We start from the raw sequence: 115,343 nt of genomic DNA on the forward strand, positions 1-115,343 counted from the left end.
ACTGAAAGACAAAAACCTCGACCTGATCGTTGCCAATGATGTCGCCAACCCGAGCATCGGCTTCAACAGCGAGGAAAACGCCTGCAGCGTGATCGACCGCGAGCTGCACGCCACTCTTTTCGCCCAGACCAGCAAAGGCAAGATTGCCCGCCAACTGATCTCTTTTATCGCCCAACGGCTGAACCAGGTTTAATTTCCATGCACGCTTTGCAAGCCAAGATCCTCGACCCCCGCATCGGCACCGAATTCCCGCTGCCGGCCTACGCCACCCCAGGCTCCGCCGGCCTGGACCTGCGTGCGATGCTCAAGCAAGACACCGTCCTTGAACCGGGCCAGACCCTCCTGATCCCCACCGGACTGTCGATCTACGTCGGCGACCCAGGCCTGGCGGCGCTGATCCTGCCGCGCTCCGGCCTGGGCCACAAACACGGCATCGTGCTGGGCAACCTGGTGGGCCTGATCGATTCGGACTACCAAGGCGAGTTGATGGTGTCGTGCTGGAACCGTGGCCAGACGGCGTTCAACATCGTTGTCGGCGAACGCATTGCCCAGCTTGTACTGGTGCCGGTGGTGCAGGCGCACTTCGAACTGGTGCAGGATTTCGACGAAACCCAACGCGGCGCAGGCGGTTTTGGGCATTCCGGCAGTCACTGACTAAGCTGAGCCTGGCCGGGCGCTTTTGTCCGGCTCGACGCCCCCCGCAAGGCTTTTCAGGATGAAGAATGCGCGGACTTTATCAGCGAGATTTCCCCATTGAAATCAAAGTATTACGCAGACAAAAAGACAGGAGCCAAGCTCCGATGGCACTTTTGCACCACGAACTCTCTGCCGAAAACACCGTCATACCCTTCAGTTTGAGCCTGCCGGTCAGCCACATTAAGGCCAGCCTTGCCCCCTTGAGATGGAGTTTCCCCCCGCGATGAGTACCGCAGCCCGAGTAGCCCCGACATTCCCCGACAGCATCTTTCGCGCCTATGACATTCGTGGCGTAGTACCCAAGACCCTGACCGCCGAAACCGCCTACTGGATTGGCCGCGCCATTGGTTCCCAGAGCCTGGCCCAGGACGAGCCGAACGTTTCGGTCGGTCGTGACGGTCGCCTGTCCGGTCCGGAACTGGTGGAACAACTGATCCAGGGCCTGGCCGACAGCGGCTGCCATGTCAGCGATGTGGGCCTGGTGCCCACCCCCGCGCTGTACTACGCCGCCAATGTACTGGCCGGCAAATCCGGGGTGATGCTGACCGGCAGCCATAACCCGTCGGACTATAACGGCTTCAAAATCGTCATCGCCGGCGACACCCTGGCCAACGAGCAGATCCAGGCCCTGCACACCCGCCTGAAGACCAACGACCTGACGAGCGGCAAAGGCAGCATCACCAAAGTTGACATCCTGCAGCGCTACTCTGACGAAATCACCCGCGACGTCAAACTCGCACGCCGCCTCAAAGTGGTGGTGGACTGCGGCAACGGCGCGGCCGGCGTGATCGCCCCGCAGCTGCTCGAAGCCCTGAACTGCGAAGTGATCCCGCTGTTCTGCGAGGTCGACGGCAACTTCCCCAACCACCACCCGGACCCGGGCAAGCCAGAAAACCTGGTGGACCTGATCGCCAAGGTCAAGGAAACCGGCGCTGACGTCGGCCTGGCCTTCGACGGTGACGGCGACCGTGTGGGCGTGGTGACCGAAACCGGCGAAATCGTATTCCCGGACCGCCTGCTGATGCTGTTTGCCCGCGATGTGGTGGCGCGCAACCCGGGTGCCGAGATCATTTTCGACGTGAAGTGCACCCGCCGCCTCACCCCGCTGATCAAGGAATATGGCGGCCGTCCGCTAATGTGGAAGACCGGTCACTCGTTGATCAAAAAGAAAATGAAGGAAACCGGCGCGCTGTTGGCCGGCGAAATGAGCGGCCACGTGTTCTTCAAGGAGCGCTGGTTCGGATTTGACGACGGTATTTACAGCGCCGCCCGTCTGCTGGAGATCCTCAGCAAGGAAAAATCCACCGCGGAAGAGCTGTTTCAGACCTTCCCGAATGATATTTCTACGCCAGAGATCAATATCCATGTGACCGAAGAGAGCAAATTCAGCATCATTGACGCACTGCACGATGCGCAATGGGGTGAAGGCGCCAACCTGACCTCCATTGATGGTGTGCGAGTCGATTACGCCAAAGGCTGGGGCCTGGTTCGCGCGTCCAACACCACACCGGTGCTGGTGCTGCGTTTCGAGGCGGATACCGAGGCTGAGTTGCAGCGCATCAAGGACGTGTTCCACGCCCAGTTGAAACGTGTTGCCCCTGATCTCCAATTACCGTTCTGATTTTAACCGGAGCCCTGAATGACCCTCGAACGCGAAGCCGCTGCCAACACCGCCAAGGTCCTGTCCGAAGCGTTGCCTTACATTCGACGCTACGTCGGCAAGACGCTGGTGATCAAGTACGGCGGCAATGCCATGGAAAGCGACGAGCTGAAAACCGGCTTTGCCCGCGACATCGTGTTGATGAAAGCCGTGGGGATCAACCCCGTGGTGGTCCACGGCGGCGGCCCGCAAATCGGCGACCTGCTCAAGCGCTTGTCGATCGAGAGTCACTTCATCGATGGCATGCGCGTCACTGACGCGCAGACCATGGACGTGGTGGAGATGGTCCTCGGCGGCCAGGTGAACAAAGACATCGTCAACCTGATCAACCGTCACGGCGGCAGCGCCATTGGCCTGACCGGCAAGGACGCCGAGCTGATCCGTGCGAAAAAACTGACCGTTACCCGTCAGACGCCGGAAATGACCCAACCGGAAATCATCGACATCGGCCAGGTGGGCGAAGTGATCGGCATCAACACTGACCTGCTGAACCTGCTGGTCAAGGGTGACTTCATCCCAGTGATCGCGCCGATCGGCGTGGGTGCCAACGGCGAGTCCTACAACATCAACGCCGATCTGGTGGCGGGTAAAGTGGCCGAAGCGCTGAAAGCTGAAAAGCTGATGCTGCTGACCAACATTGCTGGCCTGATGGACAAGCAAGGCAAGGTGCTGACCGGCTTGACCACTCAACAAGTGGACGAGCTGATCGCCGACGGCACCATCTACGGTGGCATGCTGCCGAAGATCCGTTGCGCACTGGAAGCAGTGCAAGGCGGCGTCGGCAGCTCGCTGATCCTGGATGGCCGTGTGCCGAATGCGATCCTGCTGGAAATTTTCACCGATACCGGTGTGGGCACGCTGATCAGTAATCGCAAGCGCCCTTAAAGCACTAAAAAGCCCCACCCCTTGTAGGAGCGAGCTTGCTCGCTCCTACAAGGGGTGGGGCTTTTTTATGGTTCAGCGGTTACTGAACGCCGAACTGCTCGCGATACGCCTTAACTGCCGGCAAGTGCTGCTTGAGCTGCGGATCATCCTCCAGGAACTGCAACACCTGGTTCAACGACACGATGCTTACCACTGGAATACCGAAATCACGCTCCACTTCCTGGATCGCCGACAACTCACCGTTGCCTCGCTCCTGGCGGTTCAGTGCGATCAATACACCGGCGGCCTTGGCGCCGTCCTGGGACGCAATGATCTGCATCACTTCACGGATAGCCGTACCGGCCGTGATCACGTCATCGATGATCAATACATCGCCGGTAAGCGGCGCGCCCACCAGGCTACCGCCTTCGCCATGAGCCTTGGCTTCCTTGCGGTTGAAGCACCATGGCAGATCGCGCCCATGATGTTCCGCCAGGGCCACGGCTGTTGCAGCTGCCAGGGGGATACCCTTGTAGGCCGGGCCAAACAGCACGTCGAAGGAAATACCGCTTTCAACAATGGCTGCCGCGTAGAAACGACCCAACTGAGCCAGGGCCGAACCCGAGTTGAACAAGCCTGCATTGAAGAAGTACGGGCTGGTGCGCCCGGACTTGAGGGTGAACTCACCGAAGCGCAAAACCCCGCGATCGATGGCAAAACGAATGAAATCGCGTTGATACGCCTGCATGAAAAAAGCCTCAGATACCACGGATTTAGCTAATTAGGTAGACGGCGTGTATCATACACGCACGCGATTTTTGGGGCCATTTATGCGGATCATCAGTGTGAACGTTAATGGTATTCAGGCTGCAGTCGAGCGTGGTTTGCTCAGTTGGCTGCAAGCTCAGAATGCCGACGTCATCTGCCTGCAGGACACCCGCGCCTCCGCCTTTGAACTGGACGACCCAGCCTTCCAACTGGATGGCTACTTCCTTTATGCCTGCGATGCCGAAGTGCCCACCCAAGGTGGCGTGGCTTTGTACTCGCGGTTGCAACCCAAGGCGGTCATCAGCGGCCTCGGCTTCGAGACAGCCGACCGCTACGGGCGCTACCTGCAAGCCGATTTCGACAAGGTCAGCATCGCGACCTTGCTGCTTCCTTCGGGGCAGAACGGCGATGAAGACTTGAACCAGAAGTTCAAGCTAATGGACGATTTCGCCCGTTACCTGGATAAACAGCGACGCAAACGTCGCGAGTACATTTATTGTGGCTCGCTGTACGTGGCGCAACAGAAGCTGGATATCAAGAACTGGCGCGACAGCCAGCAATCCCCAGGTTTCCTGGCGCCGGAACGGGCCTGGATGGACGAGATTGTCGGCAACATGGGCTATGTGGATGCCCTGCGCGAAGTCAGCCGCGAAGGCGACCAGTACAGCTGGTGGCCAGACAATGAACAGGCTGAGATGCTCAACCTGGGCTGGCGCTTCGACTACCAGTTGCTGACACCTGGTCTGCGCCGGTTCGTACGCAGTGCACGTTTGCCGCGCCAGCCGCGCTTCTCGCAGCACGCGCCGCTGATCGTGGACTACGACTGGACACTGACCATCTAAGGTTTTTATCCAGACACAAAAAAACCGACATCGCTGTCGGTTTTTTTGTGGGTGTTCATTATTTGACCAGGCGCCAGGTCCACGGGTAGCGATAGGCAGTGCCGTTGTTGGCCTTGATGCCACCGATGATCGTCAGCACCAGCGCTGCCACCACGAGGATCAACATCAGCAGAAAGCCGATCACCACGAACCCCAGCACCATGCAGACCAGCCAGGCGATGGCCACCGTGATCTGGAAATTCAGGGCTTCCTTGCCCTGATCATCGATAAGCGGGTCCATATCCTTCTTGATCTGCCATACGATCAGCGGCCCCAACAGGCTGCCGAAGGGGAATACCAACCCCAGGAACGCCGCGAAGTGACACAACATCGCCCACTGGCGAACTTCCTTGGTCGGTGCCGGAACCGGCAATTGACTGTCACTCATGGCGCTTCTCCTTGAAGCCGGCTTAGTCAGCCAGTGCGGCGTTCTGCAGTTCGAAGATCTCAGTCATGCCTTTCTGAGCGAGGGCCAGCATGGCGTTCAGCTCGGCCGGCTGGAATGGCGCACCTTCGGCGGTGCCCTGCACTTCGATGAAACCACCGGTGCTGGTCATCACTACGTTCAGGTCGGTCTCGGCAGCCGAGTCTTCCAGGTAGTCCAGGTCCAGCACCGGCTCGCCCTGGTACATGCCCACCGATACGGCGGCGATCATCTGCTTCAGCGGGTCGCCGCCTTTCAGGCCGCCACGCTTCTTGATGACTTTAAGCGCGTCAACCAGCGCCACCATGGCGCCGGTAATGGACGCAGTACGCGTACCGCCATCGGCCTGGATCACGTCGCAGTCGACGTAGAGGGTCACGTCGCCCAGCTTGGTCATATCCAGGGCCGCGCGCAGAGAACGTCCGATCAGGCGCTGGATTTCCAGGGTGCGGCCGCCTTGCTTGCCACGGCTGGCTTCACGCTGGTTACGTTCGCCGGTGGCGCGCGGCAGCATGCCGTATTCGGCGGTCAACCAACCCTGGCCCTGGCCTTTAAGGAAACGCGGCACGCCATTTTCAACGCTGACGGTGCAGATAACCTTGGTATCGCCAAACTCGACCAGTACGGATCCCTCGGCGTGTTTGGTGTAGTTGCGGGTGATGCGGATCGAGCGGAGCTGATCGGCAGCGCGACCACTTGGACGTTTCATAGGGGATACCTGTACAGAGGACGAAAAACTGCCGAGCATTATAGAGCCGCGAGTCGATTCGGGGCACTGCTAAAAATCTGGTTACGAATGGTCAGCCTATCGCCCATTGCTTGGGCGCACTCGCCCCACTGCGCTACAATCCCGCGCCTTCGCAGCCTGTCGGCTTCAATTTACCCATCAGCCCGCTTTCGCGGGACTGCATCGCGAGGTACCTCCATGGTGCACAGCATGACCGCCTTCGCCCGCGTCGAAAAAGCCGGCGCCCAAGGCACCCTGAGCTGGGAGCTGCGCTCGGTCAACAGCCGCTACCTGGAGCCGCACCTGCGCCTGCCGGAATCCTTCCGTGACCTCGAAGGCGCCGTGCGTGAGGCACTGCGCCAGGGTATCTCCCGCGGCAAGCTGGAATGCACCCTGCGTTTTACCGAAGAAACCACCGGCAAGCCGCTGCAGGTGGATCGCGAACGCGCTGCGCAACTGGTCGCTGCCGCCGAAACCATCGCCGGCCTGATCAAGCAACCCGCTGCGCTGAACCCTCTGGAAGTGCTGGCCTGGCCCGGCGTGCTGGTGGCTGACGCCACCGATCCGCAAGCCCTCAATGCCGAAGCCCTCGCCCTGTTCACCCAGGGCCTGAAGGAACTTAAGGCCGGCCGCGAGCGCGAAGGCGCCGAACTGGCCCGCCTGATCAACGAGCGCCTGACCTCGATCGAGGAAGACGTGGTGATCCTGCGCGAGCTGGTGCCGCAGATGCTTGCAACCCAGCGCCAGAAGGTCCTCGACCGCTTCACCGACATGAAGGCCGACCTCGACCCTGTGCGCCTGGAACAGGAAATGGTCCTGCTGGCACAAAAGAGCGACGTCGCCGAAGAGCTCGACCGCCTGAGCACCCACATTCTTGAAGTGCGCCGCGTGCTCAAGTCCGGCGGCGCCGCCGGTCGGCGCCTGGACTTCCTGATGCAGGAACTCAACCGCGAAGCCAATACACTGGGCTCCAAGGCTTTCGATCCGCGCAGCACCACGGCTGCGGTCAACCTCAAGGTGTTGATCGAGCAGATGCGCGAACAAGTACAGAATATTGAGTAAGGCAACCTCCATGACCCACAGCACCGGTACCCTTTACATCATTTCCGCCCCTTCGGGCGCGGGCAAAAGCAGCCTGGTCAAGGCGCTGACCGACACCAACGATCAGATCCGTATTTCGGTGTCCCACACCACCCGCGCCATGCGCCCGGGCGAGGTGAACGGCGTGCACTATCACTTCGTCGAGCGCACCGAGTTCGTCAAGATGATCGAGCATGGCGACTTCCTGGAGCGCGCCGAGGTGTTCGGCAACCTCTACGGCACCTCGCAAAGCCACCTGCAGCAGACCCTGGACGAAGGCCACGACCTGATCCTGGAAATCGACTGGCAGGGCGCCGAGCAAGTGCGCCAACTGATGCCCAAGGCGCGCTCGATCTTCATCCTGCCGCCATCGCTCGAAGCCTTGCACCAGCGCCTGACCAACCGTGGCCAGGACAGCGACGAGATCATCGAAGGCCGCATGCGGGAAGCTGTCAGCGAAATGAGCCACTATGTCGACTACGACTACCTGATCATTAACGACGATTTTTCCCACGCGCTGGATGACCTGAAGGCGATTTTCCGCGCCAATCAGCTCCAGCAGAAGCGTCAACAGCAGCGTTTCGGCAAATTACTCGCCGAATTGCTCGGCTGATTGGCCCTTCCCAAAACCGCTGCAAGGGCTTTACATTGGCGCTTGCAGCGGTTTTGCGAGGGCCTGCGAAAAATCAGCGCTTCCCTAAACGCTGGTGATTTTTTAAACTGCTCAGTCCGCTCGCCCAACCGGGCAGCGCGCATCTTGCATTCGCTCCGAGGAATATCATGGCCCGCGTAACCGTTGAAGACTGCCTAGACCACGTGGCAAACCGCTTTGAGCTGGTCATGCTCTCTACCAAGCGTGCCCGTCAACTGGCCACTGGCGGCAAAGAGCCCCTGGTCCAGTGGGAAAACGACAAGCCTACCGTTGTAGCCCTGCGTGAAATCGCTGAAGGCCTGATGAGCTACGAGTTCATCGCCAACGCTGAAATCGTTGAAGACGAACCGCTGTTTGCAGCGTTCGAGGACGAGTCCAACGAGGCCGTCTAAGCCTATGCCTGGTCGACGTAGCACGGCGCGGGGTCACAGCCTTCGGCAGGAGTTCACACTTTGCCGAGCATAGACGCCCTCGCCGATCGCTTATCGACCTACCTCGGCCCCGACCAGGTCAACCTGGTCCGCCGAGCGTATTTCTACGCCGAACAAGCCCACGACGGCCAACGCCGCCGAAGCGGTGAGGCGTACGTCACCCATCCTCTTGCGGTGGCAAATATTCTCGCCGACATGCACATGGACCATCAGAGCCTGATGGCCGCGATGCTGCATGACGTGATCGAAGACACAGGTATTGCCAAGGAAGCGCTCAGTGCGCAATTTGGCGAAACCGTGGCCGAACTGGTCGACGGGGTCAGCAAACTGACCCAGATGAACTTCGAGACCAAGGCCGAAGCCCAGGCGGAAAACTTCCAGAAAATGGCCATGGCCATGGCCCGGGACATCCGGGTGATCCTGGTCAAGCTGGCCGACCGGCTGCACAACATGCGTACGCTGGAAGTGCTGTCCGGCGAAAAACGCCGGCGCATCGCCAAGGAAACCCTGGAAATCTACGCGCCCATCGCCAACCGGCTGGGCATGCACGCCATTCGTATCGAGTTCGAAGACCTCGGCTTCAAGGCCATGCACCCGATGCGCTCGGCGCGTATCTACCAGGCGGTCAAGCGCGCCCGGGGCAATCGCAAGGAAATCGTCAACAAGATCGAAGAATCCTTGAGCCATTGCCTGGCGATCGACGAGATCGAGGGCGAGGTCAGCGGCCGGCAAAAACACATCTACGGCATCTACAAGAAGATGCGCGGCAAGCGCCGGGCCTTCAACGAGATCATGGACGTGTACGCGTTCCGCATCATCGTGGACAAGGTCGATACCTGCTACCGCGTGCTGGGCGCTGTACATAATCTGTACAAACCCCTGCCGGGGCGCTTCAAGGACTACATTGCCATCCCCAAGGCCAACGGCTATCAATCGCTGCATACCACGCTGTTCGGTATGCACGGGGTGCCGATCGAGATCCAGATCCGCACCCGCGAAATGGAAGAGATGGCCAACAACGGCATCGCCGCCCATTGGCTGTACAAATCCAGCGGCGACGAGCAACCCAAAGGCACCCATGCCCGTGCCCGCCAGTGGGTCAAGGGCGTGCTGGAAATGCAGCAACGTGCCGGCAACTCCCTGGAATTTATCGAAAGCGTGAAGATCGACCTGTTCCCGGACGAGGTCTACGTGTTCACGCCCAAAGGCCGGATCATGGAGCTGCCCAAAGGCTCCACCGCGGTCGACTTTGCCTACGCGGTGCACACCGACGTCGGCAACAGCTGCATTGCCTGCCGGATCAACCGTCGTCTCGCGCCCCTGTCGGAACCGCTGCAAAGCGGCTCCACTGTGGAGATCGTCAGCGCACCGGGCGCGCGCCCGAACCCGGCGTGGCTGAACTTCGTAGTTACCGGCAAGGCGCGCACACACATCCGCCACGCGCTGAAACTGCAGCGCCGCTCCGAGTCCATCAGCCTGGGCGAGCGCCTGCTGAACAAAGTACTCAACGGTTTCGACAGTGCCTTGGACAAGATTCCGCAGGAGCGCGTGCAAGCGATGCTCCACGAGTACCGCCAGGAAACCATCGAAGACCTGCTGGAAGATATCGGCCTGGGCAACCGCATGGCCTATGTGGTCGCCCGCCGTCTGCTGGGTGAAGGCGAACAACTGCCAAGCCCGGAAGGCCCGCTGGCGATTCGCGGCACCGAGGGCTTGGTGCTCAGCTACGCCAAATGCTGCACGCCGATCCCTGGCGACCCGATTGTCGGCCACCTGTCGGCTGGCAAGGGCATGGTCGTTCACCTCGACAACTGCCGCAACATCACCGAAATCCGTCACAACCCGGAAAAATGCATCCAGCTCTCGTGGGCCAAGGATGTCACCGGCGAATTCAACGTCGAGCTGCGCGTTGAGCTGGAACACCAGCGCGGTCTGATCGCCCTGCTGGCCAGCAGCGTCAACGCGGCCGACGGCAATATCGAGAAAATCAGCATGGACGAGCGCGATGGTCGCATCAGCGTGGTCCAGCTGGTGGTCAGCGTGCATGACCGCGTGCACCTGGCCCGCGTGATCAAGAAACTGCGCGCCTTGACCGGTGTGATCCGCATTACCCGCATGCGTGCGTAGCCCATCCATTACAAGGAGTCATTCATGACCAAGACCGTTATCACCAGCGACAAGGCCCCAGCCGCCATCGGTACTTACTCCCAGGCTATCAAGGCGGGCAACACCGTCTACATGTCCGGCCAGATCCCGCTGGACCCAAAGACCATGGAACTGGTGGAAGGCTTCGAAGCCCAGACCGTACAGGTCTTCGAAAACCTCAAGTCCGTGGCCGAAGCTGCCGGCGGCTCGTTCAAGGACATCGTCAAGCTGAACATCTTCCTCACCGACCTGAGCCACTTCGCCAAGGTTAACGAGATCATGGGCAAGTACTTCGAACAACCTTACCCAGCCCGTGCCGCCATTGGCGTTGCAGCCCTGCCAAAGGGCGCGCAGGTTGAGATGGACGCAATTCTGGTCATCGAGTAAAACACCCGGCGCAGCCTCCACAGGCTGCGCCGACTTCGTTTTAAAAGGATTTCATGATGCGCAAAGCGCTTGTAGCCTCTTCGTTGCTCGCCCTGCTCCTCGGCGGCTGTGCCAGCAACCCTGCCGATCTGGATGTGAGCGGCACCTGGATCAACCAGGTCGCCATCGATGCGGCAGCCAAAGGCGGCCCTTTGCGTGAATCGTTGCAAAGCTATGGTCCGAACCTCGAATGGGAGGTCAACCCCAAGGCCTCGCAGGCGCGCTACTACAACGGCTTTGAAGTGGCCGAAGGCAAGTTGCTGGGCGAGAAATCCGGTGCCTGGAGCGTGGATTTCTACGGCAGCTCCGCCACCGAACTCAAGCGCAAAGGCAAGCAACTGCTGCAGTCCGCCAACGACAATGAGCCCGAGCAACTGTTCGCCCGCGCCAAGGACCCTGCACCGGAAGGTGCGCCACTGGGTGCCAATTTCGAACGCGCACTCTACGCAGCCTATATGGGCGGCGACTGGAAGATCACCGACGGCTTCGGCAACGGCGCCACTGTCCAGTTCCAGCCTGACGGCAAGGTCGCCGGTTTGCCCAATGCTGATCGGTACTCACTGTGCCTGGCCGGCGATTGCGCCTCCATGAGCGGTGGCTACGACAGCATGTGGCTGCAACTCAACGGCGTGGGCAACCCCTGGATCTTCGTGCGCAAGGGCAAGCAGCTGGAGATCTTCCAGGCGGTCAACACCGCACAGGCGGACGAAGTGCCTTCGTTTACGCCGGGTCCTCGCCAATGGCTGCTTGAAAAACAATAGCAGTCATCAACCAGCTCCAAATGTGGGAGGGGGTTTGCCCCCTCCCACATTTTTAAACCGCATTTCAGCCTTTAAGAATGGCTGCATACCCTTCGCGGTAGGTCGCATACGTGGGTGTCCACCCCAGCGCCTTTATGCGGGCATTGCTGCATTGCTTGCTGCCGGCACGCCGCACACTGGCGTCCTCGGACCACTCAGTTACGCCCAGGTAATCACGCAACCAGGCCACCACCTCCGCCAAAGGCGCCGGTGCGTCGTCGACGCCGATATAGACCTTATCCAGCGAACCGCCCTGCTCCACGTGGCGTAGCAAAAATGCCAGCAAGCCCGCCGCATCATCGGCGTGTATACGGTTGCCGTATAAAGGTGGATCAAGCGCTACACGGTACCCCTGGCGCACCTGGGTCAGCAGCCATTCGCGACCAGGGCCGTAAATACCGGTCAGCCGCACCACGCTCGCGGGAATGCCACTGTTAAGTGCCACCTGCTCGGCCTCCAGCATGACTTGCCCGGAATAACCTTTGGCCTGGGTTTCGGAGGTTTCATCGACCCACTCCCCATTCTGCTGCCCGTATACGCTGCTGCTGGACACAAACAGCAGGTGCTTGGGCTCCTGGCCGTAATCCTTCAGCCACTCCAGCACATGCTGCAACCCTTGCACGTAAGCGGCGCGATAACCGGCCTCATCGTGGTCGGTCGCGGCGGCGCAGTACACCAGGTAATCCACCCCGCCGATCGGCCAGGTGTCAGGACAATCCTTGTTGAACAGGTCGCCGGCAATGCCGATCACCCCATCGGGAAGGCGTGAAATATCGCGCCGCAGGCCATGAACCTCCCATTCCGAGGCGAGCAATTGGCTAGCCAACCGACTACCCACATCGCCACAACCGGCAATCACAACAGAAGGCACAGACATCACAAAACTCCGCTCTTAAAGGTCTAGATTAGCCCTCGCAGATGACCGACGGCCAGAAAAAGGGCAAATAAAGTTACTGTATTACTTCTGTTAACAAGAATTACTTGCAATAATAACCGCCCATTTGTCCTCGACCCCTTGGGTCTGGAAGGACGATCACTCATTTTTTCTCTCAGGTCCGGCCAGCATGACACGTAATACAACCCCCGCTTCGCCAACCAAGCCTCACAGCCCATCCCGCGCCTGGCGTGCGATTGCTGCGCTGCTGTTCAGCGTACTGCTGGCACCGACCGCCGCATTCGCTGACGCCACCGCACCCGCTACTCCGGCTGCCACCGAGCAGAATGCCGCCACCCCGGCCGCTCCCGTCGCAGCCCCGGCCCCTACTGACACTGCCGCTCCTGCCGCTGCCGATGACACCGGTGTAGTGCTGGAAGAAGACAACACACTGGGCATGGCTCACGACCTGTCGCCATGGGGCATGTACCAGAATGCTGACGTGGTGGTAAAAGCCGTGATGATCGGCCTGGCCATCGCCTCGATCATTACCTGGACCATCTGGATCGCCAAGGGTTTCGAGCTGCTGGGCGCCAAGCGCCGTCTGCGCACTGAAATCGTCCACCTGAAAAAGGCCACCACCCTCAAGGAAGCCAGCGAAAGCGCGACCAAGAAAGGCACCCTGGCCAACACCCTGGTGCACGACGCGCTGGAAGAAATGCGCCTGTCGGCCAACGCCCGCGAAAAAGAAGGCATCAAGGAGCGCGTGGCTTTCCGCCTGGAGCGTCTTGTTGCAGCCTGCGGCCGTAACATGAGCAGCGGCACCGGCGTACTGGCGACCATTGGTTCCACCGCGCCGTTCGTCGGCCTGTTCGGTACCGTCTGGGGCATCATGAACAGCTTCATCGGCATCGCCAAAACCCAGACCACCAACCTCGCCGTCGTTGCCCCCGGCATCGCCGAAGCCCTGCTGGCAACCGCCCTGGGCCTGGTCGCCGCGATTCCTGCGGTAGTGATCTACAACGTCTTCGCCCGTTCGATTGCCGGCTACAAGGCCCAGGTATCGGACGCGTCGGCAGAAGTCCTGCTGCTGGTCAGCCGCGACCTCGATCACCTGCCTACCGAGCGCAGCTCGCAACCGCACATGGTGAAAGTGGGGTAATCGGCCATGGGCCTGCATTTGAATCAAGGCGACGACGAACTCGTCGAGAACCACGAAATCAACGTCACACCGTTTATCGACGTGATGCTGGTGCTGTTGATCATCTTCATGGTGGCCGCACCGTTGGCCACCGTGGATATCAAGGTTGACCTGCCCGCCTCCAGCGCCAAGCCTGCGCCGCGGCCGGAGAAACCGATCTTCCTCAGCGTCAAGGCGGATCAACGCCTGTTCCTGGGCGAAGAAGAAGTCAAAGCCGAAACCCTGGGGCCGGTGCTCGATGCCAAGACCCAAGGCAAGAAGGACACGACGATCTTCTTCCAGGCCGACAAGGGCGTGGACTACGGCGACCTGATGAGCGTGATGGATGCCCTGCGGGCAGCCGGCTACCTCAAGGTCGGCCTGGTCGGACTTGAGACGGCAGCCAAGAAATGATCACGACGCGCCACAAACTGACGCGTTATGGCACCAGCCTCGCCGTCGTGCTGGGCGTGCATGCCGTCGCGATTGCCATCGCGCTCCACTGGTCGGCGCCGCGCACGGTGCAGTTGCCGCCGGCAGCCATGGTCATCGACCTGGCCCCGATGCCTGCCCCCCCGCCGCCGGCGCCGCCGAAAGTGGTAACGCCACCGCAACCGCCTGCACCGGTGGAAGAGCTGCCCCTGCCAAAACTGGCCGAGGCACCCAAGCCAACGATCCAGGTGCCCAAACCGGTCAAGCCAAAGCCCAAGCCGCAACCGCCAAAGCCGGTGGAGAAAAAGATCGAGCCGCCCAAGGAGAAACCCTCCGAGGAACCGCCGAGCGATGCTCCTCCGACCAAAGCACCGGCTGAAAAATCGGCCCAGCCGGCTCCCGGCCCATCGCCGCAGCAGATCGCCGCCAAAGCGTCCTGGGAAGGCGCCCTGCTGGCACACTTGCAGAAGTACAAGAAGTACCCGCCAGGTGCCCAGGCCCGTGGCAAGGAAGGCCTGAACCGCCTGAAGTTCGTCGTGGATGCCGACGGTAACGTGCTGTCCTACGAGTTGGTGGGCCGTTCCGGCAACGCCGACCTGGACCGCGCCACCCTGGACATGATCCGTCGTGCCCAGCCGCTGCCCAAGCCGCCGGCCGATATGCTCAAAGGCGGCAGCATCGAGATCGTTGCACCGTTCGTGTACAACATCGAAAAACGTCGTCGCTGAAAATGAAGGTGGCGAGGGACACCCCTCGCCACTCTCAGCAAAATCCCGCGCATTCCCCCCTCAATCCCCAGCAAAGTTCTGATAACGTGCGTCTATCGATTGCAGCCGGTATGCTTGGCCCGCAACCTCATGGACGCCCGCTATGACTCTCACAGAATTACGCTACATCGTTACACTCGCCCAAGAGCAACACTTTGGCCACGCAGCCGAGCGTTGCCACGTCAGCCAGCCGACGCTGTCGGTGGGCGTGAAAAAGCTTGAAGACGAACTCGGTGTGCTGATTTTCGAGCGCAGCAAAAGCGCCGTGCGCCTTACCCCGGTGGGCGAAGGCATCGTTGCCCAGGCCCAGAAGGTGCTCGAGCAAGCCCAGAGCATTCGTGAACTGGCCCAGGCGGGCAAGAACCAGCTGACCGCGCCGCTGAAAGTCGGCGCCATCTATACCGTCGGCCCATACCTGTTCCCGCACCTGATCCCGCAACTGCACCGCGTCGCACCGCAGATGCCGTTGTATATCGAAGAAAACTTCACCCACGTGCTGCGCGACAAACTGCGCAACGGCGAGCTGGACGCGATCATCATCGCCCTGCCGTTCAACGAAGCGGATGTGTTGACGCTGCCGCTCTACGACGAGCCGTTCTACGTGCTGATGCCCGCCTCCCACCCGTGGACGCAGAAAGACACCATCGACGCCGGCCTGCTCAACGACAAGAGCCTGCTGCTGCTCGGCGAAGGCCACTGCTTCCGCGACCAGGTGCTGGAAGCCTGCCCGACCCTGACCAAAGGCAACGACGGCGCCAAACACACCACCGTGGAATCCAGCTCCCTGGAAACCATTCGCCATATGGTCGCCTCTGGCCTGGGCATCTCGATCCTGCCGCTTTCGGCAGTGGACAGCCATCACTACGCCCCTGGTGTGATCGAAGTGCGTCCACTCACGCCACCGGTGCCGTTCCGCACCGTGGCGATCGCCTGGCGCGCCAGCTTCCCACGGCCCAAAGCGATTGAGATCCTCGCCGACTCGATCCGCCTGTGTTCGGTGGCCAAGCCGCCTGCTGCGAGCTAAGTAAACGTATGACTGAGCTGTCGCAGGTGTCGGTGACGGCACTCAAGGGTGTCGGTGAAGCCATGGCCGAGAAACTGGCCAAGGTCGGCCTGGAAAACCTCCAGGACGTGCTGTTTCACCTGCCCTTGCGTTATCAGGATCGCACCCGCGTGGTGCCCATCGGCCAACTGCGTCCGGGGCAGGATGCGGTGGTCGAAGGCACCGTCAGCGGCGCCGACGTGGTGATGGGCAAGCGCCGCAGCCTGGTGGTGCGCCTGCAGGACGGCACCGGTGGCCTGAGCCTGCGCTTCTACCATTTCAGCAATGCGCAGAAGGAAGGCCTCAAGCGTGGCACCCGCGTGCGCTGCTACGGCGAAGCGCGCCCCGGCGCCTCGGGCCTGGAGATCTACCATCCGGAGTACCGCGCCATTACCGGCGATGAACCGCCACCGGTGGACACCACCCTCACGCCGATCTACCCGCTCACCGAAGGCCTGACCCAACAGCGCCTGCGCCAGTTGTGCATGCAGACCCTGAGCATGCTTGGCCCACAGAGCCTGCCCGACTGGCTGCCCCTGGAACTGGCCCGCGACTACCAACTGGCGCCGCTGGCCGATGCGATCCGCTACCTGCATCACCCACCCGCGGATGCCGATGTCGACGAGCTGGCCCTCGGTCATCACTGGGCCCAGCACCGCCTGGCGTTCGAAGAACTGCTGACTCACCAACTGTCCCAGCAACGCCTGCGCGAAAGCATGCGCTCCCTGCGTGCGCCGGCCATGCCCAAGGCCACGCGCCTGCCGGCGCAATACCTGGCCAACCTCGGCTTTGCGCCGACGGGCGCCCAGCAACGCGTGGGCAATGAAATCGCCTACGACCTCAGCCAGCACGAGCCGATGCTGCGCCTGATCCAGGGCGACGTAGGCGCGGGCAAAACCGTAGTCGCGGCCCTCGCCGCCCTGCAAGCCTTGGAAGCCGGTTACCAGGTGGCGCTGATGGCGCCTACCGAGATCCTCGCCGAGCAGCACTTCATCACGTTCAAGCGATGGCTCGAGCCCCTGGGCCTGGAAGTCGCATGGCTGGCCGGCAAGCTCAAGGGCAAGACGCGTGCAGCGGCGCTGGAGCAGATCGCCGGCGGCGCACCGATGGTGGTGGGCACCCATGCGCTGTTCCAGGACGAAGTCCAGTTCAAGAACCTGGCCCTGGTGATCATCGACGAACAGCACCGCTTCGGCGTGCAGCAGCGCCTGGCCCTGCGCCAGAAAGGCGTGGGCGGGCGCATGAACCCGCACCAGCTGATCATGACCGCCACCCCGATCCCGCGCACCCTGGCCATGAGCGCCTACGCCGACCTCGACACCTCGATCCTCGACGAACTGCCCCCCGGCCGCACACCGGTCAACACCGTACTGGTCACCGATACGCGCCGGGTCGAAGTGATCGAACGGGTACGCGGCGCCTGCGCCGAAGGCCGTCAGGCGTACTGGGTGTGCACGCTGATCGAAGAGTCCGAGGAGCTGACCTGCCAGGCCGCCGAGACCACCTATGAAGACCTCACCAGCGCCTTGGGCGAACTCAAGGTCGGGCTGATCCACGGGCGCATGAAGCCTGTGGAAAAGGCGGCGGTGATGGCTGAATTCAAGGCCGGCAACCTGCAACTGCTGGTCGCTACCACCGTGATTGAAGTGGGCGTGGACGTGCCCAACGCCAGCCTGATGATCATCGAAAACCCCGAGCGCCTGGGCCTTGCGCAATTGCACCAACTGCGCGGTCGCGTCGGCCGGGGCAGCGCCGCCAGCCACTGCGTGCTGCTCTACCACCCGCCGCTGTCGCAGATCGGCCGCCAGCGCCTGGGGATCATGCGCGAAACCAACGATGGTTTTGTCATCGCCGAAAAAGACCTCGAACTGCGCGGCCCCGGCGAAATGCTCGGCACCCGCCAGACCGGCCTGCTGCAATTCAAGGTCGCCGACCTGATGCGCGACGCCGACCTGCTGCCCGCCGTGCGCGACGCGGCGCAAGCACTGCTGGAGCGTTGGCCGGATCACGTCAGCCCGCTGCTGGATCGCTGGCTTCGTCATGGGCAGCAATACGGCCAAGTGTGACGCTTGGCGCACTTATCCGACCTACAGTTGTATCAAGCTGGTTATACTTCGGTGAATGTAGGAAATTGGATCAGGCCATGTCAGAAGTTGCCCTCGCCACAGCCCCACTGACCGCACCGCCGGTCATTCGGGCTTTGCTCGCAAAACTCGCCATCAGCTACACGGAAGTCATCGAACATCCGGGCCTGAATCCTGCGCAAAAAGTCCAGGTCGTATTGCTGGAAGACGCGGTGGGCGCCCTGATGGTGCTGTTCCCGCAGAGCCAGCTGCTGGACCTCAACCGCCTCACCGAACTCACGGGTCGCCGCCTTACGGCCGTGGCGCCGGATCGCGTCGCGCGCATGCTGGGCAAGCACGACCTGAGCCTGCTGCCGGGGCTGCCGGCACTCACCAGTTCGCCGTGCCTGTACGAAGGCAGCCTGCTCAATGAACCGAGCCTGCTGGTGCATTCGGGTGAAGCCGGGCTGCTGCTGGAAATCGCCAGCGACGCCTTCAAGACCATGCTCACCAAGGCCAGCGCCGCCCAGTTCGGTGAGCCACTGAGCAATATCCGCCCGAACCTCGACCGCCCCAATGATGACCGTGAGGAAATCACCCAGGCGATGCAGGCGTTCACCGCCCGTCGCATCCAGCAACGCCTGGAAGCGACCATCGAGATTCCCCCGCTGGCCGACACCGCACAGAAGATCATCAAGCTGCGCGTCGACCCCAATGCCACCATCGACGACATCACCAGCGTGGTCGAAACCGATCCGGCCCTGGCCGCCCAAGTGGTGAGCTGGGCCGCGTCGCCTTATTACGCATCGCCGGGCAAGATCCGCTCGGTGGAAGACGCCATCGTGCGCGTGCTGGGTTTTGACCTGGTGATCAACCTCGCACTGGGCCTGGCCCTGGGCAAGACCTTGAGCCTGCCCAAGGACCACCCGCACCAGGCCACGCCGTACTGGCACCAGTCCATCTACACCGCCGCCGTGATCGAGGGCCTGACCCGCGCCATGCCCCGCGCCCAGCGCCCGGAAGCCGGCCTGACCTACCTCGCCGGCCTGCTGCACAACTTCGGCTACCTGCTGCTGGCCCATGTGTTCCCGCCGCACTTCTCGCTGATCTGCCGCCACCTGGAGGTCAACCCGCACCTGTGCCACAGCTATGTGGAGCAACACTTGCTGGGCATCAGCCGCGAGCAGATCGGCGCCTGGCTGATGCGCTACTGGGACATGCCGGACGAACTGTCCACCGCCCTGCGCTTCCAGCACGATCCGACCTACGATGGGCAATACGCCGAGTACCCGAACCTGGTGTGTCTGGCCGTGCGCCTGTTGCGCAGCCGGGGGATTGGCTCCGGGCCGGATGAGACCATCCCGGACGAACTGCTCGAGCGTCTGGGGCTGACGCGTGACAAGGCAGAGGAAGTGGTCTCCAAAGTGCTGGATGCCGAGGTGCTGTTGCGCGAATTGGCCTCGCAGTTCAGCCAGGGCTGAATCTGGCGCCTAGTCAGATAGCTATCGGGGGCAAGCCCCCTCCCACACTTGGAATGCATTCGAAGTGTGGGAGGGGGCTTGCCCCCGATGAATCCAACTCGATCTACCTGAAAGCCCTACTTCTTTTTCTTCGGTTTCAAATACTTGGTCAACCCCTGGAACCAGATCACCAGCGCCGGGTTGCCCTTGATCTGGATCGACTTGTCCTGAATCCCCGTCATGAACGCCAATTGCTTGTTCTTCGCCTGCATCGTGGCGAAGCCGTAGGCGGCATCCTTGAACGCGATGGCAAACGCCGGCGTCGGGTGGACACCCGAGCGGCTGGTGATGCGTTGGTCTTTGACGATGAAGTGACGGGCAACCTTGCCGTCGAGGGTCTGCAACTGGAACGCCAGGTCTTTGTCACCCAACTGTTGCTGGAAGGCAGGATTGGTGCGGCTGGCTTTGCCCATCATCAGGCCCAGCACCCACAGGAGAAGACGAAATTTCATGCACACGGCCTCGGTGTAATTATTGAGTGGCCGCAGCAGTTTAACGAATTGCAAAAAGAACGCTACCGATCTTGCGCATTAGCGGAAGATCGGCTGGCGTTTGACGCTTATAGCAGCATGTTACTTAAACGTTAGGGCATGGCACCGGCGCCCAGTCGGCCAGGTTTGGATCGCGGCAAGTGCCTTCGATCTGCGCTTTACCGGCGCTGGCGACCTGCTTGCTTTCAGCCTGCTTGGCCTGCACGGTCTGGATGCTCTTTTCGGTAGTCACTGCTTCTTGAGGCACGACTGGCAGCACTTTCTTTTTCGCCGGCTTGACGGCTTTCTTGCCTTTGGCCGGCGGGGTAGCGGGTGCGGTGTCGGCGGTGGCCACGGTGACCACGTCGTTACGCTGCACGCCAACCTGCTGCAGGTCTTTCTCGTAGGCCTGGGTGTAGTTGTTCAGGTCTTCGGCGGCTTTGCCGTTGACCGCAACGATCAGGTCATTGGATTCCTTCAGGCCCGAGACGATTTCCGCCAGGCGCTTGCGGCCTTCGGTGTCGTTGACGGTCTTGGCTTTGCGATCACTCACCAACTTGGTGAATGCGCTCTGGTAGCACTGCTGGGACGCCTTGGCGTACGCGGTGCTGCGGTCGATGTCGGAAGCGCTTTTGTTCACGTCAGCCGCATACGAGGCGATGCGCTGGTTGTCATCGGCGATCTGCTTCTGACGCTCGGTGTAGTAACCCGCTGCGCCGCCGGCCAGGGCACCGCCCGCTGCGCCGATGGCGGCGTTACGGCCGCGTTTTTCCTTGTCGCCGGTCAGGGCGCCGAGCAATGCACCGCCGGCCGCGCCGATGGCTGCACCGGTGACCACCGACTTGGTCATGTTCGAGTCGGTGGCGCGCAAATGCTGCACCGGCTCGTAGCAGTTGGGGTAGTACTCGACCTTGGTGCTGGACGCGACCTTGGAGGCCGGCGACGTGGCGCAGCCTGTCAACACGGTGCTGAAGCCAGCGGCAATCAGCAAAAGATGACGCTTGGAAACCGCCTTACGGGAAAAAAGCATAGGTTGTGTTCTCTTCTAAGTTTGACTTGCCCAGCACGGCCACTGCCGCCTGAGTCCCTTCCAAGCTCGCCATACAGCCAGCGATCAGCGCTGACCGCTCGCTGCGAGCAATTCCTTCAAGATCGTCGCCGGGTCGGCCCGCTGTTGTTTGCGGTAGTTGCCGACATGGCGAACGAACAGTGTTGCGCGCGTCACCAGGCTTTTGCCGAGCACTGGCTTGCGATCCAACTCTTCCTTGATCCGTTGAAACTGCGCCTGGATCACCGCATCGGTGTAGCGCGTGCCGGTGGCCAGGTTGTCAATATAGATCGCCACCGCGCCATCGAGAGCGCTGCGCCCGTTGTCGATGGCCGTGGCAAACAGCGCCGCGCTGGCCTCGTCCTTATTGTCCAGGGCCTGCTGGCGACTCTTCTGCAGGTTGGCCAGGCGGATGTTGTAGTTGCCAATGGTCTCGGCCACCAACGCGGCCGACTGAATCAGGTTGCCCGCGGCCTCTTCGCGTTGCTGGGCGATCAGCGAGACATTGCGCTTGAGTTCTTCATTGACCAGACCCAGCTCGGCTTGCAGCTTGGGGTCGACACTGGCGGCGATGATGCTGTCCAGGCGCTTGGTCGGGTCCTGGGCGTCGTCGATGGCATCGGTCAGCGAGGCCAGGCGGCCCTCTTTCTGCCATTGCGCAAACAGCTCCTTGTAACGCGAGCGCGGTGCTGACAAGGCACCAATCGCCACGCGGAATCCGGTGGTCTCATTGCTTTGTTCGGTGCCGTCGGCGGCGAACAGCGGGTATTCGCGGCGCATGCCGGTAAACAATGTGCCCTCGCCTTCCAGGTAATTGCCGCCCTTGACCACAAAGCCGCCGTAAGTGCCCTGGCGACGACCGGCGTGCACCAGCTGGAAGGACTCCTGGACCATTTCCGCGGCGTTGCCAATCACGTCGAACATGCCGATCGGATTGGGCAATTTGGTGCCGATGGGCATCAGGCGCGCGGCCTGGCCGGTGCCGCCTGCGACTTGGTTGAACACCGCGTAATCAGCCAGCGGGCCGTCGCTGTCGCTGCCTTCGACACGGCGTGGAAACAGGCGCCCTTCGAGGTCCTGACGGCTCACCGCCTGGCCTCCACGCGCGGCGAACTCCCATTCCACTTCGGTGGGCAGGCGTACAAAGCCCAGGCCGCCATCTTCTGCCGACGAACCGCGCCCGCTCACCGGCAGCAAGTCGCGGTGGTATTTCATCAGCCAGGCGCTGTACACCGCCGAGAAGCGCTCAGCTTCAAAGCGCGACAGCTTCACCTTGGGCAAACGCCCGGCCATGCCGGTGGGTGCATCGCACGCAGGCGCCGGCTCGCCACTGGCCAGCGACTGCGCCTGGGCCATCACCTGGGCGTACTGGCGTGCCGTCACTTCGTACTTGCCGATGAAGTACAGCATGGGCTTGAGCGGGGTCTTGGCGTCGGTCTTCGGCATCAGGGGCGCGATGACTTTGTTCCAGTCTTTCGGCAAGTCCTTGAGGGTGAACTGGCCGTTGATAAAGTCGCGGCGATAGCCGGAAATGAACGACTGCTGATAACCCGCCTCGCCTTCGGCGAAGGGGTAGCCGAGGCTGATCTCGCGGTCATCCAACGTCCCTTGGGCCAGCACGTAGGCGTAGCGGAACACCATATTGCCTTCGCACGGCAGCGGCAGGCTGACGTCATCGGGCAACGGCTTGGGGTTGTCGAGCTTGTCGCTTGCCTCATCGGCCCAGGCCATCGAGGCCAGGCTCAGCGCCACAACGGCGCCCAGTAACTTATACATCTCTGATTCCTTCAGAAGCCTGGATACGCACCACTCGCCAACCACCACAGGCTGCCGCCACGGCGCTGACGCCAAGGACTGCAACCAGGGCCAGGCCATAGTGACGCGCCAACAGGTGGCTGGCGTATTCGCCCGGCACCTGCACAAATAGTTTATTCACAGCTGTTTCGGCCAGGCCATACAGCCCGGCACTGAGCAAGGCGGCAAACCCTGCGCTGTACAGCGCTTGCAGCATCACAAACAGCAACAGCGCGCCGGTGGAAAACCCCAACAGGCGCAACACCGACAACTCTCGACGCTTGCGTGCCACAGCCGCCAATGCCCCGGCGAAGATCGCCGCAAACGCGCCCGCCAAGGCCAGCCCGGCGATGATCCAGAAGACGATCGACAGGTTGCGGCTCAGCGACTGCACCTGCGCGATGGTCTGTGCCTGGGTCGATACCAACAGATTCTGCCCGGCGAAAAACACCCGCAACGGCTCCACATCGGTGAGGCTGCGCGCATACAAGCGAAACGCCGGATACACCCGCTGTTCGCTCACCGCGACCTCATCACCCGCCCAACCCAACGCTGGCACCGCGCGGCCATCGCGGTAATCTTCCGCCGCTTCCAGCAATCTCAAATCGGCAAACAATCCGTCCCGAGCGAAGGCTTCCAGCGGCAGCACCGCCAGTACCTGCAAGCGCGTGCGCTGGGCTTCCACGCGCCCGGCCACCTGCCGCGCAAAGATGGTCTCCAGCCAATCCCCCGGCCGCGCCGCAAGCTTCTCGGCAGCGGTATGGCTCAGCACAATCTGGTCCAGGCCCTTGGGCATCGGCAGGCCGTTCAGCAACGGATCACGCGCCGCCGTCGGCAGCATTTCCAGGGTCAGCGTGCCCACCTGTGCCGTCGCCGCAATCTGCCGCGTGCGCGGTAAGGCGAACGCCACATCGCTGCGTTGGCCGAGCTGTTCGACAAATGCGCTGCTGAATCGACCACCGCCCAACGGAATAATTTCACGGGTGGCCGGATCGGTCTCCAAACGTTCGGTCAAACTGCTAACCAGTCCAAATTTCAGGCCGAATAACACCAGCAACGGCGCGATCACCGCCACCAGCGCCAACACCGAACAGGCCGACAGCCAGGCATCGTTGCGGTAATCCTGCCAGGCCAGGGACGCCACCAGGGGGATGCGCATCAGCACGCCTCCCCGAGGGTCGCGGTGACGCCGCCGTCGGTGTCGCGCCGACAACTGATGCGCCGCACCTGCAAGCCACTGGCACGGGCCAGGGGTTCGTCATGGGTGGCGATCACACAGGCGGCGCGGTGCTCGCGGGCCTGGGCCAGCAGGGCCTGCATCACGCGCTCGGCATTCAGCGGGTCAAGCGACGCCGTCGGCTCATCGGCCAGCACCAATTGCGGTGCATGGGCCAGGGCGCGGGCGCAGCTCACCCGTTGGCGCTGGCCCACCGACAACGCGGCCGGCTTCTTGGCCAACTGGTCGCTGATCTCCAGCTGTTCAGCCAGGCGCGTCACGCTGCCATCGTCTTTCAAGCCCAGCAGTTGCCGGGACAGCGCGATATTGCTGCGCACATCCAGAAAACCCAGCAGCCCGCCGGTTTGCAGCACATAGCCCAAGTGCTGGCTGCGCAGCGCGGCCAGGGTGGATTGCTGATCGGCGCGCCACAGCCCGCCAATGTCCTGCTGATTGAAGTCGAACCGGCCCACCTGATCCGGCGCCAGTACCAGCGCCAAAAGGTCCAGCAAGGTGCTCTTGCCGCACCCACTCGGCCCGACAATCGCCAACTGCTCCCCGGCACGCAGGTGCAGCGCCGGGATCACCAGGCTGTAACGCTGGCTCCCGATCCCCCGGCTCTTATGCACCGCGCTCAGGTTCAGCATTACGGCAGTGTCGACAAGGGCACGCGGTACAACGCATCGCCCGGCTCGGCATCGCCGAAACGGACCCAGTTGGCCACGTCATTGTGGAAGGTTTCGTAGAGGCGGATTTTCGAATCCAACTCGTCGATAAAGTCTTCCTGCTCGGCCACGCTCAACGACAACCACAGATCCTGGGTCATGTTCAGCGACTTGCTGCGGTACGGCAGGCCTTCCAGGTATTCGCCAAGAAGACCGCCGTCGGCCAGGTTGCCACCCTTGCGCAGGGCCTGCGGATCGCGGCTCATATAGGCCGAGGCGCTGGCGATTTCCTGGAAGAAATCCTTGGGCGAGGTCTGGGTCTTGCGCGCCGCATCGACGATCAGTTTCAGCGACTGTTGCAGGTCGTTGAGCTGCAATTTGGTCAGCATCACGCACACCTGGAACGCCGGCAGTGCGGGGTTGGTCAGGTCGCGGTCGGCGGTCCAGGCGCTGACCAGCTGCGGCGCCTGGCTTGCGCTCTTGCGACCGAGGAAATCCATGTGCATCGCATAGCCGACCGCTGCGGATTTGTCCGCCAGGCTCGGCGCGGCACTCAGCAGCGGCACCGGTTGCGGGGTGTTGCTGCGCACCTGATGCACGAGGTTGGCGAACACGCTGCCGATCTCGTCGACGCGCTCGCCCAGCTTGCGTACATCACCACCCGGAACCGCGGTGTACAGGTCGCCGATCTGCGGGTTGGCGTCGGCCGTGAGGATGCGGTACTGGCTCTCGGCGCCGGCGTGGGTTTTCTTGCCGGCGTCGGTGCGCAGGTGCAGCGCGTAGATCTTGATCTGCTTGCCCAGCGCGGCCTGGCGCACTTCAGCTTCGTTCATCTGGGTGGCGGCAAACGGGTCGTTCTTGCGCAAGGCACCGGCATCGGTGACCAGCAGGATGATACGCCCGCCATAGCCGGACCAGTCCATGCCGTCCACGGCCTGCATCACGCCGGCAAACGCGTCCTCGTTGAAGGAGTGGCTGGACACGGTAGACGCCTTGACCTGGCGCGCCATGTCGAGGAAGCGTTGCGGGTCGCGGCCCTGGTCGAGGCTGATCAGGGTCTTAGCCACGTATTCCAGGCCTGGGGTTTTCTTGATGCTGCTCCGGAAACCGACCATGCCGAAGCTGACACTGTCCAGCTCGCCACGCTCGGCGATGCGGGTTTGCAGCTCGTGCACGACGTCGCGGATCTGGTCGATGTAGGGCTGCATGGAGACCGTAGTGTCCACTACCAGCACCACCGCCGTGCGGAAGGCATCAGCATTGCCGTTGATCACCGGCGTCGCGGGCTTGGCCGCCGCGCTGGTGCCTGGGTCGATGGAGGCGATGTTAAGCAACTGCACCGGCTGGCCGTTCTCGTCGAAGCTCTCCTTGGCGTCGAAAATCGGCAGCAGGTAGAACTGGTTCTGCGGCACCGCGCTGGCGGACGGCTCCAGGGCCAGGACCTGTCCGTTGTCTTCGCGGTTCTTCTGCGCCTTGGCCAACACGCCTTTGGCGGCGGCAGGGTCGGCCAGCAGTTTTTCCACTTCAGCGGATTGACGCAGGAACATCACCGGCGCCCGGCCAGAGCGCTCGGTGAATTTAAGCACGAGGCTTTGCTTCCAATCGCTGACCTGGGCGGCCGGCAACCAGCCATCGCTGCGGCCATCGGTGGCGGCACCGACGCGCACCCACGGGCTGCCGTCGACGTCTTTGCGCTGGTACACATAAAGCACCGAAAACGCCGGCAGGGCCTTGCCCGGCGCGCTGCCGGCGTCATTCGACAGTTTGGCGCCGGGCTTGCTGAGGACGCGCTGGAACAGGGTCTTCTTACCGGCCATCAACAACGGACGTTGGCCGCCGTCCACTTCGGCCACCGCCACGGGTGGCGTTGCCTGGGGCACTTCGGCTGCCGCCGCAGGTGGCTTGGCCGGCTCATCACTGCCGCTCAACCACCAGTAGCTGCCACCACCAATGGCCAATGCGACGGCCACCGCCACGGCGGCCAGTGCCAACACCGGTCCACGCCGCTGCTCGGACACGGCGTTATGCTGGGTCGGCGTCACCACCGGCTGGCGCACCGGTTGCGGCTGGGGTTTATCGGTCGGGATGTCGATCGTGACCGGCGTCATGCCCGCCAGGTCAAAACTCAGCGGAATCGGCAACGGCCGCACCAGCGTGGCCTCCGGCGAGTCCGTCGGCAGATTGTCCAGCGCCTGCAGCAGCGCCGCCGCATCCGGGAAACGCTCCGCCGGGTCCTTGGCCAACAGCTTGCGCAGCACGCCCTGATAACGGCCGTGGTGCACCGGCAATTCCGGCAAGGGTTCGGTCAGGTGCGCCAGCGCCGTGGACAGCGCATCGTTGCCGTTGTACGGCAGCTTGCCGACGAGGATTTCATACAGCACCACGCCCAGCGCGTAGAGGTCGGCACGGCCATCGATCTCCTGGCCCCGCGCCTGCTCCGGGCTCATGTAGCTCGGCGTGCCCACGGCAAAACCGGCCTGGGTGAACTGGGTGCGGTCGTCCAGGGACTTGGCAATACCGAAGTCCGAGAGCACCGCCGTGCCATCGGCGCGGAACAGGATGTTTGCCGGCTTGACGTCGCGGTGCACCAGCCCCTGGGCATGGGCGTAACCCAAGGCCGAGGCGATCTGGCGGATCAACGTAATGCCCTGCTCCGGCGTCAGGCCGGCAGCGATGCGCTCCTTGAGCGTGCCGTTGGGCAGGTATTCCATGGCCATGTAATACAGCTCACCGACATTGCCGATGTCATGGATGGTCACCGTGTGCGGGTGGGACAGCCGCGCCAGGGTCTTGCCCTCGCGCAGGAAACGCTCGCAGAAACTCGGGTCGGCCGCCAGCGCCGCCGCCATCACCTTCAACGCCACCTTGCGCTCCAGGGAGCGCTGGGTCGCCAGGTACACGCTGGCCATGGCGCCTTCGCCGATCTCGCCTTCGATGTCGTAGCCCGGAATCACAATGTTCATGCCGATACCTTCACGACGATGGCGGTGATGTTGTCCGGCGCGCCGCGGTTGAGCCCCAGGTGCACCAGGCTGCGCACGATTTCGTCCGGCGCGTCGTGGCTGAGCACTTCGCGGATTTCACGGTCTTCAACGGTTTTGTTCAGGCCATCGCTGCACAGCAGGTAGCTGTCGCCGGGAGCGATCAGCAGGTCGACCACCGCCAGCTCCAACTGGGCTTCCACGCCGATGGCGCGGGTAACGATATTGGCGCGCGGGTGCACGCGGGCATCGGCTTCGCTGAGCAGGCCGCTGTCTTGCAGGTCCTGCACGTAGCTGTGATCGCGCGAGATGCCTTCGAGCACGCCGTCGCGCAGGCGGTACAGGCGGCTGTCGCCGGCCCACAGGCACACACCGCGCAAACCGCGTGCAGCGAGCACCACCACCGTGCTGCCCATCATGGTCACGCCACGGTTGGCGGTTTCTTCACGCACGGCGGCGTTGATGCGGATCAGGTCATTGCGCAAGGCCGCCGAGTACTCATCGAGGGAGCGCCCCATCGGCACACTGCGCAGGCTGTCGACGATCAGGCTACTGACGTAATCCCCCGCCGCATGCCCGCCCATGCCGTCGGCCACCACCCACAGGCGATTTTCCGGCAGGTCCAGGCACGCGTCTTCGTTGACCTGCCGGACCATGCCCACATGGCTTTTGCTCGCGGATTTGTACGTCGACCCCATCTACACCACACCTTCTTGTCCGAGCAAAAACTGCGCAAAATCGCCGGCGGCAGGCAGGCCCTGACACCGCAATAAACCAGGGGAAATCGTCTGTGAACCACGTCCCCACCAGAGGCTCGCACCGTCGCAGGCCTGTTCGGCGAGCGCGGTCATGCGCTGGTGCGGCACGCTGGCCGCCACACGTTGCAGGCCGGCGAAACGGCTGTCGACCGCGCGCGGCTCTGTCGCCGGCAAGCCCAGGTCGTCGAGGCCAGCGTTGAAGCGTTCGAATGTGGCGCCGGCATCCAGGGTGCTGAGCAGCAGCTCTTCAGCCTGCTCGAACCAGCTGTCCGGCCCGCCCACCAGGGACGCAGGGTTGATGTCGTGATCAAGCAAGGTGACCACCGCCAGCGGGAAATAGCGCCCGACCCGGTCAATGCTCGGCATCACCACGCCCGCCGCCGCGTCCGGCCCACACACGCCGGGCGCCAGCACAAAGCGCCACAGAGGGCTGACCAGGTACGCATTGAGCCAGCCGGCGCCGAGGCTGTTCTGGCTGGCGAGCAACCCCGCCGCCAGCCAGCTGTCCCACGGGCCGATAAAGCTCTGGGGCAAATCGCGGCTGACGAAGTCACCGCGGCTGGCCAACTTGCCGTAGAAGCCCAGCGTCGTCATAGCCGCTCCGGCAGGCTGAAGCCACTGAGCACGCGGCTCTTGAACGGGTTGAAGGCGCTGTTGGCGCGCAACTCGTAGGCGATGCTCGCACCGTCGACCCGCAGGCGCAGGTTGAAGCGATCCGGCGAGTTACCGGCGGTGAGGTCCGACTGTTCCAGCAAGCGGAACCAGGCCCACGGCCCGTCGAGCGTCACGCCCGAGCGGCCACTGGCCGACGGCGGCATGATCGAGATACGCACCACGCCAATGCTGCCGGGGTTCGGCCATTGCATCGCCACCGGGCGGCTTGGGCCATGGTCGTAGCTCAATTGCTGGCCGTCGAGGTCGAGCAGGAACTGGGTGATGCTCGGGTCCATCGACACCGGCTTGAGTTCGAAACGCACGATCGGCTGGGTGCCCCCGGAGCGGAAAAACGCATCGCGGATCGTTGCAGCACGTTGGAAGGTTTGCAGCACGCCCGGCGCAATCCCGAGCTTCTGCGCCGCGCCCGGCTGCCAGCGCCAGGTCTGTGCCGAGGTGTCCACGTACGGCTGCAGGTATTTGCGGAAGTAGTTGTCCATCACCCCGCCCACGCCGAAGAACTGGCCGAAGTCATCCAGGGTCGCATCCCGCGCGCTGCCCGGCGACATCGGGTAACGGCCGGCCAGGGACTGGCGGTACACATTGACCACTTCGCTGACCCATGCCGCGTTCAGCTGGTTACGCACCCCGCCCATCATGCTGTTGGTGGTGGAGTTGACCACCGACTTGACCATGCCCTGCACCAGCGGCGGTTGGCGTTCGGCGTTCAGGCTGACCCGTGTGGCTGCAGCCGCCGCCTGGTTCTTGGCCTCGCCAAGCAAGGCATCGCCGCTGGCCCCGACCATGGCGCTGACCTGCACATACAGCGCGTTCATGTCCGACAACAGGCCGTCGATGGCTGCCGGTTCGCCTTCGTTCTTGCTGACGATGCTGTTGAGTTCGGCAAAGTGCGCGGTCACCGGATCATCCGCTGCCGCCGGCGCATTGGCCGTGGGTTGCTCCTGGCCGAGCAGGTTGCCGAGGCGCTCCTTGAGCTTGTCGACGCCGCCTTCCACCGGCACGCCTTTGGCGGCCAATTGGCGTTCTTCAGCTTGCAGATCGGTTTCCTTGGCCACAGCCACCAGCAGTTTTTTCAGTGGCGAGCTCGGGCCGGAAATCACCCGCAGCACATCGGCCGCCTGGGCCACGCTGGTGATCGGCACAAAGTCGATGTCGGCGAGCAACGCATCCCACTGGCGCTGGTAGTCCTGGAAGTACAGGCGACGCACATCGGCGGCGAGGCTGACCACGTTCTGCTGATCGGCCTGCTCGCGGCCCAACACCCACTGTTCTTCAGCCAGGGTGCCGGTCTGGTTCAGGCTGCTCAGCAAAAACGCCTGGCGATAGCCCTTGGCGGTGAAAAAGCCACTCAACGGCTCGCCCAACGGCTTGCCGCTTTTACGGCTGAACACCAGCGCGGCATCACGGCCCGCGGCTTCGTTGATACGGAAGTCCGGGATGCCTTCAGGCAGTTTCTGGCGTTTGACCCGGTCGTAGACGCGCTGGGCCACCGGCAGTTGTTGCAACTGGCGACGCAGATCGTCGATCAGACGTGGGTCAAGGCGCGCACTTGGCGGATGGCGTTCAAACAACGCCTGCAAGTGCCCGGTCAACGCCTGGCGCTGATCGGCCGGCAGGTCGCGCGGCAGGTTGCGGTCCCAGTCGAGGGCGATCCAGGCCTTGATGAAGTCCGGGTCGTAATGCTCGCTGTCGGCGAGCATCAGGTAGGCCTTGAGGCCTTCGTAGAGGAAGTCGGAGTTGCCCCCGCCGTGCAGTTGCTCCTCGATGCGCGTCACCAGACGCGGCGCAAACACGGCGATCAACAGTTTGCGATAGACACTGGCGGACTCGGCTTCGAGCATATCGCCCTGATACAGCCCCAGGCCTTCGGACCAGCTCGGCGAATCGCCCGCCAGGTGCTTCACCGCATTGAGCAGCGGCAGCACCGCGAGCACTTCACGCTGCGCCGGGCTCAGGTTCTGTACGGTCTGGCCCAGCGGGGCGACCTTCTGGTCGACCTGGGCGATATACGCCTGGTTGGCGCGATAGCTCACCCACCACAGGCTGCTGACCACGATCACCAAGGCCACGGTGGCTGCGAGTACACCGCGTGCAATCCACTTGCGCCGGCGTTCGACTTTCGGGTTCACACCCACCAGTCCACGCTCGGCAAAGGCCACGGCGGTGAAGAGTTTCTCGATGAAGTAACTGCGCCCGGTGCCGCTTTGACGCGCCAGGTGCTGGCGGTCCAGGTTCATGCTCTGGGCCATGGCGCCGATCAGGCGGTCAATCGGGCTGCCTTCCTGGGTGCCGCTGGTGAAGTACACACCGCGCAGCAACACGCGCTCTTCAAAGGCATTGGGTTTGAACACGCCTTCGAGGAAGCTTTGCAGGCAGTCCTTCAATGCGCCGAACTGCTGCGGGAAGCCGTAGATCAGGTCGCGCCGCGCCGGGTCGCGCTCCTGTTGCAGGCGCTCCACCAGACGTTCGTTGAGGCGCTGCTCCAGACCGGCGAATTCGCTTTGCAGGTGCGCCAGCGGGCTGTCGCTGTTCTTGCCGTCATCGAGGGCAAAGGTCATGCCCCACACCTGGGCGCGCTCTTCCTTGCTCAGGTTGTCGAAGAACTCCATGAAGCCCGGCACCAGGTCGAGCTTGGTCAGCATCAGGTAGATCGGGAAACGCACGCCCAATTGGGTGTACAGCTCCTGGATACGCAGGCGGATCGCCGCCGCATGGGCCGCGCGTTCGGCATCGGTGCCCAGCAGCAGGTCCGACAGGCTGATGGCGATAAAGGCGCCATCGATCGGGCGGCGCGAGCGCTGCTTTTTCAGCAGGTCGAGAAAGCCCAGCCACGCGGCCTTATCCACCGTGGAGTTGCTGTCCTGGGTGGTGTAGCGGCCGGCGGTGTCGAGCAATACCGCCTGATCGGTAAACCACCAGTCGCAGTTGCGCGTACCGCCGACGCCGCGCACCGCCCCGGCGCCCAACTGGGCCGCCAACGGAAAGTGCAGCCCGGAGTTGACCAGCGCCGTGGTCTTGCCCGAACCCGGCGGGCCGATGATCACGTACCACGGCAGCTCGTAGAGGTTGCGGCGTTCGTCGCCACCAAGCTTGGCCTTTTTCAGCAGCGCCAGGGCTTCGTCCATGCGCTGGCGCAGGGTGGTGAGCTCTTCGGCGGTGGCCACGCTGTTGGGGTCGGCCGGGGTTTCGGCAGCCAGGCTGCGCATCACTTCGGCGGCTTGGCGCCGCGCCTGGATGATGCGGAACACGCGGTAGGCGATCCAGACCGCGAACACCAGGATGATCAGCGCCCAGCGCCGGCCCTCCGGCACCAGCACATCGAGCAACGGCCCCACAAACCAGATGATCAGGCTCAGGGCGATCAGGCCCAGCACGGGGATCACCCAGCGAATCATGAAACTGAAAAACGCCTTCACTCGACGCCCTCCGCCAATACGGTGATTTCAACCCGACGATTGCGGGCACGGCCTTCGGCAGTCGCGTTGGTCGCCAACGGCTCGGTGTCGCTCCTGCCTTCGGCACTGAAGCGATCGGCCTGGCCGGTCTTGGCCGCGAGGATCTCCAATACCGACTTGGCCCGCGCTTCGGACAGGGCCCAATTGGATGGGAAACGCAGCGTGGCAATCGGGCGGTTGTCGCTGTGCCCGGTGACCCGCACCTGGCCCTTGACCTTGCGGATGGCGTCGGCGATGCGCAGCATCAGCGGCTGGTAGTCATCGACGATGCTGGAACTGGCGGATGCAAACAGCTCATCGCCTCGAATGGTGACGACAGAACGGTCGACCTTGTCTTCCACTGCGACGCGACCGGCTTTGATGTCTTCCGCCAGGAAGCCGGCCAGGCGCGGACGCTCGACTACCTTGGGCTGCGCCACGGGACGGTCGATGGCCTGCACCGGGATCTCACCCAGTGCATGGATATTTTTGAACACCGGCTCCGCCTGCGCCGCGAGCAGCATGCGCAAGGTGAACAGCAAGGCCAGCAACAACGCCAGGCCAATCGCCACGGCGATCCACGGCGGCATGAACTGCGCCAGCCGATCACGCGCCACGGTGACGCCGCGCCAATGCGGCGACAGCTCGCGCTCGTGGTCACCGCGCGCGCTGCGAATCGCCGCCGCCGTGCGCTCACGCAAGGCTTCCAACTGGCTGCGACCGTCGTTCATCACGCGGTAACGGCCTTCGAAACCCAGGCACATGCACAGGTACAACAGCTCCAGCAGGTACAGGCGCTCCCGTGGACTTTGCAGGCAGTGGTCGAGCAACTGGAAGACTTTTTCGCCCCCCCAGGCTTCGTTGTGCACGGTGATCAACAGGCTCTGCTTGCCCCAATCGCTGGTGCTGCCCCACGGCGTGCTCAACACCGCCTCATCGAGGGCGGTGCACAGTGCGTAACGCGCCAGCAGCACTTCGTTGCGTGCCACGCCAGCGGCTTCGGCGCGCTCTTCGAACTGGCGCAGGTAGGCCAGCAACTGCGCGCGCAAGCTGGCCGGCGCCGGGTGCGCGATGGTGTTGCGCAGGCGCGTCAGCAGCGCCAGCAGCGGGCCGGCGGCACTTTCCAGCGGGTTCAGGCCCTGGCTTTTGCCGGTGAGGATCGGCGCGGCCGGCATCGACAGCGGGGCCGGTTCGGCACGCGCGGGTTCCGGCGCACGGCCACCCGGGCGCGGCATGAACTGGGTGCGGTCGTCATCATTGGGATGCATCGCGGATTATCCTCGGATCGCCCAGAAGGCCAGGCTCAAGCCCGGGAACTGCCCGGCGATGTGGAAGGCAAAACCACCGGAATTGCTCAACTGTTGCCAGTGCTCGCTGCCCCGATCCAGCTCGTAGTAGGTCGAGCCTGCGTGGTACGGCAATTGGCGCGGCGCCACCGGCAACGGTACCAGGCCGATACCCGGCAGTTGCAGGTTGACCATGTCGCGGATGTGCTCCACCGCGCCGACCTTGCTCTGCTGGCCGAAGCGCCCGCGCAGGGTTTCGCCGGGCACGTCGGCGCGTACCACCAGAATGAAACTGGCATTGTCGAGCAGGGTCTTGTCCGCCAGCATCGCCACGTGGATGCCATAGGCTTTTTCCACAATGGGAATCGGCGTGGCCTTGCTGTCGATCAGCATCGACAGCGCCTCACGCAACGCAGCCATCACCGGCGCGAAACTCAGGGCCAGGTCGTCGTGCTGGTATTGCGGGTATTCCTGGGGGCGACGGCCCGAGGTGGAGAAAGTCGAGAACTCACCGGCCAGGCTGACCAGTTCGCTGAAGAAGCGCTCCGGGTGCAGCGGGCTCAACTGGCTGAAATGCTGGATCAACGGCTGGGCGCGGTTGACCAGTTGCAGCAGCATGAAGTCGGCGATCTCCGACGCACCGCCCGCCCCCGAGGCGACCACACGGCCCGCCAGGGCTTCGCCGCGCTGGTGCAACAGGCCCAGCAGTTCGCTGCGAAACGCGCTCAACGGTTTGCTGGCGGCCACGTCCAGCACGGGTGGGATGTAGCTGTCGTCGAGGACCAGCGCACGGTCGGCGCGCTTTTCCTTGATGCGCACCAGGCCCACGGCGGCGTAGTCACTGATGCCATCCTGGGCAGTCAGCAAGCGCAGGGCCCGGGACCCCACGGCCACCGGCGCGCGGTTTTCGAACGGGGCGTTGTCATCGCGCACTTCGCGCACCTGGCTCACGTAACGCGCGGCTTCCAGGGCTTCGCCTTCATCCACGGTGTCGCGGGCACCCGCACGCTTGAGGGGCAAGGCCAGGTAGACCAGGCCATCGCGCAGGTTGTCGTCGATGTTCAGCGGGCTGGGCGCCAGGTCATCCTGGGGGATATTGAACGGCGTGCCGTCGGGCAACAGGCCGCGCGCCGAGACAATGGCCAGCTTGCCCTGGGCCAACAGGCCCTGGTCGATCAGCAACTCGGAGAACCCCCAGGCGCCGGCGGACAACGGGCGGCTGCGGGCGTCGATCAGGTTTTCCAGGTAACGGTCATGCTGCTGGAAGTGCTGCGTTCCGATGAACATGCCTTCCGACCAGACCACGCGATTGTTCCAGGACATGGGGGCTCCGATTGCTTCTTATTGGGCAGGGCTGGATGGGGTGACCACGACGTCGGCGCGCACGGCACGTACATCGAGGCTGATCTGGTATTCGGTGTATTGGCGCGCCGGCACGTTGATCACCGTGCGCCATTGCGCGCGGTCCAGCTCGCGATAACCCACCAGCAAGCCGATCTGGCGTGTGGAGGGGTCGAGGTCGCGCTGGATGCTCAGTTGCTGGCCGGGTTGCACCATGACTTCGTCCTGGTCCAGCAGGTCCAGGCCGAGGGTCGATTGCGCACGGTCGGCCAGGGCGAAGTAATCGGAGCGGGCGAAGGTGGCGGCGTTCTTCAGTTCGAAAATGCGCACCCGCACCGGGGCGGCCTGGCCGTTGGCGCCGGGGTTAAGCCCGGCAATGGCGTGGAAATGCAACTCGACGGCGGCGGTGTCCGCTTCAGCCTCAGCGGCTGCTTCGGGTTTGGCCGCGTCCTTGCTACACGCGGTCAGCAGCAGCGCGGTGGCGGCTGCGAGTAAAAACCTGGGAATCATCCTGCGTCCTCAATGACGTACTGAGCTATCCGTTAATCCATGTGTTGCGTGTCAACGGCGCTGTCGTGCGCTGTGTTCTTCATAGGCCCGGCTGAATTCGCGGCCGAACAGGTCCTGGAAATCTTCCTGGGCCTCGCGGGAAATATTGCTGTAAAGCTCGGTGAACTGCTGCCAGTACTGGGCCTGGCGCGAGCCGGCGAACAGGTTCGACAGCCCGCCGGGCTTGCCCATGCGCTCTTCCAGTTGTGCCGGTTCAAAGCGCGTGAGCAGGTGCTTGATCGCCGCTTCCACGCCGGCCATCACCGCCAGTTGGTGGGCACGCAGATCATCAAAACTGTCGCGCACGGCGAGGTCCGGTGCCATAAACGCCTGGTTGCCGTGGCGAAGCAAAAGCAGTAACGCTTCGTCGGCATTCGGTGCGAATTTCAACGGATTGTTTTCAGCAGGCTGGATCATCGTCTGCTGCATGCGGAACTCACCCTTGAGGCTGGCGCGGGCACGCAACACGTCGATCAGGCCTTCGACCATCAGGCGATAGCTGCGGCCGATGTTTTCCATTTGCGCCTCAGCCTGGGCCTTGTCCAGGCGTAACTGGTCCAGGCCGGCACCGCGCAGGAAGGCTTGCAAGAGGTCGGGTTGTTGGCTGTCTGCCACGGGGAGCGCTGGCTCGACCACGGGTGGCGGCTGGATGATCGGTACGGGTGCAGGGGCAGGTGGCGTTGGCATTGGTGGCGCACTGGCCATCGGCGCCGGCGTGTCGCCAAACGGGTCCCAGTCTTCGGGAATCACCGAGCCCGAGACCACTGGTTTCTCAACCACGGGCACCGCCACTGGCGTGGGCGGGCGGAAGTCGTGTTGTTCGCTGGGGACGTGGTCAGCCACAGTGGGCGGCGGCACGGCGGTGGGGCTGAGGAAGTCGAACAGGTCCGGCAGCGTGTCCATCGACGAAGCGCCTTGGAACTGCGGAGCGATCACCGGCGTTGGCGCGGGTTTGCTCGCCACGGCCCCCATCAGGGCTTCAAAACTGTTCGGTGAATCACCGGCGAATGGCTGGCTGTCGACAGCCTGCATGTTGAAGTCGATACGCGCCTGGATCTCGTAATCGCCGATGCGGATCAGCTCACCGTCTTGCAAGGGTTCGCTGTTACCTCGACGCATACGAATACCGGCGTTAACCAACTCCACACCATTTGTACTGTTATCGGTTAAATAATAACGGCCATCTTTGTATTGAATAACGCAGTGTTGCGAAGAAACCAACCGCTCAGGATCAGGCAATACCCAGTCATTATCCGAGCTGCGGCCGATAGCCATCGAGCCCTGATTCATGGACTTTTCCGAGCACTGCCCGGGGGTAATCTTGTGATAACTAGTGATAGTCAAACACAGCGACATCTTGCCTCCTTGCTGATACTTCGCGCGCAGTCGACCCCAGGGACAACGATTCCCGGGAGATCCCCATCGGGTCGTGTAATCGACCGTCCAAAACCTGCTGATGCCAGCATGATCGCTGATCTTAACTGGGCTCCATGACAAAAATCCTATACCGGTGCGCCGTTCGACCCACCAGTCGCACAGGTTGTTAAGCACCGCACATCTGTCACAGAGAGCGAATAGCTTACCTTGACAAGGCATAAGTACTACACCAAAAATGCACAACTTCTTGAATACCAGTGATGGCGCATTAGTGGCATCTTGCCTATATGACCAAGAAAACATGCAAAGTTCCTTGCGCAACTAATGCATGCATTGCCCGTTATCTAACGGGCTGATAGGGAGATCAATTTCAGTGGATGTGCCGTTGCTGCTCACCGCCGTTTCCGCAACTTCGCCCTGTGGCGAAGACATGGAATATGACGCGGATTTTCTCCAACTGGAGCGTGATGCCAAGGGCCAACCCGAGCGCAGCATGGGCGATTCGATCCTGCCCGCCGAGCCGCCGGAATGGCGCGGCATCCAGCAGCAGAGCCTCGATTTGCTGCAGCGCAGCAAAGACCTGCGCATCACCCATTTCCTGCTGCAAAGTTCCCTCGCCCTCCAGGGTGTGGCCGGGCTGGCAAACGTCCTTACGCTGATCAACGCGCTGCTGCGCGAATACTGGGCCGACCTGCACCCGCGCCTGGATGCCGACGACGATAACGACCCCACCGTCCGTATCAACGCTCTCTCCGGCCTGACCAGCGATGCGACCATTCGTCTGCTGCGCGAGAGCATTCTCACGCGCTCGCGCACCTTCGGCCCTGTGAGCCTGCGCGCCGCGTTGAATGCCAGCGGCCTGATGAGTTTCCCCGACGAACAGCTCGGCGCCCAGCAGCTCAACGCCGCGTTCCTCGACAGCGACCCCGAACAACTGCAAGCCACCCGCGACGCCTTGAGCACCGCGCGCGCTGCCTGCGAAGCCATCGAACAGCAAGTCAGCGACCAAGTGGGCTCCGCCCAAGGCGTGGACCTGAGCCTGTTGAAGCAACCGCTCAAGCAAGCGCTGCAGGTGCTCAGCCAGTGTGTTCCGAACAGCGATACCAGCAGCGAACCCGAGGCCGTCAGTGACGACAATGCCCCCTCGCTCGACTTCGCCGCTGCCCCCGCCGCACCTCGCCCCACCGGCGACATCACCAACCGTGATGACGTGCTGCGCAGCCTCGACAAGATCCTTGCGTATTACACCCGGCACGAGCCTTCGAGCCCGCTGCCGGTGTTGCTGAACCGGGCCAAGCATCTGGTGCACGCCGACTTCGCGGCCATCGTGCGCAACCTGATTCCCGATGGCATGTCCCAATTTGAAAACCTGCGCGGCCCGGACGGCGAGTAAACCGCCCGACTGTGCAGTAACAACACCGTCGCTCAAGCGACCAGGAGCAGCAACGTGGCGAAGCAAAGTTCTCAGAAATTCATCGCGCGCAACCGCGCGCCTCGAGTGCAGATCGAGTACGACGTCGAGCTCTACGGCGCCGAGAAAAAGGTCCAGCTGCCCTTCGTGATGGGTGTGATGGCCGACCTCGCCGGCAAGCCTGCCGAGCCTCTTCTGCCGGTGGCCGACCGCAAGTTCCTTGAAGTGGACGTCGACAACTTCGACTCGCGCCTCAAGGCCATGCAGCCGCGCGTGGCGTTCCACGTACCCAACGAGTTGACCGGCGAAGGCAACCTGAGCCTGGACATCACCTTCGAAAGCATGGACGACTTCAGCCCGGCCGCCGTGGCCCGCAAGGTCGACTCGCTCAAGCAACTGCTCGAAGCCCGCACCCAACTGGCCAACCTGCTGACCTACATGGACGGCAAGACTGGCGCTGAAGAAATCATCATGAAGGCGATCAAGGACCCGGCACTGCTCCAGGCACTTGCCAGCGCGCCTAAGCCTGCAGGGGACCAGTAATCATGACTGACAATACCGCCCGCGAAGGCGCCCAGAGTCTGGGTGCAACCGAGGAAACCAGCGAGTTCGCATCCTTGTTGATGCAGGAATTCAAGCCCAAGACCGAGCGTGCCCGCGAAGCCGTGGAAACCGCCGTGCGCACCTTGGCCGAACAGGCCCTGGCGCAAACCGACCTGGTGTCCAATGACGCGATCAAGTCGATCGAATCGATCATCGCCGCCATCGACGCCAAGCTCACCGCCCAGGTCAACCAGATCATCCACCACAAGGATTTCCAGCAGCTGGAAAGCGCCTGGCGTGGCCTGCACTACTTGGTCAACAACACCGAGAGCGATGAGCAACTGAAGATTCGCGTGCTCAACATCTCCAAGCCTGACCTGCACAAGACCCTGAAAAAATTCAAGGGCACCGCCTGGGACCAGAGCCCGATCTTCAAGAAGATGTACGAAGAAGAGTACGGCCAGTTCGGCGGCGAACCGTATGGTTGCCTGGTGGGCGACTACTACTTCGACCAGTCGCCACCGGACGTGGAACTGCTGGGCGAGCTGTCCAAAGTCTGCGCCGCCATGCACGCCCCCTTCATCGCTGCGGCGTCGCCGACCGTGATGGGCATGGGCTCGTGGCAGGAACTGTCGAACCCGCGCGACCTGACCAAGATCTTCACCACCCCGGAATACGCCGGCTGGCGCTCGCTGCGTGAATCGGAAGACTCGCGCTACATCGGCCTGACCATGCCGCGCTTCCTCGCGCGCCTGCCGTATGGCGCCAAGACCGACCCGGTGGAAGCCTTCGCCTTCGAAGAAAACACCGACGGCGCCGACAGCTCCAAGTACACCTGGGCCAACGCCGCCTACGCGATGGCGGTGAACATCAACCGTTCGTTCAAACACTACGGCTGGTGCTCGCGCATCCGTGGCGTGGAATCCGGCGGTGAAGTGGAAAACCTGCCGGCCCACACGTTCCCTACCGATGACGGTGGCGTGGACATGAAGTGCCCGACCGAAATCGCCATCAGCGACCGCCGTGAAGCGGAGCTGGCGAAGAACGGTTTCATGCCGCTGCTGCACAAGAAAAACACCGACTTCGCCGCGTTCATCGGCGCCCAGTCGTTGCAGAAACCGGCCGAATACGATGACCCGGACGCCACCGCCAACGCCAACCTGGCCGCGCGCCTGCCGTACCTGTTCGCCACCTGCCGTTTCGCTCACTACTTGAAGTGCATCGTGCGCGACAAGATCGGCTCCTTCAAAGAGAAGGACGAGATGCAGCGCTGGTTGCAGGACTGGATCCTCAACTACGTCGACGGTGACCCGGCGCACTCCACCGAAACCACCAAGGCCCAGCACCCGTTGGCTGCCGCCGAGGTGATTGTGGAAGACGTCGAAGGCAACCCGGGGTACTACAACTCCAAGTTCTACCTGCGCCCGCACTACCAGCTCGAAGGGCTGACCGTGTCGCTGCGCCTGGTATCGAAGCTGCCTTCGGCGAAAAGCGCCTAACCCACGGATGAGCTGGCTCTTCTGTGGGAGGGGCTTGCCCCCGATAGCATCACTGGGGTGTGACTGACACACCGAGGTGCCTGCATCGGAGGCAAGCCCCCTCCCACACAAAAGCACTGCCCATTTGGAGTCACTCAAATTCAGTGGCAAGAGCCACACAGGGAGAAAACATGGCTGTTGATATTTTCATCAAGATCGGCGACATCAAGGGCGAGTCCATGGACAAAGCCCACAAGGACGAAATCGACGTGCTGAACTGGAGCTGGGGCATGGCCCAGTCCGGCAACATGCACGTGGGCGGTGGCGGCGGCGCGGGCAAGGTGAATATCCAGGACCTGTCGCTGACCAAGTACGTCGACAAGGCCTCGCCGAACCTGATGATGCACTGCGCCAGCGGCAAGCACATCGACAAGGTCAAGCTGACCGTGCGCAAGGCCGGTGGTGAAAGCCAGGTCGAGTACATGGTGATCAACCTGGAAGAAGTGCTGGTAACGTCCCTGAGCACCGGCGGTTCGGGCGGCGATGACCGCCTGACTGAAAACGTCACCCTGAACTTCGCCCAAGTGATGGTCGACTACCAGCCGCAGAAAGCCGACGGCACCAAAGACGGCGGCGCGATCAAGTTTGGCTGGAACATCCGTTCCAACACCAAGCGCTGATAGCCCTGGGGCCGTGGCCCTGCGCCACGGCACTACGGTCTCAAGTGCAGCCTTTTGTTCCTCTCGCAACCCGTCCGTGGAGCTGCTTTGGTGGTAACTGAAATCGCTTCCCGCGACCGTCTGCAACCGTCCCTGTTGGACCGGTTGACCGACGACGACCCGACCAATCCCAAGGAAAGCGCCGATAAACGCGTGCTGTCCCTGACCCAATTGAAAGCCTCGGTGCTGCGCGACCTGGCGTGGCTGCTCAATACCACGTCGTTGCTCGATGCCGATGCCACGCTGCACACACAGGCAGGCACCTCGGTGGTCAATTACGGCCTGCCGGCGCTGGCGGGCAACAGCGTTTCCAGCGTCGACATCAAGGCCCTGGAAGCCCTGATCTACCAGGCGATTGCCACTTTTGAACCACGCATCCTGCGCCATACCCTGCGGGTGAAGGCCCGCGTCGGCCATGGCGAGATGAATCACAACGCGCTGAGTTTCGAGATCGAAGGCGACCTGTGGGCGCAGCCGGTGCCCTTGCGCCTGTTGCTGCAAACCGACCTCGACCTGGAATCCGGCCATGTGCGCGTGGTGAATGCCGACCAGCGGAGGCGCCCATGAACCCGCGCCTGCTGGAGCTGTACAACCAGGAACTGCACCACGTGCGCGAAAGCGCTGCGGAGTTCGCCAAGGAATACCCGAAGATCGCCAGTCGGCTGACCCTGTCCGGTATGGACTGCGCCGACCCGTACGTCGAACGCCTGCTTGAGGGCTTTGCCTACCTCACCGCCCGCGTACAGCTCAAACTCGACGCCGAGTACCCGACCTTCACCCACAACCTGCTGGAAATCGCTTACCCGCACTACCTGGCGCCGACGCCGTCGATGACCGTGGTGCAATTGCACACCGACCCCGACGAAGGTTCCCTGGCCAGCGGCTTCCCGCTGCCGCGCGACACCGTGTTGCGCGCCGCCCTGGGCCGCGAAACCCAGACCTGCTGCGAGTACCGCACCGCGCACCCGGTGACGCTGTGGCCGTTGCAGGTCAGCAACGCCGAGTACTTCGGCAACCCCGCCGCCGTGCTCGGGCGCCTGGCCGCCAGTGAGCCGAAAGCCAAGGCCGGCCTGCGCCTGACCCTGCGCACCGGCGCCGAATTGCCGTTCAACAGCCTCGACCTGGACAACCTGCCGCTGTACCTCAGCGGTGCCGACGAGCAGCCGTTCCGCCTCTACGAACAACTACTGGGCAACGCCTGCGCGGTGTTTGCGCGCAAGCCCGGTGGCGATTGGGTTGAGCGCCTGCCGCAGGATGCGCTGCGCTCGCGGGGTTTCGACGACGCCGATGCGGCCATGCCGGTCGTCGCGCGAGCCTTCCAGGGCTATCGCCTGTTGCAGGAATACTTCGCCCTGCCCCACCGCTTCCTGTTCGTCGAATTCGCCGAGCTGAGCCGTGCGGTCAAGCGTTGCGACGGCCAGGAGCTGGAGCTGATCGTGCTGTTCGACCGTCACGAGCCGAGCCTGGAAGGCAGCGTCGGCGCAGCGCAGTTTTTGCCGTTCTGCACCCCGGCGATCAACCTGTTCCCGAAGCGCGTGGACCGCATCCACTTGTCCGATCGGGTCAACGAACACCATGTGATCGCCGACCGCACACGGCCAATGGATTTCGAGATTCACTCGCTGAGCGGCATCACCGGCCACGGCACCGGGCCAGAGCAGCCATTTTTGCCGTTCTACGCGGTACGCGATCCATCCCGTTATGGCCGCGACCAGGCGTACTACACCGTGCGCCGCGAGCCACGGGTGCTGTCCAGCGACCAGCGCCGCAACGGCCCGCGCTCCACCTATGTGGGCAGCGAAACCTTTGTCAGCCTGGTCGACAGCCGCCAGGCGCCGTATCGCCACGACCTGCGCCAACTCGGCGTGACCGCGCTGTGCACCAACCGCGACCTGCCGTTGTTCATGAGCGTGGGCAACGGCAAGACCGACTTCACCCTGGCCGACAGCGCGCCGGTGTTATCCGTGCGTTGCGTCGCCGGGCCAAGCCGCCCACGCGCCAGCCATGCCCATGACGCCAAGGCCTGGCGCCTGATCAGCCAGTTGTCGCTCAACTATTTGTCCCTGAGTGAACAAGGCCAGGGCGCGGCGGCATTGCGCGAACTGCTGCGTCTGTATGGCGACAGCAATGACGCGGCGCTGCAATTGCAGATCGAAGGCTTGCGCGACGTCAGCAGCAAGGCCGTCACCCGGCGCCTGCCGATGCCCGGCCCGATTGTGTTTGGTCGCGGCCTGGAAATTACCTTGGAGTTCGATGAAAACGCGTTTCGCGGCACCGGCGTGTTCCTGCTTGGTGCGGTGCTGGAACGCTTCCTGGCACGCTACGTGTCGATCAACAGTTTTACCGAGACGGTGATCCGTACCACCGAACGCGGCGAGATCATGCGATGGAAAGCCAAGCCCGGGCGTCGTCCGACCCTGTGAGTACGTTGGATGCGATGCATCAGGAGCCCTGGGAATACGATTTCTTCCAGGCGTTGCGGCGTATCGAGTGCGAATCGCCCGAGCTGCCGCGCCTGGGCCATTCCCTGCGTTTGGCGGATGACCCGTTGCGCCTGGGGCAACAGGCCGATTGCACCTTCGCCCCGGCGACCCTGGCCTCGGTCGACCCCGGTGGCGACGGCAAACCGGCACGGCTGGAACAGTTCTTCTTCGGCCTTGGTGGCCCCAACGGTCCGTTGCCGCTGCATATCACCGAGTACGTACGCGAGCGTCAGCGCAACAACGCCGACAGTACCAGCAAGCAGTTCCTGGACGTGTTCCACCACCGTCTGCTGAGCCTGTTTTACCGGGCCTGGGCCGAGGCGCGGCCGACGGTCAGCCACGACCGCCCGGACGATGACTACTGGTCTGCACGCCTCGCCGCCTTGAGTGGACGGGGCATGCCGAGCCTGCTTAACCAGGGGCTGATCCCCGACACGGCGAAGCTGCACTACAGCGGCCACCTGTCGGCGCAAACCCGCTACCCGGACGGTTTAAAGGCGATCCTGGGCGAGTATTTCGGCCTGCCGGTGGAGATCGAAGAATACGTCGGCCAATGGCTGGAACTGCCCGAGCGCAGCCGCGTGGGCGTGAGCGCCAACCAGCTGGGCGTGGACTTCTGCCTGGGCAGCCACGTGTGGGACCGCCAGCATAAATTCCGCATCCGCCTGGGCCCGCTCAAGCTGGACGACTACATGGGCATGCTGCCCGGCAGCCAGCCGTTCAACGAGCTGGTGGCGTGGGTGGCCGAGTACCTGGGCCATGAATTGGACTGGGACTTGAACCTGGTTCTGCAACAACCCGAAGTACCGGCGCTGCAACTCAATGGCCAGTTCCGCCTGGGCTTTAATACCTGGCTCGGCTGCCCTGCGGTTGATGCCAACGACCTAATCCTGGCCCGGCATTACGCCGATCAAGCCACCACCTCAAGGAATCCAGAGCATGGGTGAAATCAGTCGCGCCGCACTGTTCGGCAAACTCAACAGCGTGGCCTACAAGGCCATCGAAGCCGCCACCGTGTTCTGCAAGCTGCGGGGCAACCCGTACGTGGAACTGGCCCACTGGTTTCACCAGTTGCTCCAACTGCAGGACTCGGACCTGCACCGCATCATCCGCCAGTTCAACGTCGAGCCGGCGCGCCTGGCCCGTGACCTCACCGAAGCCCTGGACCGCCTGCCGCGTGGCTCGACGTCGATCACCGACCTGTCGTCCCACGTGGAAGAAGCCGTGGAACGCGGCTGGGTGTACGGCAGCCTGATGTTCGGCGAAAGCCAGGTGCGCACCGGTTACCTGGTGCTGGGCATCCTCAAGACGCCAAGCCTGCGCCATGCGCTGCTGGGGTTATCCTCGGAGTTCGACAAGATCAAGGCGGAAGCCCTGAGCGAGCGTTTTGACGAATACGTCGGCGACTCGCCGGAAAACGCCCTGACTGCCAGCGACGGTTTCAATGCCGGCGCGGTGCCGGGTGAGGCCAGCGGTGCCATGGCACCGAGTGCGATGGGCAAGCAGGAGGCGCTCAAGCGTTTCACCGTCGATCTGACCGAACAAGCGCGCAGCGGCAAGCTCGACCCGATCGTCGGCCGTGACGAAGAGATCCGCCAGTTGGTCGACATCCTCATGCGCCGCCGCCAGAACAACCCGATCCTCACCGGTGAGGCCGGTGTGGGCAAGACCGCCGTGGTCGAAGGTTTCGCCCTGCGCATCGTCGCCGGTGATGTGCCGCCGGCGCTCAAAGACGTGGAACTGCGCAGCCTTGATGTCGGCCTGCTGCAAGCCGGCGCGAGCATGAAAGGCGAGTTCGAACAGCGCCTGCGCCAGGTCATTGAAGACGTCCAGGCCTCGCCCAAGCCGATCATTCTGTTTATCGACGAAGCCCACACCCTGGTGGGTGCCGGTGGCGCTGCCGGTACCGGTGATGCGGCCAACCTGCTCAAACCTGCCCTGGCCCGTGGCACCCTGCGTACCGTGGCCGCGACGACCTGGGCCGAGTACAAAAAGCACATCGAGAAAGACCCGGCCCTGACCCGCCGCTTCCAGGTGGTACAAGTGGCCGAGCCGTCGGAAGACAAAGCGCTGTTGATGATGCGCGGCGTGGCCTCGACCATGGAGAAACACCACCAGGTGCAGATCCTCGACGAAGCCCTGGAAGCCTCGGTGAAGCTGTCCCATCGCTATATTCCGGCGCGCCAGTTGCCGGATAAATCCGTGAGCCTGCTGGACACCGCCTGCGCCCGCGTCGCCATCAGCCTGCACGCGGTGCCGGCCGAAGTGGACGACAGCCGCCGCCGCATCGAAGCCCTGGAAACCGAGCTGCAAATCATCGCCCGCGAGCATGCGATCGGCATTGCCATTGGCGCGCGCCAGAGCAACAGCGAAGCCCTGTTAAGCGCCGAGCGTGAGCGCCTGGCGACCCTGGAAAGCCGCTGGGCCGAAGAGAAAACCCTGGTGGATGAGCTGCTCGCCACCCGTGCCACCCTGCGCGAAAAAGCCGGGGTTGTGGACAGCGATGCAGGTAACAACGAGAGCGATCAATTGCGTGCGCAACTGGTCGACCTGCAACAACGCCTCACTGCGCTGCAAGGCGAAACCCCGCTGATCCTGCCGACCGTGGATTACCAGGCCGTGGCCTCGGTGGTCGCCGACTGGACCGGTATCCCGGTGGGCCGCATGGCCCGCAACGAACTGGAAACCGTGCTCAACCTCGACCAGCACCTGAAAAAACGCATCATCGGCCAGGACCACGCCTTGCAGATGATCGCCAAGCGCATCCAGACCTCCCGCGCCGGCCTCGACAACCCGAGCAAGCCGATTGGCGTGTTCATGCTGGCCGGCACCTCGGGGGTGGGCAAGACCGAAACCGCCCTGGCCCTGGCCGAAGCCATGTACGGCGGTGAGCAGAACGTGATCACCATCAACATGAGCGAGTTCCAGGAAGCCCACACGGTGTCCACCCTCAAGGGCGCGCCTCCGGGCTATATCGGCTACGGCGAAGGCGGTGTGCTGACCGAAGCGGTGCGGCGCAAACCCTACAGCGTGGTACTGCTGGACGAGGTGGAAAAAGCCCACCCGGACGTGCATGAAATCTTCTTCCAGGTGTTCGACAAGGGCGTGATGGAAGACGGCGAAGGCCGGGTGATCGACTTCAAGAACACCTTGATCCTGCTGACCACCAACGCCGGTACCGAGCTGATTTCCCGGGTCTGCAAAGACCCGGCGAACATCCCCGAGCCGGAAGAAATCGCCAAGGCCCTGCGCCAGCCATTGCTGGAGATCTTCCCTCCCGCCTTGCTCGGCCGCCTGGTGACCATTCCGTACTACCCGCTGAGCGACGAGATGCTCAAGGCGATCACCCGCCTGCAACTCAACCGCATCAAGAAGCGCGTGGAGAATACCCACAAGGTCGCCTTCGACTACGACGACGCGGTGGTCGACCTGATCGTCTCGCGCTGCACCGAAACCGAAAGCGGCGGGCGCATGATCGACACCATCCTCACCAACAGCCTGCTGCCGGACATGAGCCGTGAATTCCTCACGCGCATGCTCGAAGGCAAGGCATTGGCGGGTGTGCGTATCAGCAGCCGGGATAATGAGCTGCACTACCAGTTCAACGATTGACCTGAAGAAACACAATCTAAATGTGGGAGGGGGCTTGCCCCCGATGGCGGTGAATCAGTCACCAATGCATCACCTGACACACTGCTATCGGGGGCAAGCCCCCTCCCACATTTGCAGCCGGTTTCTTCAGCTATTACGCAATTTACGGGTTAACCGATGCTATTCAACCAAGCCTCACGCCTGGCCAAGATCACCAGCCCCCTCGGGCCGGATGTGCTGCTGCTCAATGAAATGGGCGGCGGCGAAGAGCTGGGCCGCCTGTTCAACTATGAGCTGCAACTGACGTCCCTGGACGCCAACATCGACCTCAACCAGTTGCTGGGCAAGCCGATGAGCGTGGGCCTGCAACTGGCGGACGGCGGTGAGCGGCATTTCCACGGCATCGTTGCGCGGTGCAGCCAGAACATCGACCAGGGCCAGTTCGCCAGCTACCAGGTGACGCTGCGCCCATGGCTGTGGCTGCTGAGCCGTACGTCCGACTGTCGGATTTTCCAGAACCTGAGCATCCCGCAGATCATCAAGCAGGTGTTCCGCGACCTGGGGTTCTCCGACTTCGAAGACGCCCTGAGCCGGCCGTATCGCGAGTGGGAATACTGCGTGCAGTACCGCGAGACCAGCTTCGATTTCGTCAGCCGCTTGATGGAGCAGGAAGGTATCTACTACTTCTTTCGCCATGAGCAGGACCGCCATGTGCTGGTACTGGCCGACGCCTATGGCGCCCACACCACGGTGCCGGGCTATGCGTCGATCCCGTATTACCCCAAGGACGAGCAGCAGCGCGAACGCGACCACATGCACAACTGGCACCTGGCGCAGGAGGTTCAGCCGGGTTCGCTGGAGCTTAACGACTACGACTTCCAGCGCCCCAGCGCCAGCATCGATGTGCGTTCGGCCATGCCGCGCCCGCACACCGCCGGCGACTACCCGCTGTACGACTACCCCGGCACCTATGTGCAAAGCGCCGACGGCGAACACTATGCGCGCACCCGCATCGAAGCCCTGCAAACCCTGCATGAGCAGATCGAGTTCAGCGGCAACGCCCGCGGCCTCGGCTCCGGCCATCTGTTCAGCCTCACCGGCTTCAGCCGCCAGGACCAGAACCGCGAATACCTGATCGTCGGCTGCCGCTACTACATCGTTCAAGAAAGCCTGGAAAGCGGTGGTGGCTCAGGCTCGGCGCAGTTCGAAAGCAGCCTGACCTGCATTGACGCCCAGCAAAGCTTCCGCCCGCTCGCCACCACCCACCGGCCCATCGTCAAAGGCCCGCAAACCGCGCTGGTGGTCGGTCCCAAAGGCGAGGAAATCTGGACCGACCAATACGGCCGCGTGAAGGTGCACTTCTACTGGGACCGTCACGACCAATCCAACGAAAACAGCTCGTGCTGGATCCGCGTGTCGCAATCCTGGGCCGGCAAGAACTGGGGCTCGATGCAGATTCCACGGATCGGCCAGGAAGTGATTGTCAGCTTTCTTGAAGGTGATCCGGACCGCCCGATCATTACCGGACGGGTGTACAACGCCGAGCAGACGGTGCCGTACGACCTGCCGGAAAACGCGACCCAGAGCGGCATGAAGAGTCGCTCGAGCAAGGGCGGCACGCCGGCCAACTTCAATGAAATCCGCATGGAGGACAAGAAGGGGTTGGAGCAGTTGTATATCCATGCCGAGCGTAACCAGGACATTGTGGTGGAGGTGGATGAGAGCCATTCGGTGGGGCATGACCGCAATAAGAGCATTGGGCATGACGAGGTAGTGACGATTGGCAACGACCGCGTGCGTGCGGTCAAGCATGACGACATGCTTATGGTGGGGTTCAGCAAAACCGACGCCATCAGCAAGAGCTATCTAATTGAAGTGGGCGAAAACTTGCGCCTGGTTTGTGGCAAAAGCGTGCTGGAGCTCAACGCCAGCGGCCAGATCAATCTCACTGGTGTGCAGATCAATGTGTATTCCGAAGGCAGCTCGGAGATCAACACCGGAGGTAATTTGCATTTGAACATTGGTGGCAAAGGCGGCACCACCCCCATGGGCCAAGGGGTCAAGGGTGAAATCGACGCGGCCGTCAATTCCATGTTTCCTAAGCCGCCTTCCGGCCAATAACGAGATTCCGTTTCATGACCTATCAACTTAACGAACTGCAATTCACGCTGCCCAGCGATGACGTTCAGGATGCTTCCATCAATATCCTGAAGTTCGCCGCTCTGGGTACGTCGTTGATTGTCAGCCGTAGCCTTCTAGGTGATGGTGAGACGCTGCAAAGCAACTTCGAAGAGCAACTGGCGAAGCTGGAGAAGCAGGTACAGGACCTGCGCTACCAACCGGCCAAGGCACTTCGTGTAGGCGCGGCGCAGGATATAGACGCCATCGAAGTGCATAACCAGTTCAGCAAGGGCACCGAGCGCATCCATCAATACCAGTTAGCGCTTGTGATACCCGGCACTCGGCAGATGCTTGCCCTGAGTTATGTCAAAGCCCAACCCCTGGGCGATGCTGAAAGCGCCCATTGGGCAACCATCAAAAGCACCTTGCAGCTGAATCCCAAGCCTTGAAGCCCCTATTCCATGTCTGACGCACTCTGGGCGGCACGTCTCGGCGACGGCCTGCTGCACACCTCGGCGATGGCCGACATCCTGGGAGGCGTGCTGGAAATTGCGGCCAACATCGCTATTACGGCCGTTGCCACTGCTGCGATTGTGGCCGCCACCGGTATTACGGTCGTAACCGGCGGGCTAGGCTGCTTTGTGCTGGGCGCCGTGGTGGGAATTATCGTCGGCATAGGCATGAGCAAGACGGGGGCGGACAAGGGACTGACAAAGGTTTGTGACTGGATAGGCAATGCGTTATTCCCGCCGGTGGTGATGGCAACAATCGCCACTGGCTCCCACAACACCTTTACCAACGGCATACCCTCTGCACGTGCCGCAGGCGCCATCGGCCCGGTCAGCTCGCAACCTGCCGAAGGTGGTAGCCCCGAAGAGGCTAGCTACCTTGATATGGCCAAGGGTTTCTTCTCGCAGATGTGGCGACCCACAGTGGCGGTTCCCGCACCAGGCGCAGTACCGAAACCGCTGGATATTGTGATTTGCACCAAGCATCCGCCAATGCCGCCGCAGTTTATTGCCGAAGGCTCCAGCAAGGTCACTATCAACGGTCAGCCGGCCGCCCGCAGCGGTGACCGAAGCACCTGCGACGCCTCGATTGTCGAGTCGGGGATGATCTCCAGCAACGTGCGTATTGGCGGAAGCCCCGTGGTGGTACGCGAGATCCGCAGTGGCAAAACACCCGGTGTCGGGCTGGCGGTGACCGCACTGTTGATGCTGCGTGGCGGCGGCTCCAAGTTTTTCAGCAAGCTGCCGTGCATGGTCGTTGGTGGACTGGTGTCGTGGGGCACCAGCCAAGTGACCAATGCCATTACCTCTGCAGTAGCAGGCTCGCCCAACCCGGTACACAGCTCCACTGGCGCGAAAATTCTTGATGGGGAAGACGATCTGGACTTCGCCCTGCCCGGCCTGCTCCCTATCGAGTGGCAGCGCTACTACAGCAGCCGGGACGAGCGTCGCGACGGTCTGTTCGGTGCCAGCTGGAGCGTGATCTACGAGGTCTGCGTCGAGATTGGCGTACACCCCGATGGTGGGGAACGGCTGGTCTATACCGATGAGCAAGCGCGACAGATCGACATGGGCGTCATCCCGCTGGGCGGTGCCGTATTCAGCGCAGGAGAAGGCTTGAGCGTACGGCGCAATACCAATGGCCAACTACTGATTGAAAGCGTTGATGGGCTCTATCGGCTATTCGAACCAACGCCAGGCACCGCCTCACGCCTGCGCCTTAGCCAATTGGGGGATCGCAACGACAACCGAATCTTCCTCGACTATGACATTCAGGGTCGGCTGAGCCACTTACGAGATACGTTCGACCATGTGCGTGTCGAACTTGTTTACAGCCAGCAATGGCCGGCGCGAGTGGAGCAAGTCGAGCGGCTATACCCAGATCACAGCCGGGAAACCCTTGTCAGTTACAGCTACGACTCTCGCGGCGACCTGGCCGAAGTACGCGATACCGACGCAAACGTGCAACGCCGCTTCGCCTATGACGACGGCCAGCGCATGGTCGAGCATCAACTGCCCACCGGGCTGCGTTGTTACTACCAATGGGGCTGCGTGGACGGCAGCGAATGGCGCGTGGTGCGGCACTGGACGGATGAGGGTGACGAATACCTGTTCGACTACGACCTGTCGGCCGGAGTGACGCGCATTACTGATGGCTTGCAGCGTCTCAGCACACGCCGCTGGAACTCGCAGTACCAGATCACCGAATACACCGACAACCTGGGAAAGACGTGGCAATTCGAATGGAATGAGGAGCGTCAGTTGCTCAGCGCGACTGACCCACAAGGCGGCAAATGGCAGTTCGGCTACGACGAGTCCGGCAACCTGTGCAGCACTCAGGATCCGTTGGGGCGTATCGAGTCGACGTTGTGGCTGGAGCATTGGTCGCTGCCGCTGGTGGAGACCGATGCGGCAGGCCACGCGTGGCAATATCAGTACGACCAGCGGGGCAATTGCGTCAGCGAAATCGACCCCTTGGGGCATGCCACACGTTATCGCTACGACGCCTTTGGTCAGGTGGTGGAAATCATCGATGCCACGGGGAAGAGCAAAACCCTGCGGTGGAATGAAACCGGACAGTTAATCCAGCATATCGATTGTTCGGGGTATCCCACAGCGTTCGAGTACGACCGCCAGGGCCATTTGCAGGTGGTCGTCGACGCCTTGGGTGAACGACAGCGTTATCGACACGACGGCCAAGGCCGGCTGTTGCAGACCGAAATGCCGGACGGTCGCACCGAACAGTACCTGCGCGACACCAGCGGTCTGTTGATCGGCTATACCGATGCAGCGGGTCACACCACCCGCTACCAATACGGGCGCCGCGGGCAAGTGCGCCAACGAATAGATGCACACGGCCGGCAGATTGAGTTCCGCTACGACGCCTACGGACACCTCCAAACCCTGACCAATGAAAATGGTGAGAGTTACCGTTTTACCTGGGACCCGTGCGACCGTCTCGTGGAGCAACAAGACCTCGACGGCAGCGCCCGACGTTATGCCTATGACCTTCTGGATAACGTAGCCGCCGTTGAGTACGTGCCCACAGGGCAGACACCTGAGCCTTCAATTGTGCATCGACTCGAACGAGATGCAGTGGGCCGCTTGCTGTTGAAACAAACCGATGATGGTCGCACCGAATACGCCTACGACCCGTTGGACCAACTCACCGCTGTCACCTTCATCGGCAATGACGAAACCACCCAGGCACTGGCCTTCGCCTACGACGCGCGCGGCCAGTTGCTCATCGAACAAAGCGCCGCTGGCAGCCTGAACTACCACTACGATGAGCTCGGCAACCTGATCCAGACGCAGTTGCCCGACGGCCGCTGGCTCAACCGTCTTTACTACGGCAGCGGCCACCTGCACCAGATCAACCTCGACGGCCGCGTCATCTGCGACTTCGAACGCGACCGCCTGCACCGTGAAGTTCTGCGTACCCAAGGCCAGATCACCACACGCAGCGAATACGACCGCAGCGGCCGCCTGCGCTCACGGATACGCCGCCCCAATGGCCAGCCCACGCAACTGCCGGCTGCCCAGCAAAAACACTTCGACTATGACCCGGCCGATAACCTGATCGGCCGTCTGGAGCGTGACCGCGATAACCGTCGGGATCAGCGCCAACTGCTCCATTACGACGCGACCGGGCGCATCATCGCCAGCCAGGACAACATTCAAGGTCAGCGCGAAACCTTCGCCTACGATGCCGCCGCCAACCTGCTGGACGGCCCACAGGCCAATGCGGGCCTAGTGGTGCATAACAAGCTGTTGACCTATCAGGACAAACGTTACCGCTACGATGGTTTTGGTCGCATGATCGAAAAGCGCAGTGCAGCGCGTGGCGTACAGTATTTCGCCTATGACGCTGAGCATCGCCTGATCGAAGTCCGTAGCCAGAAGGATGGTCGCGAAACGGTCGTGAACATGACCTATGACCCGCTCGGCCGGCGCATCGCTAAAACCGAACATGACAGCAACGGCTACCCGTTGGGCGAAACCCGCTTTGATTGGGAGGGGTTGCGCCTGTTGCAGGAACATCGGCACAGCCGAACCAGCCTCTATATCTATGAAGAAGATGGCTATGCACCGCTGGCTCGGGTGGATGGTACGGGCGAGCATCAAAGTGTGCGCTATTACCACAACGACCTGAACGGATTGCCTGAGCAACTGACCGAAGCTGATGGGAAAACGGTGTGGCAGGCGCGGTATCAGGTGTGGGGGAATGCGGCCGAAGAAGTGCGTGAGGCGTACTTTATCGAAGAGCAGAATTTGCGGTTCCAGGGGCAGTATCTGGATCGGGAGATTGGGCTGCACTACAACACGTTTCGGTTTTATGATCCGGATGTGGGGCGGTTTACTACGCCGGATCCGATTGGGTTGGCGGGGGGATTGAATCTCTATCAATATGCGCCGAATCCCTTTACTTGGATTGACCCGTGGGGATGGGCTTGCAAAAGTGCAGTCAGCGGTAATAAAGGTCGGACTAAGGCGATTCATGACTTGAAACGGAACGGGTTCAAGGTCGTAGCCGAAGAAGTCACCATGAAGGTAAACGGAAAACGTATTCGGGCTGACTTCGTCGCCAAGGATCGTAACGGTAAGTTACATGTATTTGAAGTCAAGCATGGCACTGGAAAGCTGACTCCTAACCAAACCGACTCCAAGGTCTTCGACATGACCAGGCCGGCCAACACCACACAACACTTGGGAGGTGGCACGATCAAGCCCTCTGCTGGGACGAAGGGATCATTCAAGGTTGATACCAAAGGCAAACCGGGCGTTCCGCTAGGTGGAAAAGGCGCACAGCACAACGCAACCTTCAATCTTCTAATCTACAAGTGAATACCATGAGCCTAGAAGTTCGTAAAAATATGGAAGTGGAATTACTGGCAGCGCTGAAGCAAATAACATCTCCCCACTTCGACCTAAAGGCAGGCAAAAATAAACTTAGCCTGCTGGAAGAAAAAGAAAAACTTGGAGAAATCTACCTCCAGCATTTGACAAAAGCCGATGGCTACTATGCTGGAATGGAAATTTATACATGTGAGGCATTTAGCTTCTGTACAAACCAGTCCCCTCCTTATCAGAGCCGGCTGTTGAACGCATCATTTTTGTCGAAGAGCTCTTTGTCGGAAGAAACAAAACAGTTCGGCGACGAGTTGGGCGGAATCATCAAAACTCCGTCAGCTCAGGATATAAACGCTACAGTCAAAAAAATAAGTGACCGGCTGAGATTTTTTTTCCTGCCGAAGGCGGAGAACTGCATCTTGGGTACGACGGCATTAATTGATGACGTGTTGTCCGAGCCCAACAGCTATGCATTCCCATTTCTAACGATCCTCTTTGCCGCACATAAAAATAATATCAGCCTGGATTCGGATGTAATGAGGAAAGTGCTCGCAACTAAATCGATTTTTGGGAACAAGAAGTTCGACTTAGAATTAGCGAATAAAATTTTATAAATCCCAGCCAGACCATTATTAAAACAACATAAGAAACAAGAAACCGGGTCGGATTTATTTAATCATTGTACAACCAAGTAAGCAATTAAATAAATTCGCCCCTTCTTCTTCTGAAAGAGCTGGATGACTAACAACCCGCCTAAGTAACTCAAGCCTGGGCGCTGCTCATGACTGGAGGTTACGATGATCGAAAATAAAAGCCATCACCGAAGCAGACTTGGTCCACCTAGAGTCTGTCATCGGCAGAAAGTTGCCGATCCCCTTCCGAAATCACTACCTCAAGTACAATGGCGCCCCCCCCGAAAGAACTTATTGGCAAACCGAAGATTTTGAAGGTCCTGTCTCCGCTTGAAAAAGATAAAATCATTGCCGATGGAAAAAGCATATTTGGAAGCTCCGGAAAAGCACGAAAGGCGTTACCGTCAGCGAAGCCAGAGTTCCACTATGGAGGTTGCCGTAATGATAAAAGCTGTGAACGACATATTGAAAGAGTTGACTTCAACCCTGGCAGGGCCGTTTGCGAAATTTGGTTACACGCTGAAAAAATTCCGCTTTTTTGAAATGGTCGGCGAAAGTGGACGAACTCGTCGATACACGATCGATATATCCAAAAAAAAAGGATGGTTCTCTCTTCACCTGACGCTTCAGATTCTCGACCCTGTATTGATGACGCGTGTAAACACAGTCCTTGATGCAGCACTGCGAGATGAAAGGCTTGAATACCCGGACAGCTGGTCCGAATCCATCATTGAAAAGACTATTAAAACACGTACTTCTAACTGGGTTGTAGCCGAGCTGACTGATTGGCGGGCGCTGAAAAATCCAAGTGAGCCACTTGAGCATTTCAACCAAAGATTTTCAATATGGTTGTATTCATTCGATAACCTTGATGAGAAACTTGACTGGAAAGAGCAGTTACTGACCAGTATTGATTTAGCGCAGCGTTGGTTTGACCAAGTAGATTCGAACGAATGGATTTGCACCAACACTGATTACCCCTCCTTTGTTTTGCTGAATACCGAAGGGCTAGCCCAAAAACTTGAAGACAGGTACAACGCAACGCTGAAAAGTGCTGAAGACCCGGGTGAAGTGAAGCTATTTTACCTGCACTTATCTGAGCAACCTATTAAAGACCATGAACTTTAAACTCAGAAAGTTAGCGACTAAGCAATGACCGCTGTAGATCTAATTAAAACCTTGTCAAAGAATCTATTTACTACAAACAACCTAGTATAAAAGGGGCGGATTTATTTAGATCAACGGCCATAAGTAAAAAAATCAAATACATCCGTCCCCTTTATCTCGAATTAAGATCGAGGTTTATTGATGAAAAACACCACCCAATCCGTGGATCTACTGATCTCCCACAGGCAAATCCAGTTTCGTTCGCGCCCCTTCGATGAGGCGTCAAGTCAATGGGGCAAGGTCAACCTGGCGCAGGGCGCGGTCCTGCATAGCGACTACGTTGTCTTTGACCCTCTGCCCGAAGACGCTTTCGGCGCGAATGTGAACTTGAATCTGACAAATCGTTTCACCCCTGATGAAACCGCCCAGCGCTGCATCGTCGTGCCGTTTCATGTCACAGACCCTAAGCAGGTGGAAGTAGCCTCGGCGTCTGAAAAATTCAACGTTAAGCTGGATCTGGAGAAGCGCGACTATGCGTTGTACTTCGAGGTCTGCGAAGGCGACGAGATTTTCTACAAGATCACCTTGGTCCCAACTGACACCAAAGTCGCTGCCAAGTACCTGCTGGACGATCCGTGGGGTGGCGAGAAAGACCAGGAACTCGTCGAAGGCATTCGTTAAAGCACTTATAAGCGTTCACAAAAAATGAGCACCCAACCCAGTCGGCGTGCCCATTCTTCTTACCGCCCCGCCTCCCTTCGAGACGGTACCGACATTACGGGTTGACGCTGTCTTTGAGCGACTTGCCCGGCTTGAACGCAACAGTGTTGCTCGCCTTGATTTTCACGGGCTCACCGGTTTGCGGGTTTTTGCCGGTGCGGGCGCCACGGTGGCGTTGCAGGAAGGTGCCGAAACCAACCAGGGTGACGCTGTCCTTGCGGTGCAGGGCGCCGGTGATTTCTTCGAGAACGGCGTTGAGGACGCGGTTGGCCTGTTCTTTGGTGAGATCCGCTTTTTCAGCGATGGCGGCTGCGAGTTCTGGTTTACGCATATATGAAGCCTCTTTGACGGTTTTTTGTTGTTATGTCCGTGCTGCTCTCTAACGGAACAGCGGCCAAGGCGCCGCAGGCTCTACTCTGCGGCAGACGGGAGTGAGGATGGCATGCCCTCGTACGCCGCGCCAGTCTCGCGGCGCCCTTTCTAGGGTAAAAAATGTGCTTATTCCGACAGAACGACCGGTATTTACGCCAGCAACGGCGGAAGTTCTTTGTTGAGGGCGAGTTTTTCCATCACGGCGCTGCCGGTCAGCGCATACCCCAGCAGGCGGCCGCTGGCGTCGCGGCACAGGGCCTTGATGTCGGCGCCCTGGCCTTCGACGCTCCATACACCTTCTGTGCCCCGTGGCGGCGGCGAGACCACCAGCGGGCAGACCGGCGTTTTCACGGTGACCGGCATCGGGCCGTAGCTGACAGCGGTGGCGTTACCGGCCAGGGTCTGGGCCAAGGCACGGGCGCAGCTCATCAAAGGCATCACATACAGCAGGTTCAAGCCGTCAACTTCGGCGCAGTCGCCCAGGGCGTAGATATTGGCGTGGGAGGTCTTGAGGTGGCGGTCCACCATGATCCCGCGGTTGGTCTGCAGACCGGCGGCGGCGGCCAGGTCGACACGCGGGCGCAGGCCGATGGCCGAGACCACCAGGTCGCAGTGGACCACTTCACCGTCCGACAGGTGCGCTTCCAGGCCGTCAGCGGTACGTTGCAGGCGGTTGAGCACCGGGCCCAGGTGGAAACGCGCCCCCAGCCCTTCCAGGCCGGCCTGTACCGCTGCGGCCGCCGCCGGGTGCAGCAGGGTCGGCATGACTTGCTCGCACGGCGCCACCAGGTCGATCTCATAGCCGCCAAGGATCAGGTCGTTGGCAAATTCGCAGCCGATCAGGCCGGCGCCGAGCAGCAGCACGCGGCGCTTGCCGGCAGCGGCGGCGCGAAAGCGGGCGTAATCTTCGAGGTCATTGATCGGGAAAACTAGCTCAGCGGCGTCTCCTTCGACTGGTACGCGCACGGTTTCTGCGCCCCAGGCCAGGACCAGATCACGATAGACCACCGCTTCTTCACCGATCCACAGGCGTTTGTGACCGGGATCGATGCCGCTGACGCGGGTGTGGGTGCGCACTTCGGCCTTGAGTTGCTCCGCCATGGCACCGGGTTCGGCCATGCTCAGGCCATCGGCTTCCTTGTTCTTGCCAAAGCCGGTGGAAAGCATGGGTTTGGAGTAGGAGCGCCCGTCATCCGCGGTGATCAGCAGCAATGGGGTTTCGCTGTCGAGCTTGCGAAACTCCCGGGCCACGTTGTAGCCGGCCAATCCTGTGCCGATGATCACGACAGGTGCGTTCATTCCTTTCTCCTTGTAGTACGGTTCTGAAACTGAAAATTAGCCGATTTCGATCATTTCGAAATCCATTTTGCCGACGCCGCAGTCCGGGCACAGCCAGTCTTCCGGTACGTCCTGCCACAGAGTGCCCGGAGCGATACCATCATCCGGCCAGCCGTCTTTTTCGTCATAGATCAGGCCGCAGACTACACATTGCCACTTCTTCATTTACTTGCTTCCTCAGGGTCCAGGCTGGTTGGCCGGCGGTCGATGGATCCAGCATTGCCGCACGGCTCAGGGCGTTTTGTACTGATCGGGGCCGGCAGATGCAAGCACGATCGACGCAAGGCGCCCGCGCAGCCCGGCAAAAGATCAGGACGCCATGGTAAGCTCGCCGCCTCTTTTGCTGCCAATACTGACGCACCGTGCCGCACTCAATCGCCCTTCCCGATGCTTGCCAATGGTTGACCCAGAGCCTCCTGAGCCCTGCGCCCGCGCCCTTGACCCTCAACTGGCTGTTCGACGAAGGCTCGCTGACCCGCCGGCTGACGTGGCTGTCCAACGATGGCTTCAGCGTGACGCCGCTGTTCGAAGGCTGGCAGCCGCTGCGCGATGATGAATGCGCGGCGCTGCATATGCCCCCGGCCAGCATCGGTTGGGTGCGCGAGGTGTATTTGCGTGGGCATGGCCAGCCGTGGGTATTTGCCCGCAGTGTGGCGGCGCGCAGTGCATTGCAGGGCGACGGCTTGCAGATGGACGAATTGGGCAGCCGTTCCCTGGGCGAATTGCTGTTTTGCGACCGCGCGTTCACCCGCCAGGCCATCGAGGTGTGCCATTACCCTCGCCAGTGGCTGCCGACCACGGACCAGTCCGACGGGCTGTGGGCACGCCGCTCACGCTTCGATCGTGGGGCGCTGAGCGTGCTGGTGGCGGAAGTCTTCCTGCCGAGTTTCTGGCACGCGCTGCATGACCATCCGGAGAACTGCTGATGTATCAACGTCTGCTCAAATCCTTGAACCGCCTGAACCCCAGGGCCTGGGATTTCATTCAGTTGACCCGCATGGACAAGCCCATCGGCATCTACCTGCTGCTGTGGCCGACGCTGTGGGCGCTGTGGATCGCCGGCAAGGGTTCGCCGTCCCTGGCCAACATCGTGATTTTCGTGCTGGGCGTTACGCTGACTCGCGCTGCCGGTTGCGTCATCAATGACTGGGCGGACCGCAAGGTCGACGGCCATGTGAAGCGCACCGCGCAACGCCCGCTGGCAAGCGGCAGGATCAGTTCGAAAGAGGCCCTGGTGTTCTTTGCGGTACTGATGCTGATCAGCTTCCTGCTGGTACTGCTGACCAACGCCACAACCATTTGGTTATCGCTGGGCGGCCTGGCACTGGCGGTCAGCTACCCGTTCATGAAGCGCTACACCTATTACCCGCAGGTGGTGTTGGGCGCGGCGTTTTCCTGGGGCATGCCGATGGCGTTCACCGCCGAAACCGGCCACCTGCCCGCCACCGCCTGGCTGCTGTATATAGCCAACCTGCTGTGGACGGTGGGCTACGACACCTATTACGCAATGACCGACCGCGACGACGACTTGAAGATCGGCGTCAAATCCACTGCGATTCTGTTCGGCGATGCCGACCGGGTGATCATCCTCACCCTGCAAGGCCTGGCGCTGCTGTGCCTGTTGCTGGCCGGCGCACGGTTTGAGCTGGGCGGTTGGTTCCACCTGGGGTTGCTGGCGGCGGCAGGCTGCTTTGCCTGGGAGTTCTGGTACACCCGCGACAGGGACCGGATGAAGTGCTTCAAGGCGTTTTTGCACAACCACTGGGCCGGGTTGGCGATTTTTATCGGGATTGTGGCGGATTACGGGTTTCGATGAGGGGCCAGGCCCCTCACCGCTAGCGGGCTGAATCAGGGCTTGGCGACTTTCCAGGCCCCGTCCATTTTGCCGTCGCCGGTCATGTCGCCGGCCTTTTTGTCCATCACAAAGGTATAGAGAGGCTTGCCGTTGTAGGCCCATTGGCCCTTTTGATCGTCACGGGTGATAACGGTCCACTTGCCCATGGGTTTGTCGGTGGACTCGGCCATCAACGGCGGCCAGTTGGTGGCGCACTTGTCGTTACACATGGACTTGCCATCGGCGTCCTTGGCGAAGGTGTAGAGCGTCATGCCCTTATGATCCACCAACATCCCGTCTTTCGTCATCGCCGGGTCTGCGGCAAATGCCAGTGTCGGCAGCGTTAACGCCGCCGTGACCAGAAGGGCCTTCCAGGAAAAAGTACTGTGATTCATCGGAACCTTCCTTTTGTGGTTGTCAGGATTCGGACCCAAAGCGTAGTCCAGAGTGCCGCCAATTGCCCGATCGACTAAATTACTGTCACACGACTGCAATATTTCCGTTATCTAATGCGGCGCAAGACAGTTAAATGACAAGAGGATTTTAGGCATGGTTGGCAGGAGCATTCTGATTGTTGACGACGAAGCGCCCATCCGCGAGATGATCGCCGTTGCGTTGGAAATGGCCGGCTATGACTGCCTGGAGGCGGAGAACTCCCAGCAGGCCCATGCCATTATCGTCGACCGCAAGCCGGACCTGATCCTGCTGGACTGGATGCTGCCCGGCACCTCCGGCATCGAACTGGCCCGCCGCCTCAAGCGCGATGAGCTGACCGGGGATATCCCGATCATCATGCTCACCGCCAAGGGCGAAGAGGACAACAAGATCCAGGGCCTGGAAGTCGGCGCCGATGACTACATCACCAAGCCGTTTTCCCCACGGGAGCTGGTAGCGCGCCTGAAGGCCGTATTGCGCCGGGCCGGCCCGACCGATGGCGAAGCGCCTATTGAAGTCGGCGGCCTGCTGCTGGACCCGATCAGCCACCGCGTGACCATCGACGGCAAGCCGGCCGAGATGGGCCCGACCGAATACCGCCTGCTGCAATTTTTCATGACCCACCAGGAGCGCGCCTATACCCGTGGCCAGTTGCTGGACCAGGTGTGGGGCGGCAACGTGTATGTGGAGGAGCGCACCGTTGACGTGCATATCCGCCGCCTGCGCAAAGCCTTGGGTGACGCTTACGAGAATCTGGTACAAACCGTGCGCGGCACCGGCTACCGGTTTTCAACCAAAGGCTGAGCCAGCCCTTCCTTAACAGCTGACAAGGACGCATGTTTAAGTGAACCAAAACTGGCATGGCACCCTGATCCGCCACATGCTCCTGTTGATCACCGCCTGCCTGTTGGTAGGCCTGGTCAGCGGCTATTACGGCTGGAGCCTGGCCATTGGTATCGCCCTGTACCTGGGCTGGACCCTCAAACAATTGCTGCGCCTGCATGAATGGCTGCGCCAGCACAAACCCGACGAAGCGCCACCTGACGGCTACGGCCTGTGGGGTGAGGTGTTCGACAGCATCTACCACCTGCAACGCCGCGACCAACGCGTACGCGGGCGCCTGCAAGCCGTGATCGACCGCGTGCAGGAGTCCACCGCCGCGCTCAAGGACGCGGTGATCATGCTCGACAGCGATGGCAACCTGGAATGGTGGAACCGCGCCGCCGAGACCCTGCTGGGCCTCAAGACACCCCAGGACAGCGGCCAGCCAGTGACCAACCTGGTGCGCCACCCACGCTTCAAAGAGTACTTCGAGCAGGAAAACTACGAGGAAGCGCTGGAAATCCCCTCGCCGACCAACGACCGCGTGCGTATCCAGCTGTACCTGACGCGCTACGGCAACAACGAACACCTGATGCTGGTGCGCGACGTAACCCGCATCCATCAACTGGAACAGATGCGTAAAGACTTCGTCGCCAACGTTTCCCACGAATTGCGTACGCCATTGACGGTGATCTGCGGCTACTTGGAGACGCTGCTGGACAACGTCGACGAGATCAACCCGCGCTGGAGCCGTGCCCTGCAGCAAATGCAGCAGCAGGGTTCACGCATGCAGACCCTGCTCAACGACTTGCTGTTGCTGGCCAAGCTTGAAGCCACGGATTATCCGTCGGACAACCATCCGGTGGCCGTACAAAGCCTGTTGCAGACCATCAAGAATGACGCCCAGGCCCTGTCGGGCGAGCGCGGGCAGCAGATCAGCCTGGATGCCGACCCGCGAGTGTTGCTCAAAGGCAGCGAAGGCGAATTGCGCAGCGCGTTCTCCAACCTGGTGTTCAACGCGGTGAAGTACACCCCGGACAAGGGCACTATCCGCATCCGCTGGTGGGCCGACGAACAAGGCGCACACCTGAGCGTGCAGGACTCCGGCATCGGCATCGACGCCAAGCATCTGCCGCGCCTGACCGAGCGCTTCTACCGCGTCGACTCCAGCCGCAACTCCAACACCGGCGGCACCGGGCTGGGCCTGGCCATCGTCAAGCATGTGCTGCTGCGCCACCGTGCGCGCCTGGAAATCAGCAGTGTGCTGGGGCATGGCAGTACGTTCACCTGCCATTTTCCACCAGCGCAGATGACCCGTTCGCGGCTCGTTGGAAATGACGAATAACTCAAACACAGCACAAAACCAAATGTGGGAGGGGGCTTGCTCCCGATGGCGGTGCACCAGTATCAGATATGCTGACTGACACACTGCTATCGGGAGCAAGCCCCCTCCCACAATTGGAATTGTGCTGTTTTGAATAAGGCATTCCACACCCCACCCGGCGGCAACCACTAGGCAAGCGCCCCGTCAGCCGCTACATTGGCCGACTTGCGCCTGCCTTCCAGGCCCTTCTGTCCCCCCTTATTGAACACACGGAACCTGCAAAACCCAATCATGGACCCTTCCCCTGGTATCACCCTCGCCACACTCTTCGCCGATTTCGGCATGATTCTTTTTGCTCTGATCCTGGTACTGCTCAACGGTTTTTTCGTTGCGGCGGAATTTGCCATGGTCAAGCTGCGCTCGACCCGGGTCGAGGCCATCGCCCACACCAACGGCTGGCGCGGGCAGATCCTGCGTACCGTACACAGCCAGCTCGATGCTTACCTGTCGGCCTGCCAGCTGGGTATCACCCTCGCCTCCCTGGGCCTGGGCTGGGTCGGTGAGCCGGCCTTTGCGCATATCCTGGAGCCGCTGTTGGGCGCCGCAGGCGTCGAATCACCGGAAGTGATCAAGGGCGTGTCGTTCTTTGCCGCGTTCTTCGTGATTTCCTACCTGCACATCGTGGTCGGTGAACTGGCACCCAAGTCCTGGGCCATTCGCAAGCCCGAACTGCTGTCACTGTGGACGGCGGTGCCGCTGTACCTGTTCTACTGGGCCATGTACCCGGCGATCTACCTGCTCAACGCCAGCGCCAATGCGATCCTGCGCATTGCCGGCCAAGGCGAGCCTGGCCCGCACCACGAGCACCATTACAGCCGCGAAGAGCTCAAGTTGATCCTGCACTCCAGCCGTGGCCAGGACCCGAGCGACCAAGGCATGCGCGTACTGGCCTCGGCCGTGGAAATGGGCGAGCTGGAAGTGGTGGACTGGGCCAACTCCCGTGAAGACCTGGTCACCCTGGACTTCAACGCCCCGCTCAAGGAAATCCTCGCGCTGTTCCGCCGCCATAAGTTCAGCCGTTATCCGGTATATGACGCGGTGCGCAACGAGTTTGTCGGCCTGTTGCACATCAAGGACCTGCTGCTGGAACTGGCGGCCCTGGACCACATCCCCGAATCGTTCAACCTGGCCGAACTGACCCGCCCGCTCGAACGTGTGTCGCGGCACATGCCGTTGTCGCAGTTGCTGGAGCAGTTCCGCAAAGGCGGCGCGCACTTTGCCCTGGTGGAAGAAGCCGACGGCAAGATCATCGGCTACCTGACCATGGAAGACGTGCTGGAAGTGCTGGTAGGCGATATTCAGGACGAACACCGCAAGGCCGAGCGCGGCATCCTCGCCTACCAGCCCGGCAAACTGCTGGTACGGGGCGACACGCCGCTGTTCAAGGTGGAACGCCTGTTGGGTGTCGACCTGGATCACATTGAGGCCGAAACCCTCGCAGGGCTGGTCTACGACACGCTCAAACGGGTGCCGGAAGAGGAAGAAGTGCTGGAGGTTGAAGGCTTGCGGATCATCATCAAGAAGATGAAAGGGCCGAAGATCGTGCTGGCCAAGGTCCTGCTGCTGGATTGACCCTCAATTGCCCAATGCAAAATTGGGCAATGTCCCCACCGGCTGGTTGAATTCGTAAGGAATCGACACCAGCCCGGCCTCGCTACTCTGCTGCACCACGAAGTGCAGGTGCGGCCCGCTGCTGTTGCCGGTATTGCCCGACAACCCCAGCGCGCTGCCCACTGCTACGCGCTGCCCCGCCCTGACGCTGACCGAACCTTGCTTGAGATGCAGGTACACGCCCTGGGTGCCGTCATCATGCTGCACGCGCACGAAATTGCCCGACGCATCGTTGCCGCGTCCGATCTGGCTATTCTCGATTTTCACCACCACACCGCTGCGCGCCGCAATGATCGGCGTGCCTTCGGGCATGGCAATGTCCATGGCGTAGCGGCTTTTGGCGTCGGTGTGGCTGAAACTGCCGTTGGGGCCTTGGGTCAGGCGGAACGGACCGCCACGCCAGGGCAAGGGGTAGCGGTAGGCTTGTTGTGGGTAACCAGGTTTGGGTCTGTCGAGTGCTGGCCGTTGTACGCGCTCGACCCTGCGTTCTTGAATCACGAACGCCTGGGCACCGGGGGTTTGCCGGTCGCTGAAGAACACCATGCCGTTGGCATCGGTGGATTTGTAGAGGGTCATGGCCTGGGTCGAAGTGGCGACCGCAGCCAACGTGCAGGACAGCAAGAGGCGAAGAACCATGGCGCGAACCTGCCGGAGTGAATGAACAGCAAGCTAACAACGGTTGATGACAATCTTGTAGTGAGCGGGCTCGCCCCGCGCTGGGCTGCGCAGCAGCCCCGAAACCAGGCGCAGAGGAGTGCCTGATACACCGCATTCGTCTTCATCAGGGGCGCTTCGCACCCCAACGCGGGACAAGCCCGCTCGCCACAGAGGCCCCAGTTTGCTGCGCGCCAGCGCTATGTCGAAGAGGTAGTGGGACCTCCCTCACCACAAGGTCAGGCACCCGGCACAAAATGCTTCTGCGCCGTACCACGCGCAATCAGGCGGGAGATGTAGTCGAGCTTCTGCGCGTCCTGATCGATAAAGCGGAAGGTCAGTTGCAGCCAATCGCTATCGGGCTTGGGCTCGAAGGCGACGATGGCGTGCAGGTAACCGTTGAGACGGGCCACCTCAGCGTTGTCGCCCTGTTCCAGGTCGAGCACGGCACTTTCCAGCACCTGAGGCAGGACCTCACCGCGACGCACCACCAGCAGCGCTTCCTTGATGCTCAGCGCTTTGATCACACATTGCTGGGTGCCGCTGGACAGGCGCAACTGGCCCTGGCCACGGCCGCCAGTGGGTGCAGCGCCTGGCGCTTGGACCGGCGGGCTGTTAAGCAGGCCTTTGCTTGGCGCAGACGCGGCAGCCGCGACGGGGGCGGCACGTACGGCTTCTGGCTTGCCACCGGTCAGGGCGCTCAGGGAATCATTGCCGAAGGCCGAGTTCATCTTGGTGGGCGCGCTGGCGACCAGGGCATCGAGGCGACCAACCTTGTGCAGGGCCTGTTTGACCTTATTCAACAGTTGCTCGTTGGTAAACGGTTTGCTGACGTAGCCGGAAACCCCGGCCTGGATCGCCTGGACCACGTTCTCTTTGTCACCACGGCTGGTCACCATCACAAACGGCATGGACTTCAGGTGCGGTTGCTCACGGCACCAGGTCAACAGCTCCAGGCCGGACATCTCCGGCATTTCCCAGTCGCACAGCACCAGGTCGAAGCTCTCGCGCATCAGGATGGTCTGGGCCTTCTTGCCGTTTACCGCATCTTCAAGCTTGATCCCGGGGAAGTAGTTGCGCAGGCACTTCTTCACCAGGTCGCGGATAAACGAGGCGTCATCCACCACCAATACACTGACTTTACTCATCGACCCTTCATCCTATAAAAACTTCGGCACGCAAAACGCCTGACTGATGGCATTTTGCCAAAACTCTGTAGTCACGTTCGGACTTTCTTTTACCCGACTCGCAAAAAAATCGGGGGCCGCAAACAAAAACGCCCGACCAAAGGCCGGGCGTTAATTTCTCGGGCAACCTTACTTATCGTCAGATTCGCCCGGAACATTAGGGATTTGATCGGCTGAACCTTCAACTTCGGCCTTCATGCGCTTGAGGCCCATGTGCCGTACGTCGGTACCGCGCACCAGGTAGATCACCAGTTCCGAGATATTGCGCGCGTGATCACCGATCCGCTCCAGGGAACGCAGCACCCAGATGATGCTCAAGACCCGCGAGATAGAGCGCGGGTCTTCCATCATGTAGGTGGCCAGCTCACGCAGGGCGGTCTTGTATTCACGGTCGATGACCTTGTCGTACTGCGCCACCGACAACGCCAGGTCGGCGTCAAAGCGCGCAAAGGCATCAAGGGCATCACGCACCATGTTGCGCACCTGGTCGCCGATGTGACGCACTTCAACATAACCGCGCGGCGCTTCACCCTCTTCGCACAGCTGGATGGCACGGCGGGCGATCTTGGTGGCTTCGTCGCCGATCCGCTCGAGGTCGATCACCGACTTGGAGATGCTGATGATCAAGCGCAGGTCGGATGCCGCCGGCTGGCGACGGGCGAGAATGCGCAGGCATTCTTCGTCGATGTTGCGTTCCATCTGGTTGATCTGGTCATCGATCTCGCGCACTTGCTGGGCCAGGCCCGAGTCAGCCTCGATCAGCGCGGTCACGGCGTCGTTGACTTGCTTCTCCACCAGCCCGCCCATCGCCAGGAGGTGGCTGCGCACTTCCTCGAGCTCAGCGTTGAACTGCGCGGAGATGTGGTGGGTAAGGCCTTCTTTACTAATCATGTTGGCGTCCTTGGAGCGTCCGGTAAGGTGCGGAGAACCGCAGCGTCAGTGCAATCAGAACCACAGCTTCCTAGCCGTAGCGACCGGTGATGTAGTCTTCGGTCTGCTTCTTCGCCGGATTGGTGAACAGGGTGTCGGTATCGCCGAACTCCACCAGCTTGCCCATGTACATGAACGCGGTGTAGTCGGAAACCCGCGCCGCCTGTTGCATGTTGTGGGTCACGATGACGATGGTGAACTTGGACTTGAGCTCGTAGATCAGTTCTTCGACTTTCAGCGTCGAGATCGGGTCGAGTGCCGAGCACGGTTCGTCGAGCAACAGCACTTCCGGCTCCACGGCGATGGTGCGCGCGATCACCAGGCGTTGCTGCTGGCCGCCGGACAGGCCGAGTGCCGACTCGTGCAGGCGGTCCTTGACCTCGTCCCACAGCGCCGCGCCTTTAAGGGCCCACTCAACCGCTTCGTCGAGGATGCGCTTCTTGTTGATGCCCTGGATGCGCAGGCCGTAGACCACGTTTTCGTAGATGGTCTTGGGGAACGGGTTAGGCTTCTGGAACACCATGCCCACGCGGCGACGCAGCTCGGCCACGTCTTCGCCCTTGCGGTAGATATTGGTGCCGTAGAGGTTGATGGCCCCGTCCACGCGGCAACCGTCGACCAGGTCGTTCATGCGGTTGAAGGTACGCAGCAACGTGGACTTGCCGCAGCCGGACGGGCCGATGAAGGCGGTCACGCGCTGCTTGGGGATGTTCATGCTGACGTCGAACAGCGCCTGCTTGTCACCGTAGTACAGGCTCAGGCCCGGCACTTCGATGGCCACAGTTTCCTGGGCCAAGCTCAGGCTCTGTTTGTCGCGACCCAGGGCAGACATGTTGATGCCGTGGGAATGGGTGTCGTGTTGCATGGGATGCTCCCTGTGCTGTTGTGTGGGAGGGGGCTTGCCCCCGATAGCGGTGCATCAGGAACATGTGTGCTGGCTGGCACACCGCAATCGGGAGCAAGCCCCCTCCCACAAATAAGTCCGCGTTCAATTCAGATTAGCTGTCCAGCGCCTTGTACTTCTCGCGCAGGTGGTTACGAATCCACACCGCCGACAGGTTGAGCGTGGCGATCACCAGCACCAGCAGCAAGGCGGTGGCGTACACCAGCGGCCGTGCGGCCTCGACGTTAGGGCTCTGGAAGCCGACGTCATAGATATGGAAGCCCAGGTGCATGATCTTCTGGTCCAGGTGCAGATACGGGTAGTTGCCGTCCAGCGGCAGCGACGGGGCGAGTTTCACCACGCCGACCAGCATCAGCGGCGCCACTTCACCGGCGGCGCGGGCCACGGCGAGGATCATGCCGGTCATCATCGCCGGGCTGGCCATCGGCAGCACGATCTTCCACAGCGTTTCCGCCTTGGTCGCGCCCAGCGCCAGGGAGCCTTCACGCACCGTACGCGGAATCCGCGCCAGGCCTTCTTCGGTGGCCACGATCACCACCGGTACCGCCAGCAGCGCCAGGGTCAGCGAGGCCCAGAGCAGGCCCGGTGTACCGAAGGTCGGTGCCGGCAGCGCTTCGGCGAAGAACAGACGGTCGACCGAGCCACCCAATACATACACGAAGAAACCCAGGCCGAACACGCCGTAGACGATGGCCGGTACACCCGCCAGGTTGTTCACGGCGATGCGGATAATCCGCGTCAGGGTGTTCTGCTTGGCGTATTCACGCAGGTATACCGCCGCCAGCACGCCGAACGGGGTCACGATCATCGCCATGATCAGGGTCATCATCACGGTGCCGAAGATGGCCGGGAAGATCCCGCCTTCGGTGTTGGCTTCCCGCGGGTCATCGCTGAGGAATTCCCACACCTTGCTGAAGTAGAAACCGATCTTGGTCACGGTGCCCATGGCGTTCGGCTGGTAGGCGTGCACCACTTTGCCGATGCCGATTTCAATTTCCTTGCCGTTGCCATCGCGAGCGGTCAAAGCGTCGCGGTTGAACTGGGCGTGCAGGTCGGCCAGGCGTGCTTCGATGTCCTGGTAGCGGGCGTTCAGCTCGGCGCGGTCGGCATCCATGTCGGCCTGGGCGGCGGCGTCGAGCTTGCCTTCCAGCTCAAGCTTGCGGCCGTGCAGGCGAATGCGTTCGAGGCCGGCGTTGATCGCGCCGATGTCGGATTTCTCCAGGGTCTTGAGCTGGGCCGCCAGCTTGTTAACGCGGTCCACGCGGGCTTGCAGCTCCGGCCACGCGGCCTCGCCTTCGGCGATGACCTTGCCATCCTGCTTGACGTTGACCAGGGTGCCGTAGAAGTTGCCCCACTCACGACGCTCGATGGTCATCAGGTTTTTCGGCGTGGTCTGGTCCTTCAACCACTCGCCGACGATCCAGGTGAAGTCGTTGCCGTTCAGGTCACGGTTGCCGACCTTGATCAGCTCGCGGGTCATGAATTCCGGGCCCGCATCGGGCACCGGCAGGCCCGCGCTTTTCAGGCGCTCGCGCGGCACTTCTTCTTTCTGCACCACTTCGCCGATGACGATATGGTTTTCCTGGCCCGGCACGTTGTAGTTGGCCTGGATCAGGTCAGCCGGCCAGAAGTGGCCCAGGCCACGCACAGCAATCACCGCCAGCAAACCAATGGTCATGATGACCGCGATGGACACCGCGCCACCGCTGATCCAGACGCCGGGAGCGCCGCTCTTGAACCATCCATTCAGGGAGTTCTGTTTCACAGACTTCTACCTTTCTTAAAGCGACGAGTATTTCTTGCGCAGACGCTGACGAATCAGCTCGGCGAGGGTGTTCATGATGAACGTGAACAGCAGCAGCACCAGCGCCGATAGGAACAGCACGCGGTAATGACTGCCGCCGACTTCCGACTCCGGCATTTCCACCGCGACGTTGGCCGCCAGGGTGCGCAGGCCTTCGAACAGGTTCATCTCCATCACCGGCGTGTTACCGGTGGCCATCAGCACGATCATGGTCTCGCCCACGGCGCGCCCCATGCCGATCATCAGCGCCGAGAAGATGCCCGGGCTGGCGGTCAGGATCACCACGCGGGTCATGGTCTGCCACGGCGTGGCGCCCAGGGCCAGGGAGCCCAGGGTCAGGCCGCGCGGTACGCTGAACACGGCGTCTTCGGCGATGGAGTAGATGTTCGGGATCACCGCAAAACCCATGGCCAGGCCGACCACCAGAGCATTGCGCTGGTCGTAGGTGATGCCGAGGTCGTGGGAGATCCACATGCGCATGTCGCCGCCGAAGAACCAGGTTTCCAGGTACGGGCTCATGTACAGCGAGAGCCAGCCCACGAACAGGATCACCGGGATCAGGATCGCGCTTTCCCAACCGTCGGGAACCCGCAGGCGGATGGATTCAGGCAGGCGGCTGAAGACAAACCCGGCCACCAGGATGCCAATCGGCAACAGCATCAGCAGGCTGAAGATCCCCGGCAGATGCCCTTCGACATACGGCGCCAGGAACAGGCCGGCGAAGAAGCCGAGGATCACCGTCGGCATCGCTTCCATCAATTCGATCACCGGCTTGACCTTGCGGCGCAGGCTCGGGGCCATGAAGTAAGCGGTGTAGATCGCCGCGGCAACGGCCAGGGGCGCCGCCAGCAGCATGGCGTAGAACGCCGCCTTCAGCGTACCGAAGGTCAATGGCGCCAGGCTCATCTTGGGTTCGAAGTCGGTGTTGGCGGCGGTCGATTGCCAGACGTACTTAGGCTCGTCGTAGTTTTCGTACCAGACCTTGCTCCACAACGCACTCCAGGACACTTCCGGGTGCGGGTTGTCCAGCAGCAGCGGCTGCAGCTTGCCGCCGGCTTCGACGATCACGCGGTTGGCGCGAGGCGATAGGCCGAACACGCCCTGGCCGTCGACCACCGGATCCACCAGCAGGGTGCGGTGGGCAGTGCTGTGGAACACGCCGAACGTGCCGGAAGCGTCGAGGGCAGTGAAGCCTTTGCGACGCTCTTCGGCGGTGATTTCCACGATGGGCGCGGTGCCCATCTGGAAGGTGCGAATCTGCTTGAAACGCTGCTCGCCATCCGGGTCACGGGCCATGAACCACTGGGCCAGGCCGCCTTTGGAGTTACCGACGATCAGCGAGATACCGCCCACCAGCTGGGTGCTGGCGGTGATTTCAGCGTTGCCGTCTTCGAGCAGTTTGTAGCGACCGTTGAGGCTCTTGTCGCGCAGGCTGAACACATCCGCCAGGGCGCGGCCGTTGATCACATACAACCACTGCTGGCGCGGATCAATGAAGATCGCCTTCACCGGTTCGGTCATTTGCGGCAGCTCGACACGCTTCTGCTCGCTGGTGACTTCACCGGTCATCATGTTTTCTTCGCGGCTCAGGGTCAGCACGTTCAAGTACGAACCGGCCGAGCCTGCCACCACCAGCGACGTATCGGTGGCATTGAGGGCGACGTGCTCCAACGGGCGACCGGCATCGTCGAGCACGATCGGCGTTTCACCGTAGGGGTATTCAATCGCAGGCGTGATGGTTTTCTTGCCGTCCGGGTACGACACCTTATAGGTGTGGCGGAACACCAGGGACTGGCCATTGGACAATCCGAGGATCACCAGCGGGCTGCCCGGCTGATCTTCACCAATGGAAGCAACGCTCACGCCCGGCGCAAGCGGCAGGTCGACACGCTTGAGTTCGGCACCGGTCGTGACATCAAAGAACAGCGCCTGGCCCTTGTCGGATACCCGCATGGCGACCTGGTTCTGCTCTTCCAGGGAGATCAACAAAGGCTTGCCGGCGTCCTGCATCCAGGCGGGCGTCAGTGCGTCTTCCTTGGTCAGCGAGGCGCCTTGGAACAAAGGCGCGACCACATAGGCGAGGAAAAAGAAAATCAGGGTGATGGCACCGAGAACGGCGAGGCCGCCGACCAGCACGTACCAACGGGTCAGACGGTCCTTGAGCGCGCGGATGCGGCGCTTGCGTTGCAGCTCAGGCGTATTGAAATCAATGCGCTTGGGGGGAGAAGTTGTCGTCATGGTGGAATTGGCCAGATCATTCATGCGCACACCCTAGCGATCCTGTATGACAGAAAGATGACAATGCAGTGACGCAGGAAATCCGCCGCGAAGCAGGGCTGGCAGCGGATTGAAAATTAGTGATGCGGGAACCGGCGTACCGGCTCCCGCAGAGGCAATCAGTTGCCTTCTTTCAGGCCCAGGTCAGCCAGTGCCTTGGCGGCAACTTTGGCTGGCAGTGGGATGTAGCCGTCTTTCACTACAACTTCCTGGCCCTGTTTGGACAGAACCAGTTTCACGAACTCGGCTTCCAGCGGGGCCAGAGGCTTGTTCGGGGCTTTGTTGACGTAAACGTAGAGGAAACGCGACAGCGGGTATTTGCCGTTCAGGGCGTTTTCTTCGCTGTCTTCGATGAAGTCAGTGCTGCCTTTCTTGGCCAGGGCCACGGTCTTCACGCTGGCGGTCTTGTAGCCGATGCCCGAGTAACCGATGCCGTTCAGCGAGGAGCTGATCGACTGCACGACCGAAGCCGAGCCGGGTTGTTCGTTCACGTTAGGCTTGTAGTCGCCTTTGCACAGGGCTTCTTCCTTGAAGTAGCCGTAGGTGCCGGATACCGAGTTACGACCGAACAGTTGCACTGGCTTGTTGGCCAGGTCGCCGGTCACACCCAGGTCGCCCCAGGTTTTCACGTCGGCTTTGGCGCCGCACAGACGCGTCGAGGAGAAGATCGCGTCGACTTGTTCCATGGTCAGGTGCTGGATCGGGTTGTCCTTGTGCACGAACACAGCCAGGGCATCCACGGCAACCGGGATAGCGGTTGGCTTGTAGCCGTACTTCTGCTCGAAGGCAGCCAGTTCGGTGTCCTTCATCTTGCGGCTCATCGGACCCAGGTTGGAGGTGCCTTCAGTCAGCGCAGGTGGCGCGGTAGCGGAGCCGGCAGCTTGAATCTGGATGTTGACGTTCGGGTATTCCTTTTTGTACCCCTCGGCCCACAGGGTCATCAGGTTAGCCAGGGTATCGGAACCGACGCTGGACAAGTTGCCCGACACACCAGTGGTCTTGACGTAAGCCGGGATTGCCGGATCAACACCTGCGGCCACCGCGTTGGCGGTCGCAACGCCAGCAGCGACAAAAGTCATTGCCGCCATCAAACGTTTCAGTTTCATGCCTTGCTCCTAGCAGATAGGGATAGTTGGATCGGGGCCAAGTATCGAGAGGCCGTGTGAACACTCTATGTCTGAAATATGACAATTGGATGAAAGGCCAGCATTGGGCGAGCATTCGCAGTCAAGAAGAAAACGGTCGGCAATACAGGCTGGAGCGGCGAGATGAACGTAATGAGTCCCTGGTTTGAAACCTCTCTGCAATTGCTGATCGGAGATTTCCCACAGCTATTTAGGGTTGTTGCTCGGAACTCGCCTTACTAACCTCCCCGCGCCGCTGCAAATTCAGCGGCCGGGACTGCAGTTAAAACCTGACCGCTTCACGGCGCACCTTAGGTTGACAAAACAAAACCAAAGAATAGTCTTGTCAACCTAAGGAGACCTCACATGATCAATGACCGAATTCGCCGCGCAAGGTTATTGCGTGGCCTGTCGCTGGAAGCACTGGCACTGCGTCTCGGCGATATAACCAAGCAAGGCCTGAGCAAATATGAAAAAGGGTTGAGTACCCCAAACTCTCAGCGCCTTCTGCAGTTGGCAAAAGCACTGGAGGTGAGCCCCGAGTATTTTTTTCGTACTCAGGCACTGCCACTCGCGCCGCTGGAGTTCCGCAAGCTTGCGAAGATGCCTAAATACCGTCAGGTCCAGGTCGAGGAACAGATTCGAGAGCATCTGGAACGCTATATATCTCTGGAGGAGTGTTTCGATCCACAAGATATCAAGACTGCCGAAACCCCAGCCCAAATGCTCCCAGTCTCTTCCATAGAGGAAGCGGAACGAGCGGCGGATGAGCTCCGCAAGTATTGGGATATAGGTGAAGATCCTATTGCTCATCTGACTGAACAGTTGGAAGAGCACGGCATTAAAGTGGTGATGCTGGATGGGCCGGACGATTTCGATGGCGCTTGCGCAGCCACCCATGACGGCGAACATGTGTTGATCGCTTTAAATGCTCAGAGAGCAGGTGAACGTATTCGCTTCACCGCTGCTCATGAATTGGGTCACTGGGTGATGAAATTGCCTGATGATATGCCCGAGCGCGATAAAGAAAACTGCTGTCACCGCTTCGCAGGAGCGTTCCTTTATCCCTCTAAAAGCGTTACCGGAGATTTTGGGAATCACCAACGCTCCCGTGTCCACCCTAGAGAACTACTGATTGCTAAGCGCCAATATGGGCTCTCAATGCATGCAGCGCTTCGTCGATTGAAGGACCTCAAACTGTTAGGGGAAAGCGGCTACAAGTCCCTGACCATTCAATTCAGTAGCAATGGCTGGCGCAAAGCAGAACCTGAGCCGTTACCTTGCAAACCACCTCAGCGCTTTGAGTCACTCGTTTTCTGGGGGTTAGCGGAAGGCCTTATCACCAAATCACGAGCGGCCGAGTTGCTGCGGCGTCCTGTGAGGGCTCTAGACCCCAATTTTCTGGGCTCACTGGAGAGTGCATGAGCCTGATCTATATCAGCGACACCAACATCTGGATTGATTTCAGGAACGCTGGATTGCTGGAGCATATGTTCAGGCTGCCATTTACCCTCTGCTGCACCGATTTCGTCATGCATGAGCTTGAGGATTTCCCTCATGAAGAACTGCTCGCCCAAGGGCTGGTTGTCGAATCATTTGACGAGGGAGGCGTGCAGAAACTCTTAGGACTTAAGGTCGAACACAACAACAGTTCCTTGGCCGACGTTTCTTGCTACCTACTGGCACATACAACCGGAAGACCCTTACTCACTGGCGATGGGAAGCTACGTCGCCAGGCAATTCGAGATGGACTGCAGGTACACGGCGCACTTTGGCTACTCGACCTCATGGTCGAACATCAAGTCCTCAATGCTATTGGCGCAGCAACGGCACTCGAACAGATGCTGGCAGGCGGCGCCCGCTTGCCAGCATCAGAATGTCAAATACGGATCTCTGGCTGGAAAGTTATATGAAACTCAACTCGGATATTGAATATCCATCCAGCACTTATAAAAATCACCCTGTCCATCTGGCAAAGTAGACATTTAGCCTCTACATAGCCTGCTGCTGATCTGATATTACCGCCCGCGCTTCCACAGATACCCACCCACCACCATCCCCATCACACACAGGACAGCCACGTAGTAAGCCGGGCCCATAGGGCTTTCCTTCATCAACAGCGACACCGCCAGCGGCGTCAGCCCGCCGAACACGGCGTAGGCGACGTTGTAGGAAAACGACAAGCCACTGAAGCGCACCACGGGCGGGAAGGCTTTCACCATCACGTAAGGCACCACGCCAATGGTGCCGACGAACAGGCCGGTCAAGGCGTACAGCGGGAACAGCCAGTCCGGGTGGGACATGAGGCTGTGATACAGGGTCCAGGAGGTCGCCAGCAGCAGTGCGCAACCGCTCACCAGTACACGACCGGCACCGAAGCGGTCGGCCAGGGCACCGGAGGCGATGCAGCCCAGGCTCAAGGTCACGATGGCCAGGCTATTGGCTTGCAGCGCAACGGTCGGGCTGAAGTGGTAGAGGGTCTGCAGCACGGTCGGGGTCATCAGGATGACCACCACGACGCCGGCCGACAACAGCCAGGTCAGCAGCATCGACAAGACGATGGCACCACGGTGGTCGCGCAGCACGGCACGCAATGGCAGCTCGGCGGCCAGGGTCTTGCGTTGCTGCATTTCGGCGAAGATCGGCGTTTCATGCAACCAGCGACGCAGGTACACCGACAGCAGGCCGAACACGCCGCCGAGCAGGAACGGAATACGCCAGGCGTAATCCGAGACCTGCTCCGGGCTATAAATAGTGTTGATTGCAGTGGCCACCAGCGAACCCAGCAGGATACCGGCGGTAAGGCCGCTGGTCAGGGTGCCGCAGGCGTAGCCGATATGGCGCGGCGGTACGTGTTCGGAGACGAATACCCAAGCGCCCGGGACTTCGCCGCCAATCGCTGCGCCCTGGATGACACGCATCAGCAGCAGCAGTATCGGCGCCCACAGGCCGATCTGCGCGTAGGTCGGCAGCAGGCCCATGATCAGGGTCGGTACAGCCATCATGAAAATGCTCAGGGTGAACATTTTTTTGCGGCCCAGCAGGTCACCGAAGTGCGCCATGATGATGCCGCCCAGCGGGCGTGCCAGGTAACCGGCGGCGAAGATGCCGAAGGTCTGCATCATCCGCAGCCATTCGGGCATATCGGCGGGAAAAAACAGTTTTCCGACTACGGTGGCGAAAAACACGAAAATGATGAAATCATAAAACTCCAGCGCCCCGCCCAAGGCAGACAGCGACAGGGTTTTGTAGTCGTTGCGGGTCAGCGGGCGCGACGGTTGCGCACTGCTTGCGGGCACGGAGGACATGGCAAGGCTTCTCTTATAGTAGTCAGCTTGATAAGGACGGCACGCCCGGGACTGGCGGCGGGTCTGGCAAGATAGCAAATCGCTTGTAAAAGCACAGCGCCAGGAGAACAGTTGCGCGTAAAAGCCGCGATACAGCGCCTATTTACCGACCAAATGAGCGCCGGGAGGTCGTCGTGACGCCAGGGTCTCGATATACTCGGCCCTTGCAGGCTCAAGACCCGCATCCTTGAGGGGCTGCTGTGCCAAAACGCCGTTGGGTGCCATCCAGCCGGTTTGGCAGAGTTTCCCTTTAGTACGCCTTACGAGAAACGTATCGAACGGAGTATGTTTGTGCTGAAACGTTTTTCCATCAGTCGGCTATCCACTTTGCAACATCTATAAAAAGCGTCACGGGTCAGAGGCACCCCCGGCATGATCGAACTCGAACAAGAAGATCCTATCCCGCAAGGCGATCTCGCCCTGCAAATCACCGCGCTCCCGCGTGAAACCAACGGTTTTGGCGATATTTTCGGCGGCTGGCTGGTCGCGCAGATGGACCTCGCCGGTACCGCCATGGCCAGCAAGGTCGCAGGCGGGCGTGTGGCCACCGTGGCCATTGATCGCATGGCGTTCCTGGTGCCGGTGGCGGTGGGCGCGCAATTGTCCTTCTATACCCAGGCCCTGGAAATCGGCCGCAGCTCGATCCAGATGATGGTCGAAGTGTGGAGCGACGACCCATTGTCCAGCGAATGGCGCAAGGTGACCGAGGCGGTGTTTGTATTCGTCGCTATCGATGGCAGCGGCCGCACACGTTCGGTGCCTTCGCGCGCGCGTTAAACCTCGCGGGATTTTGACGGTCCATTGCCCCATTGCCCGCCATTGAGAGTGCCTGTTATGCCTACGCCCCACGTTGAGACCATAAAGATCGACGAACTGGACTGCTGGCGCATCCGCCACAACGGCGCCGAGCTGATGATTGCCCAGCAGGGCGCACATATATTCAGTTACGGGCGCGAGGGCGAGGGCGAGCAGCCGCTGATTTGGCCGAACCCCGAGGCGGTGTTCAAGAAAGGCAAAGGCATCCGCACCGGCGTACCGGTGTGCTGGCCATGGTTTGGCGTATTTGACCGCAACCCGCACAGCGTAAAGGCGATGCGCCAAAGTGATCAGCCTGCGGGCGCTCACGGTTTCGCGCGTACCGCGACCTGGGCATTGGCCGGGACCACGCTTGAAGGCCAAGCGCTGCGGGTGGACCTGCAACTACCGGTTCCTGCAGGCGGCTTCCCCGGCTGGCCCCATCAGGTCGACCTGACCCTGAGCCTGCTGCTGGACGATCAACTGCACATCCGCCTGACCAGCCACAACCGTGGCGACGACACTGTCACGCTCAGCCAGGCGCTGCACACCTACTTCGCCGTGAGCGACGTACGCAACGTGCAGGTCGACGGCCTGGACGGCTCGGCGTACATCGATACCGCCGATGGCTGGAGCGAGAAGACGCAAACCGGCCTGCTGCACTTCAGCGCCGAGACCGACCGCATCTACCTCGATACGCCCTCATCGCTGAACATCGTCGATAAGGACTGGCAGCGCCGCATACAGCTCACCAGCCAAGGCTCGAAATCGACCGTGATCTGGAACCCCTGGACTGAACGCGCCAAGGCCTTCGACGACATGGCCGACGATGGCTGGCAAGGCATGCTGTGCGTCGAGACGGCGAATGTGCTGGATGATGTGGTGAGCCTGGCCCCAGGTGAAAGCCACATGCTGGGCGTGAGCATTACCGGTATCGCCCTGTAAACCCGCATTGGGTTCTGCGTAAGCTTAGAGATCGGATTCCTTTACGACCCGTACTTTCCCAGCATCCAGCGCATACGCCGCATCCGCCAGGTCGTTATTCACCTTCTCCACCTTCAACGTACCGGTAACCCACAGCGGCGTGTAGATGTCATCCAGCTTCAGCCCCTTGGGATAACGCACCAGCACCAACTGGTTAGGCGGTGGTGGCGGCACGTGGATGCAGGCGCCCGGGTACGGCACCAGGAAGAACAACGTGCTGCGACCCTTGGCGTCGGTTTCCAACGGCACCGGATACCCGCCGATGCGGATGTTCTTGCCGTTCATGGCGGCCACGGTCTTGGTGGAATACATCACCGCCGGCAAGCCTTTGCTCTGCTTCAGGCCACCTTTGTCGGTGAACGTGCCTTGGGCTTCGGGGGAGTTGTGGTCGATCTCGGGCATGGCCTCGAGGGCCTTCTGGTCCGACAGCGGCATCAGGTCGAGCCAGTCGGTTTCCGGCAGTTCGCCGGCGTGTGCCAGGCCAGAGCCCAGCAAGAGAAGAGTCAACAGAAAACGGCGCATGGAGAGGCTCGGCAAGTAACAAGTGCCGAGCATTCTAGCCCTCTGCGCCTGCGCAGCGCAGAGGACTTTGTCGGCTGATTACTTCTTTTTGATCAGGCCGTAGATCACCAGCAGCACAATGGCGCCGACCAGTGCGCCGATAAAGCCTGCGCCTTGACCCGCCTGGTAGATGCCCAGTGCCTGACCACCGTAGGTCGCGGCCAGGGAGCCGGCGATACCCAGCAGGATGGTCATGATCCAGCCCATGCTGTCGTCGCCGGGCTTGAGGAAACGCGCCAGCAGGCCGACGATCAAGCCGATAAAGATGGTTCCGATAATACCCATGGCATTTCCCTCTGAATGAAGTGAGCTATGCCAAAGCCTAGACAGGCTTTGGCACCCTGCAATCAGAGGACGGCGATAACCGAATGGTTCCCGCCGACCCCAGGGTTATTGCTCGGCGATCAGCGCTTCGACCTTGAGGATCTGCGCTTGCAGCGTTGCGCGGTCCTTGCAGCGCAGGTTGGCGTGGCCGACCTTGCGCCCGGCCTTGAAGGCCTTGCCGTAGTGATGCAGGTGGCAGTCTTCGATCGTGATCACGCGCTCCACCGGCGGTACCACGCCGATGAAGTTGAGCATCGCGCTCTCACCGACCTTGGCCGTGGAACCCAGCGGCAAGCCCGCGACTGCGCGCAGGTGGTTTTCGAACTGGCTGCACTCGGCGCCTTCGGTGGTCCAGTGCCCGGAGTTGTGCACACGCGGGGCGATTTCGTTGGCCTTGAGACCACCGTCGACTTCAAAGAACTCGAACGCCATCACACCGACGTAATCCAGCTGTTTGAGCACACGGCTGGAATAGTCTTCGGCCAGGGCCTGCAACGGGTGATCGGTGCTGGCCACGGACAGCTTGAGGATGCCGCTGTCGTGGGTGTTGTGCACCAACGGGTAGAAGCGGGTCTCGCCATCACGGGCACGCACGGCGATCAACGAGACTTCGCCGGTGAAGGGCACGAAGCCTTCCAGCAGGCAGGCCACGCTGCCCAGTTCGGCGAAGGTGCCGACCACATCGGCGGCGGTGCGCAGGACTTTCTGGCCCTTGCCGTCGTAACCCAGGGTGCGGGTTTTCAGCACGGCCGGCAGGCCAATACTGGCGACGGCGGCGTCCAGGTCCGCCTGGGACTGGATATCGGCGAAGGCTGGGGTCGGAATGCCCAGGTCCTTGAACATGCTCTTCTCGAACCAGCGGTCACGGGCGATGCGCAAGGCCTCGGCGCTCGGGTACACCGGTACGAACTGCGACAGGAAGGCCACGGTTTCGGCCGGCACGCTTTCAAACTCGAACGTCACCAGGTCGACTTCATCGGCCAGTTGGCGCAGGTGGTCCGGGTCGCTGTAGTCAGCGCACAGGTGTTCACCCAAGGCTGCCGCACAAGCGTCCGGCGCCGGGTCCAGGAAAGCAAAGTTCATCCCCAGCGGGGTGCCCGCCAAGGCCAGCATGCGGCCCAGTTGGCCGCCACCGATTACACCGATTTTCATCGTCAACAACCTCAGGCGATACGTGGGTCTGGATTGTCCAGCACGCTGTCTGTCTGTTCAGCACGGAATTTCTTCAGCACCGCGTGGAACTGCGGGTGCTTGGCGCCCAGGATGCTGGCGGACAGCAGGGCTGCGTTGATCGCGCCGGCCTTGCCGATCGCCAGGGTGGCCACCGGGATACCGGCCGGCATCTGCACGATGGACAACAGCGAATCGACGCCCGAGAGCATTGCCGACTGCACCGGTACGCCAAGCACTGGCAGGTGAGTCTTGGCCGCACACATGCCCGGCAGGTGCGCTGCGCCGCCGGCACCGGCGATGATCACCTCGATGCCACGGGATTCTGCTTCATCGGCATACTGGAACAGCAAATCCGGGGTGCGGTGGGCAGAGACCACTTTCACTTCATACGGAATGCCGAGTTTTTCCAGCATATCGGCGGTGTGGCTAAGGGTGGACCAATCGGACTTGGAGCCCATGATCACGCCAACCAATGCACTCATCGTCGTGCCTCTTCTCTCTGGGCGCCCGCAGGCGCGTCAAAAAACAACAAGCCACGCGGGAAATCCGGCGTGGCTTGGTGTACGAATTTTGGCCGGTTGGACCGGCCGAAGGCCGCGCAGTATACCGTAATAATCCAGATAAACAGCCCCTGGAATGACCATCTGTCCAGCGGCGCAAACCGGCGGTTTTATTGACTTAAGAGTCAGCCAAATAACCACAAAACCCTGTGGGAGGGCTCAGGTATTCTGCGCCGCCCCACCTTCCAACTTACGCCACAACAACCGCACATTCGCTTTGCGCACCAACGCGCAGCGATACAGCCGAATCTCCAGCGGCACATGCCATTGCGGCCCACCGCACACCACCAGTTCGCCTCGAGCCAGTTCGGCACGCACGCTCAACTGCGGCACCCAGGCGATGCCCAGGCCTTCGAGGGCCATGCTTTTGAGGCTGTCGGCCATCGCGGTTTCGTAAACAGTAGTGAAGCGCAGCGCGCGCTGGCGCAGCAATAGGTGCACCGAACGGCCGAGGAACGCGCCAGCGCTGTAGGCCAGCAACGGCACACTGCCCTCGCCTTCCAGATCGAACAACGGCTTGCCATCCGCATCCGCCGCGCACACCGGGAGCATTTCGGTGTTGCCCAGGTGCAGCGAAGGGAAGATTTCGGCGTCCATCTGCATGGCCGCATCCGGGTCGTAGAAGGCCAGCATCAAATCGCAACCGCCTTCGCGCAGGGCGTGCACGGCGTCACCGACGTTGGTGGCGACCAGCCGTGTGGCGATGTTCAGGCCTTCGTTGCGCAGTTGCGCGATCCAGCGCGGGAAGAAACCCAACGCCAGGGAGTGAGCAGCGGCCACTTGCATGACCTCGCCCTGCCCGCCTTCCAGGTGGTGCAAATGGCGCAGCACTTCACCGAGCTGTTCGACCACGGTGCGTGCAGTGACCAGGAACAGCTGCCCCGCCGCCGTCAGCTCAACCGGCGTGCGCGAGCGGTTGACCAGGGTCAGGCCCAGTGCGGCCTCAAGACTGCGGATACGTCGACTGAACGCCGGCTGGGTGACAAACCGCCGCTCCGCTGCCTGGGAAAAGCTGCGTGTCGCCGCCAGGGCGCTGAAGTCTTCCAGCCATTTGCTCTCAAGGTTCATCGCTGCCTCCCACGGATACGCACCATTTTGGCACACACGCCCGCCATGATAGCCGGGTCACACGTGCATTATGCCGTTTATGCATAGGCCAGTGTTTAACAGCATTGGCCCAAAATCCCCTACAGGCCTAGCATTCGCAGCGTTCCGGCCTGTTCCGGGTCCATATCGAGATGATTTCCGTCATGTCCTCCGCTGCATCATTCCGCACAGAAAAAGACCTGCTTGGCGTACTCGAAGTACCTGCCCAAGCGTATTACGGCATCCAGACCCTGCGAGCGGTGAATAACTTCCGCCTCTCGGGCGTTCCGATTTCGCATTACCCGAAATTGGTGGTCGGCCTGGCAATGGTCAAGCAAGCCGCCGCTGACGCCAACCGCGAGTTGGGCCAGCTCAGCGAAGCCAAGCACGCTGCCATCAGCGAAGCCTGTGCCCGCCTGATCCGCGGCGATTTCCACGAAGAGTTCGTGGTGGACATGATTCAAGGCGGCGCCGGCACTTCAACCAACATGAATGCCAACGAAGTCATCGCCAACATCGCGTTGGAGGCCATGGGCCACAACAAGGGCGAGTACCAATACCTGCACCCCAACAACGACGTGAACATGGCGCAGTCGACCAACGACGCCTACCCGACCGCGATCCGCCTGGGTCTGCTGTTGGGCCATGACGCGCTGCTGGCCAGCCTCGACAGCCTGATCCAGGCGTTCGCCGCCAAGGGCGTCGAGTTCAGCCACGTGCTGAAAATGGGCCGCACCCAACTGCAAGACGCCGTGCCGATGACCCTCGGCCAGGAATTCCGCGCCTTCGCCACCACCCTCGGTGAAGACTTGGCCCGCCTGAAAACCCTGGCGCCAGAGCTGCTGACCGAAGTGAACCTGGGCGGTACCGCCATCGGTACCGGCATCAACGCCGACCCGCGTTACCAGGCCCTGGCCGTACAACGCCTGGCCGTTATCAGCGGCCAGCCAGTGGTCCCGGCTGCCGACCTGATCGAAGCCACCTCCGACATGGGCGCCTTCGTGCTGTTCTCCGGCATGCTCAAGCGTACCGCCGTGAAGCTGTCGAAGATCTGCAACGACCTGCGCCTGCTGTCCAGCGGCCCACGCACCGGCATCAACGAGATCAACCTGCCGGCGCGCCAGCCAGGCAGTTCGATCATGCCCGGCAAGGTCAACCCGGTGATCCCGGAAGCCGTGAACCAGGTTGCGTTCCAAGTCATCGGTAACGACCTGGCCCTGACCATGGCGGCCGAAGGCGGCCAGCTGCAGTTGAACGTGATGGAGCCACTGATCGCCTTCAAGATCTTCGACTCGATCCGCCTGCTGCAACGCGCCATGGACATGCTGCGCGAACACTGCATCGTCGGCATCACCGCCAACGAAGCCCGCTGCCGCGAACTGGTGGAACACTCCATCGGCCTGGTCACCGCGCTGAACCCGTACATCGGCTATGAAAACGCCACCCGCATCGCACGTATCGCCCTCGAAAGCGGCCGCGGCGTGCTGGAACTGGTGCGCGAAGAAGGCTTGCTCGACGACGCCATGCTCGACGACATCCTGCGCCCCGAAAACATGATTGCCCCACGCTTGGTCCCGTTGAAGGCCTAAGTGTTTGTTGCACCGCTCACCAGGTTGAGGGACTAGACACCTCTCACCTTTTGAGGGCCTGAAGGCTCGTTCTTCAGGCCCTTTTTTTTGCCTCAAGGTTGTGAAATGACGCCCATAAAAAATCCAATATCGCCCTGCAAACCCTCCTTGCCTGTAACAGCGTGGCTGAAACCTTTAATCAGCCCGAGCAGACGGATCACGTTCGCCTAGGTATAGTGCCGCCCCTCTTCGCGCCTGCGGCCGTCGGTAACGAGGCCCGGATACACGCGATAGCGCATGAATAACAACACCCGCAAAAGGATTGGGGTCGAACCGTCGCGCACTGCCTGGTGCTATGCGAAGGGTAGGACCGTCCTGCGTTTGCCATTAGAAAAATCAGCGAGGAACACTCCATGCTCGAAGTCATCAACGACTTCCTCTCAGGGAAAGTACTGATCGTGCTCATTGTCGGGCTCGGCGGTTATTTCACGATCCGCTCGCGTTTCGTTCAATTGCGTCACTTTTTCCACATGTTTTCGGTGTTTCGCGACAGCCTGAAAAACAGCTCCGACCAACTCAGCTCGTTCCAGGCGCTGATGCTCAGCCTGGCCGGCCGCGTCGGTGCCGGTAACATCGCGGGTGTCGGCATTGCCGTGACCCTGGGTGGCCCGGGTGCCGTGTTCTGGATGTGGGTCACCGCGCTGGTGGGCATGTCTTCGAGCTTTATCGAGTGCTCCCTCGGCCAGTTGTACAAGCGCACTGACGCGGAAGGCACCTACCGTGGCGGCCCGGCCTATTACATCCAGCACGGTTTGCAGAAGCGCTGGCTGGGTATGGTCATGGCGTTCCTGCTGCTGGTGACCTTCGGCTTTGCCTTCAACGGCCTGCAAGCCCATGCCGTGACCCACTCGCTGAACAATGCTTTCGGCCTCGACACCACCTACACCGGCCTGGCCCTGGCGGCATTGCTGGGCCTGGTATTCATCGGCGGGATCAAGCGCATCGCTTCGATCGCCGACCTGCTGGTGCCGGTCAAGACCCTGATCTACATCGCCGTGACCCTCTATGTGATCGTGCTGCAATTCGACCACGTACCGGCCATGCTCGCGACCATCGTCAAAAGCGCCTTCGGCCTGGACCAAGCCTTCGGTGGCCTGGTGGGCAGCGCGATCATCATGGGTGTGAAACGCGGCGTGTTCGCCAACGAAGCCGGTCTGGGCAGTGCGCCTAACGTAGCGGCCGTCGCTTCGGTAGAACACCCGATCGCCCAAGGCGTGGTCCAGGCGTTCAGCGTGTTCCTCGACACCTTCGTGATCTGCACCTGCACCGCGTTGCTGATCCTGCTCTCCGGCTTCTACACCCCAGGCTTTGAAGGCGACGGCATTGCCCTGACCCAGAACTCCCTGGCTGCCGTAGTGGGTGACTGGGGCCGCATGTTTATCTCGGTGGCCCTGGCGTTGTTCGTGTTCACCTCGATCATGTACAACTACTACCTGGGCGAGAGCAACCTGCGCTTCCTGGTGGGCAACAACCGCAAGGTGCTGATGGGCTATCGCGCGCTGGTGCTGGTGCTGATTTTCTGGGGTTCGATCGAGAACCTGAGCACCGTGTTCGCCTTCGCCGACATCACCATGACCATGCTGGCGTTCGTCAACCTGTTCGCCCTGGCGTTCCTGTTCAAGATTGCCATGCGCATCCTGAACGACTACGACAACCAGCGCGCGGCAGGCATCAAGACCCCGGTGTTCGACTCCAGCCAGTTCCCTGACCTGGACCTGGACCGCAAGGCCTGGCCGGCCAATCCGGTAAAACCGCAAGCGGCCCCAGCGGCTGAACTGAACGCTCAAGTGCAACGCTGAGCGTAGACAGATGACACGCCGCCTGGCCTTGGGCATGCTCTGGGCCCGGCGGCGTTTTTCGTTCAGGAGATTCTTTGATGCAACCAGCTAATAACATCATGGTGCTCTACACCGGTGGCACCATTGGCATGCAGGCCAGCGCCAATGGCCTGGCCCCCGCCTCCGGTTTTGAAGCGCGCATGCGCGAACAGTTCGCCAACGTCTCAGTACCCGCCTGGCGCTTCCGGGAAATGTCCCCGCTGATCGACAGCGCCAACATGACCCCCGCCTATTGGCAGCGCCTGCGCAGCGCCGTGGTCGAGGCCGTTGACGAGGGTTGCGACGCGGTGCTGATCCTGCACGGCACCGACACCCTGGCCTACAGCGCGGCAGCCATGAGCTTTCAATTGCTGGGTTTGCCGGCACCGGTGGTGTTCACTGGCTCGATGTTGCCGGCCGGCGTACCCGACAGCGATGCCTGGGAAAACGTCAGCGGTGCCCTGCTGGCGTTGGGCGAAGGCCTGGCACCCGGCGTACACCTGTTCTTCCACGGCGCGCTGATGGCACCGACCCGCTGCGCGAAGATCCGCAGCTTTGGTCGTCATCCGTTTGCCGCGTTGCAGCGCAACGGCGGTGTGGCCAAGGCCGAAGCGCTTCCCGCCGCCCTGGATTACCGCCAGTCCAAGGCCCTGGCCAATGTCGGCGTATTGCCGCTGGTCCCGGGCATCGGCGCAGCGCAACTGGATGCACTGGTCGACAGCGGCATCCAGGCGCTGGTGCTGGAGTGCTTCGGCAGTGGCACCGGGCCCAGCGACAACCCTGCGTTTCTCGCCAGCCTCAAGCGAGCAGAAGAAAACGGCATCGTGGTCGTGGCAATCACCCAATGCCATGAAGGTGGCGTGGAGCTGGATGTGTACGAAGCCGGCAGCCGCTTGCGCGGCGTGGGTGTGCTGTCCGGTGGCGGCATGACCCGCGAAGCCGCGTTTGGCAAGCTCAATGCCTTGATCGGTGCGGGCCTGCCCAACGCCGAGATTCGCCGCCTGGTCGAACTGGACCTGTGTGAAGAGCTGCGTTGAGATTCGATACATAGTCACTCTCACCAGCGACCTGTCGGTGCCTAGCATGGAAAACCCGAGCCTCTGCCTCGGGTTGTTTCCATCAACCGGCACGACAGGAACCCCTCATGACCTCTGCAACCCCCACCGCCCAGAAACAGCTCAAGAACAATGACCCGACACTGGAGCTGATTGCTCAATTCTACGCAGGGCCTTCCTTCAGAGAGGCCGCCACCGAATTATTGCGTCAGGCGCTGAATGAGCAATACGCAACCCTGAACATCGACCCGGGCAGCACCTTGATGGGCGTGCCGACCTGGCACCTCCTCGACGACCAGATCGTTGCCGGGCCGCCCGAGTATCACGCACTCAGTGACCTGCTGGTCCGCCAGGCGGTACTGGCGATACCGACGCTGTGCATCGAGGGAGAGCACTTTCTCACACGGTACCCGCTCACCGATCCGCCTGTGCATTTGCCCGTGCGCACGACCGATGTTGCGAAAATCCTCAACACCAGAGCCCCGGTCATGCTCTGCGCTTTCCAGGAGCACCTGGTCAACTTCTGGAACGATAGCAACGCCAAAGGCCCGCGCTGGCAGGAACTGTCCAACACCCTGCGTAATGGCTGGAACGTCCAGGAAGTTGAAGCATGGGACGAAACCGACTGCGCCCTGGCACGCCGACTGTTTCACCTGCCCGAACGCGCCACTCGACAAATCGATGATCCCTATGCGAGCAAAGCCTGCATGATCGAAATCGAACAGACGGACGGCACACAGAGCAAGGGATTCAAAGCGTTGCAGATCGCGTTACTGTCGGGCCGGCATCAGGAACGCACGATCATCCTCAGCTACTCACTGCTCAAGGGCTACGAGAAATTCGACTCTCTGGAGCAATTGGGCAAATCGCTGCCGGACCATCTCGGACCACAGGCAAACCGCCCTTCACTCAACTGGCGCTTGTTCGAGCCCGAAGGCGATTTTTTTGATCATCTGGCCTGCGCCTACGTCGCTCAGCAAGTTGACGCTGTTGGCGCCATGAGTTTTTCAGAACTGCGCGAAGACAGTCCGAGCAAGGTCAACAACGCTTTGAATTCAACCCCGGGACCGGACACTGCGCCCGCACAAAAAGGGCCCGGGCTTGAATGGTATCGCGACGCCTTGCCCGATTGGCTGAGCAGCGCCTCGACCAGTGACCTCAACCGCTACGCACGTCTGCTCAAGGACCTGGCGGCGCTTAACAGCGCGCATGCCGGCGCGTCCTACCTGGAAGACATCCCCGGCATCGAGAAGTACGCCCTTGACCAAATCAAGGATCAGATTCTCCTGGACCACCCAACCGCCGGGCACCTGTCTTTTGAAAAAATCCTCGTGCGCGTCAAGAGCCTGGAAACCTGGGGTTCCTTCATTGTTCCGGGCGTCTACAACACAACCACCTTCACACTCGTGGAGCTGGCCCTGCAGAACCTGATTGCGCTGCCCCTGGGCAACAAAACGATTGAGCTTGATAACGCAGTGGCACTGCCCGAATGGATGACCGTCGACTACGTGGAGAACGTTATTCAGCAGGTCAATATCGGCAAGACCTACCCCGAGCTGATCAACACTAAATTGCTGGACCTGCGCCAGGAGTCCGCGCGCCGCAAAGCGCTGTACACCCAACACATGCGCATCCAACTGCCGCTGATGGCGCTGCAGAGCAAGCTTCGTCAGCAGGACGGGATTAATGAACTGGGATACCGCTACATCGCCGCGCTGATGGAACTCGACACCCATGAGCACAACGTGGATGGCCAGGCTATTGTCATGCGCCAATTGGCCTTTGCCCCTAAACGGCGCAGTGCAGGGACCTACGACGAGGTGGCCAACATGTATGTCATCGGCCCGTCCGATCCTGCTGCCGGTCCCTGCCTGCTCTACCGCCCATTGTTCAACCCGCCGCTGGTTCAATACGCCTCGCCTGCCAACCTGATCTACGCCGTGACGCAGTCGCCCGAATTGCGCAACTCGGTACTGGCCTGGCTGCCCGACGCTGTGCGCGAAGACTACGCCAACTACGTATTCCCAGGGGACCTGCCCTCTCCCTGGGCCGTTGCGGACTATCTGGTGGAGCCTGACAAACTGTGGACCCTGAGCGGCCCGATGGTGCTGGGCAACGCCGTGCTGAACGATGACCTGCTCGCCACGCTGTTCACTGCCAACGCCCAGGCATTAGTGACCCTGGCCGATCGCCAGTCGGTCTCCAACGCCGAAAGCCGCTGGGCAACGCTCAAGCAGGCTGGCTGGAACCTGCTCAATGCAGTGCTGCCCTTCCTCAGCCCGACCCTGGGCACCGCCTTGTGGATCTGGCAGGTTCTCGATCAACTGCAACAGTTCGTCGATGCCGAACAGCAACAGGACAAACCCGCGCAATGGGCTGCCATCACCGACGTCCTGCTCAATCTGGGCCTGGCGATCACCCTGCATATCGCCACACGGCATCAGCACACCGGCAAAGCGCTCGCCGCCCAGCGTGAGCCAGAACCGCCGGCTGAAAAAACCGTCGCTAAGGCGATCGTCGTCAAGCAGTTGGCCGACAACGCATCATCCAACCTGCCTGCCGACACTATTTCCCCGCTGAACATCAGTGGCGCGGTCAACCGCCGCACCGAACAACTACGCGCCCTGCTGGAGAGCTTCAAGGTCGAAAAACCCGCGACGCTGAGTAGCCCCATCACCAAGGCAGGTACTCACCAACACCTCTACCGTTCAGGCCAGAAATACTACGTACCCGTCGGCCAACGCTGGTTCGAGGTATCAGCGCAACCGGACGAGCCAGTGTTCATCATTGATCCAACTAAATCAGAACGTATCGGCCCGGCCCTGATCCACAATGCTCTAGGCCAATGGTTTATCGACAGTCGCCTGCGCCTGCGTGGCGGTGGCCCCAAACGCGCGATCAGACGCGCCAGCCTGCAGGCCACGGAAACTGCCAAGCAGTTGCGCGAAAAACTGCAAGCGTTTGAGAACTCAAAAAAAACGTTGTCACTGGACCTGCAACGAGCCCGCACGGAAATGACCGAAGCGCTCGAGACCTCGGCCGACGAGCAACGCCAGCACTATCTGCAAAAACTCGCCACCCAGCATTCGGACTATGAAACGGCCCTGCAACAACTCAAGCAACTGCACGTGTTTGATCCCATCCCAGACTATCAGCCCAGGGCCATCGCCTATTTGAATGCACAACTGGAATTATCCGAAGTGGGTATCAAGGAGGTCCAAAGCACATTCACTCCAGCCTTTCGCAAGGTACTGGAGCAGATCGAACGCCAGGCCCGCGCCCCTCAGGAACGGCATATCGAAGATGCGCGACAACTCACCAGGTTGAATCAGGACATGATCGAGCGCCTGGATTACGTGCACTCACGCTTTGAACAACTACGCCAACTGTCCTCCGAGGGCTTGCACCAGATCCAGCTGCGGAAAAAGCGAATGCCTTCCTACAGCAGTGATGACCTCAAGGCCTTGCAGGTGACCATGTCGCGCAACCTGTGCCTGGATGAAGCCTCTGTTGATAGCGCGCCTGAGGCCTGGGCCGCATTGGACAAGATCGTCGATACCGCTGACATTGCGGTCCAGGCCCTGCGCGATACCTTGTTTGAGCGCAGCGAAGCACGTCTGGATGAACGTATTGAAGCGCTGGGCAGCCTGATCGAACAATTCGCGGTCATCAATGAACGTCTGGAGGACCTGCCACAAGACTTCGCCGACGCCGTCGTTCCCGAACAGCTGGAATCCCTACGTCAGAAAATGCGCGCCTACTCCCAGGATGCGCAGCAGCAACTGACGCTGTTGCATGTCGACCGCGACGCCCTCAGGAGCCGACCCACACCGCCACCCACACCGCCCAGGGCGCAGAAAAAATTCATCAATACCCGCTACAACGGCGTATTGATCGGCGAGCCGCGAATGACCTCCGTCGGGCTTGAGACCGATCTGGTGGATATCAAGTCGCCCATCACTCAACAAATCATCGCGACCTACCACAAAAAAGATCAGGGGTTGTGGGTCCAGCGCGTTACCACGCCACCGCCATCGCATCCTGCGACACCGCAGATCCAGACAGTCCTTGATAAGGCCCAGGTCTTTCTCGACGGCCTGACGGCGTTCAAGGAGCGTGCCGACGAGCAGGCGAAAAAGACGGCGCGTACCGCCATCGGTATCGAGTACCTGTATCACCAGCACGCCCTGGTGCTGGAAGAAACCGGCCAGGCCATTGAACAAGCCTTGTCACGACCGCAACTCGGCACTCAACAGCAGCGCTCTGCGGCCATCCTCAGCCGAAAACTCAAGGAGGCCGCGGCCGAACTCTACCAAGACGCCGCCCAGCACATACGGCGCATGATCAAGGAACGGCCACCCACTATTGCCGGCGTGGAATGGCTCCAGCAGCGCCGCGAAATCACCCTGAAGAAAACCAAGAGTCGACAGCGGCTCAAGAGCGCCAGACCGAACTACCTGGATGAGTACACCATCACGGACCGTGTTACCCATGACGTACTCTGGTATGCCCACTTTCACTATTCGACGTCCTGGACGCAATCCAAGGCGTTCATCAAGGCCCGCTTGAAAACACCCGCTCAGCGCAACCAGGGCCTGACTACCGATACCCCCAACGGCTTGGACTCGCAGGAACTGATTGACTACTACCGTAGCGAAATCAACTTGGAACAGGCACGCCGACTATTCTTCGGCCTCTGATCAACGGGTGCCTGCGGCATGGGAATTGCTCCCTCCAAGCAATTTTTGCAGGGATCCGCCCTATGCTGCACTCACACCTGACCACCTTGAACGCTGTTTCGCTGGTGCTCGAGACGTTCAACACCGAAGGCATAAGCCATGAGGTGCTGCTGGCCGGTAGCGGCATCGAGGTTGTAGACCTGCACCAACCCGATACACGGATCACCACGCGCCAGGAGATGCAGGTCTGCGCAAATGCAGTAGCCCTGCGCCAGGACCTCGGCCTGGAACTGGGGCAACGCATGCACGTGTCGGCCTACGGCATACTGGGCTATGCGCTGCTGACCAGTGCCACCTTCGGTGACGCTTTGCGCTTGGCACTGCGCTATCCGGCACTGCTGGGAACACTTTTCGAGTTGAACCTTGAGGAAGATGGCCAGCGGGTCTGGTTCAACGCCTGCGATTATCGGGAGGATCCGGCGCTGGCGGCATTCAATATCGAGTTGTGCCTGGCGTCGCTCAAGGTGATCTGCGACGACTTGCTCGGCCATCCGTTGCCGTTGCTGGGGGCTCGTTTCGATTACCCGGCGCCCGCCTACAGCGCTCGCTATGGCGAACGCTTCGCCTGCCCGTTGCAGTTCCAGGCGGGTAGCAATGCTTTTGCCTTCGACCGTCAGTGGCTCGATCAACCGTTACCCCTGGCCGATGCCATCACCCATCGCGCCATGGCTGAGCGCTGCCGCAAGCAAAACACCGAGTTCACCGGGCGCCAGGCATGGTTGGGCCGCGTACGTCACCTGCTTGCCACGCAACTGCATGCCGCACCAGGGCTGGACAGGCTCGCCGAGCAGTTGAAGTGCTCGCCACGCACCTTGCGCCGCCACCTGCATGATCTGGGCAGCAGTTATCAGGAACTGCTCGATGAGCTGCGCTTCGAGCAGGCCAAGCAGTGGCTGGCCGACGATGCGATGCCGATCCACTGCATTGCCGAGCAACTGGGTTTCAGTGAAACCGCGAGTTTCCGGCATGCCTTCGTGCGCTGGAGCGGCGTCGCGCCGAGTCAGTTCCGGCCATAAGCCCCGGCGGGCGAATAACGGACAGTGCCGTTGGCCATATTTATCCCGTTTTGGCCACTCCTGCCGTTCTCTTGTCGCACCGACGAGGCAACACTGCAAGGCACCTTCCTGAGTCTTCGAGAACAACAACATGCTGACGATCTACTCGGACAATCACCATCTGCACCATGGCCGTTGCGAATTGATGGACGGACAATTGATGCCCTGTTTCGAAATGCCCTCCCGCGCCGACCACGTGTTGCAACGGGTGAAAGACCGCCAACTGGGGCCCGTGCGCGCACCTCATGATTTCGGCCTGACCCCCTTGGCACGCGTTCACTCCCCGGCCTATCTGGACTTCTTCAAAGGCGCCTGGGAACGCTGGACCGTCTTCGGCCAGGAAGGCGACCTGCTGCCCTACACCTGGCCCGCCCGGACCTTGCGCCGGGTATTGCCCACCAGCCTGCATGGGCAACTGGGTTACTACAGCTTCGACGGCGGCGCGCCCATCACCGCCGGTACCTGGCAGGCGGCCTACAGCGCAGCGCAGGTGGCGCTGACCGCGCAGCAGGCGATCCAGGCCGGTGCGCCGGCGGCGTTTGCCCTGTGCCGCCCACCGGGACACCACGCCGCCAGCGACCTGATGGGCGGTTACTGCTACCTCAACAATGCAGCCATCGCCGCCCAGGCCTTTCTCGATCAGGGCTATAAAAAAGTCGCGATCCTCGATGTGGATTACCACCACGGTAATGGCACCCAATCGATTTTCTATGAGCGTAGCGATGTGCTGTTCACCTCGATCCACGGGCATCCGGAAGCCGAGTTTCCGTTTTTTCTCGGCTATGCCGATGAGCTCGGCGACGGGGCCGGAGAGGGTTTCAACTTCAACTATCCGTTGCCGGCCGGTTCGGGCTGGGACACCTGGAGCGCCGCACTGGAACAGGCTTGCCAGGCCATTGAGGGCTACGGCGCCGACGTGATTGTGGTGTCCCTGGGCGTCGATACTTTCAAGGACGACCCCATCTCGCAGTTCAAACTCGACAGCCCGGATTATCTGGCGATGGGCGCGCGCATCGCCCGTCTGAGCCGGCCGACGCTGTTCGTGATGGAAGGCGGCTACGCGGTAGAAGAAATCGGCATCAATGCCGTCAACGTTCTCGAAGGTTTTGAAGGGGCAGTCGAATGAATCTGTTCAAGTCGCTTGTGCTCTGCGCCGCCGTATTAAGCACCGCCGCGCACGCTGAAGAAAAAACCCTGCGGGTCTACAACTGGTTCGACTACATCACTCCCAAGGCTCTGGAAGACTTCAAGGCCCGGAACCCGGCAATCAAACTGGTCTACGACATCTTCGACACCAATGAAGCCCTGGAAGCCAAGCTGCTCACCGGCAATTCCGGCTATGACGTGGTGGTGCCGTCCAATGTGTTCCTGGCCAAGCAGATCGAGGCCGGCGTGTTCCAGCCGCTGGATCGCAGCCAGCTGCCGAACTGGAACCACCTCGATCCCAAGTTGATGAAGCTGATCGAAGCCAACGACCCCGGCAATAAATTTGCCGTGCCCTACATGTACGGCACCATCCTGATCGGCTTCAACCCCGACAAGGTCAAGGCCGCATTGGGCGCCGATGCACCGGTGGACAGCTGGGACCTGATCTTCAAGGAAGAGAACATCAGCAAGCTCAAGCAATGCGGCGTGGCGCTGCTGGATTCACCCTCGGAGATCCTGCCGCTGGCCTTGCAGCACCTGGGCCTGGACCCCAACAGCAGCAACCCCAAGGACTATGAAAAAGCCGAAGCGTTGCTGATGAAAATCCGCCCGTACATCACCTACTTCCACTCCTCCAAATACATGGCCGATATCGCCAACGGCGACATCTGCGTCGCCGTCGGCTACTCCGGCAGCTTCTCCCAGGCCGCCAACCGCGCCAAGGATGCCAAGAACGGCGTGATCGTCGATATGCGCCTGCCCAAGGAAGGCGCACCGATCTGGTTCGACATGCTGGCCATTCCCAAGGGCGCGAAGAACCCGCAGGACGCCTACACCTTCATCAACTACCTGCTGCAACCGCAAGTCATTGCGCCCATCAGTGATTTCGTCGGCTACCCCAACCCGAACAAAGACGCGACCGAGCAGGTGGACCCCGCGATCCGCAACAACCCCAACCTGTACCCAACCGAAGCGGCGATGGCCACGCTCTATACCTTGAAACCCTTGGGACGCGACGCCGAACGCGCCAGGACGCGCGTCTGGACCAAGATCAAGTCCGGGACCTGATCGGCATGTTCAGCGCAGTGTGGACGAGTGCGCACCCGCCGCCGCGCACTCGCTGACTCTGCCGCTGGCCCGCTGCTTGTTTTCCCAACACTGATGGTCAACCGAAGTGCCAGGCCCTGCGCAACGTCGCCAGGGCCTCGGCGACGGCCGCTTCGGGTACGGCAGCAAAGCCCAGCACCAGGCCGGCGCGCTGGTCTTCCGGGGGGGTGGATTGCGCCAGCCAGTAACTGCTTAACCCATTGATTTCGACGTCCACGGCACGGGCCTGCTCAAGCAGCTGTTGCTCGCGGGCCAGGCTGTCCACGCGCACGGTCATGTGGAGCCCTGCGGCAATGACGGGCAACTCGCCGACACCCGGCAAACCGCGCGGCCACCCGGCGAGCAAGGCATTGCGCCGGCTCAATGCCGCACGCCGCATCCGACGGATATGCCGCTGGAAGTGTCCGGCCGCCATGAATTCGGCCATCACGGCTTGGGTGCTGACTTCCGAGTGGCGCATATCCACCGCACGGCGCCGCGAGAAGGCATCGACCAGGCCAGGCGGCAACACCAGATAGCCCAGGCGCAAGGCCGGGAACGCGACTTTGCCGAAGGTGCCGACGTAGAGCACACGCCCACTGCGGTCCAGCGCGGCCAGGGGCGCCAGCGGTGCGCCGCTGTAGCGGTATTCGCCGTCATAGTCGTCCTCCACGATCCAACCGCCGGTGCGCTCGGCCCAGGCCAGCAACTCCAGACGCCGCGCCAGGCTCATCACCACGCCCAGCGGGTATTGATGGGAGGGCGTGACATAGGCCAGGCGGCAATTGACCAAGGTATTCAGGACCTGGCAATCGATGCCGTCGCTGTCCACCGGCACGCCCTGCAAATTGGCACCGGCCAAGGCGAATGCGTGACCTGCGGCGCGATAGCCCGGGTTTTCCACCGCCACCCCGTCACCTGGCTCTACCAGCAACTGTGCACAAAGGCTGATTGCCTGCTGTGCGCCGCTGGTGATCACTATTTGCTCAGCCGTGCACTGCATGCCCCGTGAACTGCGCAGGTACGCCGCGATCAACCCGCGCAGCCGCGCATCGCCTGCCGGGTCGCCGTAGCACAATTGCTCCATGTCGGGTTTGCGCCAGAACGCCCCGTTCAGCTTGGCCCAGACCTCAAACGGGAACAGATCGAAAGCCGGCACGCCCACGCGAAAGGCCTTGGGCGGACCGGCTGGCGGTTGTGGCAAATGGTTATTTCGCACGCGCCCCAAGGCCGACCTGTGGATAACTTCGCCAGCGAGATCTTCCGGTAAATCGGCCCATTTTGTGGATAAGGCTGGGGATAAGCCTGTTGATAACCCTGTGGACACTTTTGTGGATAGTTTTTTCGGGCTGGGCAGTTGGGCGACATAGGTACCGTCACCCACGCGGCCTTCGATAAAACCTTCGGCGTACAGCTGATCGTAGGCACGCACCACGCTGTTACGGGAAATCGCCAGGGCCGCCGCCAAGTCACGGCTGGCGGGCAAGCGCGTACCGCTGACCAGCCGGCCATCCAGCACGCGCTGGCGTAAGGCTTCATAGAGTTGGCGTGTCAGGCCTTGCCGCCGATCCAACTCAATACCGGCAGGGTTGAACGACAGCGGCGGCTCTACGGAAGGCATCGAATTGGACCTATTAAATTGACGTTAGATGGCTCTTACAACGAACCATTAGCCTGCCTAGGATGCAGGCATTCGCCAAGGAAAATATTCATGTACACACCTCGTGCCTTTGCCCTCGAAGACTTGCCCGAGATACAGCAACTGATCCAGCACACACGCCTGGCGCAGTTGGTGACCTTGGGTGAACAAGGCCTGCAGGCCAGCCATTTGCCGCTGCTGCTCAATCCCGATGAAGGCCCCAATGGCACACTGTACGGGCACCTGGCCAAGGCCAATCCGCAGTGGCGCGACCTGCAAAACGGCAGCGAAGCCCTGGTGATCTTTGCCGGCGCCGAGGCCTACGTCAGTCCGGCGTTTTACCCGGCCAAGGCTGAGCACGGCAAAGTGGTGCCCACCTGGAATTACATCGCGGTGCATGCCTATGGCAAGGCCGAGGTGTTTACCGATGCCGAACGGGTGCTCGGCGTGGTCAGCGCCCTCACCGACCGCCACGAGGGCAACCGCGCCCAGCCCTGGAAAGTCAGCGACGCCCCGGCTGATTACATTGACGGCATGCTCAAGGCCATCGTCGGCTTCAGCCTGCCGATCGAGCGCCTGATCGGCAAACGCAAGCTCAGTCAAAACCGCAGCGCAGCGGACATCGCCGGCGTACGCGACGGGCTGGCCTCCAGCGCCGATATCCGCGACCAGACCCTCGCGCGCTTTATTCCCCAAGGAGTTTCAGAATGAGCCAGATCGACATCCGCCAGGTCACCGCGGCCGACCACGCCGCCTGGCTGCCGCTGTGGCAGGCGTACTTGACGTTCTACAACACCGAACTGCCGGACGCCGTCAGCCAGAGCACCTGGCAGCGCCTGATCGATCCCAATGAGCCGACCCACTCCGCGTTGGCCTGGCAGGATGGCAAGGCGGTGGGCATGGTCAATTTCATCTACCACCGTTCCAACTGGAGCATCGAAAACTCCTGCTACCTGCAGGACCTGCTGGTGGACCCGGCTCAGCGCGGCACTGGTGTCGGCCGTAAACTGATCGAGTTCGTCTACGCCACTGCCAAGGCCGACGGCTGCTGCAAGGTCCACTGGCTGACCCACGAGACCAACGCCACCGCGATCCAACTCTACGAGCGCATCGCCGAACGCCCTGGCTTCATTCAATTTCGCAAAGGTCTTTAAGGAGCGCAGCATGTCTACTTCCCTCGCCGACTGGAAAGGCGCCCCGGCGCCCACCGCGCAACTGCTCGAAGGGCGCTTTATCCGCCTGGAAAAACTCGACCCGGCGCGCCACGCCGATCAATTGTGGCAAGCCCTCGAAGGCCCCGGTGCCGACCCCAAGCTGTGGGACTACCTGCCTTACGGCCCGTTTGCCGAGCGCGCCGCGTTCGATGCGTGGTTGAACAACCATGCGGCGAATAGCGATCCGTATTTCTTCAGCGTGGTCGACCGTGCGTCCGGCCAGGTGCAGGGCATCCTCAGCCTGATGTCCATCGTACCGGCCCAGGGCCGTATCGAAATCGGCCATGTCACCTTCGGCGCGCCGATGCAGCGCTCACCCAAAAGCACCGAGGCGGTGTACCTCTTGGCCAAATACGCCTTCGAGCAGGGCTACCGACGCCTGGAGTGGAAGTGCAACAACGGCAACGCCCGCTCCAAATATGCGGCTGAGCGGTTGGGGTTCAGTTTTGAAGGGGTGTTTCGCCAGCATATGGTGGTGAAGGGGCAGAACCGGGATACGGCCTGGTATTCGATTCTGGATTCGGAGTGGCCGACGGTGGGCGCGGGGTTTGAGGCGTGGTTGTCCGAGGCGAACCAGGCAGGTTCCGGGCAGTTGAAGGGCCTGGCGGAGTGTCGCCGCCAGGCGCTTTAAGGCTTAGACCAGCTTCTGGGCCAGCACCGCAATGTGCTCCGGCCCGATCCCGCAGCAACCGCCCAAGTGGCTGGCACCACGCTTTTGCCAGTCCGCGGCCCACTGCAGGTAGCCCGGTGGGTCGAGATCCTCGCGCAAGGGGTCCAGGCCGTCGTTGGCCGTGGCTTCCTTGGGCTGTGGCGGGAAGGCGTTGGCGTAGGCGCCGATCTGAATCGCCACGCCCAGCCGCTCGAAGGTTTGGCGCGCGGCATCGATCGCCGCGCCGATCACTTCCGGCTGGCTGCAATTGAACAGCAACACTTGCACGCCCAGCTGCGCCGCCGCTTCGGCCGCATCCGCCACCGGTTCGCCGGAACGCAGGCGCGGTACATCGTCGGTGTCTTCATCTTTCAAGGTAAACGACAGCCAGAACGGCTTGCCATCCTTCGGCAGACCCGCATGAATCGCCCGCGCTTCGACGATTGAGCTCTGGGTCTCCGCCAGCCACAGATCGACATGGGGTGCCAGGCCCTGCACCAGCGGTGTCAGCAATTCAGACACGCGCTGCGGCTCGAACAGGTCGGGACGATACGAACCAAACAACGGCGGCAACGAGCCGGCCACACGCACGGCTTTGCCCGAAGCCTGCACCGCCCTTCTGGCCAATTCACCCGCCAGTGCCGCCAGGGCCTGGCCTTCGGCAGCAAACCGCGCCTCACCGATATGAAACGGCACCACCGCGTAGCTGTTGCTGGTGATCACGTTGGCGCCGCTGTCGATATAGGCCGCATGCACCGCCTCCACCGCCTGCGGTGCTTCGCTCAAGGCCAGCGCCGACCACTCCGGCTGCCTGAAGGGCGCACCGCGTCGTTGCAGTTCACGGCCCATGCCGCCGTCCAGAATTACTGTGCTTACTGCGCCCATATGCTTTTTACTCATAAGCTTATGAAAATAACTCACTATGAGAGTCGTTCTTATAACTATTTAATACGTTCAATTCGGTTCATAACAACTCTTTTTTATTCAGGTGCCCACTTTGAAACTTAAACCGCTATTGGCCTTGGGCCTGACGATGCTTGCTGCCTCCACCCAAGCCTTTGGCGGCGCGACCCTGGACCGGATTGAGAAGAAGAAAGAACTGGTGGGCGTGCTGATGGAAAGCTACCCGCCGTTCTCGTTCCTCAACGACCAAAACCAACTCGACGGCTTCGATGTCGATGTGGCCAAGGCCGTCGCGCAAAAGCTCGGTGTGAAACTGCGTCTGGAAACGCCGTCGTGGGACGTGATCGCCGCTGGCCGCTGGAGCGGTCGCTACGACATCTGCATCTGCTCCATGACCCCGAGCAAGGCCCGCGCCGAGGTGTTTGATTTCCCGGTGGAGTACTACGCCTCCCCCGCCGTAATCGTGGTCAATGCCAAAGATGACAGCATCCATGGCGCCAAGGACCTGAGCGGTAAAAAGGTCGGGCTCACCAGCGCCTCCAGCTACGAAAGCTATCTGAACAAGAACCTGGTGATCGAAGGCGCCGAAGACACCCAACTGCAGTACCCGTTCGAGGACGTGCAGATCGCCCCGTACGACACCGATAACGTCGCCTTCCAGGACCTCGGCCTGGGCGCCGGTGTGCGCCTGGATGCAATCCTCACCAACCTGGTCACCGCCCAGCCGCGCCTGAACGAAGACAAACGCTTCAAGCTCGCCGGCGCGCCGCTGTACGCCGAACCCAATTCGGTCGCCATCGAAAAAGGCGACGCTCAGTGGGACGCCAAGGTGCGTGAGGTGTTTGCCCAGTTGAAACAGGACGGCACCCTGAGCAAACTGTCGCAAAAATGGATCGGTGCCGATATCAGCCAATGAGTGTTCCTCCAAAACCTGCGCGCGCCCTGCTGGGCTTTCGCACGCGGCTTTACCTGACCTGGGCGGCCCTGTTCGCCCTGTTTGCCAGTTTCTTCCTGAGCTTTGACCTGAAGTTCTCGATCATCCTCGACAAGCTGCCCAACCTGGTTGGCCTGCACCTGGCCCCCAATGGCTTCCTGCAAGGCGCAGCGCTGACGCTGTTCCTGTGCCTGTGTTCGATTGCCGCTTCGTCGGTGCTGGGCTTTGTCACTGCGCTCGGGCGCTTGTCCAAGAGTGCCGTGGCCTTTGGCATAGCCAGCTTTTACGCGTCGTTTTTCCGTGGCACGCCGTTGCTGATCCAGATCCTGCTGATCTACCTCGGCCTGCCGCAGCTGGGCCTGGTGCCGGGTGCCATCGTCGCGGGGATCATCGCGCTGTCGCTGAACTACGGCGCTTACCTGAGCGAAATCTTCCGCGCCGGTATCCTGGGCGTCCCTCATGGGCAACGGGAAGCCGCGCTGGCCCTTGGCATGCGCGACAGCGCGATCTTCTGGCACGTCACCCTGCCCCAGGCCATGCGCACCATCATCCCGCCGGCGACCAACCAGTTCATCTCCATGCTCAAGGACTCGTCACTGATCTCGGTGATGGGCGTGTGGGAAGTGATGTTCCTGGCGCAATCCTACGGGCGCTCCAGTTATCGCTACATCGAGATGCTCAGCACCGCGGCAATCATCTATTGGATCATGTCCCTCGGGCTGGAACTGATCCAGGCGCGGATGGAACGCCATTTTGGCAAGGGGTATGTAAAGCGAGGGTGAGGTCAGTAAAGTAACCATCGACCGCAACCTTACGGTGCCAATCCTGCTGCATTCTTTTTCGCATCAGGCTAGAGACATCTCCCGCAAACGAGCACTGCCTGGCCTGACAGTTATCCTCCGAGTGCCCCGCTAAATTCCCCGCCTCATACATCAAGAGGTGGGTTTACATGCCGCTCATTCAGAAACAACTCGTACTCGCCATCACCCTCGCGCTGGGGGCCACCTGTGCTCAATACGCACAGGCACGGGGCGACATGGAGCCAGACAGCGAATGGTTCGATCCGCTCGCGGAGCACAGTGAGAAAAGCCCTCATGAACCGGCCCTGCCCGCGCCCGAAGACTTCTACTTCGCTGACCATGCCACCAGCCGCAATGGCCTGAGCGTCGCCCGTGTGCTCGACGCCGCGGTGGATGACCTGCTGGCGTCGGACGAACTGAACGAGTGGGAAAAATACCGACTTGAGCAATACGGCGAGTACCTGGGCAGCCTGGAGCCAGGGCGATTGGGCGCGGTACTGGAACAATTGGCGGGTAGCCAGAACGCCAACCTGGGCAGCGCCACCCAAAACAGCATGAAACAATTGAACGCCAGCCTGCTGTCGGCAGTACGTCAGCTGGATAACGACACCGACGAGGGCAGCCGTGTATGGCTCCAAGCCTTGGGCGGCGCCGGCACTCTGGATGCTCAACACGGAAGCGTTGGTTTGAAGCAACGCAGCCAAGGCTTGCTGCTGGGCGCCGACTGGTCGGCCGACAACGCCTGGCGACTCGGCGTGGTGGGCGGTAAGTCGGGCAGTGACCTGAGCGCCAAACGTTTCAAAGGCGAACTGGACAGCTGGCATCTAGGCGCTTATGCGGTGCGCCAGGACGGGCCGCTGGCACTGCGCCTGGGCGCGCTCTACAGCAGGCATAGCGGGCAGAACCAACGCAATGTCGATTTCGACTTCATCAATTACCGCGAACACCTCACGGGTAAGTACAAAGCGCGGAGCCAAAACGCCTTCGCCGAACTGGGCTATCAATTTCATACAGGTGGCTTACGCGCCCAGCCCTTTGCCGCACTGGGTTTCCAGCGTTATCAGCGCGACCGCTTCGTGGAGAAGGGTGGCGATAGCGCGCTGGACGTTGGTGCACAGACCCAGCAAAACTTCAGCAGTACCTTTGGCCTGCGTTTGACCCGCGACTTTGCCTTGGGCAACCAAATCACGCTCAAACCGCACCTGAGCACCAGCTGGAAACATCTGTATGGCGACGTCGGCAGCCATGTGCGCCAGTCCTTCGCCGGGGAAAAACGCGAGGACTTCGACAGCTCGTTCACCATCGGCGGCACCTCACTGGACCGTAACAGCCTGGCGCTGCGTACCGGCCTGGACATGGCGCTGTCGGAGACACACAGCGTGGGCCTGACCTATTCCGCCGAGTTCGGCAGCCACAGCCGCAATCAAGGGGTGATGGGCCAGTGGGCGATAGCGTTCTGAGCCATGACGTAGCCTGATCATCAGGCAAAAAAAAGGGGAGCACCTGCCCCCCCGAGGATTAAACGGTCGTGTCGAAGGCTGGATCAGCCTTCGATTTCAATCAGGATTTCGCCAGGGTTCACCCGGTCGCCTTTGGCCACGTGAACGGCGGTCACCTTGCCGGCAATCGCAGCCTGCACTTCGGTTTCCATCTTCATCGCTTCGGTGATCAGCACGGCCTGGCCGGCCTTGACCACATCGCCCTCCTTGACCAGCACATCGACGATATTGCCCGGCATCGCCGTGCTGACATGCCCCGGCTCGCTGGCCTGCTTGCGCTTGCTGCCGCCACCGCCGACGAATTCGTTGAGCGGTTCGAACACCACTTCTTCCGGCATGCCGTCGATGGACAGGTAGAAGTGGCGTTTGCCTTCGGCTTTCACGCCGACCCCGGTGATGTCCACGCGGTAGCTTTCGCCGTGCACGTCGATAACGAACTCGGTCGGCACGCCTTCACCACCGGCACGGGCCACGCCGCCGGCCTCAGGGATAGGCAGCAGCACCTCTGGCGTCAGGGTGCCGGCGTCGCGTTCCTCGAGGAACTTGCGCCCGATGTCCGGGAACATGGCGTAGGTCAGCACGTCTTCTTCGGACTTGGCCAATGCGCCGATTTCGCCGCGCAGCTTGGTCATCTCCGGCTTGAGCAGGTCAGCTGGGCGCACGTCGATCACGTCTTCGCTGCCGATGGCCTGGCGACGCAACTTCTCGTTCACGGTGCCCGGCGCCTTGCCGTAGCCGCCTTGCAGGTACAGCTTCACTTCGTTGGTGATGGTCTTGTAGCGCTCACCGGCCAGCACGTTGAAGAACGCCTGGGTGCCGACGATCTGCGAAGTCGGGGTCACCAGGGGCGGGAAGCCGAGGTCTTCACGCACCCGTGGAATTTCAGCCAGCACTTCGCTCATGCGGTTGAGAGCGCCCTGCTCTTTCAACTGGTTGGCCAGGTTGGAAATCATCCCGCCCGGTACCTGGTTGACTTGCACACGGGTGTCGACGGCGGTGAATTCGCTTTCGAACTGGTGGTATTTCTTGCGCACGGCATAGAAGTACAGGCCGATCTCTTGCAGCAGTTCCAGGTCGAGGCCGGTGTCGAATTCGCTGCCTTTAAGGGCGGCGACCATCGACTCGGTGCCCGGGTGGCTGGTGCCCCAGGCGAAGCTGGAGATTGCGGTATCGATATGGTCGGCACCGTTTTCGATGGCCTTGAGTTGGCACATCGCAGCCAAACCGGCGGTGTCGTGAGAGTGGATAAAGATCGGCAGGCTCTGCTCAGTTTTCAGCGCCTTGACCAGCTCACCGGTGGCATACGGAGTCAGCAGGCCGGCCATGTCCTTGATCGCGATCGAGTCGCACCCCATGGACTCCAGCTGCTTGGCCTGGGCCACGAAGGCCTCGACGGTGTGCACCGGGCTGGTGGTGTAGGCGATGGTGCCCTGGGCGTGTTTGCCAGCGGCTTTGACCGCTTCGATGGCCACGCGCAGGTTACGCACGTCGTTCATGGCATCGAAGATGCGGAATACGTCGATACCGTTGACGGCAGCCTTGGCCACGAAGGCCTTGACCACATCGTCGCTGTAATGGCGGTAGCCCAGCAGGTTCTGGCCACGCAGGAGCATTTGCAGGCGCGTGTTAGGCAACGCGGCGCGCAGTTTGCGCAGGCGCTCCCACGGGTCTTCCTTGAGGAAGCGTACGCAGGCGTCGAAGGTGGCGCCGCCCCAGACTTCCAGGGACCAGTAGCCGACTTTGTCGAGCTTGTCGCAGATCGGCAGCATGTCGTCGGTGCGCATGCGGGTCGCCAGCAACGATTGGTGGGCGTCGCGCAGGATAGTGTCGGTTACGAAGATTTTCTTGCTCATTATTATGTTCCTCACAGGCCTGCGTGGGCGGCGATGGCGGCGGCGATGGCCAGGGCCAGCTCTTCGGGTTTGCGCTTGATCGAGTAGTTGGTCAGCTCAGGGTGGCTTTCCACAAAACTGGTGTTGAACTGGCCGCTGCGGAATTCCGGGTTACGCAGGATTTCCTGGTAATAGGCGGCAGTGGTCTTCACGCCTTGCAGGCGCATGTCGTCCAGGGCACGCAGGCCGCGGTCCATGGCTTCTTCCCAGGTCAACGCCCAGACCACCAGTTTCAGGCACATGGAGTCGTAGAACGGCGGGATGGTGTAGCCGGTGTAGATCGCTGTGTCGGTACGCACGCCGGGGCCGCCGGGCGCGTAGTAACGGGTGATCTTGCCGAAGCTTGGGAGGAAGTTGTTCTTCGGGTCTTCGGCGTTGATGCGAAACTGCAACGCGAAGCCACGGTGCTGAATGTCTTCCTGCTTTACCGATAACGGCAGGCCTGAGGCGATGCGGATCTGCTCGCGGACAATGTCGATCCCGGTGATTTCTTCGGTGATGGTGTGTTCCACCTGCACCCGGGTGTTCATCTCCATGAAGTACACCTCGCCTTCGGCGAGCAGGAACTCCACGGTGCCGGCATTCTCGTAGCCCACGGCCTTGGCCGCGCGCACCGACAGGTCGCCGATGTAGGCGCGCTGTTCCGGGGTCAGTTGCGGGCTCGGGGCGATTTCGATGAGCTTCTGGTTGCGGCGCTGGATCGAGCAATCGCGCTCGAACAAGTGCACCACGTTGCCGAAGCTGTCACCAAGGATCTGCGCCTCGATGTGCTTGGGATTGACGATGCATTTTTCCAGGAACACTTCCGCCGAGCCGAAGGCCTTGGTGGCTTCGGAGATCACGCGGGGGAAGGCTTGTTCGAGTTCTTCGCGGCTGTTGCAGCGACGGATACCGCGACCGCCACCACCGGAGGTGGCCTTGAGCATCACCGGATAACCAATGCGGTCGCCTTCGGTGAGAGCCTCGGCGATGTCGGCAACGTTGCCTTCGGTACCGGGTGTAACCGGCACGCCGGCCTTGATCATGCTGCGGCGGGCTTCAGTCTTGTCGCCCATGCGGCGAATCACTTCAGCCGAAGGGCCGATGAATTTAATTCCACGTTCGGCGCAGATATCCGCCAGCTCGGCGTTTTCCGACAGGAAGCCGTAGCCGGGGTGCAGCGCATCACAACCGGTTTCCACCGCCAGGTTCACCAGCTTGCGCGGGTTCAGGTAGCCGGCCAGCGGCTCGGCGCCAATGCTGTGGGCTTCGTCGGCACGCTTGACGTGCAAGGCATGGCGGTCGGCGTCCGAGTAAACCGCGACCGAGCGAATGCCCATCTCGGCGCAGGCACGCACGATTCGTACGGCAATTTCACCACGGTTGGCGATCAGGATCTTTTTTATCACTTGGAAATTCCCTTGAGCCGATTGCTGCGTTCTTCGACCCGCTGGAGCCGGGTCGGCGCGTGACCAAATGTTTCAAGCCAGTCGCAGGCACACACTAAGCCCGTGGAGGGATTAACAAAAATCAATAATTATTGGGTCGTGCATAAGTAAAGACTTATAGTTGGCCGGCCGGCCTGGGGAGAGAGGAATCGAATAATGCGTAAGTCTTTGATGCGTATGACATTGCGTCAATTGCAGATCTTCAATGAAGTGTGTGATTTGCGCTCCTACAGCCGCGCCGCCGAGGAAATGTCTCTCACACAACCGGCCGTTAGCCTGCAAATTCGCCAGCTGGAAGAGCTGATCGGCCAGCCGCTGTTCGATTATGTCGGCAAAAAGCTCTACATGACCGAAGCTGCCGAAGCCTTGCAACGGGCCAGTCGGGATATCTTCGGGCGCCTGGAAAACCTCGATATGCAGCTGTCGGACATGCAGGGTTCTTTGCAAGGCCAGCTAAAGCTCGCGATTGAGTCCAGCGCCAAGTACTTCGTGCCGCACCTGTTCGCCGCGTTCAAGCGCCAGCATCCCGAAGTACAGCTGCACCTGACCGTGGTCAACCGCGCCCAGGTGATTCGGCGCCTCTCCGACAACCGCGACGACCTGGTGATCATGTCCATGGTGCCCCAGGACATGGGCCTGGAATTCCTGCCGTTTCTCAACAACCCGATCGTGGCCGTAGCCCCACCCGATCACCCCTTGAGCCTGCAAGGGCCGCTGCGCTTGCAGGACTTGGAACCCTACACGCTGTTGCTGCGCGAACCGGGTTCCGGCACACGGCTGGCTTGCGAGGAGTATTTCAAGGAGAAACGCGTGCACTTCACCCAGACGGTGGAAGTGGCCTCCGCCGAGGCGCAACGTGAATGCGTCTGCGCCGGCCTTGGCGTGGCCTTGCTGACGCGCCACGCGGTCAATATGGAACTGGCCACCGGCGGGCTCAAGGAGCTGCCGGTGGAAGAACTGCCGCTGTACCGCAGTTGGTGCCTGGTGCAGGCCAAAGCCAAGCGCCTGTCACCGGTGGCCCATGCGTTCCTGGGCTTTATCCGCAGCGAACGGGTGCAGATCAGCGCGTTGGCTGAACGTTTCGCTGGGCAGCCGCGGGCGCCTGCCAATGGAGTTCCGGGTAGTCACTGATGCTCTGCTGCAGCTGACGCTGGTCGCAGCGGTCTTCGATTGCGCGACGGAACGCCATGCGGCGCTGGTCTTCCTGCTGACGACGGGTTTTGACGGAGCTGTTGCTGTCTTCGTAGGGCCGGGCCATTTGGAGTCTCCCAATGCGAGTACGGGGAGTACAGGATGGGTTGTAGCGATGACGGTTTAACGGCGCGGGGGTTACAGGACGATGAATCTTCCGAATAGGTAAACAATCCAAATGTGGGAGGGGGCTTGCTCCCGATTACGGTACATCAGCCAATTTCTCTTTGACTGACCCACCGCTATCGGGAGCAGGCCCCCCCCCACATTGTGAGCGTGTATGGCCCTGGATCAGTCGTCGAGGGCTTTGACGGACTTGGGCGACAACCGCAGGCTGCGCAAGCTGCGCTTGACGCTCTTGAGGTGGTTGACCAGGCTCGGGCCCCGCGCCATGGCCACGCCCATCGCCAGCACGTCGATCACCACCAGGTGAGCGATACGCGAGGTCAGCGGGGTGTAGATCTCGGTGTCTTCGTGCACATCGATCGCCAGGTTGACCGTGGACAGCTCCGCCAACGGCGTCTGGCTCGGGCACAAGGTAATCAACGTCGCGCCGCTTTCACGCACCAGGTTGGCGGTGATCAGCAGGTCTTTGGAGCGGCCCGACTGGGAAATGCAGATCGCCACGTCAGTCGGCTTCAAGGTCACCGCCGACATCGCCTGCATGTGCGGGTCGCTGTAGGCCGCCGCGGTCAGCAGCAGGCGGAAAAATTTGTGCTGGGCGTCGGCTGCCACCGCACCGGACGCGCCGAAACCATAGAACTCCACACGCTGGGCCTGGGACATGGCGGTCACCGCCTTTTGCAACTCCACCGGGTCAAGCTTCTCGCGCACCTCCATCAGCGTGTGCAAGGTGGTGTCGAAGATTTTCAGGCTGTAGTCGGCGACGGAATCGTCTTCGTGAATCGCAAATTGGCCGAAGCTCGCGCCGGCGGCCAGGCTCTGGGCCAGCTTGAGCTTCAAGTCCTGGAATCCGGAGCAACCGATGGCGCGGCAGAAGCGCACGATGGTCGGCTCGCTGATGCCCACACTGTGGGCCAGATCGGCCATGGAACTGTGCATCACGGCCGCAGGGTCAAGCAGCACGTGATCGGCAACCTTGAGTTCCGATTTGCGTAACAGGTGGCGCGACTGGGCGATATGTTGCAACAGGTTCAAAGGGCAGGACTCTTGTTATTGGCGGGGCCAGGGATGTAGCAAGCTTGTAGTTATACTACAAGAATTGTCGTTTTGCCCGCCCGATGCATCACTAAATCGCCCTGATGCCCTTTGAATCAGCGGGTAGCTGCCTTGTAGCCATATGGGCGTGAGGACTGTCTTCAGGGAAAATCTGCATTGCTGCGTAACAAATCTGCCAGCCCCTCGGCCTCCATCGGCCGACTGATCAGGTAGCCCTGCACCTCATCGCATCGTTCTGTACGCAGGAAATCCAGCTGCTGCTGATCTTCCACGCCTTCGGCCACCACCTTGAGCGCCAAGCCGTGCGCCATCGCAATGATCGCTCGGGTAATAGCGGCGTCTTCCCGCCCCTGGCCGAGGCCGCGGATAAAGGTCTGGTCGATCTTCACGTAATCCACAGGGATACGCTTGAGGTAACTGAGGGATGAATAGCCGGTGCCAAAGTCGTCGATCGCCAGCTTCACGCCCAGGTCCCGCAGTTGCTGGAAGGTCGCAATGATGTGTTCAACACTGTCGAGCAACTGGCTTTCGGTCAGCTCCAGCTCAAGGTATTGCGGGTCCAGGCCGGTCTCTTCCAATACCTGGCGCACCAGGCTGACCAGCTTGCCCTGGCGCAACTGGTGCACCGAGAGGTTCACCGACACGCGGATCGGTGCCAGCCCCTGGCGCTGCCACTCACAGGCCTGCCAGCACGCCTGGCGCAGCACGAATTCGCCCAGCGGTACGATCAGGCCCGTTTCTTCGGCCAGGCCGATAAAGTCGCCTGGCGGCACCATGCCCCATTGCGGGTGCTCCCAGCGGATCAGCGCTTCGGCAGCGTTAAGCTTGCCCGTGGCCAGGCACAGTTTCGGCTGGTAGAACACCGTGAGCTGGCGCTCATCAATGGCCTTGCGCAGATGGTTTTCCAGCTGCAAACGCTCCAGGGTGCTGGCTTGCAGGCTGTCGGTGTAGAACTGGAAGTTATTGCCGCCCAGGTGCTTGGCGTGCTGCATGGCCATGTTCGATTGACTGACCAGCGCAGAAATTTCCCGCGCGTTATCCGGCAACAGACTGATCCCCATCGACGCACTCACCACCAACTCATGCCCTTCTACCGTCACCGGCACCCGCAGCTTGGCCAGCAGCCGCGTGGCCACTCGGGCCAGGCTCGACAGGTTGCCGTAGGCGTCGAACAGCACGGCGAATTCATCGCCGGACAAACGCGCGATGGTGTCGGCCTCGGGCAAGGCATTGATCAACCGACGGGCCATTTTTTGCAGCAACTGGTCGGCCACTTCATGACCCAGGCTGTCATTGAGCAACTTGAAGCGGTCGAGGTTGATATGCAGCAACGCCAGGCTGCGCCCGCCTTGGCGTACACGCTGATGCGCCTCGCGCAGCCGTTCGCGGAACAACGAGCGGTTGGCCAGGCCGGTCAACTCATCGTAGTGGGTGAGGTAGCGCATGCGCTCCTCGGATTCGCGCCGCGCTGACAAATCGGCGAAGAAGCCCACGATATGGCTGACGTTTCCGCGAACATCACGCACTACATTCAGTTGCAGCCACTGTGGATACAGCTCACCGTTCTTGCGTGTTTCCACCAACTCGCCCTGCCAGGTGCCGTGGCTGAGCAAGGCTTGGCGGATCACCGGGAAGTGGCGCCGGGCATCACGGCTGCTGGGCAGCTCGACGACATTGCGACCGAGCATATCGTCGATTTCAAAGCCGGTGACGCGGCTGAAAGCCTGGTTGACCGCGATCAGCGCGTAGTCCGGGTCAAGGATCACGATGCCTTCGCTGGCTGCCTCGAATACGGTCGAGGCCAACCGCTGCTGCTCTTCCAGGGCTTTGCCGGCGCTGATGTCGCGGCGGGTGCCGAGCATTCGAATCACTCGCCCGCTGGGTGCACGCTCCACGGCGCGACCGCGGTCTTCGATCCATACCCAGTGGCCATCGCCATGGCGCACGCGGTATTCCACCTGGTAATCCTCAGTGCGCCCCTTGAGGTGCTCCACCAGCGCCCGCTTGAGCAGCGGCAGGTCGTCAGGGTGCAGGCGCGGCTTGAGGTGACCGAGCATGGCCGTGACGTGCTCGGGCTCCAGGCCGAACAGCTCCTTGAGCTGGGTGTGATGAACCTCGTCGGTTTGCAGGTTCCAGTCCCACAGGCCCAGTTCACTGGCTTGCAGGGCCATGGCCAGGCGCGCCTCGCTTTTATTCAGGGCTAGGCTGGCGGCGTCCAGTTCCTGGCTGCGTTGCGCCATGCGGTCCTGCAGGCCGACTTGCGCCTCACGCAGCTCCTGCTCAACCTGACGCCGCTGCTCGACTTCGCGCACCAGATCCTGATTCAGTTGCTCGCTGCGCTGCTGCGCCTGCTGCAGATGCTCGATCAATGCCTGGTTCTGGAACCGCCGCAACAGCCCACGCTGGATCAGGCGATTGACCTGCCACGCCACCACGCTCAGGGAGGCCAGCAGGATCAGGCCGAGCACACCCCAGCCCTGTTGCTGCGGGGCGCCACTCCAGAACAGATAGGCAATGGCCGGCACCAGGCAGGGCAAGGCAAAGGACAAGAACGCCGGAAAGCTAACTGCGTAGGCGACGCTGGCTGACAACGTCGCCGCACCGATCAGGCCGAACACCCAGGCCTGCTGGATAAAGCTGTCGACCGGCACCAGGGCGACGGCTGCGGTGGCCAAGGTCAGGCCACTGACCGCCGAGCCGAGCATGAACATGCGCCGCCAGATCGGTTGGGCCTGCCGGCTGGGCATGGCTGAATCAAAGGCTGCCACCTGGATCACGCGCATCGCCACCAGGGCCAGCAGCCAGACCAGCCAGATGCTGTCCAGCAGGTATTGCTTGGGGTTCCATAGCAGCCAGGCGCAGACCAGGCCGTTGACCAGCATTAATAAGGTGGGCAGCAATGAGCCCTGATAGAGCAGGCGTGTGCGCTCGACCGCCATCTCGGTGGCGTAATGTTTGCGGATAACCTGCGCGGGCGCCGCCGAGGGGCCGAGCAGGTCGTTGCTGAGAGTCATAGGCAGTGTTCTTATAATGGTGAGCCCGAAACGTCGACGGAGCATACACAAGCAAGCGCTTGGGCCAAACTGCTCCAGATCATAAAAATCATGCAGTGATTGGCCGCAAACCTTGGTGCCAGACCCCTTGAGCAAGACACCGCGCGGGCTGTGGGCCATGACTTACCGGTCATCAGTCACGCCGGAATGTTTGCCCCGGCGGGATCACGCGTGACGTTTTGCGTCGACCACCCGGCATTGGGATTTGCCCGAGTCTCCTTAGGCCCATAGAATGCGCCGATGCGCGATGATCTCTCTCTTTTGCTGAACTCTCTCAACGATGCCCAACGCCAGGCCGTAGCGGCCCCCGTTGGCCGTCAGTTGGTCCTGGCCGGTGCTGGCTCCGGTAAAACCCGAGTGCTGGTGCACCGTATCGCCTGGTTGATCCAGGTCGAGAACGCGTCCCCGCACTCCATCCTGTCGGTGACCTTCACCAACAAGGCCGCTGCCGAGATGCGCCATCGCATCGAGCAGTTGATGGGCATCAGCCCGGCCGGCATGTGGGTGGGCACCTTCCACGGCCTGGCACACCGCCTGCTGCGGGCACACTGGCAGGAAGCGGGCCTGGCCCAGACCTTCCAGATCCTCGACAGCGATGACCAGCAACGCCTGGTCAAGCGCGTGATCCGCGAGCTGGGTCTCGACGAGCAGCGCTGGCCGGCGCGCCAGGCCCAGTGGTTTATCAACGGCCAGAAAGACGAAGGCCTGCGCCCGCAGCACATCCAGGCCAGCGGCGATTTGTTCCTGGCCACCATGCGCAGCATCTATGAGGCCTACGAGGCGGCCTGCGCACGCGCCGGTGTCATCGACTTCTCCGAGCTGCTGCTGCGCGCCCTCGACCTGTGGCGCGACAACCCGGGCTTGCTGGCCCATTACCAGAAACGCTTCCGTCACATTCTGGTGGACGAATTCCAGGACACCAACGCCGTGCAGTACGCCTGGTTGCGCCTGCTGGCCAAGGGCGGCGACAGCCTGATGGTGGTGGGCGACGACGACCAGTCGATCTACGGCTGGCGCGGCGCGAAAATCGAGAACATCTACCAGTATTCCGAAGACTTCCCGGACGCGGTCACCATCCGCCTGGAGCAGAACTACCGCTCCACCGCCGGCATCCTCAAGGCCGCCAACGCCTTGATCGCCAATAACACCGGGCGCCTGGGCAAAGAGCTGTGGACCGACGGTGGCGAAGGCGAAGCGATCAACCTGTACGCCGCGTTCAACGAGCACGATGAAGCACGCTACGTGGTGGAAACCATCGAAAGCGCACTGAAAACCGGCCTGGCGCGCAGCGACATCGCGATCCTGTACCGCTCCAACGCCCAATCGCGGGTGCTGGAAGAGGCTTTGCTGCGCGAGCGCATCCCGTACCGCATTTATGGCGGCCAGCGCTTCTTCGAGCGTGCGGAAATCAAGAACGCCATGGCTTACCTGCGTTTGCTCGAAGGCCGTGGCAACGATGCGGCGCTGGAGCGGGTCATCAATATCCCGGCGCGCGGCATCGGTGAGAAAACCGTCGAGGCGATTCGCGACCACGCGCGCCATGCCGATGTGTCGATGTGGGAGTCCATGCGCCTGCTCATCGCCAATAAAGGCCTGACGGGGCGTGCTGCTGGCGCGCTGGGGGTATTTGTCGAGCTGATCGAGAACCTCGCCGCCAAATGTTCGGAAATGCCCCTGCACCTGATGACCCAGACGGTGATCGAGCAGTCCGGGCTGATTGCCTATCACGAAGCGGAAAAAGGCGAGAAAGGCCAGGCCCGGGTAGAAAACCTTGAGGAACTGGTCAGCGCCGCCCGCGCGTTCGAAAACACCGAGGAAGACGAAGAGTTGACTCCGCTCGCCGCTTTCCTCGGCCATGCATCCCTGGAAGCCGGCGACACCCAGGCCGATGAGCATGAAGACAGCATCCAGTTGATGACCTTGCACAGCGCCAAGGGCCTGGAGTTCCCGTATGTGTTCCTGGTGGGCATGGAAGAAGGCCTGTTCCCCCACAAGATGAGCCTGGAAGAGCCCGGCCGCCTTGAGGAAGAACGCCGCCTGGCCTACGTAGGCATCACCCGCGCGATGCAGAACCTGGTGATGACCTACGCCGAGACCCGACGCCTCTACGGCAGCGAGACCTACAACAAGGTGTCGCGCTTCGTACGTGAAGTGCCGAAGGGCCTGATCCAGGAAGTGCGCCTGTCCAACAGCGTCAGCCGCCCGTTCGGCGGCGGTCAGCAGCAGAACTCCAGCAGCATGTTCGCCGGTTCCGAGATTCCGGAAACCCCGTTCAGCCTGGGCCAGCAGGTCAAGCATGCGATCTTCGGCGAAGGGGTGATTCTCAACTTCGAAGGCGCCGGTGCCCAGGCACGGGTGCAGGTGAACTTCGCCGAAGGCAGCAAATGGCTGATGATGGGCTACGCGAAGCTCGAAGCGGTCTGAAACATTTGCCAACATGAAGGTTATTGGCCCGCCCTTGTTTTCAACGAGCGCGGGCCAATATCTGTAATAAGTCCTACAGACCATTCTGATTCGGTCTTACGCAAAAGCCCGAAACATTATGTCGCTAGCCACTGTCACTACACCTGTGCAACATGGCGCGCGTGCAATCCACAAATGGGAATTCCCTTTATGAAACGTTTTCTTAGCATCGCCATGGCGTTGTGCATCGGCCTGACGATGAGCCTCGACGCCAACGCCAAACGCTTCGGTGGCGGCAAAAGCTCGGGCGCGGCACCGACTCACCAGACCAGCCAAATGGCTCCATCCGCCGGTGCAGGCGGTGCTGCCGCGACCGCAGGCGCAGCCGGTGCTGCCGGCGCCGCTGCCAAGGCCGGCGGTGCTTCGCGCTGGTTGGGCCCTCTGGCCGGTATCGCGGCCGGTGGCCTGCTCGCTTCCATGTTCATGGGCGACGGCTTCCAGGGCATGCAGATCTTCGACATCCTGATCATGGCGGTCATCGCCTTCCTGGTCTTCCGTTTCATCGCCGCCCGTCGCCGCAAGCAGCAGGAGCAGCTGGCTCCAGCCGGCGCGCCGATGCAGCGTGAAGTGTTCGAACAGAAGCCAGCCATGGGTTCGATCTTCGGTGGTTCGGCAGCGCCTGCCGCAGCCCGCCCGGTGATCAACGCACCGGCCTGGTTCAACGAAGAGCGTTTCATCGAAGCGGCCCGCAGCCACTTCCAGTCCCTGCAGCAGCATTGGGACGCCAACGAAATGGACAAGATCTCCGAGTTCGTGACCCCACAACTGCTGGAGTTCCTCAAGCGCGAACGCGCCGACCTGGGCGACGGCTTCCAGTCGACCTATATCGACGACCTGCGCGTGCAACTGGACGGTGTGGATGATCGTGCCGACAAGACCATCGCAACGTTGACCTTCAGCGGCGTGTCGAAGACTTCGCGTTTCGACCAGGGTGAAGTGTTCAGCGAAAGCTGGAACATGGAACGTGCCCCAGGCGACAACCAGCCATGGCTGGTCGCCGGTATCCGCCAGAACGGCTGATACCCACGCGCTTGAGCAAGCCGTAACAAAAAACCCCGGACCTGTCCGGGGTTTTCTATTTCACGGTTGCACTTATAGCAAGCTACTGTATAAAACCCCCCTATAAACCGCGCCATCAGCAAGAGGATCCCGGACGTGGAAGAAATCATCGAACAATTGCGTGAAGCCAACGAACCGGTTCCGGTTCCCCTGGAACTGCCTGATGAAGATCAGTTGGTGGAAATCGAAGAACAGCTGTTCATCGACATCCCGTTTGTCTTTCGCGAGTTCCTGCTGACCGTCAGCGATGTCGTGTACGGCAGCCTGGAGCCGGTGACCGTCACCGACCCGCAGTCGCACACCTACCTGCCGGACGTGGCCGCCAACGCCTGGGATGCCGGCGTTGACCGCAGCATGATCCCGATCTGCCAGGACGGCGACGATTACTACTGCGTCGAAGAAGACGGCACCGTGGTGCTGTGGTCCGGCGAAGAAGAACTCGTCACCGAAGAAACCTGGGAATCGGTGTGGCACTGGGCGCGGGACGTCTGGCTGGAAAGCTGACACCTGATCCCCCTGGCGAACGGGCTTGCTGTAGTGAGCGGGCTTGTCCCACGCCGGACCTCGTAGCGGCCCCCACTAGTGCTCCGGCGTATCCTTATGGTTATCCAGCGTCTCCAGCAAGGCGACCTGCATCCGCGTATGCACACGGATGAACCATCGCCAGAGCACGGCCGCCACCGCCGCCGTGACTGCGGCAATCAGCACCAGCAACTTGT

General features: G+C 61.3%; 98 protein-coding genes and 1 pseudogene (2 of these 99 cut by a window edge). 57 read left to right on the forward strand and 42 right to left on the reverse strand.

The genetic code is table 11. From position 1 onward, the window contains the following. The 4 genes and pseudogenes from coaBC to argB form a co-directional block, all read left to right on the forward strand. Positions 1 to 193, forward strand: the final stretch of a protein-coding gene (gene coaBC / locus FBY10_RS07385; RefSeq protein ID WP_027608291.1) for a bifunctional phosphopantothenoylcysteine decarboxylase/phosphopantothenate--cysteine ligase CoaBC. 1,016 nt of this gene lie to the left of the window's left edge; the window shows 193 of its 1,209 coding nt (coding positions 1,017-1,209); its start codon lies beyond the left edge, outside the window; its stop codon occupies positions 191 to 193. A 5-nt stretch (positions 194 to 198) separates the two neighbouring features. After that, positions 199 to 654: a dUTP diphosphatase gene (dut, locus tag FBY10_RS07390; protein ID WP_053127661.1), complete on the forward strand. Its 456-nt coding sequence runs from the start codon at positions 199 to 201 to the stop codon at positions 652 to 654. A gap of 241 nt (positions 655 to 895) precedes the next feature. Beyond that, positions 896 to 2,317, forward strand: a pseudogene (locus FBY10_RS07400) (phosphomannomutase/phosphoglucomutase); the annotation flags it as partial. An 18-nt stretch (positions 2,318 to 2,335) separates the two neighbouring features. Continuing rightward, complete coding sequence (gene argB / locus FBY10_RS07405) at positions 2,336 to 3,241, forward strand: acetylglutamate kinase (protein WP_017846055.1); 906 nt, start codon at positions 2,336 to 2,338, stop codon at positions 3,239 to 3,241. 79 nt (positions 3,242 to 3,320) lie between these two features. Here the strand turns inward: argB and pyrE are convergent, their stop codons facing one another. Next, entirely contained in the window at positions 3,321 to 3,968 is a 648-nt protein-coding gene (gene pyrE / locus FBY10_RS07410; protein WP_027608288.1) for an orotate phosphoribosyltransferase, read from the reverse strand. 82 nt (positions 3,969 to 4,050) lie between these two features. Here pyrE and FBY10_RS07415 point away from each other — a divergent pair, with 82 nt between their 5' ends. Then, positions 4,051 to 4,830, forward strand: coding sequence for an exodeoxyribonuclease III (locus FBY10_RS07415; RefSeq protein ID WP_003195493.1), 780 nt, complete (start codon positions 4,051 to 4,053; stop codon positions 4,828 to 4,830). A gap of 58 nt (positions 4,831 to 4,888) precedes the next feature. Here the strand turns inward: FBY10_RS07415 and FBY10_RS07420 are convergent, their stop codons facing one another. Both FBY10_RS07420 and rph read right to left on the reverse strand, forming a co-directional pair. Next, a complete protein-coding gene (locus FBY10_RS07420; protein WP_131697647.1) occupies positions 4,889 to 5,257 on the reverse strand; it encodes a DUF4870 domain-containing protein in 369 nt (122 codons plus the stop codon). A 22-nt stretch (positions 5,258 to 5,279) separates the two neighbouring features. Further along, positions 5,280 to 6,002: a ribonuclease PH gene (rph, locus tag FBY10_RS07425; protein WP_124411079.1), complete on the reverse strand. Its 723-nt coding sequence runs from the start codon at positions 6,000 to 6,002 to the stop codon at positions 5,280 to 5,282. A 216-nt stretch (positions 6,003 to 6,218) separates the two neighbouring features. Between rph and FBY10_RS07430 the strand changes: the two genes are divergently transcribed. From FBY10_RS07430 to FBY10_RS07455, 6 genes are all read left to right on the forward strand, one after another. Beyond that, positions 6,219 to 7,082 (forward strand): YicC/YloC family endoribonuclease, encoded by an 864-nt coding sequence (locus tag FBY10_RS07430; protein WP_131697648.1) that lies wholly within the window; start codon positions 6,219 to 6,221, stop codon positions 7,080 to 7,082. Between the two features lie 10 nt (positions 7,083 to 7,092). Beyond that, positions 7,093 to 7,713, forward strand: a complete 621-nt coding sequence (gene gmk, locus FBY10_RS07435; protein ID WP_131697649.1) for a guanylate kinase — start codon at positions 7,093 to 7,095, stop codon at positions 7,711 to 7,713. A gap of 167 nt (positions 7,714 to 7,880) precedes the next feature. Then, positions 7,881 to 8,144 carry a DNA-directed RNA polymerase subunit omega gene (gene rpoZ, locus FBY10_RS07440; RefSeq protein WP_017735757.1) on the forward strand — a complete coding sequence of 88 codons (264 nt, stop codon included), beginning with the start codon at positions 7,881 to 7,883 and terminating at the stop codon, positions 8,142 to 8,144. Between the two features lie 60 nt (positions 8,145 to 8,204). After that, positions 8,205 to 10,310, forward strand: coding sequence for a bifunctional GTP diphosphokinase/guanosine-3',5'-bis pyrophosphate 3'-pyrophosphohydrolase (gene spoT / locus FBY10_RS07445; RefSeq protein ID WP_015886535.1), 2,106 nt, complete (start codon positions 8,205 to 8,207; stop codon positions 10,308 to 10,310). Positions 10,311 to 10,334: 24 nt separating this feature from the next. Then, on the forward strand, positions 10,335 to 10,715 hold the full coding sequence (locus FBY10_RS07450) for a RidA family protein (protein ID WP_003176922.1): 381 nt from the start codon (positions 10,335 to 10,337) through the stop codon (positions 10,713 to 10,715). Between the two features lie 56 nt (positions 10,716 to 10,771). Further along, positions 10,772 to 11,515: a hypothetical protein gene (locus tag FBY10_RS07455; protein ID WP_131697650.1), complete on the forward strand. Its 744-nt coding sequence runs from the start codon at positions 10,772 to 10,774 to the stop codon at positions 11,513 to 11,515. Between the two features lie 64 nt (positions 11,516 to 11,579). Here FBY10_RS07455 and FBY10_RS07460 read toward each other — a convergent pair whose 3' ends face one another. Continuing rightward, positions 11,580 to 12,431: an SDR family oxidoreductase gene (locus tag FBY10_RS07460; protein ID WP_145337416.1), complete on the reverse strand. Its 852-nt coding sequence runs from the start codon at positions 12,429 to 12,431 to the stop codon at positions 11,580 to 11,582. A gap of 187 nt (positions 12,432 to 12,618) precedes the next feature. Between FBY10_RS07460 and exbB the strand changes: the two genes are divergently transcribed. The 6 genes from exbB (at position 12,619) to FBY10_RS07490 (ending at position 19,393) form a co-directional block, all read left to right on the forward strand. Then, entirely contained in the window at positions 12,619 to 13,590 is a 972-nt protein-coding gene (gene exbB, locus FBY10_RS07465; protein WP_145337415.1) for a tonB-system energizer ExbB, read from the forward strand. A 6-nt stretch (positions 13,591 to 13,596) separates the two neighbouring features. Continuing rightward, a complete protein-coding gene (exbD, locus tag FBY10_RS07470) occupies positions 13,597 to 14,022 on the forward strand; it encodes a TonB system transport protein ExbD (protein WP_003195519.1) in 426 nt (141 codons plus the stop codon). Continuing rightward, complete coding sequence (locus tag FBY10_RS07475; protein WP_131697653.1) at positions 14,019 to 14,768, forward strand: energy transducer TonB; 750 nt, start codon at positions 14,019 to 14,021, stop codon at positions 14,766 to 14,768. Before exbD ends, FBY10_RS07475 begins: the two co-directional genes overlap by 4 nt. A gap of 142 nt (positions 14,769 to 14,910) precedes the next feature. Further along, positions 14,911 to 15,831, forward strand: coding sequence for a hydrogen peroxide-inducible genes activator (locus FBY10_RS07480; protein WP_015886540.1), 921 nt, complete (start codon positions 14,911 to 14,913; stop codon positions 15,829 to 15,831). A gap of 8 nt (positions 15,832 to 15,839) precedes the next feature. Then, positions 15,840 to 17,915 (forward strand): ATP-dependent DNA helicase RecG, encoded by a 2,076-nt coding sequence (gene recG, locus FBY10_RS07485; RefSeq protein ID WP_145337414.1) that lies wholly within the window; start codon positions 15,840 to 15,842, stop codon positions 17,913 to 17,915. A gap of 77 nt (positions 17,916 to 17,992) precedes the next feature. Beyond that, positions 17,993 to 19,393: an aminoacyl-tRNA deacylase and HDOD domain-containing protein gene (locus FBY10_RS07490; protein ID WP_145337413.1), complete on the forward strand. Its 1,401-nt coding sequence runs from the start codon at positions 17,993 to 17,995 to the stop codon at positions 19,391 to 19,393. Between the two features lie 116 nt (positions 19,394 to 19,509). Here FBY10_RS07490 and FBY10_RS07495 read toward each other — a convergent pair whose 3' ends face one another. The 13 genes from FBY10_RS07495 to tagH all read right to left on the reverse strand — a co-directional run bounded on the left by FBY10_RS07495 (position 19,510) and on the right by tagH (position 37,005). Then, the gene (locus tag FBY10_RS07495; RefSeq protein ID WP_058424462.1) at positions 19,510 to 19,884 is read right to left on the reverse strand and encodes a hypothetical protein; all 375 of its coding nucleotides are present in this window, start codon (positions 19,882 to 19,884) and stop codon (positions 19,510 to 19,512) included. A 124-nt stretch (positions 19,885 to 20,008) separates the two neighbouring features. Beyond that, positions 20,009 to 20,932 carry a type VI secretion system-associated lipoprotein TagQ gene (gene tagQ / locus FBY10_RS07500; protein WP_131697656.1) on the reverse strand — a complete coding sequence of 308 codons (924 nt, stop codon included), beginning with the start codon at positions 20,930 to 20,932 and terminating at the stop codon, positions 20,009 to 20,011. An 84-nt stretch (positions 20,933 to 21,016) separates the two neighbouring features. Beyond that, positions 21,017 to 22,726 carry an SUMF1/EgtB/PvdO family nonheme iron enzyme gene (locus FBY10_RS07505; RefSeq protein WP_131697657.1) on the reverse strand — a complete coding sequence of 570 codons (1,710 nt, stop codon included), beginning with the start codon at positions 22,724 to 22,726 and terminating at the stop codon, positions 21,017 to 21,019. Continuing rightward, on the reverse strand, positions 22,719 to 23,903 hold the full coding sequence (locus FBY10_RS07510) for an ABC transporter permease (RefSeq protein ID WP_145337412.1): 1,185 nt from the start codon (positions 23,901 to 23,903) through the stop codon (positions 22,719 to 22,721). Before FBY10_RS07510 ends, FBY10_RS07505 begins: the two co-directional genes overlap by 8 nt. Beyond that, entirely contained in the window at positions 23,903 to 24,607 is a 705-nt protein-coding gene (locus FBY10_RS07515; protein WP_131697659.1) for an ABC transporter ATP-binding protein, read from the reverse strand. The genes FBY10_RS07510 and FBY10_RS07515 overlap by 1 nt, the downstream gene beginning before the upstream one ends. After that, the gene (locus FBY10_RS07520; protein ID WP_145337411.1) at positions 24,607 to 27,588 is read right to left on the reverse strand and encodes a serine/threonine-protein kinase; all 2,982 of its coding nucleotides are present in this window, start codon (positions 27,586 to 27,588) and stop codon (positions 24,607 to 24,609) included. Before FBY10_RS07520 ends, FBY10_RS07515 begins: the two co-directional genes overlap by 1 nt. Further along, positions 27,585 to 28,304: a PP2C family serine/threonine-protein phosphatase gene (locus FBY10_RS07525; protein WP_145337410.1), complete on the reverse strand. Its 720-nt coding sequence runs from the start codon at positions 28,302 to 28,304 to the stop codon at positions 27,585 to 27,587. The genes FBY10_RS07520 and FBY10_RS07525 overlap by 4 nt, the downstream gene beginning before the upstream one ends. After that, the gene (tagF, locus tag FBY10_RS07530) at positions 28,305 to 28,958 is read right to left on the reverse strand and encodes a type VI secretion system-associated protein TagF (RefSeq protein ID WP_145337409.1); all 654 of its coding nucleotides are present in this window, start codon (positions 28,956 to 28,958) and stop codon (positions 28,305 to 28,307) included. Continuing rightward, on the reverse strand, positions 28,955 to 32,455 hold the full coding sequence (tssM, locus tag FBY10_RS07535) for a type VI secretion system membrane subunit TssM (RefSeq protein ID WP_145337408.1): 3,501 nt from the start codon (positions 32,453 to 32,455) through the stop codon (positions 28,955 to 28,957). Before tssM ends, tagF begins: the two co-directional genes overlap by 4 nt. Then, positions 32,452 to 33,741 carry a DotU family type VI secretion system protein gene (locus FBY10_RS07540; RefSeq protein WP_145337407.1) on the reverse strand — a complete coding sequence of 430 codons (1,290 nt, stop codon included), beginning with the start codon at positions 33,739 to 33,741 and terminating at the stop codon, positions 32,452 to 32,454. The genes tssM and FBY10_RS07540 overlap by 4 nt, the downstream gene beginning before the upstream one ends. Positions 33,742 to 33,747: 6 nt before the next feature. Then, positions 33,748 to 35,082 carry a type VI secretion system baseplate subunit TssK gene (gene tssK / locus FBY10_RS07545; RefSeq protein WP_145337406.1) on the reverse strand — a complete coding sequence of 445 codons (1,335 nt, stop codon included), beginning with the start codon at positions 35,080 to 35,082 and terminating at the stop codon, positions 33,748 to 33,750. An 18-nt stretch (positions 35,083 to 35,100) separates the two neighbouring features. Further along, complete coding sequence (gene tssJ / locus FBY10_RS07550) at positions 35,101 to 35,610, reverse strand: type VI secretion system lipoprotein TssJ (protein WP_131697666.1); 510 nt, start codon at positions 35,608 to 35,610, stop codon at positions 35,101 to 35,103. A gap of 51 nt (positions 35,611 to 35,661) precedes the next feature. After that, the gene (gene tagH, locus FBY10_RS07555; protein WP_145337405.1) at positions 35,662 to 37,005 is read right to left on the reverse strand and encodes a type VI secretion system-associated FHA domain protein TagH; all 1,344 of its coding nucleotides are present in this window, start codon (positions 37,003 to 37,005) and stop codon (positions 35,662 to 35,664) included. 394 nt (positions 37,006 to 37,399) lie between these two features. On the opposite strand from tagH, the gene tssA reads away from it, so the two are divergent. The 14 genes from tssA (at position 37,400) to comJ (ending at position 56,651) form a co-directional block, all read left to right on the forward strand. After that, positions 37,400 to 38,419: a type VI secretion system protein TssA gene (gene tssA, locus FBY10_RS07560; protein ID WP_145337404.1), complete on the forward strand. Its 1,020-nt coding sequence runs from the start codon at positions 37,400 to 37,402 to the stop codon at positions 38,417 to 38,419. Between the two features lie 54 nt (positions 38,420 to 38,473). Further along, positions 38,474 to 38,980 carry a type VI secretion system contractile sheath small subunit gene (gene tssB, locus FBY10_RS07565; RefSeq protein WP_065926732.1) on the forward strand — a complete coding sequence of 169 codons (507 nt, stop codon included), beginning with the start codon at positions 38,474 to 38,476 and terminating at the stop codon, positions 38,978 to 38,980. Between the two features lie 2 nt (positions 38,981 to 38,982). Further along, positions 38,983 to 40,479, forward strand: a complete 1,497-nt coding sequence (gene tssC, locus FBY10_RS07570; RefSeq protein ID WP_053127606.1) for a type VI secretion system contractile sheath large subunit — start codon at positions 38,983 to 38,985, stop codon at positions 40,477 to 40,479. Positions 40,480 to 40,649: 170 nt separating this feature from the next. Continuing rightward, positions 40,650 to 41,138: a type VI secretion system tube protein Hcp gene (locus FBY10_RS07575; RefSeq protein WP_015886558.1), complete on the forward strand. Its 489-nt coding sequence runs from the start codon at positions 40,650 to 40,652 to the stop codon at positions 41,136 to 41,138. A gap of 90 nt (positions 41,139 to 41,228) precedes the next feature. Further along, entirely contained in the window at positions 41,229 to 41,744 is a 516-nt protein-coding gene (gene tssE, locus FBY10_RS07580; protein ID WP_027608263.1) for a type VI secretion system baseplate subunit TssE, read from the forward strand. Then, positions 41,741 to 43,600, forward strand: a complete 1,860-nt coding sequence (gene tssF / locus FBY10_RS07585; RefSeq protein ID WP_065937972.1) for a type VI secretion system baseplate subunit TssF — start codon at positions 41,741 to 41,743, stop codon at positions 43,598 to 43,600. The genes tssE and tssF overlap by 4 nt, the downstream gene beginning before the upstream one ends. Beyond that, positions 43,564 to 44,607: a type VI secretion system baseplate subunit TssG gene (tssG, locus tag FBY10_RS07590; RefSeq protein WP_053127603.1), complete on the forward strand. Its 1,044-nt coding sequence runs from the start codon at positions 43,564 to 43,566 to the stop codon at positions 44,605 to 44,607. Before tssF ends, tssG begins: the two co-directional genes overlap by 37 nt. Next, positions 44,600 to 47,272, forward strand: coding sequence for a type VI secretion system ATPase TssH (gene tssH, locus FBY10_RS07595; RefSeq protein WP_145337403.1), 2,673 nt, complete (start codon positions 44,600 to 44,602; stop codon positions 47,270 to 47,272). Before tssG ends, tssH begins: the two co-directional genes overlap by 8 nt. A 156-nt stretch (positions 47,273 to 47,428) precedes the next feature. Continuing rightward, entirely contained in the window at positions 47,429 to 49,372 is a 1,944-nt protein-coding gene (locus tag FBY10_RS07600) for a type VI secretion system Vgr family protein (RefSeq protein WP_145337402.1), read from the forward strand. Between the two features lie 14 nt (positions 49,373 to 49,386). Next, positions 49,387 to 49,821: a DcrB-related protein gene (locus tag FBY10_RS07605; RefSeq protein WP_145337401.1), complete on the forward strand. Its 435-nt coding sequence runs from the start codon at positions 49,387 to 49,389 to the stop codon at positions 49,819 to 49,821. A 12-nt stretch (positions 49,822 to 49,833) separates the two neighbouring features. After that, the gene (locus tag FBY10_RS07610) at positions 49,834 to 54,225 is read left to right on the forward strand and encodes an RHS repeat-associated core domain-containing protein (RefSeq protein WP_145337400.1); all 4,392 of its coding nucleotides are present in this window, start codon (positions 49,834 to 49,836) and stop codon (positions 54,223 to 54,225) included. A gap of 5 nt (positions 54,226 to 54,230) precedes the next feature. Then, the gene (locus tag FBY10_RS07615) at positions 54,231 to 54,845 is read left to right on the forward strand and encodes a hypothetical protein (RefSeq protein WP_145337399.1); all 615 of its coding nucleotides are present in this window, start codon (positions 54,231 to 54,233) and stop codon (positions 54,843 to 54,845) included. Between the two features lie 348 nt (positions 54,846 to 55,193). Next, the gene (locus FBY10_RS07625) at positions 55,194 to 55,991 is read left to right on the forward strand and encodes a hypothetical protein (RefSeq protein ID WP_145337398.1); all 798 of its coding nucleotides are present in this window, start codon (positions 55,194 to 55,196) and stop codon (positions 55,989 to 55,991) included. Positions 55,992 to 56,171: 180 nt separating this feature from the next. Beyond that, entirely contained in the window at positions 56,172 to 56,651 is a 480-nt protein-coding gene (gene comJ / locus FBY10_RS07630; protein ID WP_145337397.1) for a competence protein ComJ, read from the forward strand. Between the two features lie 94 nt (positions 56,652 to 56,745). On the opposite strand, the gene FBY10_RS07635 is transcribed toward comJ, so the two are convergent. The 3 genes from FBY10_RS07635 to FBY10_RS07645 all read right to left on the reverse strand — a co-directional run bounded on the left by FBY10_RS07635 (position 56,746) and on the right by FBY10_RS07645 (position 58,565). Beyond that, complete coding sequence (locus FBY10_RS07635) at positions 56,746 to 57,021, reverse strand: HU family DNA-binding protein (protein ID WP_003213368.1); 276 nt, start codon at positions 57,019 to 57,021, stop codon at positions 56,746 to 56,748. Positions 57,022 to 57,212: 191 nt separating this feature from the next. After that, positions 57,213 to 58,361, reverse strand: coding sequence for an NAD(P)/FAD-dependent oxidoreductase (locus FBY10_RS07640; RefSeq protein WP_131697675.1), 1,149 nt, complete (start codon positions 58,359 to 58,361; stop codon positions 57,213 to 57,215). A gap of 36 nt (positions 58,362 to 58,397) precedes the next feature. Then, the gene (locus tag FBY10_RS07645) at positions 58,398 to 58,565 is read right to left on the reverse strand and encodes a rubredoxin (RefSeq protein ID WP_003213373.1); all 168 of its coding nucleotides are present in this window, start codon (positions 58,563 to 58,565) and stop codon (positions 58,398 to 58,400) included. Positions 58,566 to 58,762: 197 nt separating this feature from the next. Between FBY10_RS07645 and FBY10_RS07650 the strand changes: the two genes are divergently transcribed. Both FBY10_RS07650 and ubiA read left to right on the forward strand, forming a co-directional pair. Next, entirely contained in the window at positions 58,763 to 59,326 is a 564-nt protein-coding gene (locus FBY10_RS07650; RefSeq protein WP_145337396.1) for a chorismate lyase, read from the forward strand. After that, entirely contained in the window at positions 59,326 to 60,216 is an 891-nt protein-coding gene (gene ubiA / locus FBY10_RS07655; protein ID WP_145337395.1) for a 4-hydroxybenzoate octaprenyltransferase, read from the forward strand. The genes FBY10_RS07650 and ubiA overlap by 1 nt, the downstream gene beginning before the upstream one ends. A 32-nt stretch (positions 60,217 to 60,248) precedes the next feature. Here the strand turns inward: ubiA and FBY10_RS07660 are convergent, their stop codons facing one another. Then, positions 60,249 to 60,629, reverse strand: coding sequence for a hypothetical protein (locus FBY10_RS07660; protein ID WP_145337394.1), 381 nt, complete (start codon positions 60,627 to 60,629; stop codon positions 60,249 to 60,251). A gap of 154 nt (positions 60,630 to 60,783) precedes the next feature. Here FBY10_RS07660 and phoB point away from each other — a divergent pair, with 154 nt between their 5' ends. The 3 genes from phoB to FBY10_RS07675 all read left to right on the forward strand — a co-directional run bounded on the left by phoB (position 60,784) and on the right by FBY10_RS07675 (position 64,447). Further along, on the forward strand, positions 60,784 to 61,473 hold the full coding sequence (gene phoB, locus FBY10_RS07665) for a phosphate regulon transcriptional regulator PhoB (protein ID WP_003176964.1): 690 nt from the start codon (positions 60,784 to 60,786) through the stop codon (positions 61,471 to 61,473). 76 nt (positions 61,474 to 61,549) lie between these two features. Beyond that, a complete protein-coding gene (gene phoR, locus FBY10_RS07670) occupies positions 61,550 to 62,836 on the forward strand; it encodes a phosphate regulon sensor histidine kinase PhoR (RefSeq protein WP_205885705.1) in 1,287 nt (428 codons plus the stop codon). Between the two features lie 270 nt (positions 62,837 to 63,106). Next, positions 63,107 to 64,447, forward strand: a complete 1,341-nt coding sequence (locus FBY10_RS07675; protein ID WP_131697680.1) for a hemolysin family protein — start codon at positions 63,107 to 63,109, stop codon at positions 64,445 to 64,447. Positions 64,448 to 64,450: 3 nt separating this feature from the next. Here the strand turns inward: FBY10_RS07675 and FBY10_RS07680 are convergent, their stop codons facing one another. The 7 genes from FBY10_RS07680 to FBY10_RS07710 form a co-directional block, all read right to left on the reverse strand. Then, positions 64,451 to 65,122, reverse strand: coding sequence for a M23 family metallopeptidase (locus FBY10_RS07680; RefSeq protein WP_145337393.1), 672 nt, complete (start codon positions 65,120 to 65,122; stop codon positions 64,451 to 64,453). Positions 65,123 to 65,379: 257 nt separating this feature from the next. Next, positions 65,380 to 66,288 carry a response regulator gene (locus FBY10_RS07685; protein WP_145337392.1) on the reverse strand — a complete coding sequence of 303 codons (909 nt, stop codon included), beginning with the start codon at positions 66,286 to 66,288 and terminating at the stop codon, positions 65,380 to 65,382. 168 nt (positions 66,289 to 66,456) lie between these two features. Further along, positions 66,457 to 67,218 carry a phosphate signaling complex protein PhoU gene (phoU, locus tag FBY10_RS07690; RefSeq protein WP_032884456.1) on the reverse strand — a complete coding sequence of 254 codons (762 nt, stop codon included), beginning with the start codon at positions 67,216 to 67,218 and terminating at the stop codon, positions 66,457 to 66,459. Positions 67,219 to 67,288: 70 nt separating this feature from the next. After that, entirely contained in the window at positions 67,289 to 68,122 is an 834-nt protein-coding gene (pstB, locus tag FBY10_RS07695) for a phosphate ABC transporter ATP-binding protein PstB (RefSeq protein ID WP_027608247.1), read from the reverse strand. Positions 68,123 to 68,255: 133 nt separating this feature from the next. Next, entirely contained in the window at positions 68,256 to 69,926 is a 1,671-nt protein-coding gene (pstA, locus tag FBY10_RS07700; RefSeq protein WP_131697683.1) for a phosphate ABC transporter permease PstA, read from the reverse strand. Between the two features lie 15 nt (positions 69,927 to 69,941). Continuing rightward, positions 69,942 to 71,975, reverse strand: a complete 2,034-nt coding sequence (locus FBY10_RS07705; RefSeq protein ID WP_178116729.1) for an ABC transporter permease subunit — start codon at positions 71,973 to 71,975, stop codon at positions 69,942 to 69,944. A 386-nt stretch (positions 71,976 to 72,361) separates the two neighbouring features. Continuing rightward, positions 72,362 to 73,348, reverse strand: coding sequence for a phosphate ABC transporter substrate-binding protein PstS (locus FBY10_RS07710; protein ID WP_017135798.1), 987 nt, complete (start codon positions 73,346 to 73,348; stop codon positions 72,362 to 72,364). Positions 73,349 to 73,732: 384 nt separating this feature from the next. Between FBY10_RS07710 and FBY10_RS07715 the strand changes: the two genes are divergently transcribed. Next, positions 73,733 to 74,791 (forward strand): helix-turn-helix domain-containing protein, encoded by a 1,059-nt coding sequence (locus FBY10_RS07715; protein ID WP_131697685.1) that lies wholly within the window; start codon positions 73,733 to 73,735, stop codon positions 74,789 to 74,791. Continuing rightward, complete coding sequence (locus FBY10_RS07720; protein ID WP_131697686.1) at positions 74,788 to 75,279, forward strand: type II toxin-antitoxin system VapC family toxin; 492 nt, start codon at positions 74,788 to 74,790, stop codon at positions 75,277 to 75,279. The genes FBY10_RS07715 and FBY10_RS07720 overlap by 4 nt, the downstream gene beginning before the upstream one ends. Before the next feature lie 105 nt (positions 75,280 to 75,384). Here FBY10_RS07720 and FBY10_RS07725 read toward each other — a convergent pair whose 3' ends face one another. Beyond that, the gene (locus tag FBY10_RS07725) at positions 75,385 to 76,674 is read right to left on the reverse strand and encodes an MFS transporter (RefSeq protein WP_131697687.1); all 1,290 of its coding nucleotides are present in this window, start codon (positions 76,672 to 76,674) and stop codon (positions 75,385 to 75,387) included. A 411-nt stretch (positions 76,675 to 77,085) separates the two neighbouring features. On the opposite strand from FBY10_RS07725, the gene FBY10_RS07730 reads away from it, so the two are divergent. Together FBY10_RS07730 and FBY10_RS07735 are read left to right on the forward strand one after the other, a co-directional pair. Further along, positions 77,086 to 77,490, forward strand: coding sequence for an acyl-CoA thioesterase (locus FBY10_RS07730; RefSeq protein ID WP_003176975.1), 405 nt, complete (start codon positions 77,086 to 77,088; stop codon positions 77,488 to 77,490). Between the two features lie 57 nt (positions 77,491 to 77,547). Further along, positions 77,548 to 78,453, forward strand: a complete 906-nt coding sequence (locus tag FBY10_RS07735; protein ID WP_145337391.1) for a D-hexose-6-phosphate mutarotase — start codon at positions 77,548 to 77,550, stop codon at positions 78,451 to 78,453. 24 nt (positions 78,454 to 78,477) lie between these two features. On the opposite strand, the gene FBY10_RS07740 is transcribed toward FBY10_RS07735, so the two are convergent. The 5 genes from FBY10_RS07740 to FBY10_RS07760 form a co-directional block, all read right to left on the reverse strand. Beyond that, the gene (locus tag FBY10_RS07740) at positions 78,478 to 79,014 is read right to left on the reverse strand and encodes a DUF3299 domain-containing protein (RefSeq protein WP_041161056.1); all 537 of its coding nucleotides are present in this window, start codon (positions 79,012 to 79,014) and stop codon (positions 78,478 to 78,480) included. A gap of 78 nt (positions 79,015 to 79,092) precedes the next feature. After that, positions 79,093 to 79,338 carry a GlsB/YeaQ/YmgE family stress response membrane protein gene (locus FBY10_RS07745; RefSeq protein ID WP_005792540.1) on the reverse strand — a complete coding sequence of 82 codons (246 nt, stop codon included), beginning with the start codon at positions 79,336 to 79,338 and terminating at the stop codon, positions 79,093 to 79,095. A 105-nt stretch (positions 79,339 to 79,443) separates the two neighbouring features. Continuing rightward, entirely contained in the window at positions 79,444 to 80,529 is a 1,086-nt protein-coding gene (locus FBY10_RS07750; protein ID WP_131697689.1) for a 5-(carboxyamino)imidazole ribonucleotide synthase, read from the reverse strand. A gap of 11 nt (positions 80,530 to 80,540) precedes the next feature. Then, positions 80,541 to 81,032 (reverse strand): 5-(carboxyamino)imidazole ribonucleotide mutase, encoded by a 492-nt coding sequence (gene purE / locus FBY10_RS07755; protein WP_003176980.1) that lies wholly within the window; start codon positions 81,030 to 81,032, stop codon positions 80,541 to 80,543. Positions 81,033 to 81,269: 237 nt separating this feature from the next. Beyond that, a complete protein-coding gene (locus FBY10_RS07760) occupies positions 81,270 to 82,178 on the reverse strand; it encodes a LysR substrate-binding domain-containing protein (protein ID WP_010566930.1) in 909 nt (302 codons plus the stop codon). A 182-nt stretch (positions 82,179 to 82,360) separates the two neighbouring features. On the opposite strand from FBY10_RS07760, the gene aspA reads away from it, so the two are divergent. The 7 genes from aspA to FBY10_RS07795 all read left to right on the forward strand — a co-directional run bounded on the left by aspA (position 82,361) and on the right by FBY10_RS07795 (position 94,704). Continuing rightward, positions 82,361 to 83,785: an aspartate ammonia-lyase gene (aspA, locus tag FBY10_RS07765; RefSeq protein ID WP_025854459.1), complete on the forward strand. Its 1,425-nt coding sequence runs from the start codon at positions 82,361 to 82,363 to the stop codon at positions 83,783 to 83,785. A 392-nt stretch (positions 83,786 to 84,177) separates the two neighbouring features. Further along, the gene (locus tag FBY10_RS07770; RefSeq protein WP_131697690.1) at positions 84,178 to 85,623 is read left to right on the forward strand and encodes a sodium:alanine symporter family protein; all 1,446 of its coding nucleotides are present in this window, start codon (positions 84,178 to 84,180) and stop codon (positions 85,621 to 85,623) included. A gap of 77 nt (positions 85,624 to 85,700) precedes the next feature. After that, positions 85,701 to 86,678, forward strand: a complete 978-nt coding sequence (locus tag FBY10_RS07775; protein WP_145337390.1) for an asparaginase — start codon at positions 85,701 to 85,703, stop codon at positions 86,676 to 86,678. 107 nt (positions 86,679 to 86,785) lie between these two features. After that, complete coding sequence (locus FBY10_RS07780) at positions 86,786 to 91,396, forward strand: hypothetical protein (protein WP_145337389.1); 4,611 nt, start codon at positions 86,786 to 86,788, stop codon at positions 91,394 to 91,396. Positions 91,397 to 91,458: 62 nt separating this feature from the next. Then, positions 91,459 to 92,451, forward strand: coding sequence for an AraC family transcriptional regulator (locus tag FBY10_RS07785; protein WP_145337388.1), 993 nt, complete (start codon positions 91,459 to 91,461; stop codon positions 92,449 to 92,451). 130 nt (positions 92,452 to 92,581) lie between these two features. Continuing rightward, entirely contained in the window at positions 92,582 to 93,616 is a 1,035-nt protein-coding gene (locus FBY10_RS07790; protein WP_145337387.1) for a histone deacetylase family protein, read from the forward strand. Continuing rightward, entirely contained in the window at positions 93,613 to 94,704 is a 1,092-nt protein-coding gene (locus tag FBY10_RS07795) for a polyamine ABC transporter substrate-binding protein (protein WP_131697695.1), read from the forward strand. The genes FBY10_RS07790 and FBY10_RS07795 overlap by 4 nt, the downstream gene beginning before the upstream one ends. Before the next feature lie 97 nt (positions 94,705 to 94,801). On the opposite strand, the gene FBY10_RS07800 is transcribed toward FBY10_RS07795, so the two are convergent. Then, a complete protein-coding gene (locus FBY10_RS07800; RefSeq protein WP_145337386.1) occupies positions 94,802 to 96,343 on the reverse strand; it encodes a PLP-dependent aminotransferase family protein in 1,542 nt (513 codons plus the stop codon). Between the two features lie 90 nt (positions 96,344 to 96,433). Between FBY10_RS07800 and FBY10_RS07805 the strand changes: the two genes are divergently transcribed. Genes FBY10_RS07805 through FBY10_RS07815 form a run of 3 tightly spaced genes read left to right on the forward strand, consistent with a single transcriptional unit; the run spans position 96,434 to position 98,206 of the window. Further along, a complete protein-coding gene (locus FBY10_RS07805) occupies positions 96,434 to 97,072 on the forward strand; it encodes an FMN-binding negative transcriptional regulator (RefSeq protein WP_145337385.1) in 639 nt (212 codons plus the stop codon). Then, positions 97,069 to 97,515 (forward strand): GNAT family N-acetyltransferase, encoded by a 447-nt coding sequence (locus FBY10_RS07810; protein ID WP_131697698.1) that lies wholly within the window; start codon positions 97,069 to 97,071, stop codon positions 97,513 to 97,515. Before FBY10_RS07805 ends, FBY10_RS07810 begins: the two co-directional genes overlap by 4 nt. A gap of 10 nt (positions 97,516 to 97,525) precedes the next feature. Next, entirely contained in the window at positions 97,526 to 98,206 is a 681-nt protein-coding gene (locus FBY10_RS07815) for a GNAT family N-acetyltransferase (protein ID WP_027608228.1), read from the forward strand. A gap of 3 nt (positions 98,207 to 98,209) precedes the next feature. Here FBY10_RS07815 and FBY10_RS07820 read toward each other — a convergent pair whose 3' ends face one another. Further along, positions 98,210 to 99,109: a homocysteine S-methyltransferase family protein gene (locus FBY10_RS07820; protein ID WP_131697700.1), complete on the reverse strand. Its 900-nt coding sequence runs from the start codon at positions 99,107 to 99,109 to the stop codon at positions 98,210 to 98,212. Positions 99,110 to 99,221: 112 nt separating this feature from the next. On the opposite strand from FBY10_RS07820, the gene FBY10_RS07825 reads away from it, so the two are divergent. From FBY10_RS07825 to FBY10_RS07835, 3 genes are all read left to right on the forward strand, one after another. Continuing rightward, complete coding sequence (locus FBY10_RS07825) at positions 99,222 to 100,043, forward strand: ABC transporter substrate-binding protein (protein ID WP_131697701.1); 822 nt, start codon at positions 99,222 to 99,224, stop codon at positions 100,041 to 100,043. Further along, on the forward strand, positions 100,040 to 100,843 hold the full coding sequence (locus FBY10_RS07830) for an amino acid ABC transporter permease (RefSeq protein ID WP_371920965.1): 804 nt from the start codon (positions 100,040 to 100,042) through the stop codon (positions 100,841 to 100,843). The genes FBY10_RS07825 and FBY10_RS07830 overlap by 4 nt, the downstream gene beginning before the upstream one ends. A 167-nt stretch (positions 100,844 to 101,010) precedes the next feature. Then, positions 101,011 to 102,321: an autotransporter domain-containing protein gene (locus tag FBY10_RS07835; RefSeq protein ID WP_145337384.1), complete on the forward strand. Its 1,311-nt coding sequence runs from the start codon at positions 101,011 to 101,013 to the stop codon at positions 102,319 to 102,321. Positions 102,322 to 102,404: 83 nt separating this feature from the next. Here the strand turns inward: FBY10_RS07835 and oadA are convergent, their stop codons facing one another. Continuing rightward, a complete protein-coding gene (oadA, locus tag FBY10_RS07840; protein WP_131697703.1) occupies positions 102,405 to 104,213 on the reverse strand; it encodes a sodium-extruding oxaloacetate decarboxylase subunit alpha in 1,809 nt (602 codons plus the stop codon). Positions 104,214 to 104,224: 11 nt separating this feature from the next. Next, positions 104,225 to 105,640: an acetyl-CoA carboxylase biotin carboxylase subunit gene (locus tag FBY10_RS07845; RefSeq protein WP_003213442.1), complete on the reverse strand. Its 1,416-nt coding sequence runs from the start codon at positions 105,638 to 105,640 to the stop codon at positions 104,225 to 104,227. Between the two features lie 195 nt (positions 105,641 to 105,835). Between FBY10_RS07845 and FBY10_RS07850 the strand changes: the two genes are divergently transcribed. Beyond that, the gene (locus tag FBY10_RS07850; protein ID WP_131697704.1) at positions 105,836 to 106,810 is read left to right on the forward strand and encodes a LysR family transcriptional regulator; all 975 of its coding nucleotides are present in this window, start codon (positions 105,836 to 105,838) and stop codon (positions 106,808 to 106,810) included. On the opposite strand, the gene FBY10_RS31680 is transcribed toward FBY10_RS07850, so the two are convergent. The 3 genes from FBY10_RS31680 to FBY10_RS07865 all read right to left on the reverse strand — a co-directional run bounded on the left by FBY10_RS31680 (position 106,740) and on the right by FBY10_RS07865 (position 111,063). Continuing rightward, positions 106,740 to 106,937, reverse strand: coding sequence for a PA3496 family putative envelope integrity protein (locus FBY10_RS31680; RefSeq protein ID WP_074848013.1), 198 nt, complete (start codon positions 106,935 to 106,937; stop codon positions 106,740 to 106,742). The genes FBY10_RS07850 and FBY10_RS31680 overlap by 71 nt on opposite strands. Positions 106,938 to 107,161: 224 nt before the next feature. Further along, entirely contained in the window at positions 107,162 to 108,028 is an 867-nt protein-coding gene (gene hexR, locus FBY10_RS07860) for a transcriptional regulator HexR (protein ID WP_010168370.1), read from the reverse strand. Positions 108,029 to 108,189: 161 nt separating this feature from the next. Next, complete coding sequence (locus FBY10_RS07865; RefSeq protein WP_145337383.1) at positions 108,190 to 111,063, reverse strand: EAL domain-containing protein; 2,874 nt, start codon at positions 111,061 to 111,063, stop codon at positions 108,190 to 108,192. A 279-nt stretch (positions 111,064 to 111,342) separates the two neighbouring features. Here FBY10_RS07865 and uvrD point away from each other — a divergent pair, with 279 nt between their 5' ends. The 3 genes from uvrD (at position 111,343) to FBY10_RS07880 (ending at position 115,128) form a co-directional block, all read left to right on the forward strand. Further along, positions 111,343 to 113,526 (forward strand): DNA helicase II, encoded by a 2,184-nt coding sequence (uvrD, locus tag FBY10_RS07870; protein ID WP_131697706.1) that lies wholly within the window; start codon positions 111,343 to 111,345, stop codon positions 113,524 to 113,526. A 189-nt stretch (positions 113,527 to 113,715) separates the two neighbouring features. Continuing rightward, positions 113,716 to 114,585: a Tim44 domain-containing protein gene (locus FBY10_RS07875; protein ID WP_131697707.1), complete on the forward strand. Its 870-nt coding sequence runs from the start codon at positions 113,716 to 113,718 to the stop codon at positions 114,583 to 114,585. Positions 114,586 to 114,720: 135 nt separating this feature from the next. Further along, positions 114,721 to 115,128 (forward strand): SMI1/KNR4 family protein, encoded by a 408-nt coding sequence (locus tag FBY10_RS07880; protein ID WP_017739032.1) that lies wholly within the window; start codon positions 114,721 to 114,723, stop codon positions 115,126 to 115,128. Between the two features lie 75 nt (positions 115,129 to 115,203). On the opposite strand, the gene FBY10_RS07885 is transcribed toward FBY10_RS07880, so the two are convergent. After that, a protein-coding gene (locus tag FBY10_RS07885) for a cation:proton antiporter (protein WP_131697709.1) crosses the window boundary here: on the reverse strand, positions 115,204 to 115,343 show its 3' portion. The gene runs 1,624 nt beyond the window's last position; 140 of the gene's 1,764 nt are visible here — the last part of the coding sequence; the start codon falls outside the window, past its right edge — the gene reads right to left on this strand; it ends in the stop codon at positions 115,204 to 115,206.

Origin of the sequence: Pseudomonas sp. SJZ103 (genome assembly GCF_007828335.1) — a bacterium.
Taxonomy (GTDB): Bacteria; Pseudomonadota; Gammaproteobacteria; order Pseudomonadales; family Pseudomonadaceae; genus Aquipseudomonas.

Coding starts and splice junctions, on each gene's coding strand:
- FBY10_RS07420 (WP_131697647.1), bottom strand. CDS start 5,257: ATGAGTGACAGTCAATTGCCGGTTCCGGCACCGACCAAGGAAGTTCGC.
- tssJ (WP_131697666.1), bottom strand. CDS start 35,610: ATGATTCCCAGGTTTTTACTCGCAGCCGCCACCGCGCTGCTGCTGACC.
- FBY10_RS07505 (WP_131697657.1), bottom strand. CDS start 22,726: ATGTATAAGTTACTGGGCGCCGTTGTGGCGCTGAGCCTGGCCTCGATG.
- FBY10_RS07575 (WP_015886558.1), top strand. CDS start 40,650: ATGGCTGTTGATATTTTCATCAAGATCGGCGACATCAAGGGCGAGTCC.
- FBY10_RS07540 (WP_145337407.1), bottom strand. CDS start 33,741: ATGCATCCCAATGATGACGACCGCACCCAGTTCATGCCGCGCCCGGGT.
- FBY10_RS07795 (WP_131697695.1), top strand. CDS start 93,613: ATGAATCTGTTCAAGTCGCTTGTGCTCTGCGCCGCCGTATTAAGCACC.
- comJ (WP_145337397.1), top strand. CDS start 56,172: ATGAAAAACACCACCCAATCCGTGGATCTACTGATCTCCCACAGGCAA.
- exbB (WP_145337415.1), top strand. CDS start 12,619: ATGACACGTAATACAACCCCCGCTTCGCCAACCAAGCCTCACAGCCCA.
- aspA (WP_025854459.1), top strand. CDS start 82,361: ATGTCCTCCGCTGCATCATTCCGCACAGAAAAAGACCTGCTTGGCGTA.
- pyrE (WP_027608288.1), bottom strand. CDS start 3,968: ATGCAGGCGTATCAACGCGATTTCATTCGTTTTGCCATCGATCGCGGG.
- FBY10_RS07415 (WP_003195493.1), top strand. CDS start 4,051: ATGCGGATCATCAGTGTGAACGTTAATGGTATTCAGGCTGCAGTCGAG.
- FBY10_RS07730 (WP_003176975.1), top strand. CDS start 77,086: ATGATCGAACTCGAACAAGAAGATCCTATCCCGCAAGGCGATCTCGCC.
- FBY10_RS07600 (WP_145337402.1), top strand. CDS start 47,429: ATGCTATTCAACCAAGCCTCACGCCTGGCCAAGATCACCAGCCCCCTC.
- FBY10_RS07645 (WP_003213373.1), bottom strand. CDS start 58,565: ATGAAGAAGTGGCAATGTGTAGTCTGCGGCCTGATCTATGACGAAAAA.
- FBY10_RS07850 (WP_131697704.1), top strand. CDS start 105,836: ATGCGTAAGTCTTTGATGCGTATGACATTGCGTCAATTGCAGATCTTC.
- FBY10_RS07875 (WP_131697707.1), top strand. CDS start 113,716: ATGAAACGTTTTCTTAGCATCGCCATGGCGTTGTGCATCGGCCTGACG.
- FBY10_RS07770 (WP_131697690.1), top strand. CDS start 84,178: ATGCTCGAAGTCATCAACGACTTCCTCTCAGGGAAAGTACTGATCGTG.
- FBY10_RS07660 (WP_145337394.1), bottom strand. CDS start 60,629: ATGAATCACAGTACTTTTTCCTGGAAGGCCCTTCTGGTCACGGCGGCG.
- FBY10_RS07460 (WP_145337416.1), bottom strand. CDS start 12,431: ATGTCTGTGCCTTCTGTTGTGATTGCCGGTTGTGGCGATGTGGGTAGT.
- tssF (WP_065937972.1), top strand. CDS start 41,741: ATGAACCCGCGCCTGCTGGAGCTGTACAACCAGGAACTGCACCACGTG.
- pstB (WP_027608247.1), bottom strand. CDS start 68,122: ATGCAACACGACACCCATTCCCACGGCATCAACATGTCTGCCCTGGGT.
- FBY10_RS07640 (WP_131697675.1), bottom strand. CDS start 58,361: ATGAACGCACCTGTCGTGATCATCGGCACAGGATTGGCCGGCTACAAC.
- FBY10_RS07715 (WP_131697685.1), top strand. CDS start 73,733: ATGATCAATGACCGAATTCGCCGCGCAAGGTTATTGCGTGGCCTGTCG.
- FBY10_RS07455 (WP_131697650.1), top strand. CDS start 10,772: ATGCGCAAAGCGCTTGTAGCCTCTTCGTTGCTCGCCCTGCTCCTCGGC.
- FBY10_RS07685 (WP_145337392.1), bottom strand. CDS start 66,288: ATGAGTAAAGTCAGTGTATTGGTGGTGGATGACGCCTCGTTTATCCGC.
- FBY10_RS07705 (WP_178116729.1), bottom strand. CDS start 71,975: ATGCAGGACGCCGGCAAGCCTTTGTTGATCTCCCTGGAAGAGCAGAAC.
- FBY10_RS07740 (WP_041161056.1), bottom strand. CDS start 79,014: ATGCGCCGTTTTCTGTTGACTCTTCTCTTGCTGGGCTCTGGCCTGGCA.
- FBY10_RS07790 (WP_145337387.1), top strand. CDS start 92,582: ATGCTGACGATCTACTCGGACAATCACCATCTGCACCATGGCCGTTGC.
- FBY10_RS07430 (WP_131697648.1), top strand. CDS start 6,219: ATGGTGCACAGCATGACCGCCTTCGCCCGCGTCGAAAAAGCCGGCGCC.
- FBY10_RS07750 (WP_131697689.1), bottom strand. CDS start 80,529: ATGAAAATCGGTGTAATCGGTGGCGGCCAACTGGGCCGCATGCTGGCC.
- tssH (WP_145337403.1), top strand. CDS start 44,600: ATGGGTGAAATCAGTCGCGCCGCACTGTTCGGCAAACTCAACAGCGTG.
- FBY10_RS07610 (WP_145337400.1), top strand. CDS start 49,834: ATGTCTGACGCACTCTGGGCGGCACGTCTCGGCGACGGCCTGCTGCAC.
- gmk (WP_131697649.1), top strand. CDS start 7,093: ATGACCCACAGCACCGGTACCCTTTACATCATTTCCGCCCCTTCGGGC.
- purE (WP_003176980.1), bottom strand. CDS start 81,032: ATGAGTGCATTGGTTGGCGTGATCATGGGCTCCAAGTCCGATTGGTCC.
- FBY10_RS07785 (WP_145337388.1), top strand. CDS start 91,459: ATGCTGCACTCACACCTGACCACCTTGAACGCTGTTTCGCTGGTGCTC.
- FBY10_RS07605 (WP_145337401.1), top strand. CDS start 49,387: ATGACCTATCAACTTAACGAACTGCAATTCACGCTGCCCAGCGATGAC.
- FBY10_RS07635 (WP_003213368.1), bottom strand. CDS start 57,021: ATGCGTAAACCAGAACTCGCAGCCGCCATCGCTGAAAAAGCGGATCTC.
- FBY10_RS07830 (WP_371920965.1), top strand. CDS start 100,040: ATGAGTGTTCCTCCAAAACCTGCGCGCGCCCTGCTGGGCTTTCGCACG.
- FBY10_RS07515 (WP_131697659.1), bottom strand. CDS start 24,607: ATGCTGAACCTGAGCGCGGTGCATAAGAGCCGGGGGATCGGGAGCCAG.
- FBY10_RS07810 (WP_131697698.1), top strand. CDS start 97,069: ATGAGCCAGATCGACATCCGCCAGGTCACCGCGGCCGACCACGCCGCC.
- FBY10_RS07490 (WP_145337413.1), top strand. CDS start 17,993: ATGTCAGAAGTTGCCCTCGCCACAGCCCCACTGACCGCACCGCCGGTC.
- phoR (WP_205885705.1), top strand. CDS start 61,550: ATGCTCCTGTTGATCACCGCCTGCCTGTTGGTAGGCCTGGTCAGCGGC.
- FBY10_RS07480 (WP_015886540.1), top strand. CDS start 14,911: ATGACTCTCACAGAATTACGCTACATCGTTACACTCGCCCAAGAGCAA.
- FBY10_RS07710 (WP_017135798.1), bottom strand. CDS start 73,348: ATGAAACTGAAACGTTTGATGGCGGCAATGACTTTTGTCGCTGCTGGC.
- tagF (WP_145337409.1), bottom strand. CDS start 28,958: ATGACGACGCTGGGCTTCTACGGCAAGTTGGCCAGCCGCGGTGACTTC.
- FBY10_RS07525 (WP_145337410.1), bottom strand. CDS start 28,304: ATGGGGTCGACGTACAAATCCGCGAGCAAAAGCCATGTGGGCATGGTC.
- FBY10_RS07520 (WP_145337411.1), bottom strand. CDS start 27,588: ATGAACATTGTGATTCCGGGCTACGACATCGAAGGCGAGATCGGCGAA.
- uvrD (WP_131697706.1), top strand. CDS start 111,343: ATGCGCGATGATCTCTCTCTTTTGCTGAACTCTCTCAACGATGCCCAA.
- FBY10_RS07820 (WP_131697700.1), bottom strand. CDS start 99,109: ATGGGCGCAGTAAGCACAGTAATTCTGGACGGCGGCATGGGCCGTGAA.
- tagH (WP_145337405.1), bottom strand. CDS start 37,005: ATGTCGCTGTGTTTGACTATCACTAGTTATCACAAGATTACCCCCGGG.
- rph (WP_124411079.1), bottom strand. CDS start 6,002: ATGAAACGTCCAAGTGGTCGCGCTGCCGATCAGCTCCGCTCGATCCGC.
- FBY10_RS07725 (WP_131697687.1), bottom strand. CDS start 76,674: ATGTCCTCCGTGCCCGCAAGCAGTGCGCAACCGTCGCGCCCGCTGACC.
- phoB (WP_003176964.1), top strand. CDS start 60,784: ATGGTTGGCAGGAGCATTCTGATTGTTGACGACGAAGCGCCCATCCGC.
- FBY10_RS07805 (WP_145337385.1), top strand. CDS start 96,434: ATGTACACACCTCGTGCCTTTGCCCTCGAAGACTTGCCCGAGATACAG.
- dut (WP_053127661.1), top strand. CDS start 199: ATGCACGCTTTGCAAGCCAAGATCCTCGACCCCCGCATCGGCACCGAA.
- FBY10_RS07720 (WP_131697686.1), top strand. CDS start 74,788: ATGAGCCTGATCTATATCAGCGACACCAACATCTGGATTGATTTCAGG.
- tagQ (WP_131697656.1), bottom strand. CDS start 20,932: ATGCTTTTTTCCCGTAAGGCGGTTTCCAAGCGTCATCTTTTGCTGATT.
- FBY10_RS07475 (WP_131697653.1), top strand. CDS start 14,019: ATGATCACGACGCGCCACAAACTGACGCGTTATGGCACCAGCCTCGCC.
- recG (WP_145337414.1), top strand. CDS start 15,840: ATGACTGAGCTGTCGCAGGTGTCGGTGACGGCACTCAAGGGTGTCGGT.
- FBY10_RS07735 (WP_145337391.1), top strand. CDS start 77,548: ATGCCTACGCCCCACGTTGAGACCATAAAGATCGACGAACTGGACTGC.
- FBY10_RS07815 (WP_027608228.1), top strand. CDS start 97,526: ATGTCTACTTCCCTCGCCGACTGGAAAGGCGCCCCGGCGCCCACCGCG.
- FBY10_RS07800 (WP_145337386.1), bottom strand. CDS start 96,343: ATGCCTTCCGTAGAGCCGCCGCTGTCGTTCAACCCTGCCGGTATTGAG.
- phoU (WP_032884456.1), bottom strand. CDS start 67,218: ATGATTAGTAAAGAAGGCCTTACCCACCACATCTCCGCGCAGTTCAAC.
- ubiA (WP_145337395.1), top strand. CDS start 59,326: ATGTATCAACGTCTGCTCAAATCCTTGAACCGCCTGAACCCCAGGGCC.
- tssG (WP_053127603.1), top strand. CDS start 43,564: ATGGAAAGCCAAGCCCGGGCGTCGTCCGACCCTGTGAGTACGTTGGAT.
- FBY10_RS31680 (WP_074848013.1), bottom strand. CDS start 106,937: ATGGCCCGGCCCTACGAAGACAGCAACAGCTCCGTCAAAACCCGTCGT.
- FBY10_RS07615 (WP_145337399.1), top strand. CDS start 54,231: ATGAGCCTAGAAGTTCGTAAAAATATGGAAGTGGAATTACTGGCAGCG.
- FBY10_RS07675 (WP_131697680.1), top strand. CDS start 63,107: ATGGACCCTTCCCCTGGTATCACCCTCGCCACACTCTTCGCCGATTTC.
- tssC (WP_053127606.1), top strand. CDS start 38,983: ATGACTGACAATACCGCCCGCGAAGGCGCCCAGAGTCTGGGTGCAACC.
- FBY10_RS07780 (WP_145337389.1), top strand. CDS start 86,786: ATGACCTCTGCAACCCCCACCGCCCAGAAACAGCTCAAGAACAATGAC.
- FBY10_RS07495 (WP_058424462.1), bottom strand. CDS start 19,884: ATGAAATTTCGTCTTCTCCTGTGGGTGCTGGGCCTGATGATGGGCAAA.
- oadA (WP_131697703.1), bottom strand. CDS start 104,213: ATGAGCAAGAAAATCTTCGTAACCGACACTATCCTGCGCGACGCCCAC.
- tssK (WP_145337406.1), bottom strand. CDS start 35,082: ATGTCCTGGAACAATCGCGTGGTCTGGTCGGAAGGCATGTTCATCGGA.
- FBY10_RS07450 (WP_003176922.1), top strand. CDS start 10,335: ATGACCAAGACCGTTATCACCAGCGACAAGGCCCCAGCCGCCATCGGT.
- rpoZ (WP_017735757.1), top strand. CDS start 7,881: ATGGCCCGCGTAACCGTTGAAGACTGCCTAGACCACGTGGCAAACCGC.
- FBY10_RS07835 (WP_145337384.1), top strand. CDS start 101,011: ATGCCGCTCATTCAGAAACAACTCGTACTCGCCATCACCCTCGCGCTG.
- argB (WP_017846055.1), top strand. CDS start 2,336: ATGACCCTCGAACGCGAAGCCGCTGCCAACACCGCCAAGGTCCTGTCC.
- FBY10_RS07680 (WP_145337393.1), bottom strand. CDS start 65,122: ATGGTTCTTCGCCTCTTGCTGTCCTGCACGTTGGCTGCGGTCGCCACT.
- exbD (WP_003195519.1), top strand. CDS start 13,597: ATGGGCCTGCATTTGAATCAAGGCGACGACGAACTCGTCGAGAACCAC.
- FBY10_RS07775 (WP_145337390.1), top strand. CDS start 85,701: ATGCAACCAGCTAATAACATCATGGTGCTCTACACCGGTGGCACCATT.
- FBY10_RS07510 (WP_145337412.1), bottom strand. CDS start 23,903: ATGCGCATCCCCCTGGTGGCGTCCCTGGCCTGGCAGGATTACCGCAAC.
- FBY10_RS07760 (WP_010566930.1), bottom strand. CDS start 82,178: ATGAACCTTGAGAGCAAATGGCTGGAAGACTTCAGCGCCCTGGCGGCG.
- FBY10_RS07865 (WP_145337383.1), bottom strand. CDS start 111,063: ATGACTCTCAGCAACGACCTGCTCGGCCCCTCGGCGGCGCCCGCGCAG.
- FBY10_RS07745 (WP_005792540.1), bottom strand. CDS start 79,338: ATGGGTATTATCGGAACCATCTTTATCGGCTTGATCGTCGGCCTGCTG.